96 protein-coding genes, 2 tRNA genes and 2 pseudogenes (2 of these 100 running past the window's edge) are annotated in these 115343 nt (G+C 68.5%); 47 read left to right on the top strand and 53 right to left on the bottom strand.

Going from position 1 to position 115343, the window contains the following annotated elements:
• Positions 1-2405, top strand: partial view of an efflux RND transporter permease subunit gene (locus tag A37E_RS0110630; RefSeq protein WP_081837543.1) — the 3' portion only. The gene continues 886 nt to the left of window position 1, outside the view; 2405 of the gene's 3291 nt are visible here — the last part of the coding sequence; its start codon lies beyond the left edge, outside the window; the stop codon is at positions 2403-2405.
• Positions 2406-2503: 98 nt separating this feature from the next.
• Positions 2504-2579, top strand: a tRNA-Ala gene (locus A37E_RS0110625).
• A 173-nt stretch (positions 2580-2752) separates the two neighbouring features.
• On the opposite strand, the gene A37E_RS27400 is transcribed toward A37E_RS0110625, so the two are convergent.
• The 3 genes and pseudogenes from A37E_RS27400 to A37E_RS0110620 form a co-directional block, all read right to left on the bottom strand.
• Positions 2753-3124: a hypothetical protein gene (locus A37E_RS27400; RefSeq protein ID WP_197023083.1), complete on the bottom strand. Its 372-nt coding sequence runs from the start codon at positions 3122-3124 to the stop codon at positions 2753-2755.
• A gap of 7 nt (positions 3125-3131) precedes the next feature.
• Positions 3132-3353, bottom strand: a pseudogene (locus A37E_RS27395) (transposase); the annotation flags it as partial.
• Between the two features lie 29 nt (positions 3354-3382).
• Entirely contained in the window at positions 3383-4279 is an 897-nt protein-coding gene (locus A37E_RS0110620) for a LysR family transcriptional regulator (RefSeq protein WP_038192870.1), read from the bottom strand.
• 169 nt (positions 4280-4448) lie between these two features.
• Here A37E_RS0110620 and A37E_RS0110615 point away from each other — a divergent pair, with 169 nt between their 5' ends.
• Entirely contained in the window at positions 4449-6530 is a 2082-nt protein-coding gene (locus tag A37E_RS0110615; RefSeq protein ID WP_029556563.1) for a hydantoinase/oxoprolinase family protein, read from the top strand.
• Positions 6524-8239, top strand: coding sequence for a hydantoinase B/oxoprolinase family protein (locus tag A37E_RS0110610; protein WP_051678933.1), 1716 nt, complete (start codon positions 6524-6526; stop codon positions 8237-8239). Before A37E_RS0110615 ends, A37E_RS0110610 begins: the two co-directional genes overlap by 7 nt.
• 117 nt (positions 8240-8356) lie before the next feature.
• On the opposite strand, the gene A37E_RS0110605 is transcribed toward A37E_RS0110610, so the two are convergent.
• From A37E_RS0110605 to A37E_RS0110570, 8 genes are read right to left on the bottom strand one after another with little or no spacing between them, the layout of a single operon-like run.
• A complete protein-coding gene (locus A37E_RS0110605) occupies positions 8357-10033 on the bottom strand; it encodes a hydantoinase B/oxoprolinase family protein (RefSeq protein ID WP_051678932.1) in 1677 nt (558 codons plus the stop codon).
• A gap of 11 nt (positions 10034-10044) precedes the next feature.
• A complete protein-coding gene (locus A37E_RS0110600) occupies positions 10045-12144 on the bottom strand; it encodes a hydantoinase/oxoprolinase family protein (RefSeq protein ID WP_029556560.1) in 2100 nt (699 codons plus the stop codon).
• Positions 12145-12177: 33 nt separating this feature from the next.
• Positions 12178-13272, bottom strand: a complete 1095-nt coding sequence (locus A37E_RS0110595; RefSeq protein ID WP_029556559.1) for a DSD1 family PLP-dependent enzyme — start codon at positions 13270-13272, stop codon at positions 12178-12180.
• Complete coding sequence (locus A37E_RS0110590; protein ID WP_029556558.1) at positions 13269-14681, bottom strand: MmgE/PrpD family protein; 1413 nt, start codon at positions 14679-14681, stop codon at positions 13269-13271. The genes A37E_RS0110595 and A37E_RS0110590 overlap by 4 nt, the downstream gene beginning before the upstream one ends.
• Before the next feature lie 8 nt (positions 14682-14689).
• The gene (locus A37E_RS0110585) at positions 14690-15445 is read right to left on the bottom strand and encodes an ABC transporter ATP-binding protein (RefSeq protein WP_029556557.1); all 756 of its coding nucleotides are present in this window, start codon (positions 15443-15445) and stop codon (positions 14690-14692) included.
• A gap of 1 nt (position 15446) precedes the next feature.
• Positions 15447-16502, bottom strand: a complete 1056-nt coding sequence (locus tag A37E_RS0110580; protein WP_029556556.1) for an ABC transporter substrate-binding protein — start codon at positions 16500-16502, stop codon at positions 15447-15449.
• A gap of 30 nt (positions 16503-16532) precedes the next feature.
• The gene (locus A37E_RS0110575; protein WP_081837541.1) at positions 16533-17288 is read right to left on the bottom strand and encodes an ABC transporter permease subunit; all 756 of its coding nucleotides are present in this window, start codon (positions 17286-17288) and stop codon (positions 16533-16535) included.
• Entirely contained in the window at positions 17285-18100 is an 816-nt protein-coding gene (locus tag A37E_RS0110570; protein ID WP_029556554.1) for an ABC transporter permease, read from the bottom strand. The genes A37E_RS0110575 and A37E_RS0110570 overlap by 4 nt, the downstream gene beginning before the upstream one ends.
• A gap of 120 nt (positions 18101-18220) precedes the next feature.
• Here A37E_RS0110570 and A37E_RS0110565 point away from each other — a divergent pair, with 120 nt between their 5' ends.
• Positions 18221-18961, top strand: coding sequence for a GntR family transcriptional regulator (locus tag A37E_RS0110565; RefSeq protein ID WP_029556553.1), 741 nt, complete (start codon positions 18221-18223; stop codon positions 18959-18961).
• A gap of 161 nt (positions 18962-19122) precedes the next feature.
• Here A37E_RS0110565 and A37E_RS0110560 read toward each other — a convergent pair whose 3' ends face one another.
• From A37E_RS0110560 to A37E_RS0110540, 6 genes and pseudogenes are all read right to left on the bottom strand, one after another.
• Positions 19123-19824: an ABC transporter ATP-binding protein gene (locus A37E_RS0110560; protein WP_029556552.1), complete on the bottom strand. Its 702-nt coding sequence runs from the start codon at positions 19822-19824 to the stop codon at positions 19123-19125.
• On the bottom strand, positions 19824-20582 hold the full coding sequence (locus A37E_RS0110555) for an ABC transporter ATP-binding protein (protein WP_029556551.1): 759 nt from the start codon (positions 20580-20582) through the stop codon (positions 19824-19826). Before A37E_RS0110555 ends, A37E_RS0110560 begins: the two co-directional genes overlap by 1 nt.
• Positions 20549-21451: a branched-chain amino acid ABC transporter permease gene (locus tag A37E_RS27175; protein WP_245279443.1), complete on the bottom strand. Its 903-nt coding sequence runs from the start codon at positions 21449-21451 to the stop codon at positions 20549-20551. Before A37E_RS27175 ends, A37E_RS0110555 begins: the two co-directional genes overlap by 34 nt.
• Before the next feature lie 165 nt (positions 21452-21616).
• Positions 21617-22525, bottom strand: a pseudogene (locus A37E_RS27390) (branched-chain amino acid ABC transporter permease); the annotation flags it as partial.
• Between the two features lie 47 nt (positions 22526-22572).
• A complete protein-coding gene (locus A37E_RS0110545; protein ID WP_029556549.1) occupies positions 22573-23736 on the bottom strand; it encodes an ABC transporter substrate-binding protein in 1164 nt (387 codons plus the stop codon).
• Between the two features lie 93 nt (positions 23737-23829).
• Positions 23830-24651, bottom strand: coding sequence for a phytanoyl-CoA dioxygenase family protein (locus A37E_RS0110540; RefSeq protein ID WP_024278070.1), 822 nt, complete (start codon positions 24649-24651; stop codon positions 23830-23832).
• Positions 24652-24915: 264 nt separating this feature from the next.
• Here A37E_RS0110540 and A37E_RS0110535 point away from each other — a divergent pair, with 264 nt between their 5' ends.
• Positions 24916-25479: a TetR/AcrR family transcriptional regulator gene (locus tag A37E_RS0110535; protein ID WP_197022956.1), complete on the top strand. Its 564-nt coding sequence runs from the start codon at positions 24916-24918 to the stop codon at positions 25477-25479.
• Positions 25480-25739: 260 nt separating this feature from the next.
• Here the strand turns inward: A37E_RS0110535 and A37E_RS0110525 are convergent, their stop codons facing one another.
• The 5 genes from A37E_RS0110525 to A37E_RS0110505 all read right to left on the bottom strand — a co-directional run bounded on the left by A37E_RS0110525 (position 25740) and on the right by A37E_RS0110505 (position 30147).
• Positions 25740-26672: a carbon-nitrogen hydrolase family protein gene (locus A37E_RS0110525; RefSeq protein WP_029556546.1), complete on the bottom strand. Its 933-nt coding sequence runs from the start codon at positions 26670-26672 to the stop codon at positions 25740-25742.
• Positions 26673-26677: 5 nt separating this feature from the next.
• On the bottom strand, positions 26678-27364 hold the full coding sequence (locus A37E_RS0110520; protein WP_029556545.1) for a flavin reductase family protein: 687 nt from the start codon (positions 27362-27364) through the stop codon (positions 26678-26680).
• 98 nt (positions 27365-27462) lie between these two features.
• The gene (locus A37E_RS0110515) at positions 27463-28515 is read right to left on the bottom strand and encodes an ABC transporter substrate-binding protein (protein WP_029556544.1); all 1053 of its coding nucleotides are present in this window, start codon (positions 28513-28515) and stop codon (positions 27463-27465) included.
• A gap of 2 nt (positions 28516-28517) precedes the next feature.
• A complete protein-coding gene (locus A37E_RS0110510; protein ID WP_029556543.1) occupies positions 28518-29360 on the bottom strand; it encodes an ABC transporter ATP-binding protein in 843 nt (280 codons plus the stop codon).
• Positions 29361-29370: 10 nt separating this feature from the next.
• Entirely contained in the window at positions 29371-30147 is a 777-nt protein-coding gene (locus tag A37E_RS0110505; RefSeq protein ID WP_245279314.1) for an ABC transporter permease, read from the bottom strand.
• Between the two features lie 334 nt (positions 30148-30481).
• On the opposite strand from A37E_RS0110505, the gene A37E_RS0110500 reads away from it, so the two are divergent.
• Entirely contained in the window at positions 30482-31225 is a 744-nt protein-coding gene (locus A37E_RS0110500) for a helix-turn-helix domain-containing protein (RefSeq protein ID WP_245279313.1), read from the top strand.
• A 9-nt stretch (positions 31226-31234) separates the two neighbouring features.
• Here the strand turns inward: A37E_RS0110500 and A37E_RS0110495 are convergent, their stop codons facing one another.
• Positions 31235-33523: a heavy metal translocating P-type ATPase gene (locus tag A37E_RS0110495; RefSeq protein ID WP_029556540.1), complete on the bottom strand. Its 2289-nt coding sequence runs from the start codon at positions 33521-33523 to the stop codon at positions 31235-31237.
• A 65-nt stretch (positions 33524-33588) separates the two neighbouring features.
• Between A37E_RS0110495 and A37E_RS0110490 the strand changes: the two genes are divergently transcribed.
• Positions 33589-34092: a helix-turn-helix domain-containing protein gene (locus A37E_RS0110490; protein WP_051678930.1), complete on the top strand. Its 504-nt coding sequence runs from the start codon at positions 33589-33591 to the stop codon at positions 34090-34092.
• A 3-nt stretch (positions 34093-34095) separates the two neighbouring features.
• Here A37E_RS0110490 and A37E_RS25915 read toward each other — a convergent pair whose 3' ends face one another.
• A complete protein-coding gene (locus tag A37E_RS25915) occupies positions 34096-35136 on the bottom strand; it encodes an AraC family transcriptional regulator (RefSeq protein WP_029556538.1) in 1041 nt (346 codons plus the stop codon).
• A 489-nt stretch (positions 35137-35625) separates the two neighbouring features.
• On the opposite strand from A37E_RS25915, the gene A37E_RS0110480 reads away from it, so the two are divergent.
• The 7 genes from A37E_RS0110480 to A37E_RS0110445 all read left to right on the top strand — a co-directional run bounded on the left by A37E_RS0110480 (position 35626) and on the right by A37E_RS0110445 (position 45280).
• Positions 35626-36447, top strand: coding sequence for an outer membrane beta-barrel protein (locus tag A37E_RS0110480; protein ID WP_051678929.1), 822 nt, complete (start codon positions 35626-35628; stop codon positions 36445-36447).
• A 123-nt stretch (positions 36448-36570) separates the two neighbouring features.
• A complete protein-coding gene (locus A37E_RS0110475) occupies positions 36571-37821 on the top strand; it encodes an Hsp70 family protein (protein ID WP_029556536.1) in 1251 nt (416 codons plus the stop codon).
• Positions 37822-37943: 122 nt separating this feature from the next.
• A complete protein-coding gene (locus A37E_RS0110470; protein ID WP_029556535.1) occupies positions 37944-40478 on the top strand; it encodes an alpha/beta hydrolase in 2535 nt (844 codons plus the stop codon).
• A 73-nt stretch (positions 40479-40551) separates the two neighbouring features.
• Positions 40552-41406: an alpha/beta hydrolase gene (locus tag A37E_RS0110465; RefSeq protein ID WP_029556534.1), complete on the top strand. Its 855-nt coding sequence runs from the start codon at positions 40552-40554 to the stop codon at positions 41404-41406.
• Between the two features lie 218 nt (positions 41407-41624).
• Positions 41625-42662 carry an AraC family transcriptional regulator gene (locus A37E_RS25910; RefSeq protein ID WP_051678928.1) on the top strand — a complete coding sequence of 346 codons (1038 nt, stop codon included), beginning with the start codon at positions 41625-41627 and terminating at the stop codon, positions 42660-42662.
• Between the two features lie 219 nt (positions 42663-42881).
• Positions 42882-43799, top strand: a complete 918-nt coding sequence (locus tag A37E_RS0110450) for a formylglycine-generating enzyme family protein (protein ID WP_029556533.1) — start codon at positions 42882-42884, stop codon at positions 43797-43799.
• A gap of 11 nt (positions 43800-43810) precedes the next feature.
• Positions 43811-45280 carry an arylsulfatase gene (locus A37E_RS0110445; protein WP_051678927.1) on the top strand — a complete coding sequence of 490 codons (1470 nt, stop codon included), beginning with the start codon at positions 43811-43813 and terminating at the stop codon, positions 45278-45280.
• A gap of 45 nt (positions 45281-45325) precedes the next feature.
• Here A37E_RS0110445 and A37E_RS0110440 read toward each other — a convergent pair whose 3' ends face one another.
• Together A37E_RS0110440 and A37E_RS0110435 are read right to left on the bottom strand one after the other, a co-directional pair.
• On the bottom strand, positions 45326-46765 hold the full coding sequence (locus A37E_RS0110440) for an ATP-binding protein (RefSeq protein WP_245279312.1): 1440 nt from the start codon (positions 46763-46765) through the stop codon (positions 45326-45328).
• Entirely contained in the window at positions 46762-47481 is a 720-nt protein-coding gene (locus A37E_RS0110435) for a response regulator (protein WP_024281143.1), read from the bottom strand. Before A37E_RS0110435 ends, A37E_RS0110440 begins: the two co-directional genes overlap by 4 nt.
• A 272-nt stretch (positions 47482-47753) precedes the next feature.
• Between A37E_RS0110435 and A37E_RS0110430 the strand changes: the two genes are divergently transcribed.
• The 4 genes from A37E_RS0110430 (at position 47754) to A37E_RS0110415 (ending at position 55004) form a co-directional block, all read left to right on the top strand.
• Positions 47754-49967, top strand: a complete 2214-nt coding sequence (locus A37E_RS0110430; protein WP_029556530.1) for a sulfite reductase flavoprotein subunit alpha — start codon at positions 47754-47756, stop codon at positions 49965-49967.
• Between the two features lie 193 nt (positions 49968-50160).
• Positions 50161-51687, top strand: coding sequence for an efflux transporter outer membrane subunit (locus A37E_RS0110425; protein WP_051678926.1), 1527 nt, complete (start codon positions 50161-50163; stop codon positions 51685-51687).
• A 109-nt stretch (positions 51688-51796) separates the two neighbouring features.
• Entirely contained in the window at positions 51797-52975 is a 1179-nt protein-coding gene (locus A37E_RS0110420; RefSeq protein ID WP_245279442.1) for an efflux RND transporter periplasmic adaptor subunit, read from the top strand.
• Positions 52976-52988: 13 nt separating this feature from the next.
• Positions 52989-55004: a MacB family efflux pump subunit gene (locus tag A37E_RS0110415; protein WP_245279311.1), complete on the top strand. Its 2016-nt coding sequence runs from the start codon at positions 52989-52991 to the stop codon at positions 55002-55004.
• Here A37E_RS0110415 and A37E_RS0110410 read toward each other — a convergent pair whose 3' ends face one another.
• Complete coding sequence (locus A37E_RS0110410; protein WP_051678925.1) at positions 55005-55853, bottom strand: tetratricopeptide repeat protein; 849 nt, start codon at positions 55851-55853, stop codon at positions 55005-55007.
• Between the two features lie 473 nt (positions 55854-56326).
• On the opposite strand from A37E_RS0110410, the gene A37E_RS0110405 reads away from it, so the two are divergent.
• The gene (locus tag A37E_RS0110405; protein ID WP_245279310.1) at positions 56327-58681 is read left to right on the top strand and encodes a TonB-dependent siderophore receptor; all 2355 of its coding nucleotides are present in this window, start codon (positions 56327-56329) and stop codon (positions 58679-58681) included.
• A gap of 67 nt (positions 58682-58748) precedes the next feature.
• Positions 58749-59432: a Fe2+-dependent dioxygenase gene (locus tag A37E_RS0110400; protein ID WP_029556524.1), complete on the top strand. Its 684-nt coding sequence runs from the start codon at positions 58749-58751 to the stop codon at positions 59430-59432.
• 79 nt (positions 59433-59511) lie between these two features.
• On the opposite strand, the gene A37E_RS0110395 is transcribed toward A37E_RS0110400, so the two are convergent.
• The 6 genes from A37E_RS0110395 to A37E_RS0110370 all read right to left on the bottom strand — a co-directional run bounded on the left by A37E_RS0110395 (position 59512) and on the right by A37E_RS0110370 (position 67149).
• A complete protein-coding gene (locus A37E_RS0110395; protein WP_029556523.1) occupies positions 59512-59955 on the bottom strand; it encodes an SRPBCC family protein in 444 nt (147 codons plus the stop codon).
• Between the two features lie 209 nt (positions 59956-60164).
• The gene (gene paoC / locus A37E_RS0110390) at positions 60165-62378 is read right to left on the bottom strand and encodes an aldehyde oxidoreductase molybdenum-binding subunit PaoC (protein ID WP_029556522.1); all 2214 of its coding nucleotides are present in this window, start codon (positions 62376-62378) and stop codon (positions 60165-60167) included.
• Between the two features lie 3 nt (positions 62379-62381).
• Positions 62382-63332 carry a xanthine dehydrogenase family protein subunit M gene (locus A37E_RS0110385; protein WP_029556521.1) on the bottom strand — a complete coding sequence of 317 codons (951 nt, stop codon included), beginning with the start codon at positions 63330-63332 and terminating at the stop codon, positions 62382-62384.
• The gene (paoA, locus tag A37E_RS0110380) at positions 63329-63973 is read right to left on the bottom strand and encodes an aldehyde dehydrogenase iron-sulfur subunit PaoA (protein ID WP_029556520.1); all 645 of its coding nucleotides are present in this window, start codon (positions 63971-63973) and stop codon (positions 63329-63331) included. Before paoA ends, A37E_RS0110385 begins: the two co-directional genes overlap by 4 nt.
• Positions 63974-64243: 270 nt before the next feature.
• On the bottom strand, positions 64244-65758 hold the full coding sequence (locus A37E_RS0110375; RefSeq protein WP_245279441.1) for a DHA2 family efflux MFS transporter permease subunit: 1515 nt from the start codon (positions 65756-65758) through the stop codon (positions 64244-64246).
• 128 nt (positions 65759-65886) lie between these two features.
• A complete protein-coding gene (locus A37E_RS0110370; protein ID WP_029556518.1) occupies positions 65887-67149 on the bottom strand; it encodes an HlyD family secretion protein in 1263 nt (420 codons plus the stop codon).
• A 144-nt stretch (positions 67150-67293) separates the two neighbouring features.
• On the opposite strand from A37E_RS0110370, the gene A37E_RS0110365 reads away from it, so the two are divergent.
• Both A37E_RS0110365 and A37E_RS0110360 read left to right on the top strand, forming a co-directional pair.
• A complete protein-coding gene (locus A37E_RS0110365) occupies positions 67294-67977 on the top strand; it encodes a TetR/AcrR family transcriptional regulator (protein WP_051678924.1) in 684 nt (227 codons plus the stop codon).
• Positions 67978-68068: 91 nt separating this feature from the next.
• Positions 68069-68695: a hypothetical protein gene (locus A37E_RS0110360; protein WP_197022955.1), complete on the top strand. Its 627-nt coding sequence runs from the start codon at positions 68069-68071 to the stop codon at positions 68693-68695.
• Between the two features lie 42 nt (positions 68696-68737).
• Here A37E_RS0110360 and lldD read toward each other — a convergent pair whose 3' ends face one another.
• From lldD to A37E_RS0110345, 3 genes are all read right to left on the bottom strand, one after another.
• Entirely contained in the window at positions 68738-69913 is a 1176-nt protein-coding gene (gene lldD / locus A37E_RS0110355) for an FMN-dependent L-lactate dehydrogenase LldD (RefSeq protein ID WP_029556515.1), read from the bottom strand.
• On the bottom strand, positions 69910-70692 hold the full coding sequence (locus A37E_RS0110350; RefSeq protein WP_038192866.1) for an FCD domain-containing protein: 783 nt from the start codon (positions 70690-70692) through the stop codon (positions 69910-69912). The genes lldD and A37E_RS0110350 overlap by 4 nt, the downstream gene beginning before the upstream one ends.
• 134 nt (positions 70693-70826) lie before the next feature.
• The gene (locus A37E_RS0110345; RefSeq protein WP_029556513.1) at positions 70827-71750 is read right to left on the bottom strand and encodes a cation transporter; all 924 of its coding nucleotides are present in this window, start codon (positions 71748-71750) and stop codon (positions 70827-70829) included.
• Between the two features lie 256 nt (positions 71751-72006).
• On the opposite strand from A37E_RS0110345, the gene A37E_RS0110340 reads away from it, so the two are divergent.
• From A37E_RS0110340 to A37E_RS0110310, 7 genes are all read left to right on the top strand, one after another.
• Complete coding sequence (locus tag A37E_RS0110340) at positions 72007-73434, top strand: aldehyde dehydrogenase family protein (protein WP_029556512.1); 1428 nt, start codon at positions 72007-72009, stop codon at positions 73432-73434.
• A gap of 77 nt (positions 73435-73511) precedes the next feature.
• Entirely contained in the window at positions 73512-74759 is a 1248-nt protein-coding gene (locus tag A37E_RS0110335) for an ABC transporter substrate-binding protein (protein ID WP_029556511.1), read from the top strand.
• 41 nt (positions 74760-74800) lie between these two features.
• The gene (locus A37E_RS0110330) at positions 74801-75667 is read left to right on the top strand and encodes a branched-chain amino acid ABC transporter permease (RefSeq protein ID WP_029556510.1); all 867 of its coding nucleotides are present in this window, start codon (positions 74801-74803) and stop codon (positions 75665-75667) included.
• Positions 75664-78192: an ATP-binding cassette domain-containing protein gene (locus A37E_RS0110325; RefSeq protein WP_029556509.1), complete on the top strand. Its 2529-nt coding sequence runs from the start codon at positions 75664-75666 to the stop codon at positions 78190-78192. Before A37E_RS0110330 ends, A37E_RS0110325 begins: the two co-directional genes overlap by 4 nt.
• A 50-nt stretch (positions 78193-78242) precedes the next feature.
• The gene (locus tag A37E_RS0110320) at positions 78243-78680 is read left to right on the top strand and encodes a cupin domain-containing protein (RefSeq protein ID WP_029556508.1); all 438 of its coding nucleotides are present in this window, start codon (positions 78243-78245) and stop codon (positions 78678-78680) included.
• Positions 78677-79627, top strand: a complete 951-nt coding sequence (locus tag A37E_RS0110315) for an NAD(P)-dependent oxidoreductase (protein WP_029556507.1) — start codon at positions 78677-78679, stop codon at positions 79625-79627. Before A37E_RS0110320 ends, A37E_RS0110315 begins: the two co-directional genes overlap by 4 nt.
• 14 nt (positions 79628-79641) lie before the next feature.
• Positions 79642-80349 (top strand): SDR family oxidoreductase, encoded by a 708-nt coding sequence (locus tag A37E_RS0110310; protein ID WP_245279309.1) that lies wholly within the window; start codon positions 79642-79644, stop codon positions 80347-80349.
• 63 nt (positions 80350-80412) lie between these two features.
• On the opposite strand, the gene A37E_RS0110305 is transcribed toward A37E_RS0110310, so the two are convergent.
• Positions 80413-81408, bottom strand: coding sequence for a LysR substrate-binding domain-containing protein (locus A37E_RS0110305; protein WP_051678922.1), 996 nt, complete (start codon positions 81406-81408; stop codon positions 80413-80415).
• Positions 81409-81710: 302 nt separating this feature from the next.
• On the opposite strand from A37E_RS0110305, the gene A37E_RS0110300 reads away from it, so the two are divergent.
• From A37E_RS0110300 to A37E_RS0110280, 5 genes are all read left to right on the top strand, one after another.
• Entirely contained in the window at positions 81711-83507 is a 1797-nt protein-coding gene (locus tag A37E_RS0110300; RefSeq protein WP_029556504.1) for a thiamine pyrophosphate-binding protein, read from the top strand.
• Complete coding sequence (locus tag A37E_RS0110295; protein ID WP_029556503.1) at positions 83497-85203, top strand: FAD-dependent oxidoreductase; 1707 nt, start codon at positions 83497-83499, stop codon at positions 85201-85203. The genes A37E_RS0110300 and A37E_RS0110295 overlap by 11 nt, the downstream gene beginning before the upstream one ends.
• Before the next feature lie 32 nt (positions 85204-85235).
• A complete protein-coding gene (locus A37E_RS0110290; protein ID WP_029556502.1) occupies positions 85236-86138 on the top strand; it encodes an NAD(P)-dependent oxidoreductase in 903 nt (300 codons plus the stop codon).
• 106 nt (positions 86139-86244) lie between these two features.
• Positions 86245-87057 (top strand): IclR family transcriptional regulator, encoded by an 813-nt coding sequence (locus tag A37E_RS0110285; protein ID WP_051678921.1) that lies wholly within the window; start codon positions 86245-86247, stop codon positions 87055-87057.
• A gap of 91 nt (positions 87058-87148) precedes the next feature.
• Complete coding sequence (locus tag A37E_RS0110280) at positions 87149-88003, top strand: sugar phosphate isomerase/epimerase family protein (RefSeq protein WP_051678920.1); 855 nt, start codon at positions 87149-87151, stop codon at positions 88001-88003.
• 202 nt (positions 88004-88205) lie between these two features.
• Here A37E_RS0110280 and A37E_RS0110275 read toward each other — a convergent pair.
• Together A37E_RS0110275 and A37E_RS0110270 are read right to left on the bottom strand one after the other, a co-directional pair.
• Positions 88206-88295, bottom strand: a tRNA-Ser gene (locus A37E_RS0110275).
• 191 nt (positions 88296-88486) lie between these two features.
• A complete protein-coding gene (locus A37E_RS0110270) occupies positions 88487-90808 on the bottom strand; it encodes a 1-deoxy-D-xylulose-5-phosphate synthase N-terminal domain-containing protein (RefSeq protein WP_245279439.1) in 2322 nt (773 codons plus the stop codon).
• A gap of 285 nt (positions 90809-91093) precedes the next feature.
• Here A37E_RS0110270 and A37E_RS0110265 point away from each other — a divergent pair, with 285 nt between their 5' ends.
• The 5 genes from A37E_RS0110265 to A37E_RS0110245 all read left to right on the top strand — a co-directional run bounded on the left by A37E_RS0110265 (position 91094) and on the right by A37E_RS0110245 (position 97459).
• The gene (locus A37E_RS0110265) at positions 91094-91558 is read left to right on the top strand and encodes an Lrp/AsnC family transcriptional regulator (RefSeq protein ID WP_024281234.1); all 465 of its coding nucleotides are present in this window, start codon (positions 91094-91096) and stop codon (positions 91556-91558) included.
• A gap of 25 nt (positions 91559-91583) precedes the next feature.
• Positions 91584-92390 (top strand): DUF72 domain-containing protein, encoded by an 807-nt coding sequence (locus tag A37E_RS0110260; RefSeq protein WP_029556497.1) that lies wholly within the window; start codon positions 91584-91586, stop codon positions 92388-92390.
• Between the two features lie 137 nt (positions 92391-92527).
• A complete protein-coding gene (locus A37E_RS0110255; RefSeq protein ID WP_029556496.1) occupies positions 92528-93565 on the top strand; it encodes an HlyD family efflux transporter periplasmic adaptor subunit in 1038 nt (345 codons plus the stop codon).
• Positions 93562-96291: a ribosome-associated ATPase/putative transporter RbbA gene (gene rbbA, locus A37E_RS0110250; RefSeq protein ID WP_029556495.1), complete on the top strand. Its 2730-nt coding sequence runs from the start codon at positions 93562-93564 to the stop codon at positions 96289-96291. Before A37E_RS0110255 ends, rbbA begins: the two co-directional genes overlap by 4 nt.
• Before the next feature lies 1 nt (position 96292).
• Positions 96293-97459 (top strand): ABC transporter permease, encoded by a 1167-nt coding sequence (locus A37E_RS0110245; RefSeq protein ID WP_051678919.1) that lies wholly within the window; start codon positions 96293-96295, stop codon positions 97457-97459.
• A gap of 72 nt (positions 97460-97531) precedes the next feature.
• On the opposite strand, the gene A37E_RS0110240 is transcribed toward A37E_RS0110245, so the two are convergent.
• The 3 genes from A37E_RS0110240 to A37E_RS0110230 form a co-directional block, all read right to left on the bottom strand.
• The gene (locus tag A37E_RS0110240; RefSeq protein WP_024281239.1) at positions 97532-97978 is read right to left on the bottom strand and encodes an Rrf2 family transcriptional regulator; all 447 of its coding nucleotides are present in this window, start codon (positions 97976-97978) and stop codon (positions 97532-97534) included.
• Positions 97979-98053: 75 nt separating this feature from the next.
• The gene (locus tag A37E_RS0110235) at positions 98054-98608 is read right to left on the bottom strand and encodes a septation protein A (RefSeq protein ID WP_245279438.1); all 555 of its coding nucleotides are present in this window, start codon (positions 98606-98608) and stop codon (positions 98054-98056) included.
• A 167-nt stretch (positions 98609-98775) separates the two neighbouring features.
• Positions 98776-99447, bottom strand: a complete 672-nt coding sequence (locus A37E_RS0110230) for a transglycosylase domain-containing protein (RefSeq protein ID WP_156026283.1) — start codon at positions 99445-99447, stop codon at positions 98776-98778.
• Positions 99448-99575: 128 nt separating this feature from the next.
• On the opposite strand from A37E_RS0110230, the gene A37E_RS0110225 reads away from it, so the two are divergent.
• Entirely contained in the window at positions 99576-100502 is a 927-nt protein-coding gene (locus tag A37E_RS0110225) for a polyprenyl synthetase family protein (RefSeq protein WP_029556491.1), read from the top strand.
• Positions 100503-100568: 66 nt separating this feature from the next.
• On the opposite strand, the gene A37E_RS0110220 is transcribed toward A37E_RS0110225, so the two are convergent.
• The 7 genes from A37E_RS0110220 to A37E_RS0110190 all read right to left on the bottom strand — a co-directional run bounded on the left by A37E_RS0110220 (position 100569) and on the right by A37E_RS0110190 (position 105396).
• Positions 100569-101192 (bottom strand): 2,3-bisphosphoglycerate-dependent phosphoglycerate mutase, encoded by a 624-nt coding sequence (locus A37E_RS0110220; protein ID WP_029556490.1) that lies wholly within the window; start codon positions 101190-101192, stop codon positions 100569-100571.
• Between the two features lie 17 nt (positions 101193-101209).
• Entirely contained in the window at positions 101210-102037 is an 828-nt protein-coding gene (gene dapB, locus A37E_RS0110215) for a 4-hydroxy-tetrahydrodipicolinate reductase (protein WP_029556489.1), read from the bottom strand.
• Between the two features lie 26 nt (positions 102038-102063).
• A complete protein-coding gene (locus tag A37E_RS27700) occupies positions 102064-102705 on the bottom strand; it encodes a DUF1330 domain-containing protein (RefSeq protein ID WP_029556488.1) in 642 nt (213 codons plus the stop codon).
• Between the two features lie 13 nt (positions 102706-102718).
• Positions 102719-103441, bottom strand: coding sequence for an orotidine-5'-phosphate decarboxylase (gene pyrF, locus A37E_RS0110205; RefSeq protein ID WP_051678918.1), 723 nt, complete (start codon positions 103439-103441; stop codon positions 102719-102721).
• Positions 103438-104019: a histidine phosphatase family protein gene (locus tag A37E_RS0110200; protein WP_029556486.1), complete on the bottom strand. Its 582-nt coding sequence runs from the start codon at positions 104017-104019 to the stop codon at positions 103438-103440. Before A37E_RS0110200 ends, pyrF begins: the two co-directional genes overlap by 4 nt.
• Positions 104020-104068: 49 nt before the next feature.
• A complete protein-coding gene (locus A37E_RS0110195) occupies positions 104069-104686 on the bottom strand; it encodes an rRNA adenine N-6-methyltransferase family protein (RefSeq protein WP_024281248.1) in 618 nt (205 codons plus the stop codon).
• A 65-nt stretch (positions 104687-104751) separates the two neighbouring features.
• Complete coding sequence (locus A37E_RS0110190) at positions 104752-105396, bottom strand: TetR/AcrR family transcriptional regulator (RefSeq protein ID WP_051678917.1); 645 nt, start codon at positions 105394-105396, stop codon at positions 104752-104754.
• A gap of 80 nt (positions 105397-105476) precedes the next feature.
• Here A37E_RS0110190 and A37E_RS0110185 point away from each other — a divergent pair, with 80 nt between their 5' ends.
• Positions 105477-106454: an NAD-dependent epimerase/dehydratase family protein gene (locus A37E_RS0110185; RefSeq protein ID WP_156026282.1), complete on the top strand. Its 978-nt coding sequence runs from the start codon at positions 105477-105479 to the stop codon at positions 106452-106454.
• Between the two features lie 13 nt (positions 106455-106467).
• Here A37E_RS0110185 and dnaJ read toward each other — a convergent pair whose 3' ends face one another.
• On the bottom strand, positions 106468-107610 hold the full coding sequence (dnaJ, locus tag A37E_RS0110180) for a molecular chaperone DnaJ (protein ID WP_029556483.1): 1143 nt from the start codon (positions 107608-107610) through the stop codon (positions 106468-106470).
• Positions 107611-107855: 245 nt separating this feature from the next.
• On the bottom strand, positions 107856-109751 hold the full coding sequence (gene dnaK / locus A37E_RS0110175; protein ID WP_029556482.1) for a molecular chaperone DnaK: 1896 nt from the start codon (positions 109749-109751) through the stop codon (positions 107856-107858).
• A gap of 219 nt (positions 109752-109970) precedes the next feature.
• On the opposite strand from dnaK, the gene pncA reads away from it, so the two are divergent.
• Positions 109971-110633 carry a bifunctional nicotinamidase/pyrazinamidase gene (gene pncA, locus A37E_RS0110170; protein WP_051678916.1) on the top strand — a complete coding sequence of 221 codons (663 nt, stop codon included), beginning with the start codon at positions 109971-109973 and terminating at the stop codon, positions 110631-110633.
• A 21-nt stretch (positions 110634-110654) separates the two neighbouring features.
• Here the strand turns inward: pncA and A37E_RS0110165 are convergent, their stop codons facing one another.
• Both A37E_RS0110165 and A37E_RS0110160 read right to left on the bottom strand, forming a co-directional pair.
• Positions 110655-111038 (bottom strand): VOC family protein, encoded by a 384-nt coding sequence (locus tag A37E_RS0110165; RefSeq protein WP_029556480.1) that lies wholly within the window; start codon positions 111036-111038, stop codon positions 110655-110657.
• 78 nt (positions 111039-111116) lie between these two features.
• Entirely contained in the window at positions 111117-111644 is a 528-nt protein-coding gene (locus tag A37E_RS0110160) for a hypothetical protein (protein WP_156026281.1), read from the bottom strand.
• Between the two features lie 215 nt (positions 111645-111859).
• On the opposite strand from A37E_RS0110160, the gene A37E_RS0110155 reads away from it, so the two are divergent.
• The 4 genes from A37E_RS0110155 to A37E_RS0110140 form a co-directional block, all read left to right on the top strand.
• Complete coding sequence (locus tag A37E_RS0110155) at positions 111860-112489, top strand: alpha-ketoglutarate-dependent dioxygenase AlkB (protein WP_038192863.1); 630 nt, start codon at positions 111860-111862, stop codon at positions 112487-112489.
• A gap of 111 nt (positions 112490-112600) precedes the next feature.
• Positions 112601-113551, top strand: coding sequence for a hypothetical protein (locus tag A37E_RS0110150; protein ID WP_029556477.1), 951 nt, complete (start codon positions 112601-112603; stop codon positions 113549-113551).
• A gap of 68 nt (positions 113552-113619) precedes the next feature.
• Entirely contained in the window at positions 113620-115017 is a 1398-nt protein-coding gene (locus A37E_RS0110145; RefSeq protein WP_029556476.1) for an ATP-binding protein, read from the top strand.
• Positions 115014-115343, top strand: the 5' end (the start) of a protein-coding gene (locus A37E_RS0110140; RefSeq protein WP_245279308.1) for a HupU protein. Its footprint extends 690 nt past the window's final position; the window shows 330 of its 1020 coding nt (coding positions 1-330); it begins with the start codon at positions 115014-115016; its stop codon lies beyond the right edge, outside the window. Before A37E_RS0110145 ends, A37E_RS0110140 begins: the two co-directional genes overlap by 4 nt.

Here is a 115343-nt window from a genome sequence, read left to right as displayed (position 1 = left end):
CCGAGCACTACGTCACCCATATCGAGAAGGGGCCGGATGGCCTCACCCGGCGCCCGGCGGTGTCGCTGGCCATCGCCAAGCGCCCCGGCACCAATGCGGTGGTCATCGCCGAGGAGGTGCTCAACCAGATCAAGGCGGCAAACGGCTCCACCCTCCCCGCCGACGTGGAGGTGAAGGTCACCCGCAATTACGGCGAGAGCGCCAACGAGAAGGCCAACGAGCTGCTGCTGCACCTCGGCCTCGCCACCGTCTCCATTGTCGTGCTGGTGGGCTTCGCCATCGGCTGGCGCGAGGCGCTGGTGGTGGCGGTGGTCATCCCCACCACCATCCTGCTCACCCTCTTCGCCGCCCGCCTCATGGGCTACACGCTGAACCGCGTGAGCCTGTTCGCGCTCATCTTCTCCATCGGCATCCTGGTGGACGACGCCATCGTCGTCATCGAGAACATCGCCCGCCACTGGGCCATGAAGGACGGGCGTTCCCGCGCGCAGGGCGCCATCGACGCGGTGGCCGAGGTGGGCAATCCCACCATCGTCGCGACGCTGACCGTGGTGGCGGCGCTGCTTCCCATGCTGTTCGTCTCCGGCATGATGGGCCCCTACATGAGCCCCATCCCGGCCAACGCCTCGGCGGCGATGGTCTTCTCCTTCTTCGTCGCCGTCGTCCTCACCCCCTGGCTGATGCTCAGGATCGCCGGCCGGGCGGGGCACGGTGATGGCGGCACCCATGGCGGCGACCATGGCGAAGCCGCCGACGGCGGCCGGCTGGGGCGCTTCTATGTCAGGGTGGCCCGCCCCATCCTCGCGTCCCGCGCCCGCTCGGGTGCCTTCCTCGCCACCGTGGGGGTGGCGACCCTCGCCTCCCTCAGCCTCTTCTACACCCACGCGGTGACGGTGAAGCTGCTTCCGTTCGACAACAAGACCGAACTGGCCGTCATTCTGGACATGCCGGCTGACACCCCTGTGGAACGCACCGATTCCACCCTGAATGCCATGGTGAACGCGCTCTCGGACCTGCCGGAGTCGGTTTCCTTCCAGACCCATGCCGGCACCGCCGCGCCCTTTAATTTCAACGGTTTGGTGCGCCACTACGGCCTCCGGGCCGCCCCCAAGCAGGGCGACATCCAGATCAACCTGAAGGAGAAGGGCGAGCGCTCCCGCACCAGCCACGAGATCGCGCTCGACGTCCGTAACCGATTGAAATCAATCGCACTTCCGCCGGGCTCGTCACTCAAGGTGGTGGAGCCCCCCCCCGGCCCGCCGGTGCTCGCGACCCTCCTCGCCGAAATCTACGGCCCCGACCCGGACACCCGCCGCGCAGTCGCCCGGAAGGTGCGCCAAGCCTTTGAAAGTGTTCCCTTTATCGTGGACGTGGACGACAGCTTCGGCACCCCCGGGGAGCGCGTCCGCCTGGCCATCGACCAGGACAACCTCGAATTCTACAAGGTGGAACAAGGGGATGTGTACGACGCCATCCGCGGTATCTTCGCCGGCGGCACCCTGGGCTATTCCCACCGCGGCGGCGGCCGGGCGCCGATCCCGATCCGGCTCGAAATGTCAAAGGGAAACAAGGCTGTAGACGAGCGCACCCTGGCGACGCCCGTGCCTGCCAACGCCCTGCCCGGCGGGCGCGGGGTGGTGGAACTGGGCGACGTGGTCCGCGTCGTCCGCGAACCCGCCTCCTTCCCCATCTTCCGCCACAACGGCCGACCCGCCGAGATGGTCACGGCCGACCTCGCCGGCGCCTACGAGGCCCCCGTCTATGGCATGATGGCTGTGTCCAAAGCCTTGGAAAACATGGATTTCGGCGACCTGCCCAAGCCTGTCATCGCCCTCCACGGCCAGCCCTCCGACGAGGCGAAGCCGACCCTCCTGTGGGACGGCGAATGGGAGGTGACGTGGGTGACGTTCCGGGACATGGGCGGCGCCTTCATCGTCGCCATCCTCGGCATCTACATCCTGGTGGTGGCGCAGTTCGGCTCGTTCAAGCTGCCGCTTGTCATCCTGACGCCTATCCCATTGACATTCATAGGAATAATGACCGGCCACTGGCTGTTCGGCGCGCCCTTCTCGGCCACTTCCATGATCGGCTTCATCGCCTTGGCCGGCATCATCGTGCGCAACTCCATCCTGCTCGTGGACTTCATCCGCCACGCCCGCACACCCGGCCGTCCGCTCGAGGAAGTGTTGCTGGAAGCGGGCGCCATCCGGTTCAAGCCCATCCTCCTCACCGCTTTGGCGGCGATGATCGGCGCGGCGGTGATCCTGACGGACCCGATCTTCCAGGGCCTCGCCATCTCCCTGCTGTTCGGCCTCGCCTCGTCCACGGCGTTGACCGTGCTGGTCATCCCGGCCATCTACGTGGTGCTGAGAGGCCAGCGCACGGCCGGACCGAAAGGGATGTGACGCGGAACGGTGGACAGCCGGAAAATCCCGTCCTCGCCGGGATTTTCCCCGCTTGACAGCATGGGGCCCCAAATCATAAATGGCGCCTCCCACGGTTCGGGGCCGTAGCTCAGATGGGAGAGCGCTGCAATCGCACTGCAGAGGTCAGGGGTTCGATTCCCCTCGGCTCCACCAACAAAATTTCATAAACACCTGAAATACAATAAAGAATCCCGGCCGCGAGAAATCGTGCCCTGGCATCTGCCCCAGCACCTGCATTCGCTCGTGGTGGTCCCCGGTAGACACAATCGGGATTTGCTGGAAATGGGCGGGATCGAGCGGGACGGCAGATTGTGTCGGCCAGCGAGCTACGGACGGTTGGAGCGGATAGCCAAGTCTGGTGATCTCGTCGCAGCAATGCGAATTTCCTGCATGGCACTGAAAAGTGTTTCAAACTCGGCCAGTTCCATTGGGTCATAGCTGAGATAATTCCCAGCGTTCCGCACGAGAACGACGTATAAATCTCCGTCACGCCCTTCCTTAAGGCGGAGCGAAATTGTTACGCCCCCACCACCGATTGTGGTGTCAATTTTTTTGACTACACGACCCGTGAAAACCTGCCTTAAGCCGCGAAATAAATTCCACACCATTGTTTGTCCCGCCAAGGTGATCCGAGACCATTCGTTGGACCGCCGGAAGTTGGATTTTCCGGCCTTGCTCACGGCGGTGGGCTGGGGCACCGCCGGAGTTCTGCAACATGATCGGAGGGTTATGGCCGGCGGCCCCACGCAGCCGATCCTCGTCGTAGTCTCTAAGCCAAGCCTCCATCTTTTTCACCGCGTCGGCAAGCGTCAGAAACCAGTGGGTGTTCAGGCATTCACTCCGGAAGCACCCATTGAAGGGATCGATGAACGCGTTGTCGGTGAGCTTTCCTCGCCGGAAGAAATCGAGCGTGACGCCCCTCGCATAGCCTCCTCGCCTTACGGTGCCGCCGATGTTCACCGTGCGTGGCGGATGGCCATCTGGAGGCCGCGCAGGAAGGCGGTGACGGCGCGGGAGCGCTGGCGCGCCTTGAGGGCCAAGATCTGGATGCTGCCGTTCTCCACGGCCGGGTCGGCAATGGGCACGCCCGCCAGCTGGCCCTGCGCCACCGCGGTGCGGCCGGACAGTTCCGCCAGCAGCGCCACCGCCTGCGTGCGCGCGGCGGTGTTCAGGCGCAGCGCCACGGAATCGCTCTCCACCGCCACCCGCGCGGTGACGCCCTGGCGCCGCATGGCCTCGTCGATCAGTCGCCGCGTCGGCGAGCGGGCGGGCGGCAGGATGAGCCGGCAGCCCTCCAGCGCCTCCAGCGCGATGGCGGCATGCGCGGCGAGCGGATGGTCCGGCGCGACGAAAGCCGTCAGCGGCTGGTCCACGGCGGTGAGCACGGCGAGGTCCGGGTCGGGCGGCGGGTTATAGCCGATGCCGATTTCCGCCAGCCCTTCACGCACCAGCCCCTGCACCTGGCAGGTATTGCCGACGCGGACATCGAAGGAGATGTCCGCGTGGCGGGCCTGGAAGCGGGTGATGAGGCCGGGCAGGATGTCCTCCGCCAACGGATCGATGGTGGCGATGCGGATTTCGCCCCGACGTAGCCCCTGCAAGGCGGCGATCTCGTCATGGGCCATGGCGACGGCGGAGAGGGTGTCCCGCGCATGCCGCAGCAGCACGCGCCCGGCCATGGTGGGGGCGATGCCGCGCGGCAGGCGCGACAGCAGCGGCGCGCCGAACGCCTGCTCCAGGTTCTGGATCTGCCGGCTGAGCGCGGACTGCGCCACATGCAGCCCTTCGGCAGCCTCGCGCATGGAGCCGGCCTCCACCACGGCGACGAAATAGCGGAGCGACGTGAGGTTCATGGGCGGGCGCTCGGGCTGGGAGCTGCTGAAAGGTATCTCACTTCGGCATCATGATCGATATCAGATTGCAATTGTGAGATCGATCCCGCCGCCTGCAGATTGTCCCACGACATCAGAACGGGAGTTTCAGGCGCATGCGTTGGATGGCTGGCGACCGGATAGCCTGCTCATGATGATCGGGGTCGACGTGGGCGGAACCTTCACGGACCTCGTGGCGGCCGACCCGCTGAGGGGCCTGCGCTTCGTCAAGACGCCCTCGACGCCGGACGATCCCTCGCGCGGCGTGCTGGACGCGCTGAAACTGCTGGCAGACGAACTGGAACTGACGCTGGATACCCTCCTGCCGGGCATCGAGCTGTTCATCCATGGCACCACGGTGGCCACCAACATCCTGGTGGAGCGGCGCGGTGCGCGCCTCGGGCTCATTACCACCCAGGGCTTTCGCGACCTGCTGGAGCTGCGGGAGGGGGCGCGCGACAACCGCTATGCGCTGCGCACCGCCCCGCCCACGCCGGTCATTCCCCGGCCGTTGCGGCTGGAGGTGCGCGAGCGCGTCGCGCCGGACGGCACAGCCGTGCTGCCGCTCGACCCCGAGAGCCTGGACGCAGCCATCGCCACCCTGCGCGCGGCCGGTGTGGACGGGGTCGTCGTCTGCTTCCTCCATGCCCACCGCCGGCCCGCGCACGAGCAGGCGGTGCGCGCGGCCATCGCCGCCACCGGCTGGGAGCCCTTCATCTCGCTGGGCCACGAGATCCTCGGGCGGGAGGGCGAATATGACCGGCTCTCCACGGCGGTGGTGAACGGCTATGTGGGCCCCGGCCTCAAGACCTATCTGAACCGCCTGTTCGGGCGGCTGACCGAGCGCGGCATCACCGTGCCGGTGCAGGTGATGCAGTCCAACGGCGGTGTGCTGCCGGTCGCCGAGGCCGGCACGCGGGCGGTGGGGGCGGTGACCAGCGGCCCGGCGGGCGGCGCCATGGCCGGCGCACTCTACGCCCGCGCCCTCGGCCTGCCGCAACTGGTGACCTATGACACCGGGGGCACCAGCACCGACATTTGCATCATCCAGGACGGTGTCCCGGTGGAGCGCAACCGCGCCGAGCTGGCGGGCCTGCGCATCGCGGCCCCCGCCATCGAGATCAATCCGCTCGGCATCGGCGGCGGCAGCATCGCCCGCATCGATGCCGGGGGCATGCTGGACATCGGCCCCATGAGCGCCGGCGCCGTGCCCGGCCCGGCCTGCTTCGGCAAGGGCGGCACGCGAGCGACGCTGACCGACGCCAATCTTGTGCTCGGCTTCATCTCCGGCGAGACCTTCCTCGGCGGGCGCATGCGACTAGACGTGGCGGCGGCGCGGGCGGTCATCACGCAGGAGATCGCGGCCCCGCTGGGCATCGGCGTGGACGAGGCCGCCTATGCCATCCACGTGCTCGCCACCTCGCGCATCACCGAGGGTATCCGCCTCGCCACCGTGCGACGCGGCATGGACCCGCGCGATTTCGCGCTGATGTCGTTCGGCGGCGCTGGCGGGCTGCACGCCAATGCGGTCGCGCGCGAGCTGGAGATCCCCACCGCCATCATCCCGGCCATGGCCTCGGTGCTCTCCGCGCTGGGGTTCCTTGCGGCGGACGTGCGGCAGGATCTCCAGCAGACTGTCAACGCGCCCATCCGTGACCTGCACGACGGCCGGCTGGCGCAGGTGTTCGGCGCTCTGGAAGTCGAGGGCCGCGCGGCGCTGGAGACATCTCGCAGTCGTGGCGGCCATGCAGGCGACATCCATGTGCGCCGCTTCGCCGACTGCCGCTACGAGCGGCAGGTGCACACAATCCCGGTGCCGCTCGAGCCGGACGACACCGCGGCCGATCTCGAACGGCGCTTCGTCGCGACCTATGAGGACCTCTACCACCACACCCATCTCGGCGAGCCGGGCATCGTGGAGACCTGCCGCGTCGCGGTGTTCAACACGCTGCCCAAGCTCGCCCTGCCCGTGCTCGACGCGGCACCGGCGGGCGGCGTGGACTGCGCGGCGGCACGCACCGGGGAACGCCGCATCTTCATTGGCGCGGCGGTGATGGCGCCGGTCTATTGGTTCGAGGAGATCCGCCGCGGCATGGTCATCGCCGGGCCGGCGCTGATCGATTCCGCGGCCACCTCGGTCCTGGTGTTGCCGGGCAGCACCGCCACCCTCGATGCCACCGGCAGCCTCTGCCTATCCGACGCCGCCGCCCCCGCGGGAGACCGGGCATGCTGAACCCTCTGACCCTGGCGGTGGTCCGCCACAAGCTGAAGGCGGTGACGGAGGAGATGGTGGAGACGATGACGCATACGTGCTTCTCGCCCATCCTCAACCAGAATCAGGATTTCTCCGCCGTCCTGCTGTCCTCCGACATCCAGACCGTCTCACAGGCCGAGCGCGTGCCCATCCACATGGGCGCCATGCCGCTGGCGGTCCGGCTGATGGCGGAGGCCTTCGAGGACGACCTCGCCGACGGCGACATCCTGATGGCCAATGACCCGTTTTGGGGCGGCAGCCATCTGCCGGACGTGACGCTGGCCATGCCCTTCTTCCAGGGCGGAAGGCTTCGCTTCTGGGTGGCGCTCAGGGCCCACCAGGGCGACATCGGCGGCCTGTCGGCGGGCGGCTACAGCGCCGCCGCCCGCGAGATCTGGCACGAGGGGCTGCGCATCCCGCCGGTGAAGCTGGCGGCGCGCGGCGGCGTGCGCCGCGACGTGCTGCGGATGGTGGCCAGCAATTCCCGCCGGCCGGAGGACCTGGAAGGCGACCTGATGGCGCAGCTCGCGGCCGTAAAGGCCGGCGCGGCGCGGCTGGAAGAGCTGTTCCGGCGCTATGACGCCGAGGAAATCGAGGCCTGCGTCTGCGCGGTGCTGGACGGCGGCGAGGCGATCATGCGGCAGATGCTGCGCGGCTGTCGCCAGGGCCGGTACGAGGGGCGCAGCTGCATGGAATACGAGCCGGCGCCCGGCCACCTGCTGCCCATTCCCGTCATCGTCACCCTGGAGGACGGGCGCGCGGTGGTGGACCTGACTCAATGCCCCGACCAGGTGCCGGCCTTCATCAACAGCCCCTATGCCAACACCCGCGCGGCGGTGATGGTGGCCTTCCTCTATTTCAGCGGCGATGAGCAGGGCCTCAATGACGGCGGCGCCCGCGCCATCGAGATCCGCACCCGGCCCGGCAGCCTCCTGGACCCGGTGCTACCCGCCCCCGTGGGGGCCTGCACCTCCTCCACCGCCTGCGCGCTCATCGAGGCGGTGCTCCAGGCGCTGGGGGGCGCCGATCCGGAGCGAGCCATCGGCGGCTTCGCCCGCCGCTTCCGCTTCGCCTTGGCCGGCGCGGACCGGCAGGGGCGGCCCTTCATCTGGCACTATTTCTTCAACAAGGGCGGCACCGGCGGCAATCGCGATCACGACGGCTGGCCCAACCTCGGCGGCCTGCACAATCCCGGCGGCACGCCCTCGCCCTCCATCGAGCGCACCGAGGCCTCCTATCCGCTGGTGGTGGAGGAATATGCCCTGGCGCCCGACACCGGCGGCGCCGGGCAGCAGCGCGGCGGCCTCGGCGGGCTGATGCGGCTGCGCTATGACGGCACCACGCCGGCGGTGCTCAACGCCTCGGGCGAGGGCGTGCTGGTGCCGCCCTTCGGTACCGGCGGTGGCGCGGACGGGGCAGGCCACGACTACCGTATTGCCCAAGCCAACAGCGGTGAGCGCCGTCTGGGCGTGCACGACAGCGGCGTGGTGCTGGAGCCAGGGGCCTGCCTCGTGTGCACCTCGGCGGGTGGCGGCGGCTATGGCGACCCCCGCTCCCGTGATCGTGACGCGGTGCGCCGCGATGTGGCGTTCGGTTATGTCAGCGCTGCCGCGGCGCGCGCGGTCTATGGGCTGGAGGACGCGCCAGAACCGCCCGACCGCAGAGATTCGGTGCACCGGACGTCCTGATGTTCAATCGCCGCCATCCCTACCCAGGCCAAGGGATCAACACAGCTCGCAAAAGAGGGGCGCCACGCCGCGGCGACTGATGCGGCGCCGCAGCCTTTTATCTGACGTTTCGGGCCATCAGGCGTTCGGTGCGGAAGCCCCTTCGGGATAGGTCTTCCGCACGTATTCGGCGGTGAGCTTTTCCTGGTGCAGATCTTCGGCGATCCGCGCCACATCGCGTGCGGCCGGCTCGCCGTAGCCGCCGGCCCCCGCCATCTCGAAGCGCAGGACGTCGCCGCTCTTGAACCGGCGGGTGAATTTGGACGGCAGCGGCTGGGCATCCGGGCCGGGGTTCAGGATGGACTTGGCGCCCGCGCCCGGTCCCCCTCCGAACAGGCCCCAGGGCTGGGAGTTGAAGCGGTCGGAGCGCACCTGCACCTGCACATCGTCCACCAGCAGCCGATACTGCCGCACCATGCCCAGAGCGCCGCGATACTGGCCGGCACCACCGGTGTCGGGGAGGAAGGCATATTCCTCGATGCGCAGGGGATGCTCGGCCTCGATCAGTTCCACCGGCACATTGGCGAGGTTGCCGATGCAGTAGGGTCCGGCATCCTGGCCATCGCTGTCGGGACCGCCACCGAGGCCGGTGTTGTTGTGGAACTCCAGATGCAGGAAACGGCGTCCCGCCGCATCGTTGCCCGAGGCTGCGATGGCGAATTCCGAGCCGCCGGCGCAGGCCGGCAGGCGGCCCGGCAGCAAGGTGGCGAGCGCGCCCAGCACGATGGAGCGCAGGCGGAAGCCCACCTGGCCGCGTGAGCCCACCGCCGCGGGATAGCGCACGTCCACGAAGGTGCCCGGCCGGGTCTTGACCGTGATGGCGCGGTAAAGACCGGCATTGTTGGGAATGGACGCGCCGAGCACGGTGCGGATGGCGGCATAGACGCAGGAGACGGTGAAGGCGCGGTTGCAATGGACGGCGCCGCCCTTGTCGTCGTCGGTGCCGGTGAGGTCGGCCTCGATCTCGCTGCCAGTCTTGGTGAGCTTCAGGTGGATGCGGATCGGGCCGTTGCCGACGCCGTCGTCATCATTCCACTCCACGAACTCCACGGAACCGTTCGGCAGCGCCGCAAGATCGGCGCGGGTAAGCGTCTCGGCATAGTCGATGAGGTCGTCCAGATAGGCATCGAGGACATCCGGATCCCAGGTGGCGGCGAGCTTTTCCACTTCGGCCGCGGCCTGGTCGAGGGCGGCGAGCTGCGCCCGCACGTCGCCCATCACCCGGTCCGGCACGCGGGTGTTGAACTCGATGATGCGCATGAGCGTCTCGTTGGGCTTGCCCGCCTCGACGATCTTCAGCGGGGGAATGCGCAGTCCCTCCTCGAAGATCTCCATGCTGTCGGCGGCGTTACCGCCGGGCACCCGGCCACCGAGGTCCGAATGGTGCAGGATCAGGCTCACGAAGGCGATGCGCCGGCCCTTCACATAGACCGGCTTGAAGGTGAAGATGTCGTTGAGGTGGCTGCATCCCGAATAGGGATCGTTGCTGGCCAGCACGTCGCCTTCGCGCACATCCTCGCCGAAATGGGCGAGGCAGGCGTCCAACGCCGGCATCACCACGCCCAGGTGCACCGGCACGGCGAGCCCCTGCGCCACCAGCCGGCCCCGGCCGTCGCAGATGGCGGCGGAGAAATCCATGCTGTTCTTGACGTTGGAGGTGCGCGCCGTACGCGTGACCATCACCAGCGCGTTGTCGGCGGTGGTGATGAGGGCGTTCTTCAAGAGTTCGCGGCGGACGGGATCGATGATCGTCATGTCAGGCTCCCTCACGCTGCGCTGCGTGTGACGAGGACGTTGTTCCAGCTGTCGAGGGCTGCGCTCCAGCCGGGCAGGACGACGATGGTGGTGTCGTATTCCTCGACGATCAGCGGCCCGGACATGGCGCCGGCGGCCAGTGCCGCACGCGGTACCACGGGTGTATCGAACCAACCCTCCGGGCCGAAATAGGCGCGACGCACGTGGGCGGTGGCCGTCTTCTCGGCGCTGCGCCGGGCCTGGTCGGGCATGCGCGGATGCTCGGGCACGCCACGGCACACCAATTTGAGCGAGACGAACTGGATCGGCTCATGCGGCGAAGCATAGCCGAACACGCCGGCATGCTCGGTATGGAAGGCGGCCGCCAGCTTCTCCAAAGCGTCGGCGCCATCCGGCACCGGCAGGGTCAAGGGCGTCGTCTGGCCCATGTAGCGCAGATCCGCGAACAGGCTGACGCTCTGCCGTTCCGGCATGGCGAAGCCTTCGGCGCGGAGCATCTCCAGGCCACGGGCGCGCAAGGGCGCAAAGGCCTCCTCCAGGCGCGTCAGGTCCGTCTCGTCCAGGCGGCGATAGAAGGCCTGGACCAACTGGTGCTCCACGTCGGCAAACAACATGCCCAGCGCGCTGAACAGCCCGGCCACGGGCGGCACCACGATGTGGGTCATGCCCGCCGCCTGGGCCAGCGAGCAGGCATGCACAGGCCCGTTGCCGCCGATGGCCAGCATGGCGTATTGCGCCGGATCGCGGCCCTTCTCGGAGGAGACGCCGCGCAAGGCGCGCAGCATGGTCGCGTCGGCAATGGCGTGGATGCCGTAGGCGGTCTCAATGGCCGGAAGGCCGACCCTCTCGCCCAGCGCGGCGATGGCGGCGCGGGCGCCGTCCATGTCCAGCTTCAGCTCGCCGCTGACCAAGGCATGCGGGTTGAGATAGCCCAGCACCAGATTGGCGTCGGTCACGGTGGGGCTGGTGCCACCGCGCCCGTAGGCGACCGGGCCGGGCTCGGCCCCGGCGCTGCGCGGACCGACCAGCAGGCCGCCGGCCGCATCGCTGGCGGCGATCGAGCCGCCGCCGGCGCCCACCTCGGCGATGTCGATGGTGGGCACTTGCACCGGATAGCCGGCGCCCTTGATCATGCGCGTGCCCAGCGCCGCGCCACCGCCCACTTCGGTCTCCGGGCACAGCGAGAAGGCGTGCTTTTCGATGACGGTGGCCTTGGCGGTGGTGCCGCCCATGTCGAACACCAGCATGTCGCCGATGCCGATCTTCACCCCCAGGCGCTGGCCGCCCAGCACGCCGGCGGCCGGTCCGCTCTCGATGATGTCGATGGGCTGGCGGGCCACCACGTCGCCGGGCGAGATGCCGCCCGAGGACTGCATGATCATCAACGGGGCCCGGATGCCGAGGCGATCGAGCCGGGCCTTGAGGGCCGAGACATAACGCTCCACCACCGGGCGGATGTAGGAGTTCACCACCGTGGTGGAGGTGCGCTCATATTCGCCCAGCTGCGGCAGCAGGTCGATCGAGGCGGTCACCGGAACACCCGGCAGAAATTGGCGCAGCATCTCGGCGGCGCGGCGCTCATGCGCGGCATTGGCGTAGGAATTGATGAAGGTCACCGAGATTGCCTCGACACCTTCCGCCGCGAACACCTTGGCGGCCGCGGTCGTCGCGACCTCGTCGAGAGCGGTGATGACGCTGCCGTCGGCGGCGATGCGCTCGTCCACCTCCAGGCGCAGGTGGCGATCCACCAGCGGGGCGGGCTTCTTGTAGGTCATGTCATAGAGCTTGGGGGTGCGGAAGCGGCCGATCTCCAGCACGTCGCGGAAGCCGCGCGTGGTGAGGAGGCCGACCTTGGCGCCCTTGCGCTCGATGATGGTGTTGGTTGCCACTGTGGTGGCGTGGACGAACTCGCGGATCTGCGACGCGGCGATGTTCAGCTCGGCCAGCAGCGCCGAGACGCCGGTCTCGATGCCCTCGCTATAATCGAGGGGGGTGGACAACACCTTCTTGCTGAAGATGGAGCCATCGGCGCTCATCAGCACCACGTCGGTGAAGGTGCCGCCGATATCGACGCCGAGACGATAGGACGGGTCTGCCGCTGCGCGTGTCATACAAGTCTCTGATGCTGGTTGGGGGATGGCGCGTCAGCGCAGGCGCGCGGCCCGTGGAATGCGCCAGATGTGCGCGATCTGCCCGGCTCGCAGGGCATGGATCTCGTCATGGAGGTGGACGGTGGTGTCGGCATAGCCGACCACCACCCGGATGCGGTCGCCGACGCGCGGCTCCTCGCTCGGCCCCTGCAATTCGATCTTGCCGTGCTCGGCGGAAAACCCCACCGAGGCGACCGGCGGCAAATCCAGCGGAAGCGGCATGCCGGCATCCGTGCTCATGGCCTTCTTGCCGGCATCGCAGATCACCCGCTGCGGCGTCGGCCGGCTGGTGACGGTGGAGAGCACGGTCAGCCCGTAGTCCAGCGGCACATTGTAGATGGTGCGGTAGCGCACATCACCGAAGATGCCGCCGCCAGCCTGGATCTCGGTTACGCCGGGAATGCCGGCGGAGGTTTCGAACGTACCGGTGCCGCCGCAGCTGACGATGGCAATGGGAAAGCCCGCCGCGCGGCACAGGTCGGCGCTGCGCACCAGATCGCCCACCGCCTGCGCGATGGCGGCGCGCTTCTCGGCAGGGTCGCGAATGCGGGTGGTGTGACCCTCCCAGGTCATCACGCCGGCCAGCTCCAGTCCGGGATGGGACGCGATGATGCGCGCCAATTCAACCACCGGCGCGCCGGGCAGCACCCCGGCGCGCCGCGTGCCCGTATCCACTTCGATGAGCACGCGCAGCCGCATGCCGGCGGTCTGTGCGGCTGCGGCCAAGGCGGCCACATTGTCCGGTCCGTCCACCGCCACGGCCACATCCACCTGCTGGCGCAGGGCCATCAGCCGGGCGATCTTGAGCGGGCCGGCGATCTGGTTGGCGATGAGGATGTCGGTGATACCCGCCTCCGCCATCGCCTCGGCCTCCGACAGCTTGGCGCAGGTGACGCCGATGGCGCCGGCGGCGATCTGCAGCCGGGCGATGTCGGGCGACTTGTGCGACTTGCAATGGGGCCGCCAGCCGACGCCGGCCTGCTGGCAACGCGCGATGATGCGCGCCATGTTGGCTTCCATCACGTCGACGTCCACCAGCAGGGCCGGCGTATCGATCCCGTCGAGCGGGGTGAGAGCGTGCGGCGTCATGCGGCGCGCCCGTTCTGGCGGCACCTGAGGAACAATGCGATGAGATCACGCGTCGTCGGCGCCTCGTCCAGCCGCATCACCTGTTCTTGAAGCGCAGTCGCGTCATCCGGTGCCGTACCGAAGCCGTGCTCCAGGCAGGCGCGGAATTTCGCGAACACTTCCTCTTCGCTCATCGGCTCGTCGGGTGCGCCCTTCATGGTCCAGCGGGTGCGCTCCAGGGTGCGGCCATCCTTCAGATGCAGCCGCACGCGGGCCGGGGGGACGGCGGTGGGCTCCATGTCGGCGGCGGCGATGGTCTCGAACAGCGAGCCGAAGGCCACATCCGGTGCGCGGATGCGACCGGGCGTGAAAGTGGGGATGGTCACCTTGCCGTCGGTAAGTGCGGCGGCGAAGGCATAGGCCGCATTGAACTGGGCGTGGACCACCGGATTGTGGTGGTCCTGGTCGAACGGCGAACCGACGATCTGGCGGTTCACCTCGCTGAGCTCGATAGTGCCTGAAGCGATGTGGGCGCCGGTGATGCCTTCTGCACGGTAATCGAGCGCGATCTGGATGACCGTGTGGACGCAGCGGCAGCACGGATAGGGCTTCATGCTGAGTTCGCGTACGCGCCAGATTTCACCGATCCCGTCGGAGAGGATCTCGGGCCGCACCTCGCCGCGCTCGTAGAGCTCGAACAGGCCCGCCTTGCCCTCTAGGAAGCGCCAGGGGCCGGTGACGCCGTGCCGGGCCATCTGCGCCGCCAGCACGCCGGACCGGGCGGCGAAGCCCGGTCCGATGCGCTTGGCGAGCGCGCCGTCGGCAATGAACTGCGTCGTGCCGCTCAACTGCACGAAGGCCAGCGCCATGGCGTGCAGCGTCTTTTCGGCGTCGAGCTTGTACAGCTTGGCGACGGCGGCGGCGGCGGAGATGGTGCCCAGGGCCGTGGTGGGATGCCAGCCCTTGCCCAGCGAATTGTAGCAGGCCAGGCCCAGCCGGCAGAACACCTCGACACCCACCGCGATCGCGGCGAGGGCGTCCTTCCCGCTGATCTTCCGCTCAGCTTCCAACGCGGCCAGAACCGCCGGCAGCACCACACAGAACACGTGGACGCGGGCCGGGTCGTGCTGGTCGTCGAAATCCAGGCTGTGCGCGGCCGCACCATTGGCCAGCGCCGCGGTGACCGGATTGGCCATGCGCCCGCTCAGCAGCAGCGTGGACGTGCCATTCGCTTCCCATTCGGTCAGCGCCGCCTGCAACTCCGCCATGCCGGGAGCCTTGGCGGCACCGCCGATCACGCCCAGCGTATCCAGAGTGAACAGCTTGGTGAGCTGCACCACGTCCGGCGGCAGGTCCTCGAAGCTAAGGCGCGCGAGATCGTCAGCGAGTCGTCTGCCGATGTCCGGTGTGCCGGGGGTGTGCATGCTCATGATATCGCTCAGGCCTTGATGTCGTGGCGAAGCAGGTCCGAGATCTCGCGGCGCAGCTCCAGGAATTCCGGGGCGAGCTTCATGTCTTCCCTGCGGGGACGCTCGAAGGGAACGGTGATCTCCTTCAGCACATGCGCCGGGCGCTTGCTGAAAACGAGGATGCGGTCGGCGAGATAGAGCGCCTCCTCGATGCCGTGGGTGACGAACAGCACCATCTTGCGCTCGGCTTCCCAGATGCGGACCAGTTCATCCTGGAGGATGTCGCGGGTCTGGACGTCGAGGGCGCCGAACGGCTCGTCCATGAGCAGCAAGGAGGGCTGGATGCAGAAGGCGCGGGCGATGCCCACCCGCTGCTGCATGCCGCCCGACAATTGATGGGGCCATTTGTCGGCGGCGCCGTCGAGACCGACCATGTGCAGATAATGCATGGCGCGGCGTGTGCGCTCGGCCTTGGAGACGCCCATCACCTCCAGCCCGAAGGCCACGTTCTCCAGCGCCGTGCGCCAGGGGAACAGATCCGATCCCTGGAACACCATGCCGCGTCCGCTGCCGGTCCTGCCGGTGATGTCCTTGCCGTCCAGCACGACACGGCCGGAATCGGCGCTGACCAGGCCGTTGATGATCTGCAGCAGGGTGGACTTGCCGCAGCCCGAGGGGCCGAGGAGGGCGACGAACTCGCCCTCCCGGACCTCCAGCGACTGGTCCACCAGCACCGGCAAGCCGGCGAACGACTTCGAGATGTTCGAGACCGTGAGATGTGCCATGTCAGGCGAGCTCTTTGATCGCCTGTTCGAGATAGGTGCGGTCGATCAGCTTGTTGAGGTCCACCGTGCCGTTCAGCGCACCGGCCGCCTTGTAGACCGGGATCACCTTGGCGACGTCGTCGGGGGTCAGCGTCTCCATCTTCGGCGGGAAGGCCTTGATGTCCTCGGTGAGCGTCTTCCAGATCGGCTTGAGGAAATCGTCACCTGCCGCCTTCAGCTCCTTCGAGGAGGCGTACTGGCCGACCTGCGCCTTGTACCAGGCATAGTCCGCATCGGTGCTGCGGAAGGAGGTCAGGACGGCCTTCAGCAGCGCCACGGCGGCGAGCTTGTTCTCATCCTTCTGGAGCCAGGCGCCGGTGGTCATGATGACCGCGCTGAACCAGTTGGGATATTCCTGCCACGGGCGCACCAGGATCTGGTAGTTGCCCCGCTCCTTCAGTTGCGCGGCCTGCTCGATATGCATGGGCACCGCATCGACGCGACCGGCGAGCAACGCGCGGGCGCGGTCGCCGGAACTGCCCATCTCGATGAAATTGACCTTCTTGGGATCGATGTTGCGCTTCTGCAGGACGCCGATCAGCATCACGTACATGAAATCGCCGATGGAATTGACGGCGATGGTGCCGCCGTTGGCGGCGATTTCTTCCAGGCTCTTGGTCTTGTCGGCATTGACCACGATCACCTGGGAGGTGTTGCTGTAGGACAGGCCGATGATCTTGAGGTCCGCACCGGCCTCCGCGGCGGCGAGGGTAGACGCCACGTCGGCGTCGCCGATGTCCGCGGAGCCGGCGATCACCTCCTGGGCGATCTGCGGGATCTTGGCGGTGGGGCGCACCTCGGCGTCAGCGAAACCGCTGATCTTGCCGAGCTGCATGCGCAGCGCCGCCTGCATGGGCACGTTCACAGCGGCGGCGGAGGCCAAGGTGTTGACCTTGAGCACGCGGGGAGCAGCCGCGAAAGCCTGGGACACCGGGCCGAGGGTCAGGATGCCACCAAGGGCGGCGCCGGCGGAAAGGCTGGTGCGCAAGAGGTCACGTCGGCTGAGCATATCGAACATGGAAGGTCCCCTTTTTATTGGAAGGCGTCGTCAGCCGCCGGTCTGGCTCCGGTACCAGGGCGCCGAGCGGTGCCCGATCCAGCGCAGCACGCCGGTGGCGCTGATGGAGATGAGCATCAGCATCACGATCAGCGCGAACAAGGGCGCGGTGGACAGATCGAGGCCCGCATCGTTCAGCAGCCCGCCGAAGCCGGCGGAGATGAACATTTCCGCAGTGACCATGGCGCGCAACGCGTGGACCAAGCCAATACGGGCGGCGATCAGCACATAGGGATAGAGGGCCGGCAGGATGACCATCCGGAACCGCTGGAAGCCGGACGCATCGAAGGCGCGGGCCACGTCCAGCAGGCGGGGCGACACGCCGCGCGCGGCCTCTGTCATGGTCAGCACCACGTACCAGACCGTGGCGACGAACACGATGGACGTGCAGAATAGAACGCCCCGTCCCATGAGGATGATGAACAGCGGCACGATGGCCGCCGCCGAAACCACGATGAACAACGAGGCCCAAGGCTTCACGATGGCCAGCACGAGGTTCGAGCGGCCCATAGCGATGCCGAGCGGGATGCCCACGAGCAGTGCCGCCGCATAGCCGATCAGCATCTGCCACAGCATGGACCACAGCGCCGGCCAGAAGGCCCCCTCGCGCAAGGTGGCGACCAGGCTGACGGCGGCCTGCACCGGGGTTGCCACCAAGGCCTCGCCGAGCCGCATGCCGGCGACCTGCCACAGCGCCAGAACAATGAAAATGCCGAGCGCGTTGACCGCCAACGAGCGGGTTCTCATCTCCGGCCCTCTGGCCGCCAGATGCAGACGCGACGCTCAGCCAGCAGCAGCAGTTCCTGCAACGCCAGGCCCAGCAGGCAGAGTACCGCAAGGATGCCCAGCACTGCGGCGCTATCGAGCCGCACGGCGGACTGCTTCATGATCGCCCCGAGATTGACGGCGGCGAGAAACAGTTCGGCGGTAATCATGGCGTTGACCGCGCGCACCACGCCGATGCGCAGCGCCGTAAACAGGAAGGGCAGGCTTTCGGGCAGCAGCACCATGCGCACCTGCTGCCAGGGAGAGGCGCCGAAGGCCCGGCCCACGGCGAGAAGCCGGGGGTCGGCGTTGCGGGCGCCAGTGCTCACCACGATGATCATGTCGAACACGCACATGATGACCACGAGCACCACGCGGGCCTCGAAATAGAGGCCGCACCAGATCATGATGAACGGGGCCCAGGCGACGCTCGGCACCGCATAGATCAGGTTCACCACCGGATCGAGCAGATCGTTGACGAAGCGCATCCGGCCCATGAGCAGGCCCACGGGCAGCGCAATGGCACAGGCGATGACATAGCCCAGCGCCATGTGCTGCAAAGAGCCGCCGAGCGCGCGGGGCAGCTCCATGGAGAGCGTCATCTGCCACAGCCGAGCCAGCACTTTCAGCGGCGCGGCGAGGACAAAGCTGGAATATCCTTGCGCAACCAGTTGCCACACCAGCAGGCCGGCCACCAGGGACGCCAGATACACGATGCTGAGGGAGCGCTGCCCCAGGCGCGCCGGCAGCTTGCGCGGCGCGGGCGGCTGGGAGGGGACGGCGACGTCGCTCATGGGTGCATCGGCCTCCAGCTTTCGGGGCGCGGTGCCGCTGGCAATATGCGGCTGAAAGTGATCCTATATGCGTATCTGACTACGTGTCTAGTTGGCTATGCAGCTTTTCGGGGGGCATTTTTGTCTCAAGCCGATTTCATTCCGCTCTACGTGCGGATTCAGCGCTTCCTCCGCGAGGAGATCGAGTCCGGCCGGTTGGCGGAAGGCGATCGCACACCGTCCGAACCCGAACTGGCCGCGCGCTTCGACACCACGCGCGCCACCGTGGCGCGGGCGTTCCAGCAATTGGTATTTGAGGGCGTCATAGTGCGCCGGCCGGGCAGTGGCACGTTCGTCGCCGCGCGCCCGATCAGCGCGCCCATCGATCTCACGCGGGTCCGATCCTTCGAGGAACAGCTCTCCGCCAAGGGCGCCAGCATCGATTATGAGATGATCGGCTTTTCCCATCGTGCCGCAACGGAGGGGGAGGTCGAGACGCTGCATCTCTCCGCCAAGGCCAAGGTCTATGCGCTGGACCGGCTGCGCCTCGTGGGCGGGCGGCGCATGAGCTTGGAATGCCGCATCATTCCCGATGAACTGGGCCGGCGCATGACGCTGGACATGCTGCGTACCAAGTCGATCCATCGCATCCTGGACGAAGACTTCGGCCTGCGGGTGCACCGGGTGGAAGGCAAGATCCGTGCGGATCTCGCCAAGCCGCAGATCGCGGAGAAACTGAACGTGAAGCGTGGCAGCGCCTTGCTGATCCGCGACTACGTCCTTTTCAGTGCCGATCGGCGCCCGCTGATCACGGGAGAGTCCTTCTACCGGAATGATTTTCAGATCGACTACGTGGTTCAGCAGCAGCCCAATGGCTCTTGAGGGCGCGGCATTCCTGGTGAGCCAAGCCAATGCCGGATGCCACAAGGAAAACAACTGCGCGCCTGTGATGCGGGCAATTACCGCGGCAGCTGTTTGGTCCAATTGCGCGTAGCGGCTTCAATCGGTTGCGGTTTCAGTTTTAACAGGCCACCTCACCACCATCAGGCGCTGAGGAAGCGCATGCGCAGGGCCTCGTCGGCCATCAGCTCCTGCGAGCTGCCGCTCCACACGATGCGTCCCTTCTCCAGGATGTGGTGCCGGTCGGCGAAGCGGCACAGCATGTCGATGTTCTTGTCGATCACCAGCACCGACTGGCCGCGCTCGCGGATGCGCACCAGCGCATCCCAGATCTCGCGGCGGATGCGGGGGGCGAGGCCTTCCGTCGCTTCGTCGAGAATGAGCAGGCGGGGATTGGTCATCAGTGCGCGGCCGATGGAGAGCATCTGCTGCTCACCGCCGGAGAGCAGGCCGGCGCTGCGGCGGGCGAGGGTGGCGAGCGCCGGGAACAGGCCATAGACCGCCTCCAGCGTCCACGGGGATGGTGCCCGGCCGCGGTTCGCCGCCGTGGCGACGAGGTTTTCCTCCACTGTGAGGTTGGGGAACACCTGCCGGCCCTCCGGCACCAGTGCGAGACCGTTGCGCGCGACCTTGTAGGCCGGCAATCCGGAAATGCGGATGCCGCGGAAGCTGATGTCGCCCTGGGTGAGGGAGACGAGGCCCATGATGGCGTTCACCGTCGTGGTCTTGCCCATGCCGTTGCGGCCCAGCAGCGTCACCACCTCGCCCTCGGCGATGGCCAGGTCGACGCCGAACAGCACCCGGCTTGAGCCATAGGCCGCTCCCACCTGCCGCAGTTCCAGCATCACAGATCCTCCCCTTCGCCGCCGAGATACGCGAGTTGCACGCGCGGATCGGTACGCACCACTTCCGGCGGCCCGTCCGCCACCCGCGCGCCGGAGGCCAGCACGAAGACCCGGTCGGCGAGGCTGAAGACCGCCTCCATGTCGTGCTCGACCAGGAGAATGCTGAACCGCCCCTTCAGCCCGGCGATGAAGTCGATCATGCGGCGCGCCTCGGCAATGCCGAGCCCGGCCATGGGCTCGTCCAGCAGCAGCACCCGCGGCTCGACGACGAGGGCCATGGCGATCTCCAGGAGCCGCTTCTCGCCGTGGGAGAGCTGGGACGCCGGCCGCTCGGCGCACTCGGACAGACCGAGGCCGGCGAGTTGCGCCTGCGCCTTGCGGCGCAGCGGCGCTTCGTCCGCCACCTCCCGCCAGAAATGGAAGCTGTGGCCGGCGTGGGCCTGGGCGGCAAGCGCCACGTTCTCGACGACGCTCAGCTCGGGAAAGATGCTGGCGATCTGGAAGGAGCGGGCGATCCCGAGCCGGGCGCGCGCATCCATCGGCAGGCGGGAGATGTCCCGCCCCTCGAACAACACCGCGCCGGCATCGGGGCGGAGCGCTCCGGAGAGGAGATTGACGAAGGTGGTCTTGCCAGCCCCGTTGGGCCCGATCACCGCCACCAGCTCGCCGGCGGCGAGGTCGAAATCCACCGCATCGACCGCATTGAGCCCGCCGAACCTGCGGGTCACGCCCGCGGTCTGAAGAAGGGTCTTGCCCATCGGAATGATCCCTTGAGAACAGGCGCAGGCTGCCCTGCCGGACCCGGCGCGAACAGGGCGCTGAGCCCGCCCCGGCCGAGGAAGACGAGGAGGATGAGCAGCGCGCCGAAGCCGAGCCGCCAGTGGATGGTGAGATCGGAGAGATATTTCTCGATGCCGAGATAGGCGAGCGCACCGATGATGGCACCGAAGGGCGTCGCGAGGCCGCCGGCCACGACCATGATCATCAGCTCGGCCGAGCGGGTCCAGTCCATGTATTGCGGGCCGACGAACTCCGCCGCATTGGCGAGCATCGCCCCCGCCAGCCCGCACACCGCCGCCGAGAGCACGCAGGCCGCGAGCTTGTAGCGGAAGGTGGGAAAGCCTGCCGCCTCCATGCGCCGCTCATTGATGCGGATACCCTTCAGCACCGTGCCGAAGCGCGCCCGCGCGAGGCGCATGTTGAGGCCGGCGAGCACCACCAGAAGAGCGAGGGCCAAATAGTAAAACTGCCGGGAATCATAGAGGTCCACCAGCCCGCCGAAGGTACTGCGCACGGCGAGGTGCATGCCGTCGTCGCCCCCGTAATCGTAGAGGCTGGACGCGCCGTAGAACATCATCTGCGCGAAGGCGAGGGTGATCATGATGAAGAAGGTGCCGGAGGTGCGCAGCGCCACCACCGACAGCGCCGCGGCCAGCAGCGCCGAGAGGCCCATCGCCAGCGGCCACTGCACGAAGCCGCTCTCCACCCCGGCATCCGCCAGGATGCCCACCACGTAGGCGCCGATGCCGAGATAGAGCGCGTGCCCGAAGCTGACGAGCCCGGTTTGGCCGAGGATGAGATCGAGGCTCAGGGCGGCGATGGCGAAGATGATGACGCGCAGCCCCATGTCCACCCAGAACGGCTGGTCGGCGATCCCGGCCACCAGCGGGAGCAAAAGGAAGGCGCCGCAGAGGAGACCAATGGCCGGCACGCGCCAGCGGGCGAGCACGCCGGGGCGGGAGGGGCCGTGTTCGGACGCTTCCGGGGGCGCCTCGGGCCGGCGCAGGCCGGCGGCCGGGATGAGCCCCTGCGGGCGGAAGAACAGGATCACCGCCATGAGGATGTAGATGAGCATGGAAGCCAGAGCCGGCGCCACGGTGTTGGCGGCCACCGGCGAGAGGACCAGCGCCATGAGATCCTTCAAATAGGCCCGGCCGATGGTGTCGATGACGCCCACCAGCAGGGCCGCCACGAAGGCCCCCTTCACTGATCCCATGCCGCCCACCACCAGCACCACCAGCGCCAGGATGAGCACGTTGTCACCCATGCCCGGATAGACCGTGAGGATGGGCGCCGCGATATAGCCCGCGAAGCCGGCCAACGCAGCGCCGATGCCGAACACCACGGCATAGATGGCGCCGATATTGACCCCCAGAACGCTCGTCATCACCCGGTTGCTGGCGCCGGCGCGGATGAGCATGCCCATCCGCGTCCGGCCGATGAGGACATAAAGCAGGCCTGCGATGGCAAGGCCGGCCCCGATCATCGCCAGCCGGTAGGCGGGATAGGGCGCGCCGGGAATGAGCTCCACCGATCCGGCAAGAAAGGCCGGGATGGGCGCGTGCAGCGGCTCCGGGCCGAATACCATCCGCGTCGCCTCGTTGAGCACATAGACGAGGCCCACCGTGCACATCACCTGGTCGAGATGGCTGCGGGCATAGAGATGGCGGATCACCAGCCGCTCCAGCACGAGGCCGATGACGAAGGTGGCAAGGCCCGCCGCGACGAAGCCCGCCACGAACGAGCCCGTGACCAGCGCGAAGGTGACGCCCAGATAGGCGCCGAGCATGAACAGGGAGCCGTGCGCAAGGTTCACCAGATTCATGATGCCGAAGGTGAGCGTGAGCCCCGCCGCCATCAGGAACAGGATCACCCCGAGCTGAACTCCGTTCAGGAGTTGCTCGACGAACAAGAGTTGCATGGCCGCCTTCCCGCTGTGTCAGGAGTTCTCTTCAAGATCATCCGCGATCACTTCAGCGGGCATTCCTGGTAATAGGCGTCCTTGGCGTCGGTCATCACCTTCTCGACGGTCTTGGTGACAAGGGTGCCGTCCTCGCCCTTCACCACCTCGCGGACATAGTAGTCCTCGATGGGGAAGTGGTTGGTGTTGAAGGCGAACTTGCCACGGTTCGAGGCGAAGTCGGCCTTCTGCAGCGCCTTTCGGATGTCGTCTTTCCGGCTCATGTCACCGCCCACCGCCTTGACCGCGCTGGAGACGAGCAGGATGGAATCGTAGGCGTGGGCGGCGTAGTCGTTGGGCAGGGCTCCGTTCTTCTGCTTGAAATCGGAGACGAAGCGGGCGTTCGCGGCATTCGGCAGATCGACGCTCCAGACATTCCCCGAGCGCACGCCGATGGCATCGTCACCCACCGCGGGCAGCGTCGCCTGATCCACGGTCCACACGGTGTAGAGCGGGGTCGACTTCGCAAGGCCCGCCTGGGCGTATTGCTTGACGTACTGCACGCCCATGTCGCCGGGATAGAAGATGAAGGTCGCTTCCGGCGCGGCGGTGCGCAGCGCGCTCAGTTCGGCGGCGAAGTCCACCTGTCCGAAGCGCGTGTAGACCTCGCCCACGAGGTCGCCCTTGAAGTTGCGCTTGAAGCCGGAGACCATGTCCTTGCCGGCCTGGTTGTTGACCGTCATGACATAGACGCGCTTGACGCCGAGCTTCTCGAGATAGGCGCCGAGCGCCTCGGCCTGCTGGTCGTTCTGGGACGACACGTTGAAGAAGTTCGCCGAGCAGGACTTGCCGGCGATGGGCGCCGGTCCCGAAATGGGCGAGATCACGAAGGCATCGGTGCGGGCGAGGCCGCCGTGCACTGCCATCATCTCCGAGGAAAAGACCGGACCGACGAGGAAGTCCACGCGCTTCGACTTCACCATCTCGTCGGCCAGTTGCTTGGCCACGTCCGCCTTGCCCTGGCTGTCGCTCCAGAAAAACTCCACCTGCTGGCCACCGAGCTTGCCGCCCTCGTGGGCGACGGCAAGTTCAATGGCTGCCTGCATCTGCTTGGCGAGCACCGCGCCGACGCCGGTCTGGGGCAAGATGACGCCCACCTTCACCGGATCGGCCAAAGCGGGGGCGGCGCAGAGAAGGGACAGGGCTGTGCTGAAAAGGATGCTGGCTTTCATGGAATGCGCTCTCGGTTTCAAAGGGGGCAGACGGACGCGGCTTCCAGATGGCTGAGACTCCGGCCGCGGCATGAGCCGGGCCGGAGGAAAAAATCAGGCGAGGCGCGCGGCCTGAACGGTCGTTGCGTCGTCGCGATAGCTCGCCCAGACCTCCTCCATGAAGGCGAGGCTTTCAGGGTCGAGATCGAACCGCGGCTCGGGGTCCTGGTCCCAGTGGCCGTGGCGATCTTCGCCGGCGATGAGCAGGGCGGAACGGCGCCCCAGCATCGAGCGGCAATGGGCCGGCATGTAGAAGAAGGCGATGCCGATGCGCCGGTCGTCGGACATGTTGGCGGGCGATCCATGCACCGTGCGCTCGTGGTGCATGGAGAACTCGCCCGGCTCGAGCGGCATGTCGACGGCGAGGCTCTCGTCCACCGTCACCTTCTGGCCGCGGGCGAGCAGATTGTCGGCATCGAACGTCTCCTCATGCACCAGATCAGGCCCGAGGTGGCTCTTCGGGATAACCTTCATGCAGCCGCTCTCGGTGCTGGCGCGCGACAGAGCGAGCCAGACGGTGACTTCCTGGTGCGGGTTCAGCCCGTAATAAGCGGAGTCCTGATGCCAGGAGACGAAGCGCGGATCACGCGCATTCTTGGCGAAGGCGGACGAGCCGAAGAGCAGCACGTCCGGCCCGAGGATGGCCTGGACGGCCGACACAATGCGCGGGTGCCGCGCCAGCTCCACGAGCCATGGGAAGGCGAGATGCGCCTTGATCTTGAGGCGCTTGTTGACCTCCTCGCCCGACTGGGCCTCGAAATCTTCGACTTTATTGCGATAGAGGCGTGCCTCTTCCGCGCTGATGGCCCGGACCGGACAAAGGTATCCCTCGGAATTGAAATGCGCGACCTGTTCGGGGCTGAGCACGCCAGTCATTGCGCTTCCTCGCTGTGTTTGCGTATGCCTGCGCATGTGCAGGCGGTTTCGGGGCTTCACAGGAAGGCGGCGCCGGCCGACGCGCACCATGGGCTTCGCTCTCTGAATCCGGATAAAAGCGACAGTGTGTAGTTTTAATCAGCCCGGTTGATTGTCAAGTTGAAGGGCCGGCGATAATCTGGGCAAAATCTCGATGATGGGCGTCAAAATTTGAGCACGAGCAATAAAACCGTTCGCCGCCGCGGTCGCCCGCAAGGTGACGAAGTGAAGATCGCAATCCTCAAGGCAGCGAACGAGCTGCTCGAAGAGCAAGGACTTTCGGGGTTTACGATCGATGCCGTTGCAACCCGGTCGGGTACGGCGCGCTCGTCCATCTACCGCTGGTGGCCAAATCGGGGGGCTCTGGCGATCGCCGGCTTTCTCGCGGAGACTGCCCAAAAGATCGGCTACCCGGTGACGGCCTCGGCCGTTGCCGACGTGAAAAGCCAGATGATGCGGGTCGCAGAGGTCTACGGCCAGAAGGTCGGACGCACGATTTCCGCGCTGGTCGCCCAGGGCCAGAGCGATCCGGAGGCGCTGCGCGCGCTCCTCGACGGCTATGTGCTGCCGCGCCGGGAAGAGGCGAAGAAGGCCCTCCTGCGCGGCATCGCCAACGGCGAACTGCGCGCCGATGTCGATCTCGACGTGGTGATCGACGCGCTCTACGGGCCGATCTGGTACCGCATCCTCGTCCCGCACGCGCCATTGACGCCGGAATGGGCCGGGCACCTCGCCGACTACGTCTTCGACGGCCTGCGGCGGGCGTCCTCAGCGCACGCGCATAAGTGACCAATTCAAGCTCGGATCGATGTGGAGCTGCTGCATCACAGGCAGGAAGACGGGGACGACCACGAGGAGGTCGAGATGCCCTCAAGCATGATGTGCAACACCGTCAGGCAGTCCGCACCGTTCTCCTGCGAGCCGAGTGACGGCCTGACCGATAGACCCACATATCCCATGTGGCTCTATCGGATCGACGGGGCCTGCTCCGTCCTCGGCATCGCTGGCGAACCGGCGCGCCGGGGAGCGCAATTTGCTGAGCGACGTGCCTAGCCTTCGCCGCGGGCGATGACGGGGAGCTGTGGCGCTTCGTCGACATTGAGGCTGAACAGATCGGGCCGCGCATAGTGGCCGATGGGGTCGAAATCCAGCTTGGCGCCGATGATGTCGTCGAGGTCGACCTCGGCAGTGAGGATGCCTTCCTCGTCCAGCAGCGGACCGGCCAGCACTTCTCCCAGTGGGCCGACGATCACCGAGCGGCCGTGCATCATCCAGGCGTCGGGGGCCGCGTCGATGCGGCTGGCGTAATCTTCGGGGAAGTCCGAGCGGCGCATCACCTGGCAGGCGCTGATGACGAAGCAGCGGCCTTCCATGGCCACATGCCGCATGGTGGAGATCCAGGTCTCCCGGTCGTCGGCAGTGGGCGCGGCCCAGATCTCGACGCCCTTGCCGTAATAAGCGGCGCGCAGCAGAGGCATGTAGTGTTCCCAGCAAATGGCGCCGCCGAGCTTGCCGTAGGGCGTATCGACCACGGTCAGGGTCGAGCCGTCGCCGAAGCCCCACACGAGGCGCTCCGAGCCGGTCGGCATCACCTTGCGATGCTTGCCGAGCAGCCCCTCCGGTCCGAGATAGAGCACCGTGCAGTGAAGCGTTCCGCCATCGCGCTCGATGACGCCGACCACCACGTGGATGTCGTGCTCCGCGCAGGCCGCGGCGAGCTGATCCACTTCCGGCCCGGGCACCGTAATCGCACCGCGGACGTAACGGACGAAATCCGCCCGCCCCTCGGCCGTCCGCCGGCCGACGCTGCAGCCGAAATCCAGCCCCTTGGGATAGCCGCCGATGAAGGCCTCGGGGAACACCGCGATCTTCGCCCCCGTGGCGGCGGCTTCGGCGATGAGGGCGACTGTGCGCTGGGTGGCGGCCGGGCCGTCGAAGGGGATGGTTGCAGCCTGGACAGCGGCCACCTTGATGCTGGGCATTTCGCTCATTCCTTGTTGTGTGCTGCGCCGTTCCACAGCGGGCGATCGAGATCGAAGAGGTCGCGCGTGCGCGTGTAGGCCGTCGGGCCGTGCATCCGGGCGACGAGATCGAGGGCGAGGCCGTCCACCCGCGGACGGGCTGGATCGCCGGTCAGCACATGGGCAGCATAATGGGCGTGCAGCACCTCGCCGACGACCAGAAGCTGGCCCGGGCCGGTCTCCAGCAGGTGGGTCATCCGGCATTCGAGGGCGACGGGGGATTGCGCGATGCGCGGCGGACGCACGCCGATGCTGGGGACGGCCGAAAGGCCCGCCAGCGCGATCTCGTCCACCTCGGGCGGTGCATCCACGCAGGTCGCGTTCATGGCCTCGACGAGGGCGTGGGGGACGAGATTGACGACGAATTCCCCGGTGGCGCGGATGTTGGCGGCCGTGTCCTTCTCCGGCTCCGGCCGTGCGAGGATGCCAAGGGCGACCACCGGCCGGTCCGCGCCGAAGACGTTGAAGAAGGAATAGGGCGCGGCATTCACGACGCCATCGGCGCTCATGGTGACGACCCATGCGATGGGTCGCGGCAGCACGGTGGAGGCCAGCAGCCGGTAGCGCATCTCGGCGGAGAGGAGGCTGAAGTCGAAATGGCGCGTGGCGGGGCCATCCGGGGGCGCCGCGGCCTGTGTCTGGGTATCGGTCATGATGTCTCTGCGGCCGGCGTCAGGCGCTCCGGCCAGCTGGCGGACGACGGCCCTCGCGCGGGGCGGGGCCATCGTCTCCATGGTGACGGACGGCGGCCTCAGGCGCGAAGGATCTTCACGCTCTTCACATCGAAGCTGCCGGTGGCGATCTCCTTGTCCACCTCGCCGGCGATGGCCGTGTTGATGAACTTCGGCACGTCGGGCATACGCGGCAGGAGCTTGGCCTCCACGCCCCATTTGGCGAGGGTCTCCATCTGCGCGATCTGAGCCGGAGAGAGGGCGACCTTGATGTCGGTGAAGGTCTTCGCGCTCCACGCCGGATCGTAGCTCGACGCCTTCTGGAGCACCGGCTCGGGAATGTTCTTGGCCGGCTCCAGCGAGCGGAACCAGCTGTTCGCCAGATCATTGTTCTGCGCGGCGAAGAACAGCGCCTGCGCATTGGCGAGCAGCAGACGGCGCAGCACGTCCGGCTTCTGGACAAAGCGGTTGTTGGCGGCGAGCACGATGACCGGGCTCAGGTTTTCCGAGACGACCACGGCATTGCCCGTGCTCTCGAAGAAGCTCACGAAGGGGTCATAGGTGAAGAACGCGTCAATGCGCTGGGCGCCCACGGCATCGGCCAGCTCCGCCGGGCCGACGTTCACGAAGGTCATGTCCTTGCCGGGCACAAGGCCGGCCTTGAGCACGGCATCCTGCGCATTCTGGAAAGCGGTGATGCCGAAGGTGCCGTAGACCTGCTTGCCCTTCAGGTCCGCCATCTTGGTAATGCCGGACTTCTTGGTCGCCAGAACCGCCGAGCGGAAGCGGGCCTGGGAGGAAACGGTCGTCACCGGCGCGCCGATGGCCATGGTGGTCACGGCGGCGAAATCGGAGAGCGTGCCCACGTCACCCGCGCCGGAGACCAGCGCCTCGGTGATGGCCGGCGAGGCGGCGAGCTGGATCATCTCCATCTTCAGCCCGTTGCGCGCGGGGATGTCGGTGCGCATCAGCACATGGGCGATCTGGGCCGACACGGTGGTCGTGTTGAACCAGCACATGCGGACCACGTCCCCTTCCTGCGCGCGCAGGATGGAGGGGGCGGCCAAAGGAAGGGTGGCAGCAAAGCCTGCGGCCAGCTGGCCGAAACGGCGGCGTGAAAGTCCTGAGGTCATGATTATTCCCCTTTTTGCCATTCCGGCTTGAGCGTTTCCCATAGGTCGTTGACCGTGGAGACGAACCATGGATCGGAGCGCATCTCGGCCGTGCGGGGCCGCGGCAGCGGAACGAGAACCTCCTCGCGCACCCGCCCCGGACGGGGGCTCATCACCACCACGCGGTCGGCGAGGAACACCGCCTCATCGATGCCGTGGGTGACGAAGATCACCGTCTTGCCGGCTTCCGAGGAGATGCGGGCGATCTCCTCCTGCAGCAGCACGCGGGTCTGCGCATCGAGGGCGCCGAACGGCTCGTCCATCAGGAGGATGTCGGGATCGGGCGCGAGCGCCCGGGCGATGGCGGCGCGCTGCTTCATGCCGCCGGACATCTGGTGCGGGAACTTGTCCTCGAACCCATTGAGCCGGACCATGGCGATGAGCGCGCGGGCAATCTCGGCCCGCTCAGCCCTGCCCATGCCCTTGGCCTTGAGCCCGAACTCCACGTTCTGCTGCACCGTCATCCAGCCGAACAGCGCGTAGTCCTGAAACACCACCGTACGGGAGGGACCGGGCCGGGTGATCGGCCGGCCATCCTGGAGCAGTTGCCCACTGGTGGCAGACTGGAAGCCGGCAATGATGCCGAGCAGCGTGGACTTCCCGCAGCCCGATGGACCCAGCAGCGAGATGAACTCGCCGCGGCGGATGCGCAGCGTCACGCCATCGAGCGCGACGACGGGCTCCTCGGTCTTTGACCCGTAGACCTTCCCGACATTGCGGATGTCGATCTGCACGTCCTCGGGCGAGAACTGGGAGGAGAGACCGGAAGAGATGGCGGGAGAGATGAGTGCGGCGTTCGCGGTCATGGCTCGTTCCTCAATTGCGCTCGGAGGGCGCCCAGGCATTCACCCGCCGCTCGATCCGCTCGAGGATGGCCGACATGGCGAAGCCGACGAGGCCGATGGTGACCATGCCGGCCACCACGTTGTTGATCTGGAACAGCATCCGGGACTGCTGGATCAGGTAGCCGAGGCCCGTCTGCGCGGCGATCAGCTCCGCCGTCACGACGCACATCCAGCCGACGCCGAGGGCGATGCGAAGGCCCGGCAGGATGATCGGCAGCGAGGCGGGGATCAGCACGTCCCAGAACAGCTGCCAGGGCTTGGCGCCGAGGCACAGGGCCGCGTTCATCTGGTTGCGGTCGAGGCCGCGCACCGCGGTGTAGGTGGCGACGAAGGCGGGAAAGACCGCGCCGAGGAACACGAGGAAGTAGGACGCCGCATCCCCGAGCCCGAACCAGAGGATGGTGATGGGGATCCACGCCAGAGGCGGGATCGGCCGCAGGGCCTCCACCACCGGCCGCACAAAATCCGACACCGAGCGCCACCAGCCGCACACGAGGCCCAGCGCCAGCCCGACCACACAGGCGAGCAGGAAACCAACGGCGACCCGCTGAAGGCTGGCGGCGAGATGGATCCACAGCGAGCCATCCACGGCCATGTCCCACAGGGCCTGCGCCACGGCGAATGGCGACGGCAGGAGGAAGCCATCCACAAGCCCAAGCCCCGTCACCGCCTGCCAGAAGGCGAAGAAGGCGGCGAGGCCGAGGCCGGCGCGGACCGACTTGTCGGCGAGAAGCCGCGACCAAGGCATCTTCCGCGCCGCCGGCACCGACCTGTCGGGAACCGCCGTCATTGCGCCCGCTTCAGCGTTCGCTCCCATCGGAACATCCTCCTTCAGCCCGCCAGCCGGCGGCTCGTCCGTGCGATCAGCCATGGCCAGAGGCTAAGATATGTCGGTCAATTCCGTCAATTCGCCAATGCCGGAAAAATGGCGATTGATCGGGCAATAACGCCGACGAATGCGATCAAAGAGGCAGCAGGTCGCACATTCTTTAAGCGCAGATATCCAATTTTTATCGGCTAAAACCGATGCTAGACCTCGCCAGCCAGATCGGACATGGTGCATCCATCGGGGGAAAGTGACAGTGACGGCGGACATCGAAGAGAAGCTGGCCCGGATCGGCATCACCGGGACGCTCTACAAGCTCTATCTGACGGCAGTCGGCCTTGGCGGCGCCTCCATTACCGAGGTCGCCGCGAAGGCGGGCCTCGCGCGCACCACGGCGCACGACGCGCTGGCGAAGCTGGAGGAGGAGGGGCTGATCCGGTTCGTCGACCAGGGCAAGCGGCGCTTCGTGGTCGCCCAGGACCCCGGCGTGCTGCTGGAGCGCATCGAGGCGCGCCGGCAGATGCTGGAGGACGTCATGCCGGTCCTGCGGTCCATGTATCACCACGAGACCGGCAAGCCGAACGTGCGCTTCCATCCCGGCCCGGAGGGTATCCGTACCACGCTGTGGGACACCCTCTCCGGCGGCGACACGGTGCTGCGGGCCACCCTCTCCATGAAGGAGCTGATGGCCGAGCCGGGGCTCGACGAGATGGAGCGCTATCTCACCGAGCGCGCGCGGCGGGGCATCTGGCTGCACGTGATCCGCTCGGCGGAACGCGACATCGCCCCCATCTGGCCATCGAGCGACGAACAGCGGCGCGAACTGCGCTACGCGCCGCCCGCGCACCAGCTGGCGATGACCTGCTTCATCTATGGCAACAAGGTCGCGCTCATCTCGTCCGCCCGCGAAAGCTACGGCATGATCATCGACAGCGCCGAGTTCGCCGCGTTCCAGGCGTCCATGTTCGACGCCATGTGGAGCCTCAGCATCCCGACGTGAGACGGGGGATCACTCCCCCGTCCGCCGCAGAAGCCGCAGCGCGTTGGCGGTCACGAGCACGGTCGCGCCGGTATCGGCGAGGATGGCCGGCCACAGGCCGGTGATGCCGGCGACGGTGGTGACGAGGAACACCGCCTTCAGCCCCAGCGAGAGGCCGATGTTCTGGCGGATGTTGCGCATGGTCCGCCGGGACAGGTCGATCATACCGGCGATATCCCGGACGCGGCCATGCAGCACGGCGGCATCCGCCGTCTCCAGCGCCACGTCGGTGCCGCCGCCCATGGCGATGCCGATATCAGCCGCAGCCAGCGCCGGCGCATCATTGATGCCGTCGCCCACCTTGGCGACGACCTCACCCTGCCGCTTCAGCTCGGAGACGATGCGCTGCTTGTCCTCCGGCAGAAGCCCGGCGCGCACCTCAATGCCGAGCGCGCGGCCGATGGCGGCGGCGGTTCGGGCGTTGTCGCCCGTCAGCATCATCGTGCGCAGCCCGCGTTCCTTCAGCGCCGCGAGCCCCGCCGCCGCATCCGCGCGCGGCTCGTCGCGCATGGCGATGGCGCCCGCGAGCACATCGCCGACGATGACGAGGGACACGGTCTTGCCCTCGTCGTTCAGCCCTGCGAGGCGCTCTTCCGTCTGCGGTTCGAGCGCCACCCGCGCAACCCCCGCTGCGACGGAGCCGAGGAACACCCCGCGCCCCTCAACGATCCCCGTCACCCCCTTGCCGCCCAGCGCACGACCCTCGCTCGCGGCAGGAATGGAGAGGCCATCGGCGGCAGCACGGTCGAGGATGGCCTTCGCCAGGGGATGGCTCGATCCGCCCTCCAGAGCGGCAGCAAGGCGCAGCACCTCTGGCTCGGGCAGCGCGAAGCCGATCACGTCCGTCACCTTCGGCCGTCCCTCGGTCAGGGTGCCGGTCTTGTCGAGACAGACCACAGTGACCTTGCCCGCCGTCTCCAGCACCGCGCCCCCCTTCAGGAGCAGCCCGCGGCGCGCGCCGGCGGACAGGCCCGAGGCGATGGCCGCGGGGGTCGAGATGACCAGCGCACACGGGCAGCCGATGAGCAGGATGGCGAGGCCCTTGTAGACCCATTCGCCCCAGTCGCCGCCCAACAGCAGCGGCGGGACGGTCGCCACCAGCGCGCCGATGACCACGACGGCGGGGGTGTAGACCCGCGAGAAGCGGTCGATGAGCCGCTCGGTGGGCGCGCGCGCCTCCTGAGCCTCCTCCACCAGCTTCACCACGCGAGCGATGGTGTTGTCCTCGGCCGTCGCAGTGACGCGCACGGTGAGCGCCGCATCGCCGTTGACGGTGCCGGCGAACACACCCGCGCCGACGCCCTTGGTCACGGGCGCGCTCTCGCCGGTAACCATGCTTTCGTCGATCCCGCCCTCTCCCGCGACGATCTCGCCATCGGCCGCGATGCGGTCACCCGGACGCACGAGGATGGTGTCTCCAACGGCGAGCTGCGCCGCCGGCACTTCCACGAAGTCGCCCCCCCGCGCCACCAGCGCCGTCTTCGGCACCAGCGCCGCGAGCGCCTTGATGCCATCGCGCGCCCGGCCCGCGGCGAAGCCCTCCAGCAGCTCGCCGACAAGAAAGAGGAACACGACGGCCGCAGCTTCCTCCGCCGCCCCGATGATGACCGCGCCCACGGCCGCGATGGTCATCAGCGTTTCGATGGTGAAGGGCATGCCGACCGCTGCGGCTGCGAACGCACGGCGGGCGATGGGCACGAGGCCAACCAGCATCGCGGCGATGAACAGGGGGGTCTGGACCTGCGGCAGGATGAGGCCGGCCAGGAAGGCCGCCGCGAAGGCGGCACCGCTGGCAAGGGTCAGTCGCGCCTTGCCGTTGGACCAGAACCCGCCCTCGCCCGGTTCCGCGCCATGGGCGTGGTCGTGGCCAGCGGCAGGCGCATCCCGATCCGGAGGATGGCTGGAATGGTCGTGCCCCGCATGGGGATGATCCGCGTGATCATGCCCGCCATGGTCATGGCCCCCATGGGCACCATGATCATGATTGCAGCACGCCCCGGGGGCCGCGGCAGGAGCGGACGTGCGGGCCGGCTCGGCGTTCGCGAGGGCGAGGCCATAACCCATGGGCTTCAGCCGCGCCGGCAAGGCCGAGAGATCGGCACCGGAATCGTGCCGCACGACCAAGGTCGCCGCCGCCACGGACACGCTCGCCTCCGCCACTCCGTCCAGACGGCTTGCCACGGCCTCGATCTTCGCCGCGCAGGATGCGCAATCCATGCCCGAGACGCGATAGCGTGTCTGAACCTGCCCGGCTGTCATGATGCCGCCTTTCCTTTGGTCATGGTGGCAGCCTAAATGCTCTAGTAACTAGAGGAGCAACCCCCATGGCTCCGGTGCAGGCGCACCTCACAATCGGCGAAGCCGCCCGCATCAGCGGCGTGAAGGTGCCCACCATCCGCTTCTACGAGGAGACCGGCCTGCTGCCGCACCTGCCGCGCAGCGAGGGCAACCGCAGGCTCTATGACGATGCGCAGGTGAAGCGCCTCGCCTTCATCCGCCATGCCCGCGAGCTGGGCTTCGGCCTTGATGCCATCCGCACGCTGCTGACCTTGCAGGATCGCCCCGATCAGCCCTGCGCCGAGGCCGATGCCATCGCCGGCGCTCGCCTCGACGAGGTGCGTCGGCGCATCTCCTCCCTGAGGGCGCTGGAAGCGGAGCTGGAGCAGATGGTGCAGGCCTGCGCCCACGGCCAGGTCGCCGAATGCCGCGTCATCGAGACGCTTGCCGACCATGGTCGGTGCAGCTTCCACCGCGACATCGAGACCGACCGCGACACGGCTCCCCAACCGGCCACGCAAGTGCACGCGAGGACAAAGGGGCGACGCTAGCGACTACTCGGCCTCGTTGCCGGTGTCCGTCCTCCCGCCGAGCGCGCTGCGCCGCAGGCGACTCGGCGAAGTGCTCGTCCAGCGCCGGATGGCGCGGCTGAAACTGGCGTTGGAGCCGTATCCCACCTCCGCCGCCACGGTCCGAATGGCGCTGCCGGTGGCGGTGAGGCGGGCGATGGCCTGCTCGGCGCGCACCTTGTCGATCAGCTCGGACAGGCTGGCCCCCTCGGCGGCCAGCCGGCGTTGCAGGGTGCGCCGGCTCATGAACGCGAGTTCGGCGATGCAGGCGAGGCTCGGCTCGGTGCCGGCTTCCATGAGGGCTGGCAGGATGGTGGTGATGGAGCCGGCCAGCGTGCCGTCGCCGCGGATCACCGCAGAACCTGCGGGGACGGCAACGTCGGCAACCTGCCGCCCGTTCACATAAGGCCGGTCGAGCACCGCATCGGAGAAGACCATGGTCACGGTGCGGTTCGCCGCCGGGACCACCTCGCAGCCGAACTGGGCGCTCATGCCCTCAACCCCGTGGCGCGGGTGAGGCGTCAGTTCCATCCGCTCGATCAGCGGACCCTCATGGCCCGTGCGCAGGGCCACGGTGCGGATCAACGCGGCCACATACTGGTGCACGAAGGACAGGTGCTCGGCATCCACGGGCACGCGAAAGGCGTGGCGTACTGCTCCGCCGCCGGGATCGGGCGTCAGGGTGAACAGCTCGTGGGAGCCGTGGTGCAGATAGGCGCGCGCCACCTTGGTGAAAGCCTCCCGCGGCGTGCGGGAGGTCATGACGATCTGGCCCAGAAAACCGAGCTCCTCGATCCCGGCATGGGCGACCATGCGGCAGGGCACATCATGCCCCTCACGCCCCACAACCTCCATCAGCAGGCGGATTCCGGCCATGAGCGGGATCGGACGGTCACGGTCCTCGATCAGCCCCGCCGGCAACCCGGCGTCGAGCAGCATCTGGTCGAGCGAGTAACCGCTATCGCGCAGCCAGACCATGAGCGGCGCGATGGCCGCGGCGCGCACCAGGGGCAGTGTCGTGGTCACGGGTGCCCTCGTCTTCCAATCTCTTTCTCGACCGGCTTGGCTTACGGCGACCCGACGTAGCTGCCACCGCTCAAGCTGGACAGTAACAGAGCCTGTTCACACGCTTTCACCGTGGCGCGCAAGATCAAAACCCGCACGGCGTGAGGACTTGGCTTCACACCCGCGCGAACGGAGGCCCTGTTACGAAACGTCAATGATTGCAAGGACGCACGCGAAAACCCGCATTCCATCAGAAATACCCTTGCGCAAGCCCACTCTGCCGTTGCTGCGTGGCCACACCCGGCCGGGAATAGCGTGGGCGGGGCAGTTCCGCCCCCGCGGCTGCGCTAGGATGGCGCGGCCGGCGCATGACAAGACCCGGCGAGGCGCCCCAGGACGGCGCCGGCTCAAGACGGGGGAATTATGGTCCGGGGGCATCAGTTCGAAACAACGGCCGCACACCGCTCGGCCGGGTCAGACGTCACAGCTCGCACGCGCCGGGGGGCGCGAGTGGGATTGCGCGCCGCGCTCGCCATGCTGGTCGCGGGCGCGATGCTGGCGATGGCACCCGCGCGTCCTGCCCACGCTGCGGACCTCAGCGCGGCGCCCGCTCCTCAACCTCAGGCGGCGTCCGGCTGGCAGTATCAGGCCACCTTGTACCTTTGGGCGACCGGCATCGACGGCGACATCGGCATCCGCCGCCTGCCGGCCATTCCGGTGGACATCACCTTCGGCGACGTGATGCAGAACTTCCAGGGCGCGGTGATGGGCAATTTCATCGCCAAGAAGGACAACTGGACCCTGTTCGCCGACGTGTTCTGGTCGCAGCTCGGCACCAGCAAGAACCTGTCGACCGCCGGCCAGCCCCTCGTCGATTTCTCCCAGCGCCTGTTCATCCTGTCCGGCGCCGCCGGCTACCGGCTGCCGGTTGGCGATTCCGATTTCGACCTCTCCGCAACCGCCGGCTTCCGCTATCAGCGGCTGTCGGCCAACACCTCCCTCAGCTCCATCTTCGTGCCCTTCGCCATTTCCGAATCTGACTCCAAGGACTGGCTAGATCCGACCTTCGGTCTCGCGCTGCAGTGGAAGCTCAACAAGCAGTGGTTCCTGAACGCACTTGCGGACGTCGGCGGATTCGGATTGCCGGCGAGCTCCAAGCTCTCGGCGCAAGGCCTCGTGGCGGTGGGCTACAACTGGAATGAATCCTGGTCGACGGCGCTCGGCTATCGAGCCCTCTACACCGACTACGAATCCATCACCTCGCCCACCCGCGACTTCCGCTACAACACCACCATGCATGGGCCGTTCATGAGCATCGGCTACCATTTCTGAGCACCGTCGCCGCGCCCGGGCGACGGCAGTCGCCCGGGCGCGGGCTGCGCTTTCTCTTGCACTGCAGCGAGACTTGGTCTAGCTAGCCCGGCCTTCCGCACCCGCATACGGCAAGGAGGCCCGATGACCGCCTGCGGCCTCGATTTCGGCACCTCCAACACGACCCTCGGCCTGAACGGATCCAACGGCCCGCGCCTCGCGCGGCTGGAGGGCGCATCCGACACCCTGCCGAGCGCCATCTTCTTTCCCTGGACCGGCACGCCGCTGGTGGGCCGCGCCGCCATGGCCGCGTATGTGGGCGGCGAGCAGGGCCGCCTGATGCGCGCCTTGAAATCCGTGCTCGGCACGTCCCTCATCGAGGAGACGACGCCGGTCGGCCGTCGCCGGCTCGGCTTCAAGGGCGTCATCGGGGAGTTCCTCGCCGAGGTAAAGGCGCGCGGCGAGGCCGAAGCCAACGGGCCGCTGCGCGAAGTCGTCCTCGGCCGGCCGGTGCATTTCGTCGATGGCGATCCGGACGGCGACAAGCGCGCCGAGGAGACGCTGGGCTCCATCGCCCGCGACATCGGCTTCAGCGCCCTTTCCTTCCAGTTCGAGCCCATCGCGGCCAGCCTCGACTATGAGCGGCAGGTGGCCGGCGAGGAGCTGGCGCTGATCGCCGACATCGGCGGCGGCACCTCGGACTTCTCCATCGTGCGCATCGATCGCGGGCACCAGAACCGCGCCGACCGCGCCTCCGACATCCTCGCCAACGAGGGCGTGCGCATCGGCGGCACGGACTTCGACCGGCACCTGTCGCTGGCCGTGGTGATGCCCCTGCTGGGCCATGGCAGCCCGCTGAAGCGCAAGGGCCTCGCCATGCCGGCGGCGCTCTATCACGACCTCGCCACATGGTCCGCCATCAACCGGCTCTATGACGGGCGCACCGCGCGCTCCATTCGCGAGCTGGAACGCGCGGCGGCGCAGCCGGAGCTGGTCTCGCGCCTCGCGCGCGCCGTCGAAGAAGAGCGCGGTCACGGCCTCGCGCTCGACGTGGAGGCGGCCAAGATCCGCGTGGCCGAGGAGGGTGCCACGGAACTCGATCTCGCCGTGCTGGAGGCCGGGCTTTCGGTCGGCATTTCCCATGACGACCTCATCGCCCATACCGGGCTCCTCGCCGAGCGAATCGCCGGGCGGATCTCATCCTGCCTCTCCGCCGCCGGACTGACGGCGGACGCCATCGATGCCCTGTTCCTGACCGGCGGCTCGACCCGCCTCGCCCATGTGCGCGCCGCCATCTGCGCCTGCGTCCCGCAGGCCCGGGTGATCGAGGGCGACACCTTCGGATCGGTGGGTACCGGTCTCGCCATCGAGGCGGCGCGGCGCTACGGCGGCTAAGGGTTCGCGCCGCCCACAGGTTGCGCGCATCCTCCCATCGGCCATGCTTCCCTTGGACGCGCGGGCATGCTGTTCTCTCCTCCGGACGGCGGCGATGACAAAGACCGGCCGCAGGAGGAAACATGAGCTACGCCATAGCCTTGGGCCTCGCGCTGGCCGCGACGGCCCTGTCCGTGACCACCCCTGCCGCCTACGCCCAGACGCCGGCCGCACCGGCCCAGGCTGTTCAGGCGCCGCAAGCGCCCCTCACCGGCACCTGCTCGCAGCAGCGGCTTTGCCAGCTCAAGAAATTCTACGAGGTTGCCAACTTCAGGATCGGCGGCCGCTACGACCTGTCGAACCCGGATAAATGGGCAAACGGCGGGGAAGGCGGCACGACGCTGGAATCCCTCGGCGCCGGCCCGGCGAAGACAGCCTACATCGCGCTCGGCACCCCGAAGCGCAACGCCGCGGGCGAGATCACCAACGCTGTGGTGATCAATTCCTTCTATTCCGGCGACGCCACCGACATGTACGCCCAGTGGGTGGAGGGTACGGCCCTCTCCGGCGGCTCGGTGATCGGCTCCGGCAAGCCCATCGATACCGACCAGTATTACGTGGTGCTGGTGGACGCCCTCGGCCTGTGGGGCACCAGCAAGCCCTCGGAAGGGCTTGGGCAGAAGTTTCCGCAATACAGCTACCAGGACATGGTGCAGGCCAATTACCGGATGCTGCGCGACCACCTGAAGGTCGCCCGCGCCTCGCTCGTCACCGGCGTCTCCATGGGCGCGACCCAGACCTATGTCTGGGGCGTGATGCATCCGGACTTCATGGATGGCCTCATGCCCATCGGCGGCACCAGCCAGTCGGACGGCGAGGACCCGGTGGGCAACTGGACCTTCCAGCTCATGTCCGCCGCCATCGAGAGCGATCCGCAGTGGCGCGCCACGGGCGGCAATTACTACAACCTCCCCAAGGACAAGCACCCCAATCAGGGCGTCGCCTTCGGCTGGTCGATCCTCAACCTCACCGGGTTCGACTTCCAGCACCGCTCGCAGCAGGACTGGTCGACGGTGCAGCGGGACGTCTTCTACTGGAACCCGCCCAACCCGCAGGCCGGCGCCTCCATCGCCGCCCGCTCGCTGCTGTTCGATGCGGTGGACCTGCTGTGGCGCAACCGTGCCGGCGAGACCTACAACATCAATGCCGAGCTGAAGCGCATCAAGGCGCGCACCCTCGTGATGCACATCGAGAACGACCAGTGGCTCACCTTCGACCGCGCCAAGCGCACGGTGGAGAAGGTGCCCGGCGCGGACTTCGTGCATGAGAAGAGCCCGGTCGCCCATTACGGCGTCTTCCCCATCCTGAAGAACCGCCAGTTCGATCCCACCGTGGCCGCCTTCCTCGGCGACGTGTCGCGCCTCACCCGCAATCGCGAGATGGCGGCGAAGACCTACCGCACGCCGTCCGTCGCGGCCGACATCACCCCCGACAAGTCGTTCTGGAACAGCTTCGTCACCTATCCCTTCCCGGTGAAGAAGACCAAGGCGAAGGACAGCCGCGGTGTCGAGTGGGACATCGGCTACATGGACGAATATGCGGGCACGGCCGCCAACCCCGACGTGCTGGTCATCGTCCACGGCAAGGGCGCGTTCGGCGGCCATTACGGCAACATCATGCGCATCGCGCTGGAGCGTGGCCTGCGTGTGATCGCCGTGGACATGCCCCATTACGGCATGTCCGGCCCCGGCAATCTCGACAAGAGCCCGGCCCGCACCCTGCAGGACATGCGCGACGTGCTGCACGAGGTGGTGGTGAACCAGCTGAAGGTTCCCAAGGCCGCCTATCTCGGCCATTCCATGGGCGGGCAGATCGTGCTCGGCTACGCCCTCTCCTGGCCCGAGGCGGTGACCAAGCTGATCCTCGAAGCCCCGGCTGGCCTTGAGGAATATCCCCGCGAGGTCACGATCGCGCCGGGCAAGAAGCTCGACCTGTTCGATCCCGCCTTCGCCCACGATTTCGACGCCTGGAAGAAGGCGTGGGACCAGACCGGCCTGCGCGAGCGGGAGAAGAACCTCACCGCCCAGCAGATCGACGACTTCTACCACTTCCGCAGCCGCGATCCCGTGACCGGAGCTGTGACGCCCCAGCGCAACGGCTACTTCCTGCGCGACAGCGAATATGCCCGCCTCCACACCGCCCAGCGCATCGGCATGATCAAGGGTGATCCGCGCGAGCTGCAGCAGTGGGTGGACGTGTTCACCTTCGACATCTACGCCATGGTGGCGGAGCTTCAGGAGAAGGACCCCAAGAGCCTCTACAAGCGGCTGACCGAGATCAAGGTGCCGATCTTCCTCGCCTTCGGCGACAAGGAGCCCTTCATCCCCGGCACCGCCTTCAACGGGCTCACCGACCTCTCCCGCCAGTTGGTCCTGCCCTTCATGCGCCGCATGAACACGGCGGGGCGCGACGTTCAGGTGAAGATCTATCCCGGCACCGCCCACTTCATCCACACGGACGAGCCGGTCGCCTTCGCCGAGGATGTGGTGGACTTTGTGGAGACCGGCCGTGTGCCCACCGGCGCGCCGGCAAGCATCGACCGCCTCATCCACGGCGCACCCGCCGCCGCAGAGGCCGCCCCGGCCAAGGCTGCGGCGCCGACCGGATTGAACAAGTAGACGTCGCCAAAAGGTTTGCGCTCCGGACCCGGAGCGCAAACCGCCCTCGGCGCGCCCCTGACAAGAGGCCCCCATGCAGACGCTCGACGTGAACGGCCTTCGCCTCGCCTACCGGGAATGGGGCGGGGGGGACACGACCGTCCTCTTCATCCACGGCAATCTCGCCAGCAAGGAGTGGATCGAGCTGGCGGCCCCCCACGTCCCGCGCGGCGTGCGCACCGTGGCGGTGGATTGGCGCGGCTGCGGCGACAGCGACAAGCCGGCGCCCGCCGCCGACTTCTCCAACTATTCCATTGCCCAGCATGCCGACGACATGATCGCGGCGCTGGATGGGCTCGGCATTTCCTTTTGCCACCTCGCCACCCACTCCACGGGAGGTATCATCTCGACGCGCATGATCCTGAAGCAGCCGGAGCGCTTCGGCCGGGTATTCTCGCTGTCGCCGGTCGGCCCGCAGGGCATCGACTTCCCGCCCGAGAAGACCGCCTTCTTCGGCCAGATGAAGGAAAGCCGCGACCTCACCCGCCAGATCATGGCCGCGACCGCGCCCAGCCTGTTCGTGGATGAGACGCTGTTCAAGGGCCCTGCCCGCTTCATCCCCGACGCCGGGCCGCGTGCCGCCCTGTTCGACCGGATCGTCGATCAGGTCTGGGCGGTGTCCGACGGCATCTGGTTCGGCACGCCCGACACCCTCACCAAGGAGGCGAAGAGCGGCGAGCTGAAGGGGAAGATGGCGACCATCCACCATCCCCATCTCGTGGTCTGGGGCATGCGTGACGGCGTGATCAAGGAAGCCGACATGGTGGAGATGGCTGCGGTAATGCCCGATTGCCGCTTCGTCGCCGTGCCCGGCATCGGCCATTCCATGAATTTGGAGGCGCCGGAGCTTTACGCCGGCTATTTCGGCGCATGGTTCGGCGGGCTCTGACCCTGCCGCCCTCCGCGCCTGTGTCAGGGCGCGTCCAGTCCCGGAACCGGTCACTTCGCCCACCTCGAGCCCGAGCCGGTGACGCTACCGGAGCTTGACCACCGCGCCGCAGGTGGGGTTCAAAGGCAAGGGGGCGCCGGATCATCCGGAGACCGATCGCGGGCCGAGCCGCCCGGCGCATCGGCCCCTGATGCCCGCCGATATGGAGTCCGCAGCCCATGTGGGACCGCCATCCGATCCGGCTCTCGCTCGTCCACATGCTGCCCAAGGTCGCCGACGTCCAGGGCGTGCCGCTCGCACCACTGTTCGGCCGGGCCGGGCTTGCCGATGCGACGCCCCGCGATTGCGCGCTCGATGACACCTCGCTCGGCGGCGATCGCGTGGTGGCCCGCGGACAGATCTCGACCCTGCTGTTCCATCTCGCCCGGCGCAGCGGGGAGGCCGCCATCGGGCTTGATCTCGCCCATGCCGCTGATCCCACGCGGCTGGGCCTGGCCGGCCGTGCCCTGTTCGCCGGGCGCACCCTGCGCGACTGCTTTTCCGCCCTTCACCACCAGATGCCGGACCTGCAGGGCGGTGTCTCGGTCGCGATCGAGGAGCGCGACGGCGTCGCGCGCTGGCGTCACCGTCTCGCCGACAGCGATCCCGAACACGCGCAGGTGCTGAACGAGGGCGTCGCCGCCTTTGTCCTGCGCGCATTGCGCGCCATCACGGGCACGGACGCGGCGCCGCTGCACATCCGCTTCGCCCATCGCGCGAAGGCGCCGCCCACGCTCTACGAGGATCGTCTCACTGCCGGCGTCAGCTTCGGTTCGGGAGACGGGATCGAGATCACGTTCGATGCCCGATGGCTCGACAGCCCAAACGTGCTGTTCGCCCCGGCACCCGATGGGGGCAGTACGCCACTCGCCGCTGTGACGCTGAGCGACGATGCTCTCGTCGGCATGATCGAGACCCTGTTCGATAGCGCCGCCCTTACCGGCACCCTCTCCCTTGTGGATACGGCCCGCAGCCTCGGCCTGTCGCCCCGCACCCTGCAGCGGCGGCTCGCCCGGCTGGGTACGTCCTACGAAGAGCAGTTGGACCTCTGGCGGCACGCGCAGGCGCGGCTGCACCTCGGCGGATCGTCGGTGCCGGTCGCGTCGGTGTCGCGCGCCCTGGGCTATGGCCATCCCGCGCATTTCGTCCGCGCATTCCGGCGCTGGGAAGGTCGCACGCCCCTCGCCTTCCGGACCTCCGCACGGCTCGACCTGTAAGCGCCGAGTTGGCGCCAAATGGCAATTGAGAAGTCCCCGCCGCTCCCGCTAGAGCAAGAGCCGGCTAAGACCGTGACATGCGGGGGACATGAACGGGCGCAGGCCGAGCGCGGAACGGTCACTGGCGGAGAGGTCATGCACGGGCAGAGCGGCTGCGCCGTCGCACATCAGGGGACTGGCTCCGTCGAGGACGCACCAGCCGCAGCCGGCGATCCGGACATGATCCGGATCGCCGGCGGGCTGTTCCGCATGGGCTCGAACGATCATTATCCGGAAGAGGCTCCCGTCCATCAGGTGCATGTGGATGCCTTCCTCATGGATCGCACCCCCGTCACCAACCGCGCCTTCGCCCGCTTCGTCGCCGCGACGGGATACGTGACGGTCGCCGAGCAGGCGCCCCGGCCGGAGGATTATCCCGGTGCCAATCCCGCGCTGCTGGTGCCCGGCTCGCTGGTGTTCCGCATGCCCATCGACGCGGGCGATCCCGACGACTGGACCCGCTGGTGGCAATTCGTGCCCGGCGCATGCTGGCGCCACCCGCAGGGACCCGGCAGCGATCTAACCGGCAGCGAGGACCACCCCGTCGTCCACATCTGCCACACCGATGCGGCCGCCTATGCCCAATGGGCCGGAAAGGCGCTGCCCACCGAGGCGGAATGGGAGTTCGCGGCGCGCGGCGGGCTCGACGGCTCTGCCTATGCGTGGGGGGCCGAACTCGTCCCCGGCGGCGTTCACCGCGCCAACACATGGCAGGGGCGCTTTCCGGTAGAGAACCTCGCCGAGGACGGCTTCGTCGGCACATCGCCCGTCGCGGCCTTCCCGCCCAACGGCTACGGGCTCCTCGACATGATCGGCAATGTCTGGGAGTGGACCGACGACTGGTATCGCCCGCGCCATCCCGCTCCCGCGGAGAAATCCTGCTGCCTGCCCCGCAACCCGCGCGGCGGGACCATCGAAGACAGCCTGGAGTGGGCCGCCCCCGGTCTCGCCCTGCCCCGCAAGGTGCTCAAGGGCGGCTCGCATCTTTGTGCGCCCAGCTATTGCCGTCGCTATCGGCCGGCCGCGCGCCAGCCGCAATCCGTCGATACCGGCTCCGTGCACATCGGATTTCGATGTGTGCGTCGCCTCACCAGCTGACGAGGTATCAGGTGACTGATCGTAACGAGAAGACTGAAGAGAAGGTCCCGAGCCGCCGAGATGTGCTGGCCGGAAGCGCCGGCTTCCTCGCGGCCGTCGCCGGCCTCTCTTTGCTCGCCCCCGGCGCACGGGCGCAGGGGACGCCGCGTCCGCACATTCTCTACATTCTCGCCGACGACCTCGGCTTCGCCGACGTGGGGTTCCACGGCTCGGACATCAAGACGCCGAACATCGACCGCCTCGCCGCCGGCGGCGCCAAGCTCTCCCAATTCTACACCCAGCCCCTCTGCACGCCGACCCGGGCAGCGCTGATGACGGGGCGCTATCCCATGCGCTACGGCCTTCAGGTGGGCGTGATCCCGTCGGGAGGCACCTACGGCCTCGCCACCGAAGAATTCCTGTTGCCGCAGGCGCTGAAGGAGGTGGGCTATCGCACCTCCCTCGTGGGCAAGTGGCACCTCGGCCATGCGGACCAGAAATACTGGCCCCGCCAGCGCGGCTTCGACAGTTTCTACGGTCCGCTGGTGGGCGAAATCGACCACTTCAAGCACGAGGCGCACGGCGTCACCGACTGGTACCGCGACAACACGCTGGTGAAGGAAGAGGGCTACGACACCGACCTGTTCGGCGCCGAGGCGGTGCGAGTGCTGGGTGCCCATGATCCCAAGACCCCGCTCTTCCTCTATCTCGCCTTCACCGCTCCACACACGCCCTATCAGGCGCCGCAGCGCTATCTCGACATGTATGCGCACATCGCCGATCCCTCACGGCGTGCCTATGCGGCGATGGTCACCGCCATGGACGACCAGATCGGCCATGTGGTAGCGGCCCTCGAGGCCCGCGGGATGCGGGAAAACACGCTCATCGTCTTCCATTCGGACAATGGCGGCACCCGCAACAAGATGTTCGTGGGCGAAGGGGCGCTGGCCGGCGATCCGCCGCCCAACAACGCCCCCTATCGCGACGGCAAGGGCTCCCTCTACGAGGGCGGCACCCGCGTGGTGGCGCTCGCCAACTGGCTGGGCCGCATCAAGCCGGGGCAGGCGGACGGGGTGATGCACATCGTCGACATGCTGCCGACCCTGGCGAAGCTCGCGGGGGCGGACCTCAAGCAGTCCAAGCCCCTCGACGGCAAGGATGCCTGGGCGGCGCTCGCCGCCGGCGCCGCCGGCCGCGACGAGCTGATCTACAACGTGGAGCCGACCACGGGCGCCGTGCGCGACGGCAAATGGAAGCTCGTCTGGCACGTCCTGCTGCCGCCGAAGGTGGAGCTGTTCGATCTCGACGCCGACCCTGAGGAGAAGACCGACCTTTCGGCGCAGAACCCCGCGAAGGTGGCCGAGCTGAAGGACAAGGTGGTCGCCCTCGCGCGCACCATGGCGCCGCCCCTGTTCTTCTCCAATGCCCTCAAGGCCACCCTCTCCGCCCCGCTCGCGACGCCAGATGCCGGCCTCTACGAGCTGGAAATGGAGGACGACTGACGCCTTGCCGCCGCCGCGGCCGCGGCCGGGCTGAAGAGCGAGCCTTCAGCTTTGCATGGCCGTCGGCAGCACGATCTCGGCCCGGAGGCCGCCGCCGGGGCGATTGGCGAGGGTCAGTTCGCCGCCGTGGGCCTTGACGATGCTGCGGGCGATGGCGAGGCCGAGGCCGATGCCGCCGGTCTCGCTGCTGCGCGAGGGTTCCAGTCGCACGAATGGCTGGAACGCGTCCTCGAAGCGATCTTCCGGCAGGCCCGGCCCGTCGTCCTCGACCCGGATGGAGACGGTGCCCGGCCCTGTCTGGCCAACGGTGACTTCAGCGCGGCGCCCATAGCGCACCGCATTGTCCACGAGATTGCGCAAGGCCCGCCGCATGGCGACCGGCCGGCATGGCAGCAGGACGTGGGCGGCCATCTGGTCCGCCATCCCCGCATCGGCGCCGACGCCAGCGAATTCCTCCACCACGTCCGCGCACAGATCCGCGATGTCCACCGTCCGGGTCTCTTCACTCGTCGCTTCGGCGCGGGTGAAGGCGAGGGTCGCCTCGCAGATGGCGACCAGTTCGTCGATGGTCGCGACGATGTCGTTGCGCACCTCCACGTCGTCCACGAATTCCGCCTTGAGACGCAGGGTGGTGAGCGGCGTGCGCAGGTCATGGCTGATGGCGGCGAGCAGGCGCATGCGGTCGCGCACGAACTGGCTGAGGCGCTGCTGCATGGTGTTGAAGGCGCGCGTCGCCGCCGCCACCTCGGACGGTCCCCGCACGTCGAGCGGCGGGACACTTTCGCCGCGGCCGAACCGTTCGGAGGCATCGGCAAGGGAACGCAGGGAGCGGGTCTGAAACCGCACGCAGGCCACCGTAACCAGCGAGACGGCCAGCGCCGAGATGAGGAAGGAGAGCACGATGGGCCGGCTCCAGATGCCCGGCAGGCCCACCACCGCATCCACATGCAGCCAGCGCTGGCCCGAGAGCGGCACGCTGAGCGCCACAACGCCGAGACCCGGCCGCAGAGGGCGACTGGGCCCACCCGTGCCACGGCGCAGCCAAGGAAAGTCCTCGCTGCTGCGCTCGGGACAGCGGCTGTCCCACAGGCCATCGGTGTCGATGTGCACGGCCGGCGCTCCATTGCCGACGCCGTGCAGGCGCCGCGACAGGAGGCGGGCGAGCCCTTCCTCCGTCGAGGTCATCTCGTGCGGGGCGGGCGGGTCGGCGGAAACCCAGGCGCAGGTGCCGCGCGTTGTGAAGGCGCCTGCGAGCCGGTCGGCCTGCTCCTCCGGCATGGATTCGATGAGGCGGGTGAGCGTCACGGTCTGGCTGAGCGCCTGCCCGCGCACGATGCCCGCCACCACCGCGTCATGCTCGCTCTGGAGAACCAGCACCAGCAGCACCTGCGCCAGCGCCAGAGTCGCCACCAGCAGCAGCACCAGCCGCCCGGCGAGGCTGCCGGGCCAGAGGAACCGCAAAAGCCGGTTCACAAGTCCTCTCACGCCTCCACCTCCACCGGCGCGGCGAAGACGTAGCCATCGCCCCACACCGTCTTGATGAGGGTGGGGTTCTGCGGGTCGCGCTCGATCCGGCGCCTCAGGCGGCTCACGAGGTTGTCGATGCTGCGGTCGAACACCTGGGCCGGGCGGCCGGCGGTGATGTCGAGCAGCTGGTCGCGCGAGAGCACCACAGAGGGGCGGGTGACGAAGGCGAGCAACAGGCGGAACTCGGCGCTGCCGAGTCGCACTTCGCTGCCGGTCTCGTCCAGCAGCACGCGCCGGCCGGGATCGAGCTGCCAGCGGTCGAAGCGGTAGAGCGCGGGATCGCCCTGCTGCGCCCGCGCCGGCCCCTGCGCCCGGCGCAGGATGGCGCGGATGCGGGCGAGCAGCTCACGCGGATTGAACGGCTTGGTGACGTAGTCGTCCGCACCCAGTTCCAGCCCGACGATCCGGTCGGTCTCCTCCGCCACCGCGGTGAGGAGCACGACGGGAATGTCGCTCGCCTGCCGCAGCTGGCGGCACAAAGTCAGGCCGTCCTCACCCGGCATCATGATGTCGAGCACCACGAGGTCGAAGGTGCCGGTGCGCATCTGCTGGCGCATGTCCACGCCGCCGGATGCGACGCTGACCCGAAACCCGTTCCGCGTCAGGTATTTGGCCAGGAGTTCGCGAATTTCGCGATGATCGTCGACGACGAGGATGTGCGGCGTGCGTTCCATCTTGCCGTTGGGCTGCCGTTCTCTCGGGTTGGGACGCGGGCGCCGGCCGCGTTCCCTTCGGTGCGACTTGAGCCGACCGGCAGGCGCCCGGCCACCGCGAAATTGTATCCAACTGTATCAGCGCGGCCGCGTGGGACGAACATTTACGAAGTGACCGCTGCGGGACAAATTTTCCGGACGCGGATAAGGCATGAACGTCCGCAACGAACCCCGTAGCCAGACCGCCCCGCGCGTCCAGCCAGCACGCTCAGGTTTCGTCTGGAGTTGCAAAGATGTCGTTTGCCGCCGTGCGCCGCACGCTGATCTTCCTCCACCGCTGGATCGCGCTGATCCTGACGCCCGTCTTCCTCATCATCATCGTCACCGGCGCGGTGCTGTCCTTCCGGCCCATCGTGAACAGCGGACAGGGACCACAGCCCGGCACGACGGTGGACGTCGCCGCCCTCACCCAGATCATCGGCACCATCGAGAGGGCCGGAAAACCCGGCGCAACCAGCGTGGTAGAAGGCGGGCGCGCACTGCAGGTCCTGTCGCAGGACCCGGCCGTCGCGGGCCGCTGGGACGTCGCCAGCGGCGCCCACACCCCCGCGCCGTCCGGCGGCATCGACATCTTCCGCACCGCCGAGGGACTGCACAAGACGCTGCTGCTCGGCCTCGGCATCGTGGTGGAGATCGCAAGCTTCCTGATGCTCGGGATCATGGTGGCCGGGCCCTTCCTCGCCTGGCTGCGCTTCCGCAACAGCCTGATGGGCTGGCACACGGCCATAGGCTGGCTCCTGCTGCCGCTCACGCTGACCTCGCCGGTCACGGCGGTGATGCTCTCGCTGCACATCGGCACCGGATCGCGGCCCGAACTGCCGCGTGCCAAGCGCCCGGTGAGCATCACCCAGGCGCTCGCCATCGCCGGGCCTGATCTCGACCTGAGCCGTCTCGCCGGAGCCCGCCGGTTCCGTGGCGGCATGGTCATGCTGCAGATTGCGCCGGATGCGACCGGCCGGAACGGGGGCGGCTTTGTGGTCACCGATACCGGCGTCACGCCGCTTGTCGGCGGCCCGGGCCTCGTCAAGCAGATCCATGAGGGCACCTGGGGCGGCGCGTGGTCGGGGGCGCTCAACTTCGGAATTTCACTGGTTCTTCTGGGCCTTACGGTCACCGGGGTCTATTCTTGGGTGCGACGCAAGGCCCGCAACCGGGTACGGCCGGTGGCGGCCGGCGGCGATATCCTCGTCGCGCACGCCAGCCAGACCGGCACCGCCGCGCGTCTGGCGGGGGCGGTGTTCGAGGGGCTGATCGCGGGTGGGGAGAAGGCGACGCTGGCGCCCCTCGGCGCGCTGAAGCCGGCCGACATCGCCCGCTTTCCCCTCGTGCTCCTCGTCGCCTCCACCACCGGCGAGGGCGAGGTGCCGGACGGCGCGCGGGCCTTTCTGAAGCGTCTGAAAGCCAGTGGCCTCAAGGGGATACGCTTCGCGATGCTCGCCCTGGGCGACCGCAGCTACGCCAATTTCTGCGGTGGTGGCCGGCGCCTGCGGGAGGCTCTGCTGGCGGCGGGCGCGGTCGAGGCGCTGCCGCTTCGGGAGGCCGATGGCGATCCGTCCGGCGCCTTCCTTGCCTGGGTGGACGCGGTGCGCGGCGAACTCGCCCTGAACTGCACCATCGCCGGCCTGCCGCCGGTCTCGTCGCCGCTCGCCCTCACCGTCGCCGACCGCCAGCGCCTCGATGTGCCCGGCACCGACAACACGCGAGAAACATGGAAGATTTTTCTGCAGAGTGCGGAAGATCTCGCCTTCCGTCCCGGCGATCTGGTGCGCATCGCGGCGGGTGCGGGAGAGCGGCCGCGCTCCTATTCGGTGGGCAGTTCCAGCCGGGTCGATCCGCGCCGCATCGCCCTCACCGTCCGGCTGCATGAATGGACCGCAGAGGATGGCGCACGGCACCTCGGGCGGGTCTCCGGGTTCCTGTTACGTGAAGCGGAACAAGGAGTTACGGTCGAGGCCCGGCTTGACCCGCATCCCGGCTTCAACCCGCCGGCCGATCCCTCCTGGCCCATCATGATGATCGCCGCCGGTTCTGGCATCGCGCCCTTCCCCGGCTTCATCGCGGAGCGGCGCGCCTCGGGGCGGGCCGGGCCGGCGTGGCTGATCTTCGGCAACCGCCATCGTGACGGCGATTTCCTGTGGCGCGATATGTTCGAGACGGCCCTCGCCGATGGCTCGCTGACCCGCATGGATACTGCATTCTCGCGCGATTCCGACGACGGCGCGCGGGTGCAGGACCGGCTTCGGCAGCATGCTGCGGAGGTATTTGAATGGCTCGTTGAGACGAAGGCCATCGTCTATATCTGCGGTCGCCGGGCCATGGCGGAGGCGGTATTGGAAAACCTTGCGCAGGTGCTGGTGACGGAGGGCGGGCTGAAGCCGGAGGCCGCGCGGGCGGAGATCGGGCAGTGGGTCGCCGAAGGGCGGGTCCGCGTGGACACGTTCAACTGATGGCGCATATTGGCGCACTTTCACCAGGTGTCAGGTGGGTGTCAGGGCGGCATTCGGTGCAGGTTCGGGACGAGATTCTATTTCGGGGCGGGAAGGCAGGTTGCGCGTGCATGGTTTAGACGGCCAGACCGACCCGGCGGCCCCCTCTCCGGCCGGATGTCCCCCGGTCGCGAGACCCGTGGGGGAGAGACCGGTGGGGTGGCGACCTCAGCGGGCGAGATCCCTGCGGGCGACCCTGGGCGTCCTGGTCGCGCTCACCCTCTCCGCCTGCGCGGTCGGGCCGGAATACGACACGCCGGAGCTGACCCTCCCCGGCCACTGGGGGGCGACGGCGAAGCGGGCGGAGGCGGCGCCGCAGCTGAAGGCGTGGTGGCGGCGCATGGGCGACCCCATGCTCGATGCGCTGATGACGGAAGCGGTCGCCGGCAATCTCGATGTGGCCACCGCCAAGGCCAATGTGCGGGCCGCCCGCGCCTCCTACCACCAGCAGATGGGAACGCTCTTCCCTGAGATCACCGGCAATGCTTCCGGCACGCGGGGCGACAGCGGCGGCGGGGTCAGCCCCAATGGCGACATCACCGTGTCCAACGGCTACGGCCAGTATCAGGCCGGCCTCGATGCCAGCTGGGAGGTCGACCTGTTCGGCGCCAACCGCCGCGGGGTGGAGGCGGCGGCCTACAATGTGGATGCGGTGGTCAACAGCCTCGACGCGGTGCTGCTGACGCTGGTGGGCGATGTCGCCTCCTATTATGCGGACGTGCGCGGCTATCAGGCGCAGATCGCCCTCGCCCGCAGCACCGCCGCCTCGCAGAAGGAGACGGAGGCGCTGACCCGGCGCAAGCTCGATGCCGGCGCCGCCTCGGCCGTGGACCTCGCCAACGCTTCCGGCCTCGTCGCCTCCACCGAGGCCAACATCCCCGAGCTGGAAGCGTCCCTCGCGGCGGCCATCCACCGCATCTCGGTGCTCACCGGCCAGCCCCCGGCGGCGCTCATGCTGCGCCTGTCGCGGGTCAAGCCGGTCCCGACCCCGCGCCTGCCGGTGCCGCGCGGCATTCCCGCCGACGTTCTGACCAACCGGCCGGACGTGCGGGCGGCGGAACGCGCGCTCGGCCAGTCCACCGCCCTCGTCGGGCAGGCGGAGGCGAACCGCTATCCCTCCATCAGCATCACCGGCAACATCAACGCCACCGGCTCGCGGCTTGGCGATCTCGGCCGCGCCTCGTCCATCAGCTGGGCGTTCGGGCCGACGCTCACGGTGCCGATCTTCACCGGCGGGCAATTGAAGGCGCTGGTGGACCTCGCCGAGGCCAATCGCGACGTGTCCTTCATCGCCTACAAGGCGAGCGTGCTGACGGCGCTGGAGGATGTGGAGAACGCCTCCGTCTCGCTCTCCCAGCAGCGCCTCAAGACCGGCAAGCTGACCATCGCCGTCACCTCCTACGGGGAGGCGGCGCGGCTCTCCCGCGCGCTCTACGAGAACGGCTCCACGAGCTTCCTCGACGTGCTCACCGCGGAGCGCTCGCTCTATTCGGCACAGACCCAGCTCATCCAGAGCCGGGTCGCGACCACGAAATACTACATCGCCCTCAACAAGGCGCTCGGCGGCGGCTGGGACGGGGTGGTCGACACCTCCAGACCTGAGGTGGTGGACCAGAACACCGGCCCCCACTTCGCGCGCATCGCGCCACTCGCGCGCCCCGACGGGAGCGCCCAGCCATGACGGTGCTGCCGTGAACGCCTTGCCTCCCCTCGACGAAACCCGCACGGCGCCCGCCGCCACCCGGCCGAAGAAGAAGCCCCGCCGGCTGTGGCGCTGGGGGTTGCTCGCGCTGCTGATCGCCGCCGGCGCCTACGGCTACAGCCGCTACACGGCCCCGGTGCCCGGCTCCGGGCTGATGACCGCCCCCGTCACCCGCGGCAACGTGGAGGAGACGGTGCTGGCCTCCGGCACGCTGAAGCCCTCCAACCTCGTGGCGGTGGGCTCCCAGGCCTCGGGCCGCATCCTCGCCATCAACGTGAAGCTGGGCGACAAGGTGAAGAAGGGCGACCTCATCGCCCAGATCGATTCCGTGACCCAGGAGAATGCCCTGCGCACCGCCGAGGCGGCGCTGGCCAACACCCGCGCGCAGAAGGCCGAGAAGGAGGCGACCCTCGTGCTGAACGAGCAGACCCTCGCCCGCCAGAAGACCATGGTGGCGCAGAAGGCGGTATCGCAGGCGGACTACGAGGCGGCCGATTCCGCGGTGAAGGTGACGCGCGCGCAGCTCGCGGCGCTGGATGCGCAGATCATCTCGGCGCAGGTGGCGGTGGACACCGCCCGCGCCAATCTCGGCTACACGCAGATCACCGCCCCGGCCGATGGCACGGTGCTCGCCCTCGTGGCCCAGCAGGGCCAGACGCTGAACGCGACCCAGACCGCGCCCACCGTCGCCATCCTCGGCCAGCTCGACGTGATGACCGTGCGGGCTGAAATCTCCGAGGCCGACATCATCAAGGTCGCGCCCGGAATGCCCCTGTGGTTCACCGTGGTGGGCGCGCCGGACGAACGGCACAACGCCAAGCTGGGCTTCATCGAGCCGGCGCCGGAGAGCCTGAAGAACGACAGCAGCTTCTCCACCACCAGCAGCTCTTCGTCGTCCTCCTCGTCCGCCACCACCTCCGTGGCCATCTACTATATCGGCGTGTTCGACGTGCCGAACCCCAAGGGCCGGCTGCGCACCTACATGACGCCGGAGGTGCACATCATCCTCGGCCGGGCCGAGAACGTGCTCACCGTGCCCTCCACCGCGCTGGAGCGGGCCGGCAAGGGCTGGCGCGTGCGCGTGCTCCATGGCGACGGCACGGTGGAGCGCCGCCCGGTGGAGGTGGGCCTCAACGACAAGGTGACGGCGGAGATCCGCTCCGGCCTCGCCGAGGGTGAACGCGTGGTGACGGGCGAGGCCGTGGCCGGCGCGTCCGGCGGCGGCGCCGGCGGCCCGCCCCGCCGCCCGCCCATGGGCGGGCTGTGAGGGAGCGGCGGGCATGAACGCGCCCGATATGAACCTATCCCTCGCTCCGCCTCTGGCGGAAACCGGCGAAGCGCCGTTGATCCAGCTCAAGGGCGTGTGGCGCGAATATCCCTCCGGCGAGGGCACCATCGCCGCGCTCAAGGGCATCGACCTCGACATCGCCCGCGGCGAGATGGTGGCCATCGTCGGCGCCTCGGGCTCGGGCAAGTCCACCCTCATGAACATCCTCGGCTGCCTCGACCGGCCCACCTCCGGCAGCTACCGTGTGAGCGGCAAGGAGACGGCGGCGCTGGAGCCGGACGAGCTGGCCGCTTTGCGCCGCGAGCATTTCGGCTTCATCTTCCAGCGCTACCATCTGCTGGGAGAACTCTCCGCCCTCGGCAACGTGGAGATCCCCGCCGTCTATGCCGGCGCCAATGCCGAGGCGCGGCGCGAGCGGGCGGAGGCCATCCTCGCTAGGCTCGGCATGGCGGACCGCACCGGCCACCGGCCGGGCCAGCTCTCCGGCGGCCAGCAGCAGCGCGTGTCCATCGCCCGCGCCCTGATGAACGGCGCCGACGTGATCCTCGCCGACGAGCCCACCGGCGCGCTCGATTCCCGGAGCGGCGCCGAGGTGCTGCGCATTCTCGACGAGCTGAATGCGGAAGGCCGCACCATCATCATCGTCACCCACGACATGAAGGTGGCCGAGCGGGCGCAGCGGGTGATCGAGATCCGCGACGGCGAGATCGTCGCCGACCGGCCCTCGGCCGCGGCCCGCACCCGCATGGTGAGCGTGCCGAAGCCCGTTGCGGCGCCCACCTCGCGGCTCGCCCGCTGGCGCGCCTTCGGCGACCGCCTCTATGAAGCCTTCATCATGGCGCTGCTGGCCATGAACGCGCACCGGCTGCGCACCTTCCTCACCATGCTCGGCATCATCATCGGCATCGCCTCGGTGGTGTGCGTGGTGGCGCTGGGCGAGGGCTCGCGGCAGAAGGTGCTCGCCAACATCTCCAGCCTCGGCACCAACACGCTGGAGATCTTCGCCGGCCGCACCTTCGGCGATACAAGATCGGGCAAGATCACCACGCTGGTGGTGGCGGATGCGGATGCCCTCGCCCGCCAGCATTATGTGGCGGCGGTGACGCCCACCGTCTCCAAATCCACCACCGTGCGCTTCGGCGGCACCGAGGCCAGCGCCCTCATCAACGGGGTCGGCGAGGGCTATTTCGCCGCCAAGGGCGTGCGGCTGACGCAGGGCCGGCTGTTCGACGCCGACAGCGTGCGCGCCCGCACCCTGGAGGCGGTGATCGACGAGAACACGCGCAAGACCCTGTTCGCGGACGTGCCCGGCGGGCCGCTCGGCAAGGTCATCCTCATCGGCGACGTGTTCGCCCGCGTGGTGGGAGTGGCGGCGCCGCAGCAGGGCGGGTTCGGCTCCAGCCAGAACCTCTCCGTCTACCTGCCCTACACCTCGGTGCAGTCCCGCTTCGTCGGCTCCACCTCGCTGCGCTCGATCACCGTGAAGGTGGCCGACGACGCGCCCATGGATGTCGCCGAGCAGCAGGTGACGCGCTTCCTCCTGCAGCGCCACGGCACCAAGGACTTCTTCATCATCAACACCGACGACATTCGCAACACCATCACCGCCACCACCGAGACCATGACGGTGCTGATCGCCGCCATCGCCGTCATCTCCCTCATCGTCGGCGGCATCGGGGTGATGAACATCATGCTGGTGTCGGTGTCCGAGCGGGTGGGCGAGATCGGTGTGCGCATGGCGGTGGGCGCGCGGCAGAGCGACATCCTCAACCAGTTCCTCATCGAGGCGGTGCTGGTGTGCCTCGTGGGCGGCGTCACCGGCATCGCGCTGGCGCTGGGGTTCGGGGTGCTGTTCGCCTATTCGGGCTCCAACTTCACGCTGATCTATTCGGCGAGTTCCATCATCGCCGCCGTGGTGTGCTCCAGCCTCATCGGGGTGGGCTTCGGCTATCTGCCCGCGCGCAACGCCTCCCGCCTCGACCCGGTGACGGCGCTGGCGCGTGACTGATCAGCGCCTGCGCAGCCAGCGCCCGAAGCCGCGACGCGGGCGGGCGGCGGCGCGAGCCTGCGCCTCGTCTCTGTCGGCCGCGGCCTGCGCGTCCTCGGCGGCGCGCACCCGCTCCAGCGCCCGCGTGGCGATGGCTTCGAGGGCGGGATCGCCGGACGCGCGCAGGCCCTCGGCCGCCAGCCGGCAGAAGTCCGGGACGGCCGTCTCGATGGATCGCGCGAACCAGGCGCACGCCTCCTCCGCCGCGCCGTCCGCATAGCGCGTGCGGGCATAGTCGAACTGGCCGCGATAATCCCCGCCGAGCGCCGCGCGGCGATACCAGCGGCGCGCGGCCACGGGATCGGCCGGCCGGCCCCAGCCCTGCTCCAGAAACCGGCCGATCATGGCCATGGCCTTGGGATGCCCCCGCCGCGCCGCCCGCACGAACCAGTGGAGCGCAAGGGCCGGATCAGCGGCGAAATCGGCGGCATTCACCAGCAGCGTGCCGAGGTTGAACTGCGCCCACACATGCCCTTCGACCGCCGCCGCGCGATAGCGCCGACCGGCCGCGTCGCGGTCGCGTGGCACGCCCCAGCCCTTCTCATGGCAGCGCCCCACCATGTTCACGCCGTCGAGGCTACCCGCGTCGGCGGCGATGACGAACCACCGGTACGCAGCCTCGGCATCGCGCGCGACGCCGGTGCCATCCAGCAGCATCTGGCCATACACCACCTGCGCGCTCAAGATGCCGTTGTGCGCCGCCGCCCGCACCAGCGCGACGCTCCGCGCCGGCTCCGCCGCCAGCCCCGCGCGCAGTTCGTCCGCGCTCATGCCCTTCAGGGCGCTGTAGGAAATCCGCTCGTCGCCCATGCCCGGCCCGCCGCGCCCCGAGGGGCATGCCGGGGCGATAGACCGTCGCGACGCGCCTTCATGTCAAGCCGGGGCGCGCAGTTCTTAAATGGAACAGTTCTTGTTTTGAATGATTTCAGGTGGTGTACCGATATGTATCATTGAGTATTGCCATATCTCCATCCGCCACTTTTCGGCCCACCTTGGACCAGATCAAAAACATAGTTGTTGCGCTGCGGAATGCAGGGCCTCTATACGTCACGCAACAGAATGATGACTTCCATATACGTGCCGCCGCCCGGTTGAGGGGTGGCGCGCCCACAGTCAGGGTTTGCTTCGTCATGGTCCGGAACAGACCTTAACTCCTGATTTTGCGCTCATTATTGCAGACACCGCCCTGACGCCCGTTCCGTCAGCGCTCGACTATTGCCGAAACCAGCCCGCAGCGCGCCGCCGCAAGCATCGCCGGGCATCTCACCTTACGGGGAAAGATCATGGGAGCGTTGAGCACACTTCGGCCCACCATGTCGCGTTCGACGGTGGGCGCCGGCCTTGTGATGGGCCTGTCGGCCGTGCCCTTCATGGAGGCCTTCGCCCAGCAGGCGACCGCGCCCGCCGGCGCCGACACGGACCTGCCGACCATCGTCGTCGACGCCGATGGCGAGCCGGTCAATTCGCTGGAGGCGACCACCGGCCTGTCGCGCCTGCCCGGCACCATCCAGGACACGCCGCAGACCGTCACCGTCATCTCCCAGCAGACCATGCAGCAGCAGGGCGTGACGACGCTGGAGCAGGCGCTGCGCAATGTTCCGGGCGTCACCGTCGGCATCGGCGAGGGCGGCGGCGGCATGAACGGCGACCAGTTCCGCATCCGCGGCTTCCAGGCCAAGGGCGACGTCTTCATCAACGGCCTGCGCGACTTCGGCGTCTATGTGCGCGACAACTTCGCCTACGAGAACGTGGAGGTCTTCAAGGGGCCAAGTTCCGAGAGCTTCGGTTCCGGCACCACGGGCGGCGCCATCAACATGCAGCTGAAGCAGGCGCACCGCGGCGACAAGTATGACGTGGACGGCCAGTTCGGCTCCGGCCCGCTCTATCGCGGCGTGTTCGACTTCAACAAGCAGATCGACGACACCACGGCCGCCCGCATCGTCGGCATGTTCAACGCCCAGGACATCGTGGACCGCGACCATGTGGAGGCCAACCGCTGGGGCCTCATGGGCTCGCTGGGCTTCGGCCTCGGCACCAGCCAGACGCTCTATCTCAACTATCTCTACCAGCACGGCGACCGCACGCCGGACTATGGCGTGCCCATCGTGACGCCGCTGTTCAACGATGCGAAGAAATTCGGCGCCATCGGCGTGCCGGTGACGGAATGGGGCGTTCCGCGCTCCAACTTCTACGGCAAGGTGACGGATCGCGACATCACCGACACCAACATGTTCACGGCGAACTACAAGAACGAGATCAACGACTGGCTGACCTTCACCAACGACAGCCGTGTCGGATACTACACGCGCGATTTCGCCGCCTCGGTGCCGGGTTGCAGCAACGGCTCGACCAATACGGTACCAGCCACGCCGAAGATCTACGCCGCGAGCTGCACGGGGCAGTTCTTCGCCGGCAACAACCCCGCCATCACCTTCGGCGGCGGCAATCCGGGCTATCTACAGGAAAGTCTCGCGGCCGAGAATGTCGCGACCATGACCGCCAAGTTCAACACCGGCTTCCTCAGGCACGAGCTGGTGACGGGCATCGACTATTACTTCGTCAACGACAGCCGCAACCTGCTCTCCCTCAACGGCTCCAAGGGCCTCTCGACCATCTGGCTCCCGGTCTACGAGAACACGACCGGCTATTATCTCTACGAGAATCCGTTCGGCAACAACGGCCAGAAGATCAGCAACAGCTATGATTTCGGCGCCTTCGCCAGCGACCGTATCTGGTTCACGGACCAGCTCTCCATCCTCGGCGGCATCCGCTGGGACAATTATTCGGCCGATTACAAATACTGGTGCGTGGACGCGCAGGGCACCTCCACCGTGCCGGGCTGCAAGAACAGCAAGGGCACCTGGATCAACGCCGATTCCAACACCCGCTTCTTCAGCCCCAAGGCCTCGCTGATCTGGGAGCCGACGAAGACCCAGACCTATTACGTCTCGTACGCGAAGTCCTTCAGCCCGCAGGGCGGCTTTCCCACCAACGACGTGACCGTGGTCAACCCGGTGCAGAACAATCTTGAGCCGGAAGACAACGAGACGTGGGAGGCCGGCGCCAAGGTCTCGGTGCTGGACGGCAGGCTCGGGCTCACCGGCGCGGTGTTCCGCATCAACAAGAGCAACGTCTTCTACACCGATCCCGTGACCGGAAATTCGGTGGAGAGCGGTGAGAACCAGCGGGTGCAGGGCATCGAGCTGGGCGTGACCGGCACCATCACCGACGCCTGGACCATCCAGGCCGGCTACGCCTATTACTCCAGCGAAATCCTCACCTCGACCACGCTGAGCTACATCGGCAACGAGGTGCCCTTCGTCTCGCCCAACAACTTCACGCTCTGGACCACCTACGACCTCATCAAGGGCGGCGTGGTGCGGGCCATCCCCGGCCAGCTTCTGGTGGGCGGCGGCATCACCTATGCCGACGGCTATTTCACCAACAGCGCCAACACGGCCATCATTCCCGAGACCTTCTCGCTCGACGCGCTGATCTCGTACAAGCACGACAAGTATCGCGTGGCGCTCAACGGCTACAACCTCACCAACGCGCTGAACTATTCGGCCGGCTGGGGCAACCGCGCCGTTCCCGCGCCGGGCCGCTCGTTCACGCTGAGCGTGGGCTACACCTTCTGATCGTCACGAAAACGGCGTCGGCGCGGTCGACACGGCCGGGCCGACGCTGCCCGTTTCTGGATGCGCGATGCTCGTTGAAATCCCCGATCTCCTCACCGCGGCCGAGGTCGCCCACTGCCGCCGCGTGCTGGAAGGCTCGCCCTGGGTGGACGGCCGCGTGACGGCCGGCGTGCAGGCGGCGAAATCCAAGCAGAATTTGCAGATTCCGGTGGAGTCGGCCGAGGCGCAGGAGCTGGGTGATCTCATCCTGCGGGCGCTGGGCCGCAACGGGATTTTCAACTCGGCGGCCATGCCGCTCCATGTGCTGCCGCCCATGTTCAACCGCTACGACGTGGGCATGAAGTTCGGTGCCCATGTGGATGGCGCCATCCGCGCCATCCCCGGCGCCGGGCGGCGGATGCGGGCGGATGTCTCCACCACCGTCTTCCTCACCGATCCCGCCGATTATGACGGCGGCGAACTCCTCATCGAGGACAGTTACGGCGTCCACGAGGTGAAGCTGCCCGCCGGCCATGCGGTGGTCTATCCCGCCAGCAGCCTGCACAGCGTGCGCGAGATCACCCGCGGCAGCCGCTGGGGCTCCTTCTTCTGGACCCAGTCCATGATCCCGGACGATGGCCGCCGCGCGCTGCTCTACGACCTCGACCTCGCCATCATGGCCGTGCGCAGCCGCCTGCCGGACGACGAGCCGGCGGTGCTCCAGCTCACCAACGTCTACCACAACCTGCTCCGGAGCTGGGCGCAGATGTAAAGCCCGCGCGGCGCCTGAGCGAAGGCAACGGGAAAGCCCCCCGCGCGGCGACTGAGCGGCCGCACTGCCGGCAAAGGCGCTACTGGTTGATCTCCGGCTCCACCAGCCGCGCCAGATTGCGCAGGGAGTCCTGCCAGCCGAGATAGCAGGCCTCGACGGGAATGACGTCCGGGATGCCGGTCTGGGTGATCTCCACCTCGGTACCCATGGAGACCTTCTTCAGCACGATGGTCACGTCGATATCGCCGGGCAGGGCGGGCGTGTCGAAGCGGTCGGTGTAACGCACGCGTTCGCCGGGGACCAACTCGTGAAACTCCCCGCCGAAGGCGTCGCTGTGGCCGGTGGTGAAGTTGCGGAACGACATGCGGAAGGTGCCGCCCACCACCGCGTCGAGATGATGCACCGTGCAGGTGAAGCCGTTGGGCGGCAGCCACTTGGCGAGCGCATCGGCCTCGATGAAGGCGCGATAGACCTTCTCCGGGCTGGTGGTGAGGATGCGGTGCAGGCGAACGGTGCCGGGCATGTCTCTTCTCCCTGTCAGAGCACGCGCCGATCTGATCGCATCGCGATCAGATCGGATCACGCGTTCTCTTTCTTAAAGTGAGAGGGCGATTCACCGATCAAATTGATTCAATTTGATCGGATCGCGCTCTAGAGGCGGCGGCGCCGCCCGTCACCCCAAAAGGACGAACGGCGCGCGCCGCACCCGACACCCGCGCGCCGTTTTTCCGCTCACCCCACCTCGGGCAGGCGGTGGATGTATTTGTCGAGGGTGATGGGATAGTCCCGCACCCGCACCCCGGTGGCGTTGTAGAGCGCATTGGCCACTGCCGCGCCCACCCCGCACAGGCCGAGCTCGCCCACGCCCTTCGCCTTCATGGGCGAGGACATGGGGTCGGTCTCGTCGAGGAAGATCACCTCCTGGTGCGGGATGTCCGCATGCACCGGCACCTCGTAGCCGGCGAGATCGTGGTTGACGAAGAAGCCGTGGCGGCGGTCCACCGCCAGCTCCTCGAACAGCGCGGCGCCCACCCCCATGGTCATGGCGCCGATCACCTGGCTGCGGGCGGTCTTGGGGTTGAGGATGCGACCCGCCGCGCACACCGCCAGCATGCGTCGCACCCGCGCCTCGCCGGTGGCCGCATCCACCGCCATTTCCACGAAATGGCCGGCGAAGGTGGATTGCTGGTAGCGCTTGCCGAGGTCGCCATATTCGATGGTGTCCTCCGCCGTCAGCCCGTCCGCGCCCGCCGCCTGAGCCAGCGGCACGGCCCGGTTGCCGGCGCGCACCTCGCCATCGGCGAACACCGCCTCCTTGGAATTGAAGCCGAGGGTGCGGGCCACCTCCTCGCGCAGCTTCATGCAGGCGGCGTAGACGCCGGAGGTGGCGTTGTTGGCGCCCCATTGCCCGCCCGAGCCGCAGGACGCCGGCAGCGATGAATCGCCCAGCACCACGCGCACCTTGTCGAGCCCCACGCCCATCATCTCCGCCGCCGTCTGAGCGAGGATGGTGTAGCTGCCGGTGCCGATGTCGGTCATGGCGGTTTCCACCGTCACCCGGCCCTCGGCATCGAGCCGCACCCGCGCGCCGGACTTCATGAGGAGGTTGTTGCGGAAGCCCACAGCCATGCCCATGCCGATCAGTTGGTCGCCCTCCCGCACCTGCCCAGGCTTGGGATTGCGCCGGCTCCAGCCGAACCGCTCCGCGCCGAGGCGCAGGCAGGCGACCAGTTGGCGCTGGGAGAAGGGGCGGTCGGGGTTTTCGGGGTCGCGCTCGGTGTCGTTGAGGACGCGGAACTCCACCGGGTCGATGCCGAGCTTCTCCGCCATCTCGTCCATGGCGATTTCCAGCGCCATCAGGCCCGGCGCCTCGCCGGGGGCGCGCATGGCGTTGCCCTCGGGCAGATGGAGGGTGGCGAGCCGCATGGCGGTGAGGCGATGGGCGCCGGCATAGAGCAGGCGCGTCTGGTTCACCGCCGTCTCCAGCCCGCCGCCGGGCAGGTCGCCGGACCAGCTCTTGTGGCCGATGGCGGTGATGCGCCCGTCCCGCCCCGCGCCGATGCGGATGCGCTGGATGGTGGCGGGACGGTGGGTGGTGTTGTTGACGATCAGCGGACGATGCAGCGCCACCTTCACCGGCCGCCCCGCCGCCCGCGCGCCCAGCGCCGCCAGCATCGCATCGGCCCGGATGAAGAGTTTGCCGCCGAACCCGCCGCCGATATAGGGCGAGATCAGGCGCACCCTGTCCTTGGGCAGGCCGAGCATGCGCGCGAGGTCGCTGCGGCCCCACTCGATCATCTGGTTTGAGGTCCACACCGTCAGCCGGTCGCCGTCCCAGGCGGCGGTGGAGGCGTATGGCTCCATCATGGCGTGGGTCTGGTCGGGGGTGGAATAGGTGGCGTCGAGGCGCACCGGGGCAGCGGCGAAAGCCCCGTGGAAATCGCCCACGGCCGTGTCGGCCGCCCCGCCCATGCCGTCGCCTTTCTCAGGTCTAACGGCGCCTTCCATGGCCTTGGCGAGGTCGAAGGCGCCCTCGGCGGGGGCATAGTCCACCTTCACCAGCGCGGCGGCCGCGCGGGCCTGCTCGAACGTGTCGGCCACCACCAGAGCCACCGCCTGGTGATAGTGCTCCACCTCCGGACCGGCGAGGAGCAGCGCCGTATTGTTGTTGCCCTTCTTCAGCGGCCCCGCATTGGCGGCCGTGACCACGGCGACGACGCCGGGCGCCGCCTCCGCGGCCGACGTGTCGAGCGCGGTGATGCGGCCCCTGGCGATGGTCGCGCCCACCACGAAGCCGTGGGCGGCATTGGGCGCCACGTCGTGCCGCTCATAGGCATAGGGCGCGGTGCCGGTGGTCTTCAACGGCCCGTCGATGCGGGAGACGGGCTGGCCGATGATCTTCAGCTGGTCGATGGGATTGTCGGCGGCGGGTGTCTCGAACTTCATGGCTCAATTCCTCCCGTCCACGAGCACGGCACCGAGGGTGCGCTCCACGAGCGTCACCTTGAACGCATTGTCGGGTGTGGGCTTGGCGCCATCGAGCAGGCGCTCGGTCACGGCCTTCGCGCCGCGCGGCAGTTCGGCTTCCGCCTCTTCCACCCGCCACGGCCTGTGCGCCACGCCGCCGAGCGCGATGCGCCCGGTGCCGTCCTCATGGATCACCGCCGCGACGGAGACGAGGGCGAAGGCGTAGGAGGCGCGGTCCCGCACCTTGCGATAGACCTGCCGCCCGCCCACGGGCTTGGGCAGGGTGACGGCGGTGATAAGCTCGCCGGGCTCCAAAGCGGTCTCGATGTGAGGCGTGTCGCCGGGCAGGCGATGGAAGTCCGCCATGGCGATCCGCCGGGTGGCGCCGGTGGGCCCGACGGTCTCCACCACCGCATCGAGGGCACGCATGGCCACCGCCATGTCGCTGGGATGGGTGGCGATGCAGGCCTCGCTGGCGCCGATGATGGCGAGCTGGCGGGAATAGCCGCCGAGCGCCGCGCAGCCGCTGCCGGGCGCGCGTTTGTTGCAGGCCTGCGCGGGGTCGTAGAAATAGGGGCAGCGCGTGCGCTGGAGCAGGTTTCCGGCGGTGGTCGCCTTGTTGCGCAACTGGGCGGAGGCGCCAGCCAGCAGGGCGCGGGAGAGCACCGGATAGTCCCGCCGCACCCGCGCGTCGGCGGCCAGATCGGTGTTGCGCACCAGCGCGCCGATGCGCAGGCCGCCGTCGTCCGTCGCCTCGATGCGGTCGAGGCCGAGGCCATTCACGTCGATGAGATGGGCCGGCGTCTCGATCTGCAGCTTCATGAGATCGAGCAGATTGGTGCCGCCGGCGATGAAGCGGGCGCCGGGGGTCGCCGCCGCCGCGCCCGCCGCAGCGGCCGGCGTCAGGGCGCGCTCGTAGGTGAAGGGCTTCATGCGCGCCTCCCCGCCACCTCGACGATGGCCTCCACGATGTTGGAATAGGCGCCGCAGCGGCAGATGTTGCCGCTGATGCGCTCGCGGATTTCCGCCTCGGTGAGTTCGACCGGTGCGGTGAGGTCGCCGGTGACGTGGCTCGGAATGTCAGCCTTCACCTCGGCGAGCACCGCCACCGCCGAGCAGATCTGCCCCGGGGTGCAATAGCCGCACTGGTAGCCGTCATGTTCCACGAAGGCCGCCTGCATGGGGTGGAGCTGGTCGGGCGTGCCCAGCCCTTCGATGGTGGTGACGCTCTGGCCCTCGTGCATGAGCGCAAGCGACAGGCAGGAATTGATCCGCCGCCCGTCCACGATCACCGTGCAGGCACCGCACTGGCCGTGGTCGCAGCCCTTCTTGGTGCCGGTGAGGTGGAGGGTTTCGCGCAGCAGGTCGAGCAGCGTGGTGCGGGTATCCACCTCGATTTCGCGGATCACGCCGTTGACGGTGAGGGAGACCGTCGCGTGACTGGGGCCGGATGCCCCCGGCAGGGCGGCGGGCTGGGCCTCGGCGCCGCCGGGAAGGGAGGAGGCGACCGCCGTGGCGGCCCCGGCGAGGATCACCTCACGCCGGTTGATATCGAGATCATGGGAGCGCGCCATGGGTGCCTGATCCTCCTTCGGACGGGTGCCTGTGGCTGATGGAATCGGATGCGGAGCGGCACGAGCGCGGCCGTTGCCGTCAGGATGCGCATGGATCGGGTCGGCCGGCCAGACGACGCCTGCCGAACCGGCGTCCAACGCCGGCGCGGACGCGCGGTTCCGCACTGCGGGATCACGGAACCGTCAGGCCGTGGCGCGCGCGGGCCGGGCCTCGTCCGGGCATGCGGGCATGAAGGTAGTGACTCCCGCCGCCTCCGGCGTCGGAACTTCTCAGTGGCCCCCGCCGCCTCCGGCGCCGGGTTTGGGCCGCTTCATCAGAGGCGCGGCGATCACCAGCGCGACGAACAGGAAGGTGAGCAGGTAGAAGACGTCCGAGAAGGCCATCACCAGCGCCTGCTGGCGCACCATGGCCGCCATCTGCTTCAACGCCGCCGCCGAGGCATCCGAGCCGAGCCGGGCGAGGCCGGCGGTGATGGTGTCGAGCCGCTCCACCGCCGTGGAGCTTGCCCAGTCCACATGCTCGTGCAGGCGGGCGATGTGCAGGTCCCAGCGGTTGTTCAACACCGTGTTGATGAGCGCGAGCCCCACCGCGCCGCCCAGATTGCGCATGAGGTTGAACAGGCCGGACGCGTTCTTCATCTGCGCCGGCGGCATGGTGCCGAGCGAGATGTTGTTGATGGGGATCATCGCGATCATCAGCCCCACGCCGCGCAGGATTTGCGGGATGAGCAGCTCCCAGAAGTCCCAGTCCTTGGTGATGTACGTCACCCACCACGTGCCCACCCCGAAGGCGGCGAAACCGGCGCCCATCATGATGCGCGGGTCGATCTTGGTCATCAGCCGCCCGGCGATGGGCGCGGTGAGGAACATGGCGATGCCGGTGACGAACATGGTCTCGCCGATCATGAGCGCCGAGTAGCCGCGCACCCGGCCGAGGAAGACGGGATAGAGATAGGTGAGCCCGTAGAGCCCGATGCCCATGATGAAGCTGAAGGCCGAGCCGATGGTGAAATTGCGGTTCTCGAACGCGCGCAGGTCCACCACCGGATGGTCGGTGGAGAAGACGCGGGCAAAGAAGGCGAGGGACGACACGGCGCACACGATGGCGAAGGCGACGATGGTCTGGTCCTCGAACCAGTCGTTGGTCGGCCCCTCCTCCAGCACGAATTCAAGGCTGCCGAGGAAGCCCGCCATGAAGAGCAGGCCCCACCAGTCGAACTTGTCGAGCAGCGCGAAATCCGGCTCGTCGAAGTCGATCAGCGTCACCGCCGCCAGCACCACGAACATGCCGGGAATGACGTTGATGAGGAACAGCCAGTGCCAGGAGAACAGGTCGGTGAGATAGCCGCCCACCGTCGGGCCGATGGTGGGCGCCAGCGTCGCCACGAGGCCGATCATGGGCGCCACGATGGGCTGCTTCTCGCGCGGGAACACCGTATAGGCGGCGGCGAAGACGGTGGGGATCATGCCGCCGCCGAGGAAGCCCTGCAGCGCGCGGTAGACGATCATCTCGTTGATGGAGGAGGCGGTCGCGCACATGAAGCTCATGAGCGTGAAGCCCGCCGCCGAGGCCGCGAACAGCCAGCGCGTGGACAGCGCCCGCGACAGGAAGCCTGAGAGCGGGATCATCACCACCTCGGCGATGAGGTAGCTGGTCTGCACCCAGGAGATTTCGTCGGACGACGCGGCAAGGCCCGCCTGGATCTCGGCCAGGGAGGCGGAGACGATCTGGATGTCCAGGATCGCCATGAACATGCCGAACACCATGCACAGGAAGGCGAACATGCGCCGCCCGTCCACATGCGCGGCGGGGGCCGCAGGAGGGGCGGCAGGAGGAGCGCCCGCTGCGGATGGCTTCAGTGTCAGGGTGTCGGCCATGGCCGCGCCTCCTGTCCGGGCTCAGGGTGCGCGCGTCAGGACGCGGGCGAAGGGGTGGGTGCGGCGGCTGTGGAGGTGGCGGGGATGGACTTGGTGTCCACCGTCGCGGTCACCGACATGCCGGGGCGCAGCTCGCGCTTGGCGAGCACGCGGGGATCGATGGCGATGCGCACGGGGATGCGCTGCACGATCTTGGTGAAGTTGCCGGTGGCGTTCTCCGGCGGCAGCAGGCTGAACACCGAGCCCGAGGCCGGGGACACGCTCACCACCTTGCCGGTGAAATCGTGGTCGGGGTAGGCGTCCACATAGACATCCACGCTCTGGCCGGGCTTCAGGCGGCCGAGCTGGGTCTCCTTGAAGTTGGCATCCACATAGACGCCCTCCAGCGGCACCACGGCGACGAGGCGCGTGCCGGTCTGCACCAGCTGTCCCACCTGCACCGCGCGGTTGCCGACCACGCCGTCGATGGGCGCGCGCACCACGGTGAAGTCGAGGTCGCGCTGCGCCTGGTCGCGGGCGGTCTTCAGCTCGTCGAGCACATGGGACGCCTCGGTGCGCTGGGCGGCGAGCACCACCACCTGCGCCTCGGCGGAGGCGATGGCGGCCTTGGCGGCCTCCACGCTCGCGGCGGTCTTGTCCTTGTCGGCGCGGGCATTGTCGAGGGTAGAGCGGCTGGCGAAGTCGGAGCGGGCGAGCTTATCCTGCCGGTCGAATTCCGCCTGCGCGCGCTTCTGGTCGGCCTCCGCCGAGGCGAGCTGCGCCTTCATCTGGTCGACGGTGGCGCGGGCCGCCGTCTCCTGCTGGTCGAAGCGGGAGAGGGTCGCCTGCTGGGTGGCGATCTTGTTCTCGGCCGACTGGAGGGCGAGGCGATAGTCGCCGTCGTCGATGCGGGCGATCACGTCGCCGGCCTTGACCCACTGGTTGGCCTCCACGTCGACGCTCTTCACGTAGCCGCCGACCTTGGCCGCGATGACAGACGTGTCGGCCGCCACATAGGCGTCGTCCGTCGACACATGGAAGCGGCCCACCTGCCACCAGTGCATCCCGTACCAGCCGCCGGCCGCGACCAGCACCGCCAGCACCGAACCGAAGATGAGCGGCTTGCGCGAGCGCGGCTTCGAGGGGTCCTTGGCGTCGGCCGGAGCCTCCACTTCCACCGCAGGCGCGGCGGGATGGGTCTCCTCCCGCCGCGCCTTGAGCACGGTCACGCCGGCCGAGGGGGGTTCGGCCTGCGCATCCGGCTGCGGTTCGGGTGCAAAAGCGGGCGCCGCCGCTTCATTCCTGATGATCTGAGCCACCTTGATCTCTCCCGGCCAGCTGGGGCCTGACTGAACGGTTTAGTCAAAACCTGGAGCCATCATATTGAACTGAACGGTTTAGTCAATTACTTTGACAAAATGTTGGAACGGTCCCATGCAGGAACCCGCCGAAGGAGGGCGGACATGAACGAGGCACTCGAACACGCCAAGGCGCGCGCCACGGACGGGAACGCCCCCTCTCCCGCCGAGCAGGACATGGAGGCGAAGAAGCGCCTCGACATCATCGACGGTGCCCGCCGCGTCTTCTTCCACAAGGGCTTCGATGGCGCGAGCATGGACGAGATCGCCCGCGCGGCCTCGGTCTCCAAGGCCACCATCTACGTCTATTTCCAGAGCAAGGCGGACCTGTTCCGCGCGCTGGTGGAGGCGGACCGCCGCCAGTCCGCCGAACGTCTCTTCGAGTTCGACGAGGCGGACGCGGACGTGGAGAGCCTGCTGAAGCGCATCGGCGTGTCCTTCATGAGCATGATGATCCGGCCGAACCACATCCGCCTCGTGCGCATGGTGTTCGGCGTGGCGGAGAAGTTTCCGGCCATCGGCCAGACCTTCTTCGAGACCGGCCCCTGCTATGGCGGGCGGCGTCTCGGGGAATTGCTCCAGCGGCAGGTGGAGCTGGGCCGGCTCGACGTGGACGACTGCCAGGCCGCCGCCTTCGAGTTCTTCAACCTGTGCCAGGGCAATCAGGTGAAGGCGCTCATGTTCGGCCTGTCTGAGGGACCGACGCCGGCGGACATCGAGCGCACCGTCGGCCGCGCCGTCCGGGTGTTCCTCGCCGCCTACGGCCCGAAGGACAAGCCCGCCGGCTGACGCCCTCGCATTCGCCGGGCCTTTCGGGTGGGCCTGACCGGCTTCCGGCCGTATCCCTTGGCCAGCGCATTCCCCTGCGCGGGAGAACCGATTGTCCGCGATGCACCGGCAGAACCGGGTGACGCCCCTCGGCCTGTTCGAGGCGGTGCCCGCGCGCGGCCTGCTCATGGGCAACCGGGGCAATCTGCGCCGGCGGGACGGCACGCAGAAGATCTGGCACGCGCGCGGCTGGGTGTGCTGCGTTACATCCTTCCGGGGCCGGCGGATCGATCTTGATGATCCGCGCCGCTACACGCCGCTCTTCTTCATGGACGAGGCGGTGGCGCTGGCCGCCGGTCATCGGCCCTGCGGCGAATGCCGGCATGCGGATTATCAGGCGTTCAAGCAGGCGTGGCGCCGGGCCTTCGCCATTCCCGACGATGCTCCCCTGCATGCTGGCGACATGGACAAGGCGCTGCATAAGGCCCGCATCGCGCGCGGCCATCAGGTGACGCACGTCGCCGCCCTGCGCGATCTGCCCGCCGGCACCTTCGTGGCGCTGGACGAGCGGCCGGGCGAGGCCTTCCTCGTGGAGGCCGGCGCGCTCCATCGCTGGAGCCACGCCGGCTACGGCGCGCCTGTCCCGATCCCGGATACAGACGCCACCGTGCTCACGCCCCGGCCCACGGTGGCGGTGCTGCGGGCCGGCTATGCGCCGCGGATGGCGGCGCGGGGATGAGCGGCACCGCGGTCTGAAGGTGCCAAACCGCCCCCCGCCCGCTCACTCCGCCGCGGCGGAGATGGCCTTCAGCGGCCGTTCCACCTCGCGCACGAGGCTTTCGCTGGAGATTTCCGAGAGGTTGCGCGCGCCGGTGAGGGTCATGGCGACCCGCATCTCCTTGGCGAAGAGGTCGAGCAGATTCTCCACGCCCTTCTGTCCGTCGGTGGCCAGCGCATAGACGAAGGCGCGGCCCAGCAGCACGCCGTCGGCCCCCTGCGCCACCATGCGCACCACGTCGAGGCCGGAACGGATGCCGGAATCGGCGAGGATGGCGAGGCTGCCCTTCACCTTGTCGGCGATGGGCGGCAGCGCGCGGGCCGAGGAGAGCACGCCGTCGAGCTGCCGGCCGCCGTGGTTCGACACCACGATGCCGTCGGCGCCGAAGCGCACCGCGTCCTCGGCGTCCTCGGGATCAAGGATGCCCTTGATGACCATCGGCCCCTTCCAGAACTCGCGGATCCATTCCAGATCGCGCCAGCCGATGGAGGGATCGAAATTGGCGCCGAGCCAACCGACATAATCTTCCAGCGTGGTCTTGTTGCCGCGATAGGCGGAGACGTTGCCGAGATCGTGCGGCGTGCCCATCAGGCCCACGTCATAGGCCCAGAAGGGATGCAGCGCCGCCTGCACCATGCGGCGCACGGCGGCGTTGGGGCCGGACATGCCGGAATGGGCATCGCGATAGCGCGCGCCGGGCACCGGCATGTCCACGGTGAAGACCAGCGTGCGGATGCCCGCCGCCCAGGCGCGCTCCAGCGCGTTCTTCATGAAGCCCCGGTCCTTCAGCACATAAAGCTGGAACCAGAAGGGCTTCTCCACCTTGGCGCGCACCTCCTCGATGGGGCACACCGAGACGGTGGAGAGGGTGAACTGGATGCCCTTGTCGAGCGCCGCCTTCGCCGCCTGCACCTCGCCACGGCGGGCGAACATCCCGCATAGGCCGACCGGGGCCAGCGCCATGGGCATGGCGAGCTTTTCGCCGAGCAGCGTCGTGGACAGGTCCACCTCGCCCACGCTCTTCAGCACCCGCTGGCGCAGGGCGAGCTGGGTGAGGTCGGAGACGTTGCGGCCCAGCGTCACTTCCGCATAGGCGCCGCCGTCGATGTAGTGGAACAGGAAGGGCGGCAGGCGCCGGCGGGCGGCTTCGCGATAGTCCGAGGCGGAGGAGATGATCACGGCGTCAGTTCTTTCTCTTGCTGGCGTTGGGCGACGCGGGAGGAGCGACGGCGGCGCGCCGCGTCGTCCTCGATCTCCCGCAGGGTTTCCTCGACGAATTCGAGATGCAGCAGCGCGGCCGTGCGCGCCTCTTCGGGCCGGCCCGCGATGATGGCGGCGGCAATGGCGCGGTGCTGGTCGTCCAGCGCCTGCGCGGTGCTCGGGATGAGGTAGAGCTTTTCGAGGCTGCGGGAGATGGAGTGGCGCAGGAGGTCGAACAGACCCGCCATCACCTGCCGCATCACCGCATTGTGGGAGGCTTCCGCCACCGCCATGTGGAAGGCGGAATCGGCCTTGGCCTGCGTCTGCGCATCGGTGGCGGCGGCGGAGAGGACATTTTCCAGCGCAGCCTGAAGGTTCGCCTTGTCCTGCGGGCCGGCGCGCAGCGCGGCGTGAAAGGCCATGTCCGCGTCCAGCGACTTGCGGATCTCCATCACGTCATGCCAGTAGCCCGGCTCCCCCGCCGCCTCGGCCGCAAGCGGGCCAAGCGCTTCGGAGAACGCCGCGTCGGAAAGCGCCGCCTCGGAGAACCGTGCCTCTGCGGGCGCGGCCACATAGGTGCCCCCGCCCCTGCGGCTCACCAGCCGGCCCCGGCTCGACAGATGCCGGATGGCCTCGCGCAGCTTCGGCCGCGACACGTTCAGCTCCGCCGCCAACGCCCGCTCGGCCGGCAGGCGCGCGCCGGGCTGAAGGCCGCGTTCGGCGATGAGGGCTTCGATGGTGTCGGTCAGGTCGGCCAAAGGGCGGCTCCCGCGCAGCATCGGGATATTGGTCAGTCCAATATCGTCGTGTGGCGCGGGAAAACTCTATGACTTGAGATTGGTCAGGCCGCAAGCGGAAAATTGGCCTGACCAATTTGCGCGCCGCTGCCGGCTCAGTCCGCCCATTCCGGGTCCGTGGTGAAGGCGATGGTCAGCCAGCGATCGGGCGTGTCGCTGCCGATGGCGACGCCGATCTCGTCGCGGATCACGTCCCAGTCCTCCAGCCGCATGGCCGGCCAGCCGTGGGGCACGATGAAATAAAGCTCGATCTGCCGCCCCCGCCCCACCCGCGCGACATAGGAGCGGAAGGAGAGGAAGCCGTAGCGCGCCACGACGGCGGCGGCCACCTGATCCACATGCTCCTTCAGCGCCGGCGGGGTCACGAGCAGGATGTCCGCCAGCGCCTGCTTCACCGTGGCGAACGGCAGGGGGATGATGACGAGGCAGACCACCGCCAGCGCCACCGGATCGATATAAGGCGAGATCCACGCGCGCGGCGTGCCCTCCACCGCGAGGCCGATGAGGAAGGCCACCAGCAGCGCGAAGGTGAGCCCAGCCGACATCATCCACGCCTTGGCGTCGAGGGCGAGGAAATCGGATTTGATGGTCCTGTTCGCCCGCCGCACGACCAGCGCCATCGAGAGCGCCACGCAGACCGTGATGACCGCGTAGAGGATGGCCTGGTCGAAATCGAGCGCCCGGCCGCCGGACATGAGGCTGCCCACGGCATTGATGAGCGCATAGACCGACGCGCTCATGAGCAGGATGCCGTTGAGCCCCAGCACCATGGGCTCCAGATGCCAGAAGCCCATGGTGAAATGGGCGATGAACCCCTTGGCCGGCGCTCCCGGCGCGGTGGAGGTCGCGATCAGCCGCGCCACCACGAGGGCGAGCACCGTCATGCTGGCGTCGGTGAGCGCGTAGACGCCGTCGAACACGATGGCATAGGAGCCCGACAGCAGGCCGAACACGATGCCCAGCAGCGCCAGCAGCAGGGTCACGCCGATGGATATGCGCAGCACCCCCTGCTCGGTCATCCCCGCCCCTCCCCACGCCCTCGTTCGGGACACAGACTATCCCGCGCCGGCCCCGGCTTGAAACCGCCGCGTTGAAGCGGCAAGCCGCGTGCGCCCGCGTCTCCCTCATCCCGCGCAGGGCGCGCCGGCAGGGCATCGCTTTTCCTTATATGCGGATTGGAAAACGGTATTATTCCTCCATATCCGGCCTTCCTAGAGTGACCATCGACTTTGCGCCAACCCAGCCTCGGGGCGGCTCGCCAAACATGCAAAAGCGATGCTCACATTCCCGAACGATGCCAAGCTTCTGATCTGCGGACAGCTGACCGACGGGGCGGACCATGTTCCGATCCTCGACAAGTTCAGCACCAAGCCCTGCGGTGTGGTCCACATCCCCTCGCGGGCACAGGTGCGCGAGACGGTGGTGCGCATGCACCGCGCCCATCTTGCCGACAGGCTCTCCCCCTATGAGCGCGGCCAGATTCTGGAGCGGGCGGCCGGCGAGGTCGCGGCGCGCGCGGAGCACCTCGTCGACATGCTCCAGCGGGAGGCGGGGTTTACCCGCTCCGACGCTCTCGGAGAAATCAACCGCACCGTCGACACGCTGAAGCTCTCCGCCATCGAGGCGCGCCTTCTCACCGGGGATGTGGTGCCTTTTGGCGGCGCGCCCGGCCAGAAGAACCGCTTCGGTCTCACCATCCGCGTCCCGGTGGGCATCGCCTGCGCCATCACGCCGTTCAATGCCCCGCTGAACACGGTGGCGCACAAGGTGGGCCCTGCGCTGGCAGGCGGCAACGCCATCATCATCAAGCCGTCGCTGCACACCCCCTCGCCCTCCAATTTCCTGGCGGAAGCGCTGATCGCGGCGGGCCTGCCCCCGGACCTGATCGCGGTGCTGCACGGCGGGGGCGAAGTCGTGCGCTGGATCGCCGAAGAGCCGCTGGTCAATTTCTTCGCCTTCACCGGCAGCACCGAGGTCGGCGGCATCATTCAGGGCTATGCCGGCCTGCGGCGGACCCAGATGGAGCTTGGCTCCATCGCCTGCACCTATATCGGCGATGACGCGGACCTCGATGCCGCGTTGCCGAAGGTCGTCGCCGCCGCCTATCGCAAGGCGGGACAGGTGTGCACCTCCATCCAGCTTCTCATGGTGCATCAGGCGCGCCTTGCGGAGGTGGGAGAACGCCTGCGGCCGCTCGTCGAGGCCATCGCCTATGGCGATCCGCGCGATCCGAAGACCGGCATGGGTCCCGTCATCAGCCTCGAGTCCGCCGAGCGCATCGAACGCTGGATTGCCGAGGCGGAAGCCGCGGGCGCGCGCCGGCTCGTGGGCGGCCCCCGCCGAGGCGCGGTCGTGCCCCCCACCCTGCTCGAAGGGGTTTCCGCGTCCACGCCCCTCGGGTGCCGGGAGGTGTTTGGCCCGGTGATGTCGCTGGTGCCGGTGAGATCCCTGGACGACGCCATCGCCCGCATCAATTCCACCCCCTACGGCCTCGCCGCGGGCCTGTTCACCAACCGCATCGACGACGCGGTGAAGGCGGCCTTCGCGCTCAGGGTGGGCAACGTCTTCATCAACGAGACATCCAGCTCGCGGGTGGACCTCATGCCCTATGGCGGCTCGAAGGACAGCGGCTTCGGTCGGGAGGGACCGCGCCATGCGGTGCGCGAGATGACCGAGGAGCGCCTCGTCAGCTGGACCGTGTGAGCCCGCAGAAGCAACTCAGGGCCGGGAACAGAAAACAAAGAAAAATGAACACCGTTATGCGGTGAAGGGAGGACGACATGAAGAAGACGCCTTTGAACGGTTGGAAATCGTCTCTTGCGGTGACGCGCCGTCGTGCGCTCGCGGTCGGCGGAGGGCTGCTCATGCTGGCCGCCGCCGGCAGTGCACGCGCGGATGACGGACCGGTGAAGATCGGCATCATCACCCCCAAGCAGGGGCCGAGCGCGGCCATCGGCCTGCACATGGCCCGGGGCGCGGAACTCGCCGTGGCACTGGAGGGGGGCAAGGTCCTCGGCCGGCCTGTGGAGACCGTCTGGCTCGACGAGGCGAGCCCGCAGATCTCCCAGCAGAACATGCAGCGCATGGCCGACGAATATAAGGTCGCCGGCGTCGTGGGCGGCAATTCCAGCGCCGCGGTTCTGGCCATGATGAGCGTCGCCCAACGCGAGAAGGTGCCGCTCATCGCCGCGGGCGCCGCCGCGCGCGAGATCACCGGTGCCAACTGCAACCGCTACACGTTCCGCACCCAGGCGCCGGCGCTGGTGCAGCTGAAAAGCGTGTTCGGCGACCTGAAGGGCAAGAATATCTACTTCATGACGCCGTCCTATGCCTTCGGCCAGGACGTGCTGCGCTCGGCCCGCTCCCTGCTCCAGGAAGCCGGCGCCACCGAGGTCGGCAACGACGAGGTGCCGGTCAATACCGCGGACTACAGCTCCTACATCCTGAAGATCCGGCAGGCGAAGCCGGACGTGGTGGTGGGTGCGCTGGTCGGCCTCGACCTGTCCAACTTCATGAAGCAGTGGAACGAGCTGGGCATGAAGGGGCGCATCCCGATCTACGAGGTGGCGGTCAGCGACACCGACTTCTGGGATATCGGCGCCACCGCCGCCACCGGCACCCATGTGAAGCCCTGGTATTACAACGACCCCAAGAACAGCGAGCGCGAGAAGGCCTTCACCAAGGCGTATATCGAGAAGTACGGCCAGCCGCCCTCCGACAAGGCCTGGTCGGGCTGGGTCGCCATGCGCGCCCTGCTGGAATCCATCGACAAGGCGAAGTCCACGAGCCCGCAGGCGGTCGTGGCGGCGCTCGAGACGTGGCAGGCGAAGGACGGCGTCGTCCCCTACGGCTTCCGGGCCTTCGACCACCAGCTGGTGCGCCCCGCCGTGGTGGTGCGGCTGAAGGACAAGATCACCGACAAGTGGGACTACATGGACGTGGTGCGCTGGACCTCCGACACCGCGGACACGACCGAGAAGGCCTTCGGCACGAAGGCCGAGATCGGCTGCACCATGGACCCGTCCTAGGCCCTGACCGAACAACAAGCTGACCAGAACGGGAACGCGTCATGGAGATCATCCTGTCGCAGGCCGCCAACGGACTTGTATTGGGATTCATCTACGTCCTGATCGCCGTCGGCCTGTCCATCACCTTCGGCATGCTCGGCATCGTGAACTTCGCCCACGGCGCGTTCTTCGCGCTGGGAGCCTATTTCGCCTACGAGCTGAAGATGCGGTTTGGCTGGCCTGCGGTGGTGTTCGCGCCCCTGCTGGTGGCGGCCATCGGCATCGTGGTCGAAATCGTGGTGATCCGGCGTCTCTACGGCAAGGACCCGCTGGTCAGCCTTGTCATCACCTTCGCCCTGGCGCTCCTGATCGAGGCGATCATCCGCTTCGTCTGGGGCGCCGACGGCAAGCCGCTTGCGCCGCCGGAGTTCCTGAGCGGCTTCGTCGAGCTCGGCCCCATCTTCATGACGCAGTACCGCGTGGCTGTCCTCGGCTTCACCATCCTCGCGCTCGTGGCGTTGTGGGCTTTCATGAACTTCACGCCCTACGGCCGCATCCTGAAGGCCGGCAGCCGCGATCCTGAAATGGTGGACATGCTCGGCATCAACCTGCCGCTCGTGCTCACCGGCGTGTTCGGCCTCGGCTGCGGTCTCGCCGCTCTCGCCGGAGTGCTCGCCGGCCCGCTGTGGACGGTGTCTCCCTCCATGGCCGCCAACGCCATCATGCCCGCATTCGTCATCGTCGCCATCGGCGGTCTCGGCTCCTTCGCCGGAGCGCTGGTGGCGGGCCTCGCGGTGGGGGTCGTCATGTCCCTCACCATCCAGTTCTGGCCCCAGGCATCCACCGCCTCGATGTATGCCCTGATGCTTCTCGTGCTCCTGCTGCGTCCGCGCGGCCTGCTCGGCACCCGCTGGGAGCGTTTCGAATGAAACCGCTCCTGCGTGCACTCACTTCGCCGGTGGCGATTGCCGGCGTGACGCTCGTCGCCCTCACCGGCCTCGCCGTCCTCACCGGCGCCGCCATCAACCACGTCACCCAGATCGCCATCTATGCGCTCTACGCCGTGGGCGTGAATGTGCTGATCGGGTATCTCGGGCTGGTGCCTTTCGGCGCCTCCCTGTTCTTCGGCTGCGCGAGCTACGCGGTGGCGCTCACCCTGGGGCGCATCCTCGGCAACGAGATACTGGCGCTCGCCTGGGCCATCCTGTTTTCCCTGCTGCTGTCCGCGGTGCTGGGGGCGATCATCCTGCGGCGCAAGGGGCTCTATTTCTCGCTCATCACCCTCGCCTGCTCGCAGGTGGCGTTCGAGATCGCCTTCAAGTGGACCGAGATGACGGGCGGCGAGAACGGCATCCAGAACGTGCCGCGCCCGCTATTCCCCGATGCCGTCGCCTTCCACTGGTTCACGCTGGTGGTGGTGGTGCTCGGCCTCGCCGTGCTGTGGCAGCTGGCGCACACGCCATTCGGCCGGCTGATGCAGGCCGTGCGCGACAACGAGCAGCGCACCACCATGCTCGGCTACAACACCTTCGTCATCCGCTGGATCGGCTTCTGCATCAGCGGCATGGCGGTGGGCGCGGCCGGCGGTCTCCTCGCCATGATGCTCCAGGGCGCCTATGCCGACAACATGAGCTGGCAGCGGGCCGGCGACCCGGTGCTGATGGCGGCGCTCGGCGGCGTGCACCATTTCCTCGGCCCGATCTGGGGCGCCATCACCTTCCTCATCCTGGAGAACGAGCTCAGCGTCATCACCGAAAACTGGTGGCTGATCTTCGCGCCCATCATCATCGTGTTCGCGCTTCTGTCACCGGAAGGCATGGCCGGCATCGTCCAGCGCTTGCGCCGGCGCGAAGGCTGGGCGCTGACCCGCAAGGGCATTCCCCCGCGCCCCGCCGTCATCCGTCCCTATGTGTCGGCGCTGGCCGGCAGGGGCGCGGCGTCGAGCGAGCCGGTGCTCTCGGTACGCGGGCTCAGCAAGAAGTTCGGCTCCATCGTGACGCAGGCCGACATCTCCCTCGATGTCCACGCCAACCAGCTGCACAGCATCATCGGCCCCAACGGCGCGGGAAAGACCACCTTCTTCAACATCCTCACCGGGCTCATCCGGCCGGATGACGGCCGCATCCTGTTCGAAGGCGCGGACATCACGACGCTGAAGCCGCACCAGCGCGCCCAGCGCGGCATCGCCCGCTCGTTCCAGATCCTCAGCGTGTTCCCGCATCTCACCGTGTTCGAGAATGTGCGGATCGCCGTCGCCCGTTCCCGCGGCTTCTGGCACGGCTGGTGGCGCGACGCCTACCGCGATGACGAGACCAACATGAAGGTGTGGTCCGCCCTCGCCGCCGTGGGCCTCGCCGACCGGGCGGCGGACCTGTCCTCCGAACTCTCCCACGGCGAGAACCGCCTTCTGGAGATCGCCATCACCCTCGCCGGCAACGCCTCGGTGCTGCTGCTCGACGAGCCGCTGGCGGGCCTCGCCGAAACCGACCGAAAGGTGGTGAGCGACCTCATCGTGCGGCTGTCCAAGAGCCACACCGTGATGCTCATCGAGCACGACATCGATCGCGTGCTGTCCCTGTCGGATCGCATCACCGTGCTGCACCAGGGACGGCTCATCGCCGATGGCAAGCCGCAGGTCGTGGCCCGCAATCCCGAGGTCATCTCCGCCTACATGGGCAAGGCCAAGGGCGACGCCGGCACCGAACGCGAGAGCGTGCGCCCGCAGGCCCGCGCGGAGGCTCCCGCCGCCGCGAAGCCGGTGCTCCTCTCCTTCAAGGACGTCTGCGCCGGCTACGGCGGCGGCACGGTGCTGGAAGGCCTGGATCTGGAGGTGCGGGAATCCGAGGTGGTGGCGCTGCTCGGCCGCAACGGCGTCGGCAAGACCACGGCGCTGCGCACCATGATGGGCGCCATCCACGCCCACGAAGGGCGCGTCACCTTCGCCGGCGAGGACATCACGGCGCTGCGGGCGGACCGCATCAACCGCATGGGCATTTCCATCGTGCCCGAGGGCCGGCGGCTGTTCCCCAATCTCACGGTGCAGGAAAACCTGGCGCTGGCCGCCCGCGCGGGCGGTGCCGGACTGGACGAGGTCTGCGATCTCTTCCCCAAGCTGCGCATCCTCATGCGCAACAAGGCGGAGAACCTCTCCGGCGGCGAGCGGCAGATGGTGGCCATCGCCCGCGCCCTGATGGTGCCGAGCCGCCTCATCCTGCTCGACGAGCCCTACGAGGGCCTCGCCCCGGCCGTGGTGCAGGAGGTGAAGGAGGCGGTGCTGAAGCTCACCACGCGGGCCAGTCTCGTCATCGTCGAGCACCACGCGGAGGAGGTGCTGGCCATGGCCGACCGCGCCTACGTGCTGGTCAACGGCCAGGTCGCCTTCGCCGGCGCGGCGCAGACCCTCGCCCACGACATCGCCTTGCAGGACCGCCTGCTCGGCATCGCGGCCGCCTGATCTCTTTCACCAACAGCGGCGGGCGCAGGCCCGCCACGGAGAAGACGAAAATGACCCTTGTCGTTGCCGAACCCCATGCCCACGCCGACGCCACCAGCAAACCCGAGGCGGTGACGCGCAATCTCGGCGAACTGCTGTGGATCCAGTATCCCGGCCATCACGGACAGGCGCTCTCCAAGGCCATCGTCACGCCGGACCTCGTGGGCAGCCGCTTCTTCGACCACCGCATCTCCTGCTACGAGCCGGGCGCGTTCGTGGAGAGCCATGTCCACAAGGTGCAGGAGCAGATCTATCACGTGCTCTCCGGCGAGGGCGTGCTGGTGGTGGATGGCGAGCGCCGCCTCGTGCGGGCCAACGACGTCACCTACATCCCGCCCGGTGTGGTCCACGAATTCCACTGCACCGGCACCGACACGCTGGTGTTCCTCGTCATCACCAGCCCGCCCACCGACGAAGATCCGGCGGCAAAGGGCGGAGCCGGCGCATGAGCCGCATTCTCGTCACCGGCGGCGGCGGCTGGCTCGGCAGCGCCATCGTCCGCGCCCTCCTGGCGCGCGGCCACGCGGTGATCGCCACCGACGTGGTGATCCCCCCGGCGCTGGAGGCGCTCGCCGCCTCCGACCCGCGCCTGACCTGCGCCACCGCGGATCTCGGCGAATGGCCGCAGGTGGTGGGCCTGTTCCGCGCCCATGCCCCCGACGCGGTCGTGCACTGCGCGGCCATCGTGGGCGTCGTGCAGTGCGCCGACCTGCCGCTGAAGGCCATGCGCGTCAATGTGGAAGGCGCGGTCAACGTGTTCGAGGCCATGCGCCTCTCCGGCGTGAAGCGGATGGTGCACGTCAGCACGGAGGAAACCTACGGCGACTTCACCGCGCCGATGATCGACGAGGACCACCCGCAGAAGCCCACCAGCATCTACGGCCTCACCAAGCTGGCGGTGGAGCACTATGGGCGCGCCTACGGGCGCGACCACGGCCTCGAATGCATCAATGTGCGCACCTGCTGGGTCTACGGCCCGCATCTGCCGCGCCCGCGGATGCCCAAGACCTATATCGACGCCGCGCTGAAGGGCGAGGCGCTGCGCATTCCGGCCGGCGGCGATCTGGCCGTGGATCAGGTCTACATCTCCGACACCGTGGCCGGCGTGGTGCTGGCGCTGGAGAAGGCCGAGCACCGCTTCGACGCCTACAACATCGCCACCGGCGCCGCGCCCACCCTCGCCGACGTGGCGGGGCTGGTGAATGCCGCCGTCCCCGGCGCGCGCATCACGGTGGACCCCGGCCCCTATCTCCACGGCGGCCGCATCCTGACCGCGCGCAAGGGTGCGCTCGACATCTCCCGCGCCCGCGCCGAACTCGGCTACGCGCCCCAATACGACATCGCCCGCGGCATCGCCGAGATGATCGCCATCAGCCGGGCCGCAGCCGGCCTCTGAAAGGAATGCGCACCATGAGGCCCCTGGCCATCGTCATCGGCGGAACCCGCGGGATCGGCCTGTCCTGCGTCAACCGCCTCGTCGCCGACGGATACGCCGTCGCCAGCACCTATGTCTCGGCCGGGGCCCCGCCCGAGCAGGCCCACGTGCGCGCCTATGCGGCGGACGTGACGGACGAAGCCTCCGTCGCGGCCCTGTTCGCGGCGGCGAAGGCCGATTTCGGGACCGCGCCGCGCGCCGTGGTGGTGAATGCCGGCGTCAACGTGCCGCCCGCCCCGCTCGCCGATTTCCCGAGCGCGGATTTCGCCCGGCTCCTGAGCGTGAACCTCACCGGCGCCTTCAATGCGCTGCGCGAGGCGGCGCGCCATGTGGAGGACGAGGGGGCCATCGTCGCGCTCTCCACCTCGCTGGTGCGCCGGCCGCTGCCGGGAGCCGGCCCCTACATCGCCTCCAAGGCGGCGGTGGAGGCGCTGGTCCGCTCGCTCGCCATCGAGCTGGCACCCCGCCGCGTGCGGGTGAATGCGGTGGCGCCGGGGCCGGTCGATACCGACCTCTTCCGCTCCGGCAAGAGTGATGAGGCGGTGAAGCGCTCCGCCGCCCTGAGCCTGTTCAATCGGGTCGGCCATGCGGATGAGATCGCCGAGGTGGTCGGCTTCCTCGTGTCGTCGAAGGCGAGCTGGATGGACGGGCAGATCGTCCAGCCCAACGGCGGCCTGGTCTGAGCTGCCGCCATGCCCACGCCCGCCCCACTGTCCAGCGCCGTCCCGCGCCAGCCCGCTTCCGCCTCAGGCGTGAGCGGCGATGCGTGGCGGCTCCGGCGTGGCCCGCTCGGGCTCCTCCGGATCGGACAGCTCGACCCCCTGCCACCGGCCGCGCTCGACCAGCTCGCGGACCAGCTGGATCAGTTCCGCCCGTACCAGCGCGGTCGCGTCGGACATCTTGTCGGCGGGCTGGGAGAACAGGTAGTTGGGCCGGGTGATGGATGCGTTGCTGATGCGCAGGCAGCGCCAGTTCTTGCTCTGCGCGGACCCGTGCACATGCACCGCCGCCATGGGCTTGATGGTGGCGCCCATGCCCTGGGACAGGCACGACATCAGCAGCGGCAGGGAGTCGATTTCGGCGAGGGGCATCAGCTTGATGTTGAGCCGCTCGTACTCGATCTCGATGCGCCGTCTCAAACCATGTCCCTGGCTGGGCAGGATCAGGGGCAGGTCGACGATCTCCTCCAGCGTGATGGTGTCGCGCAGGCGCGGGAAAAGCGGGCTGTTGCAGGGCAGGATGACGAACAATTCCTCGGTCAGCAGCGCCGTGCGGCTCCAGTCCGGCACGGCGGCGGGACCGAACAGGATGGCGAGGTCCAGCTGACCGCTGATGGCCATGTGCTGGATGTGGCCGCTCAGCCCCTCCACGATGTTCACGCAGACGCCCGGAAACCGCTCCTGCATCCGCTCGATCAGCGGCATGCCCACTTGGCACAAGGTGGTGGGCGCGAGGCCGACGCTGACCCGGCCGGTGGTCTCCGCCGTGTTCTGGCGGGCGAGCGCCAGGGCGTGGTCCAGCTGGCGCAGGATGAACTTGGCGTGGCGGAACAGGGTGTGGCCGTTGCTGGTGGGGCTCACGCCCTTGGCGGAGCGCACCAGCAGCGGGGCTCCCACCTCCTGCTCCAGCCGCGCGATCTGCTGGCTCAGGGCCGGCTGGGCGATGAGAAGCTGGCGCGAGGCCTTGGCGAAGCCCCCGCACTCCACGATCGCGACGAAATACTTGAGCTGTCGCGTATCCATGCGCGCGTTCCCTCCTCCACCCGTTCTTCTTCTGGCCGCCACTCCGCCTGGCACGAGCGGATGCCCTGGAGAGACGGCGCCCGCAATGAAGCGCCTATTCGGCAATGTCGCAAGAGCTTTGACGTTCCGCCTCTCGATACCGCAGGACCGGCGAATAGCTCGTTCCGCGCCGCTTCCGGAGGGGCGAGCGAGCCCCAACACCCACCATCATTTCATATTGCGAGTTTATCTATCGCATTATGAAGTGAACCCGAGATCAAGAGAAACGGCGCCGGGCGCCGGTCAAGGAAGAGGACACTCCCATGCCCAAGGGCGCAGAACTCATCACCGAATTCCTCATCAAGGAAAAAGTGCCTTACGTCGTCGGCATCTGCGGGCACGGCAATGTGGGCATGCTGGACGTGCTGCATCAGGCCCGATCCGACATCACGCTCATCTCCCCCCGACATGAGCAGGTCGCCGCTCACATGGCGGATGGCTATTTCCGGGTGAAGCACGCGCCGCTCGCCACCCTCACCTCCTGCGGTCCGGGCTCCGCCAACATGGTGATGGGCACGGCGGTGGCGCTCACCGATTCCTCCGCCTTCCTCGCCATCACCGCCAACGTGCCCACCAGCCAGTTCAACCGCAGCCCCTTCCAGGAGCTGAACCGGCACAATCAGGCCGACTTCGCCAACGTCATGCGCCCGGTGGTGAAGCGCTCGTTCCAGCCGACGCGGGTGGACATGCTGCCGCTGGCCCTGCGCCAGTCCATGAGCACCATGCTGTCGGGCCGGCCCGGACCGGTCAATCTCGACGTGCCGTTCAACGTGTTCCAGGAAGAGGCCGATATCGGCCTCGAACCCGGCGCGCCCGCGCTCATCAACGAGCGCCGCAGCGCCGCGGCTCCGGAGGACGTGGCGACCGCCGTCGACCTCATGCTCGCCGCCGAGCGGCCGGTGCTGTTCATCGGCCACGGCGTCGCCCTCTCCGAGGCTGCGGAGGAGCTCACGGCGCTGGCGCAGCGCCTCTCCATTCCCGTCATCAGCTCGCCGAACGGCATGGGCTGCCTCGACATGGAGGACCCGCTCTCCCTCGGCTTCATCGGCCGCAACGGCGCCTATCCCGCCAACCAGGCCGGGCGCACCTGCGATCTGGTGATCGCCGTGGGCGCGCGGTTCGACGATCGCTCGGCCTCCTCCTGGATGCCCGGCTATTCCTGGAACTTCCCCACCTCCAAGCTCATCCATGTGGACGTGGATCACGCCGAGATCGGCCGCAACTACGCCCCGACCCTGCCCATCCTCGCCGATGCCCGCTCCTTCCTGCGCCAGGTGCTGGCGGAGCTGGACCGGCGCAACCTCGACCCCGGCGCGCGGCTGGCGCCGTGGCACGCGTCCATCGCCGGATGGCGGTCGGAGTGGGATGCGTTCGTCGCGCCCAATTTCGACATCGACAGCACGCCCATCCGTCCCGAGGCCATCGTGCGCGCCTGCGCCGAGGTGCTGCCGGACGACGCCATCCTCACCTTCGATGCGGGCGTTCACCACAACTGGTTCATGCAGTTCTGGAAGGCCCGCCGGCCCCAGACCATGCTCAACAGCTGGGGCTATTCGGGCATGGGCTTCGGCCCGGCGAGCGCGCTCGGCGCGAAGCTCGCGGCGCCGGACCGGCCGGTCATCTCGGTGTGCGGCGACGGCGGCTTCACCATGGTGCCGCACGTGCTGTGCACGGCGGTGGAGTACAACATCCCCGTGGTCTGGGTGGTGTGGAACAACTTCGCCTGGGGCGCCATCCGCGACATCCAGTACGGCCTGTTCGAAGGCCGTGAGCTGGGCACCGCCTTCTATCGCGGCGAGAACGGCGAGCCCTACAATCCGGACTTCGCGCTGTGGGCCAAGGCGGCGGGCGTCGAGGCCGTCACCATCACCCGCACCGCCGATTTCGCCGAGGCCCTGCGCATCGCGGTCGCGTCCGGCCGGCCCTATCTGATCGACGTGCATGTGGACGCCAATGTCCGCCCGCCCGCGACCGGCGCCTGGGCGCTGCCGCCTGTTCCGCACAAGGAGCCGGTGTTCGGCCGCCGCCTGCTGCCCGGCGATCTCGACCATGCGTTCTGAAGACCAGAGCAGCCCCGCCGCCGCGTCGGAGGCCTACGACGTGGTGGTGATCGGCGCCGGGGCGGCCGGCCTCGCGGCGGCGGCCACCGCGGCAGCGCGGGGGCTGTCCGTGGCCGTGGTGGAGAGTTCGCCCTTCGTGGGTGGCACCTCCGCCATTTCCGGCGGCATGGTCTGGGCGCCGGGCAACGACAAATCCCCGCACTTGAACGACAGCCCGGACGCCGTGCGGCGCTATCTCGGCGCCACCGTGCCGGGAGATGCGGGGCGGGAGGGGCGGGAGGCCTTTCTTGCGCGCGCCGGGGAGGCCGTCGCCTTCCTGGAGCGCAACACCGCCGTGCGGCTGCGGCCGGTCGCGTCCTATCCGGACTATTATCCCGACACGCCGGGGGCGACGGCCGGCGGCCGGGTGCTGGAGCCGGTCCCGTTCGATGCGCGCCGCCTGGGCCAGGCCTTCGCCCTGCTTCGGCCGCCCCTGCCGGAGTTCACCCTGTTCGGCGGCATGATGGTGAGCCGCGCCGACATCCCCCACTTCCGCAAGGTGGGGCGCTCCCTGAAATCGACGCTCCGTGTTGCCCGGCTGACGGCCGCCTATGCCCTCCAGCGGCTCTCCGCCCCGCGCGGGACCACCCTCTATCTCGGCAACGCGCTCATGGCGGCGCTGCTGCGCTCCGTCCTCGACCGGAAGGTGACGCTGCTGCTCGCGACGGCGGCGGTCGCGCTGGAACGGGACGGGAATGGCCGCGTCTGCGGCGTCACGGTGGAGAAGAGCGGGGCGCGCAGGGTCGTGCGTGCCAGACGCGGTGTCTGCCTCGCCTCGGGCGGATGCTCGCGGGACGACGCGCTCCGGGCCGCGCACCTTCCGGCCGCCGCCGGCCGCCTCACCGCCACCGTCGCTTCGGGCGCGCCCGCTGGCGGCGTGCGGCTGGCGCTGGAGGCTGGCGCTCGCCTCGCCGAGCCGGCGGGCAACAACGCCTTCTGGGTACCCGCCTCGCGCTTCCGCCGTGCCGACGGCAGTGAGGCCGTGTTTCCCCACACCGTGACGGATCGCGGCAAGCCCGGCCTCATCGCGGTGGACGCGACGGGACGGCGCTTCGTCAACGAGGCCCTGTCCTATCACGAGTTCGTCCTCGCCATGCTGCGCGCGGGCAACCGGGCCGTGCCGGCCTTTCTGATCTGCGACAAGCACTTCCTGTGGACCTACGGTCTCGGCCGCATCCGCCCCTTTGCCCTGTCGGTGCAGGCGGAGCTGGACAGCGGCTATCTGAAGACAGGCGCCACCATCGATGCGCTCGCCGAGCGCATCGGCGTGCCGCCGGACGTGCTCGCGGCCACGGTGACGCGCTTCAACGCCCATGCACGGGAGGGAAAAGACCCCGAGTTCGGGCGCGGCGGCGACATCTACCAGCGCCATTTCGGCGATGCGGACGTCAAGCCCAATCCCAATGTGGCGCCCATCACCGCCGCCCCGTTCTACGCGGTGGCGGTGCACCCGGCCGATCTCGGCATGTCGCTCGGCCTCGCCACGGACGCCGGGGCGCGGGTGCTCGACGCGAGCGGCGCGGCCATTCCCGGCCTCTACGCCTGCGGTAACGACATGAACTCCATCATGAACGGGGCCTATCCCGGCCCCGGCATCACGCTCGGGCCGGCCATCACCTTCGGCTACGTCGCGGCCACCAGCCTCGCCGCAGCCTGACCCCCAAAACCAAAAAGACGGAAGGACACGCCATGTTCGAGAACGTGCTCATCACCGGCGCCAACGGGCTGCTCGGCCGGGCGGTGGTGAAGGAGATGCAGGGCCGCACCCGCGTCACCGGCTTCGACCTCAAGGCCGGCGATGCGCCGATTTCCTGGGAGACCGGAAACCTGACCGATGCCGCCGCCGTCGCCCGCGCGGTGAAGGGCCAGGATGCCATCCTGCAGATCGCCGCCATCCCCAACATCTGGTCGGGCGGCGGCGAGAAGATCATGCAGGTCAACGTGGTCGGCCTCTATCTGCTGCTGGAGGCGGCGGAGGCGGCCGGGGTGCGCCGGGTGGTGATCTGCTCGTCGGATTCCGTGCTCGGCTACACCGTGCGCGAGGGCAAGATGGTGCCCCCGTCCTATCTGCCCGTGGACCTCGCCCACCCGCTCAATCCCACCGATCCCTATGCGCTGAGCAAGCTCATGGGCGAGGAAGCGGGGCGCAGCTTCGCCACCCGTGGCATGGAGATCGTGGTGCTGCGCCCGGTCTTCGTCGCCTATCCCGAGATGTATGGCGAGATCCGCGCTCGCGCGGCCGCGCCCGACACCTATCGCGGAACCCCGGCGGGCGGGCCGTCGTCCGCCGGCGGCGGGCCATGCTGGCACCATGTGGACCCGCGCGACGCGGCGCGCGCCTTCCGGCTGGCGCTGGAGATGAAGAACGTCACGTTCGAGCGCTTCCTGCTGTGCGCCAACGTCACCCTCTCCCCCGAACCGACGCTGGAGCGCCTTGCCCGCCTCCTCGGCCGCACGCCGGAGGTCCGGCGGCCGGAGGTCTACGCCCGCAACCCCTTCGCGCCGATCTACGACCTAGACCCGGTGCGCGAGCGCCTCGGCTTCGACGCGGAATTCGACGCGCGCGCCATCGCCATACCGGCCGCAGCCTGATGGTGACGTGGCGCCACTTGCCGCATTGCCGGTCCCCTTCCGGCAATGCGCGCAACAGGTGTATGGAAGGCACAAATCAACCTTTGGCGAGGAAAGGACCGAGCCCATGCCGCCAGCCGTCAGCAAGGAGGACAAGGGCGAGACCACCGGCGAACGCGGTGGCGTTCAGTCCATCGAGCGTGCCGTCGCGATCCTGACCGAGGTCTCGCGCAACTACGGCATCAGCCTTGCCGATCTGTCCCGGGCCGTGGGCCTGCACAGCAGCACCACCTTCCATCTGGTGCGGACGCTGGTCGCCGAGGGCATGGTGCGGCAGGATCGCGAGACCAAGCGCTATCACCTCGGCCGCACCATCTACCAGCTCGCCGCCAGCGCCTCGAGCGAGGTGGAGCTGGTCTCCGCCGCGATGCCCTTCCTGGAGGACCTCGCGACCCGGACCCGCGAGTTCAGCCATCTCGCGCTGCGCAGCGGTCATGACATCATCATTGCCGCAAAGGTCGCGGGAGACGGCGCCTTCCAGATGACCGAACGCAATGGATCCGTGCGCCCCGCCCATGCGACGGCAGTCGGCAAAGTGCTTCTTGCCGCCATGGGCGACGGGCAATTGGCGCGCTACCTGGAGAGCGCTCCCTTCGCGGCCTTCACCGCGCGCACCATCACCGATGCCGAACGGCTGAGGGCGGAGATCACCAGCGTGCGCGCCGCGGGCATCGCCTATGACGACACCGAGTTTCACGACGAGGTCCGCTGCCTCGCCGTCCCCATCCGCGACTTCCGCGGCGAGGTGGTGGCGGCGGCCGGCGTGTCGGGTCCGGTCTGGCGCCTCAGCCTGCCGCGGCTGCACGAGCTCGCCGCGCAGGTGAAGGACACCTGCGCGCTCATCTCCCGGGAGCTCGGCCACCGGTCCGGGACGCTCTGACACCCCAACGTCCCGCGGCAAGATGGGCCATCCCCGGCTTCGCCGCCGGACGCTGCCGCACGCCCGCAACTCGAACCGCAAGGAAGCGCCTATGAACCGCACGCCTCCGACCGCGAGCTTCGGCATCAACACCTATTCCTACACCTTCAGCCGGCCGGCGGCCGCCTGTGTCCGCAGCGCGGCGGAGGCGGGCTATTGCGGCATCGAGCTGATGATCTATCCCGGCCATTTGTGGGAAGGCGCACCGGGTGATGCCGGCCCGGCGGCGGTGCGGCGCGCGCTGGAGGAGACGGAGCTCGCGGCCGTATCGGTCAACGGTCCGAACATTGATCTCAACATCGCCGCGGCGGTGGAGGAGATGCGGGCCTATTCGCTGCGCACGCTGGAAAGCCATATCCGCATCGCCAGCGAGATCGGCGCGCGGTTCCTGGTCCTCGGCCCCGGCAAGGCCAACCCGCTGTTTCCGCTCGACCGGGAGATCCTCCTCGGCCACCTCTTCGCCGCGCTCGATCGCCTTCTCCCGCTCGCGGACCACTGCGGCGTGAAGATCTCGGTCGAGAACATGCCCTTCGCCTTCCTACCCTCCGCCACCGACATCCTCGACGCGCTCGCGGCCTATGGCCATCCCGGCATCGGCGTCATCTATGACGTGGCCAACGCCCATTTCATCGGCGAAGACCCCTGCGCGGGCCTCCGGCTGATGCAGCAGCGGCTCGATCTCGTCCACCTGTCGGACACCACGCGCACGCTCTACCGACACGATCCCATCGGCATGGGCGACGTGGATTTCGCCGCCGTGCCGCCGGTGCTGGCAGAGATCGGCTATGACCGCGCCACCATGCTGGAGATCATTTCCCGCAGGCCCGACGACGATATTGCCGAGGGCGCCGCGCGGCTCGCCGCCATGGGCTTCGGCCCGCCCTATGGTCCTGATGCCGGAGCCTGACCGCGCTCACCTACTGATACCCAAGGAGCCATGGGGTCTCCCTTGGGGCGGGCCGGACCCAACGGATTGGGCCCCAACGCCCATCCCGAACCAAAACGGCGATGAGGGGTATGGAGCGAGACGCGAAGGAATACCAAGGCCGGCGAAAAGCCTTGCAGATGTTACATTCCGACGCTTTCAGGGGCGCCGTGAAACAAGCGACTGGCGGAGAGGGAGGGATTCGAACCCCCGATACGGTTGCCCGTATGCCGCATTTCGAGTGCGGTGCATTCGACCACTCTGCCACCTCTCCGCAGAGCCGGCGCCGGAGGAGTTCCGCTAGGGAAATCCATGACGCCGGTGGCGTGGTCGTGCGCTTCTAGCGGACGTTGGGGCGAAGGACAAGCGGTCGCGCGCAGGTCCGTCGCGGGAACATGAACCGATCTGCGCGGCCGGAGCGGGGCCCCCCAGAGTCCAGCGCCACCATGGGGCGAAGCGCACCGCTCACACCGCCTTCAGGTGCCGCAGTGGCCGGCCGGAGGAAATGCCCTGGGCGGCGGCGATGATGGCGGCGGTGTCGAGGCCGTAATGGGCATAGAGGTCGGCGAGCGTCCCGGTCTGGCCGAAATGCTCCACCCCCAGTGCCCGCACGCGATGTCCCGCCACGGCGCCGAGCCAGCCCAAAGTCGCGGGATGGCCGTCGATGACGGTGACGAGCCCGCAATGGCGCGGCAAGGCCGACAGCAACCGCTCCACATGGCTCTGCGCCCCGGCAAAACCGCGCTCGCGGGCGCGGGCGGCCGCCGTCCAGCCGGCGTTCAGCCGGTCGGCGGAGGTGACGGCGAGGAGGCCCACGTCGCGCCGGTCCTCGGCGATGAGCGCCACGGCATCGATGGCCTCGGGCGTCACCGCCCCCTGCACGGCGATCACCACGTCGCAATTGGGGCCGGGCTCGCGCAGCCAATAGGCGCCGTCCACGATGGCGCGCTTCTGCGCGTCGGTGAAGACGCGCTTCGGCTGCTCCAGCGGGCGGGTGGAGAGGCGGAAATAGACCGAGCCGCCGGTCTCGTCGCGCAGCCAGTTGCGCTCGTCGGCGGCGCCCTCGCCGTCCCGCTGCACATAATCGAAGGCGAATTCCATCAGCACCGCCAGCTCGTCCACGAAGGCCGGCTCGAAGGCGGCGAGGCCGTCCTGCGCCATGCCGATGAGCGGGGTGGCGATGGACTGGTGCGCCCCGCCCTCGGGCGCCAGCGTGATGCCGGAGGGGGTCGCGACGAGGATGAAGCGGGCATCCTGGTAGCAGGCGTAGTTCAGCGCATCGAGCCCGCGGCAGATGAAGGGGTCGTAGAGCGTGCCCACCGGCACGAGGCGGGCGCCGAACAGGGAGTGGGAGAGGCCGAAGGCGGAGAGGGTCAGGAACAGGTTCATCTCGGCGATGCCAAGTTCCATGTGCTGGCCCGTGGGCGAGAATTCCCAGGCGAAGGTGGAGGGGATGCGCTCGCGGCGGAACACGTCGGCCAGCGCCTCGTGGGCGAACAGGCCGCGCCGGTTCACCCACGGCCCGAGATTGGTGGAGACGGTCACATCCGGCGAGGTGGTGACGATGCGATCCGCGAGCGGGCTGTCGCCTTTCGCGAGGTCCTGGAGGATGAGGCCGAAGCCGGCCTGGGTGGAAATGCTGGGATTGGGCGGCGGGGCGAGCGCCGGCACCGTGAGCGCCGGGTCGGAATAGCGGCGCGGGCCGCCCTGCGCGAAGGGCACGCGATCGAGGAAGGCGCGCAGCTCGCCTTCAGGGCGCTTCAGCCCCTCGAACGGCTCCCATTCGCGGCCGGCGCCCACGTTCATGGACGCGCGCAGCGCCTCCATCTGGGTGGGGGTCATGAGGCCGGCGTGGTTGTCCTTGTGGCCGGCGAGCGGCAGGCCGAAGCCCTTCACCGTGTAGCAGAGGAAGGCCACCGGCCGGTCGTGGTCGATGGCGTCGAAGGCGGCGATGAGGGACGCGATGTCGTGGCCGCCGAGATTGGTCATCAGCGCGGACAGCTCGGCGTCCGAGCGCCGGGCGATGAGGGCGGAAACCTCGCCCTGGTCGCCGAGGTCGTCCATCAGGCGCTTTCGCCAGGCGGCGCCGCCCTGAAAGGTCAGCGCGGAGTATTCGGCGTTGGGGCAGGTATCGATCCAGCGCTTCAGCGCCTCCCCGCCCGGCTCGGCGAAGGCGGCCTGCTGGAGCGTGCCATACTTCAGCACGACCACCTGCCAGCCCATGGCCTCGAAGATGCCGGTGAAGCGCTCGTAGAGGCCCTCGCGCACCACGCCGTCGAGGCTCTGGCGGTTGTAGTCGATGATCCACCAGGTGTTGCGCACCTCGTGCTTCCAGCCCTCCAGCAGGGCCTCGAAGACGTTGCCTTCGTCCAGCTCCGCATCGCCCACGAGGGCGATCATCCGCCCCTTGGGCCGGTCGCCGGCGAGGCCGTGGGCGTGGACGTAATCCTGCGCGAGGCTGGCGAACAGGGTCTGCGCCACGCCAAGGCCCACCGAGCCGGTGGAGAAGTCCACGTCGTCGGCATCCTTGGTGCGCGAGGGGTAGGACTGCGCGCCCTTGAAGCCGCGGAAATTCTCCAGCCGTGCGCGGTCCTGTCGGCCGAGCAGATACTGGATGGCGTGGAAGATGGGGCTCGCATGGGGCTTCACCGCTACCCGGTCCTCAGGGCGCAGCACATGGAAATAGAGCGCGCACATGATGGCGGCGAGGGACGCCGAGGAGGCCTGATGGCCGCCCACCTTCAGGCCGTCCGTGCCGGGCCTGAGATGGTTGGCGTTGTGGATCATCCAGCTCGCCAGCCACAGCACCTTCTTCTCCAGTTCGCCGAGCACCGCGAGATCGGCGGTCGAGGGCGGCGCGGGCGGGGTGCGGAGTGCGGGAGCGGCGGAACGGGGGGAGGCCATGGCGTTTCCTCGGCGTGTTTCTTCGGCGATTTCTTCTTCAGCGGGCGGGCCGGAGCACCCGCCGCAACCCGATTGTAGCGTGGGCGGAGCGGCGTTTCCGGTCGAATCGGCCTTACCTTGGCGCGACTTGAGCCATAAATTGCCGCGAGACGCAGCCAACGGAGCAGGATCATGCGCCTCGACGCCATCGACCGGAAGATCCTCGCCGTCCTGCAGGCGGATGGCCGCAAGAGCATCGCGGAATTGTCCGGGGAGGTGGGGCTTTCCCCCTCGCCGTGCCTCAGGCGGGTGAAGGCGCTGGAGGAGGCGGGGCTCATCTCGCGCTATGCGGCGGTGCTGGACCAGCGCAAGGCCGGCCTGCCGGTGAGCGTGTTCGTCTCCATCAAGCTGGAGCGCCAGCAGGAGGAGGCGCTGGATGCGTTCTCCGCCGCCATTCGGGGCTGGCCGGAGGTGCTGGAATGCTATCTGATGACCGGCCCGCGCGATTACCTTTTACGGGTGGTGGCGGCCGATCTCGACGCCTATGAGCGCTTCCTGAAGGAGAAGCTCACGCGGCTCGACGGCATCGCCTCCATCGAAAGCTCCTTCGCGCTGGAACAGGTGAAATATTCCCACGTCCTGCCGCTGCCGTGACGGCCGGACGCGCAAGGAGGATCAGATGGCCATACGCGTCGGCATCGGCGGCTGGACGTTCGAGCCGTGGCGCGGCGTCTTCTATCCGGAAGGCCTGCCCCACGCGAAGGAGCTGCCCCACGCGGCATCCGTGCTGAAGACCATCGAGATCAACGGCACCTTCTACCGCACGCCCTCCGCCAAATCCTGCGCCGAATGGGCGCGGCAGGTGCCGGACGGCTTCGTGTTCGCGCTCAAGGCGACGCGCTACGTCACCCAGCGCCGCGTGCTGGCGGAGGCGGAGGAGAGCGTCGGCAAATTCATCACCAGCGGCATCGTCGAGATGGGCGACCGGCTCGGCCCCATCAACTGGCAGTTCGCGGCGACGAAAGCGTTCGACCCGGACGACATGGCCGCCTTCATGGCCCTGCTGCCGAAGACGCACGAAGGGATCGCCCTGCGCCACGCGCTGGAGGTGCGGCACCCCTCCTTCGCCGTGCCCGCGTTTGTGGAGCTGGCACGGAAGCATGGCGTCGCCATCGTCTTCGCCGATCACGAGACCTATCCGGCCATCGCCGACCTGACGGCGGATTTCACCTATGCCCGGCTCCAGCAGACCGCCGAGGCGGTCGAGACCGGCTATGGCGCCGCCGACCTCGCACGCTGGGCGAAGGCCGCGAAGGCGTGGGAGGCCGGCACCGTGCCCGAGGGCCTGCCGCAGGCGGGGGCGCCCGCGAAGGCGAAGGGAAAGACGGCGGCCAGGCGCGATGTCTTCCTCTACCTCATCGGCGGTGCGAAAGTGCGCAACCCGGCCGGCGCCATCGCCTTGCAGCGGCAGGTGGACGGCGAGTGAACAGCCGTTGACCTCAATCAACGCCGGACGTGTGCACTGCGGTAAAGAGATGATGCAGAGACGGTTCCCGACGCCCCGCGGGAGTGCCATCCTCCACCGGCATCGCGGGGGCGTGCCAGCCCCCTGAAGGTGTCCCTATGAAGCGCTCCCTTGCCATCCTCGCCGTCATCGTCGCCCTCGCGGCCGCAGGCGGCGCCGGAGCGTGGTATCTCGCGCACCGCAGCCGCGCCCTGCCCCCCGGCTTCGCCGAGGGCAACGGGCGCATCGAGGCCACCGAGGTGGACGTGGCCACCAAGGCCCCCGGCCGGCTGCTCGACGTGCTCGCCGAGGAGGGCGACTTCATCAAGCAGGGGCAGGTCATCGCGCACATCGACGTCTCGGACCTCGAGGCGGCCCTGCGCACGGCGGACGCGCAGGCATCGCAGGCGCGCCAGTCCCGCGACACGGCCATGCATGTGGTGGAGCAGCGCAAGGGCGAGCTGGACCTCGCCACCAAGGAGCTGGAGCGGCAGGAAACCCTTGTCGCCAAGGGCTTCGCCACCGAGCAGAAGGTGGACCAGTATCGCACCACCAAGCTCACCGCCGCCGCGGCGCTCGCCGCCGCCCAGTCGAGCCTCGCGGCGAGCGAGAGCGCCATCCGCGCCGCGGAAGCGGAGGTTGACCGCCTGAAGCGCCTCGTCGCCGACGGCATCCTCATCGCCCCCAAGTCCGGCCGGGTCATCTACCGCCTCGCCGAGCCGGGCGAGGTGCTGGGCGCCGGCGGCAAGGTGCTGACCTTCATCGACCTGTCCGATGTCTACATGACCATCTTCCTGCCCGCCGCCGACGCCGGGCGCATCGGCCTCGGCACCCCCGCACGGCTGATGCTGGAGCCGCTGCCGGACCGCGCGGTGCCGGCCGCCGTCTCCTTCGTCTCGGCCCGCGCCCAGTTCACCCCCAAGCAGGTGGAAACCCAGCGTGAGCGCGACCGCATGATGTTCCGCGTGAAGCTCCGCGTCGCCCGGCCGCTGGTGGAGAAGTATCTGGATCATGTGAAGACCGGCGTCACCGGCGTCGGCTACGTCCGGCTCGATCCCGCCGCCCAATGGCCCGCCTGGCTCGACTCGGACCTCGTGCGCGACGCCGCCGATGCGCCCAAGGACGCGGGGACCAAGGACGCGGGAGCCAAACCGTGAGCGAGGCCGCTCCGGCGGCACTCCCGGACGCCGTCCGGCTCGCCGGCATCCACCACGCCTACGGGAAGACGCGCGCGGTGGACGGGGTGGACCTCACCATCGCCGAAGGCTCCGCCGTCGCCCTCGTCGGGCCGGACGGGGTGGGCAAGTCCACCCTCCTCGGCCTCATCGCCGGGGCGAAGCGCATCCAGACCGGCCGGGTGGAGGTGCTCGGCGCGGACTTCGCAGCGCGCAAGGCGCGGGAGGAAGCCCAGCCGCGCATCGCCTTCATGCCGCAGGGGCTGGGGCGCAACCTCTATCCCAACCTCTCGGTGGCCGAGAACATCGCCTTCTTCGCCCGCCTGTTCGGCGAGGATGCGGCGGCCAAGGGCGCCCGCGTCGCCCCGCTGCTCGCCGCCACCGGCCTCGACCCGTTCGCCGACCGGCTGATGCGCAAGCTCTCCGGCGGCATGAAGCAGAAGCTCGGCCTGTGCTGCGCGCTGGTGCACGACCCCGACCTTTTGCTGCTGGACGAGCCCACCACCGGCGTCGATCCCCTCTCCCGCCGGCAGTTCTGGGACTTCGTGGACACCATCCGCGCCGACCGCCCGCACCTGACCCTCCTCGTCGCCACCGCCGACATGGAGGAGGCCGCCCGCTTCGGCCGCGTGGTGCTGATGGACAACGGCCGCATCCTCGCCGACGGTAGCCCGGCCGAGCACCTGGCCCGCACCGGCCAGCCGACGCTGGAGCGCGCCTTCATCGCTTTGCTGCCGGACGGCCAGCGCGGCGACGGCGACGCCGCGCTCCCGGTCGCGGCCATTCCGGCCGACGCGCCGGTGGCCATCGAATCCCGCGGCCTCACCCGCCGCTTCGGCGATTTCGTGGCGGTGGACGATGTGAGCTTCACCATCCGCCGCGGCGAGATCTTCGGCTTCCTCGGCTCCAACGGCTGCGGCAAGTCCACCACCATGAAGATGCTCACCGGCCTGCTGCCGGCAAGCTCCGGCGAGGCGCTGCTGTTCGGCGTGCCGGTGGACCCGAAGGACATCGAGACGCGCCGGCGCGTCGGCTACATGTCGCAGGCCTTCTCGCTCTACGGCGAACTCACCGTGCGGCAGAATCTGGAGCTGCACGCCCGCCTGTTCGCCTTGCCGGAGGACGCGGCGGCTAGGCGCATCGCCGATCTCGTCGCCACCTTCGATCTCAGGGACCATCTCGACGACCTCTCGGACGGCCTGCCCCTCGGCGTGCGCCAGCGCCTGTCGCTGGCCGTGGCGGTGCTGCACGAACCGGAGGTGCTGATCCTCGACGAGCCCACCTCCGGCGTCGACCCGGTGGCCCGAGACGGCTTCTGGGATCACCTCCAGCGGCTCTCGCGGGATGAGGGCGTCACCATCTTCGTCTCCACCCACTTCATGGGCGAGGCGGAGCGCTGCGACCGCATCTCCTTCATGCACGCCGGCCGCGTCATCGCCACCGGCACGCCGCAGGCGCTGAAGGACGCGCAGCACGCGGCGAGCCTGGAAGAGGCATTCGTCGCCTATATGGAGATGGGCGGCCGCGCCGCCGGCACCGAGGCGCGCCTGCCGCCGCCCCAGCCACGGCCGGCGGGAAAGCCGGCCGCCTTCTCCCCCCGTCGCCTCGCCGCCTATGCGTGGCGCGAGACGCTGGAACTGAAGCGCGATCCGGTGCGCCTCGCCTTCGCGCTGCTGGGCACCGCCTTCCTGATGATTATCTTCGGCTACGGCATCACGCTGGACGTGGACAAGCTGCGCTTCGCCGTGCTCGACCGCGACCAGACGCCGGAAAGCCGCGCCTATATCGACGGCTTCGCCCACTCCACCTATTTCCGCATCCAGCCGCCACTGACCTCGCCGGACGACCTCGACCAGCGGCTGAAGTCCAACGCCATCGCCTTCGCCATCGAGCTGCCGCCGAACTTCGGCGCCGATCTGCGCTCCGGCCGGCAGACGGAAGTGCTCGTCACCATCGACGGCGCCATGCCGTTCCGGGCCGAGACCATCAAGGGCTATGTGGAGGCGGTGCACACCATGTTCCTCGCCGACGCGGCGCAGATGGCGGGGCGCAGCTTCTCCGCCTTCGCGGGGCTGGAGATGCGCTATCGCTACAACCAGTCCTTCCGCAGCCTCGATGCCATGGTGCCTGCCAACATCGCGCTGATGCTCATCTTCATCCCGGCCATCCTCACCGCGCTGGGCGTGGTGACGGAGAAGGAGCTGGGCTCCATCACCAACCTCTACGTCACGCCGGTGACGAAGCTGGAATTCCTGCTGGGCAAGCAGGCGCCCTATGTGGGGGTGGCGCTGTTCAACTTCGTTGTCATGGTGCTGATGGCGCTGTTCCTGTTCGGGGTGCCGCTGAAGGGCTCGTTCCTCGGTCTGGCGCTGGGGGCCTTCGCCTATGTGCTGGCGACGACCGCCATCGGGCTCGTCTCCTCCACCCTCACCAACACCCAGGTGGCGGCGCTGTTCGGCACCGCCATCGGCACTATGATGCCCGCCACCCAGTTTTCCGGCATGCTCCAGCCGGTGGCCTCGCTGGAGGGCGGGGGATGGGTGCTCGGCACCTTCTTTCCCACCACCTATTTCATGCGGGTGAGCGTGGGTGCCTTCACCAAGGGGCTGAGCTTCACCGAGCTTCTGCCGTTCGTCATGGCCACCGCCGCCTTCTGGCCGGCGCTGCTGGCCATCGCCTTCCTCATCCTGCGCAAGCAGGAGACCTGACATGGCCGCGCCCGCCTCCTCCGCGAAAGCCCCCGCCCCCCGCCGGCTGCCGCTGGCCAACGTCCACTGGCTGGTGGGCAAGGAGCTGCTCGGCCTGTGGCGCGACCGGGCGCTGCTGGTGCTGGTGGTCTATGCCTTCACCGTCGCCATCGTGCTGCAGGCCAACGGCATGAAGCACGATCTCAACCGCGCCGCCGTGGCGGTGGTGGACGAGGACAATTCCGCCCTCTCCAACGCCATCCTCGACGCGCTGCTGCCGCCCTCCTTCCAGCGCCCGGTGCCCATCGCCCCGCAGGACGTGGACCCGATGATGGACGCGGCGCGCTACACGTTCGTGCTGAATTTCCCGCCCAACTTCCAGGCGGACGTGCTGGCCGGCCGCAGCCCCGAGGTGCAACTGCTCATCGACGCCACGGCGCTGATGCAGGCCGGCCTCGGCGCCAACGATATCTCCGCCATCTTCCAGACCGAGGTGAACCGCTTCGTCCTGCGTCATTCGGAAGGGGTGGCGAGCCCGGTCAATCTCCAGATCCGTGCCGCCTTCAACCAGGGGCTGGAATCCTCCTGGTTCACCGGCACCATGGGCCTCATCACCAACATCACCATGCTCTCGGTGCTGCTCGCCGGCGCGGCGCTGATCCGCGAGCGCGAGCACGGCACGCTGGAGCATCTGCTCGTGCTGCCGGTGCGCCCCTCCGAGATCATGCTGGCGAAGGTGGTGGCGAACGGGGCGGTCATCCTCGTCGCCACCCTCGTCAGCCTCATCGCGGTGCTGAAATGGGTGCTGGGCGTGTCCATCGCGGGCTCGATCCCGCTGTTTCTCGCCGGTGCCGCGCTCTATCTGTTCTTCACCGCGTCGCTTGGCATCTTCCTCGGCACGCTGGCCGGGTCCATGCCGCAGTTCGGGCTGCTGTTCTTCCTCGTGGTGCTGCCCATGAACATGCTGTCGGGCGGGTTCACGCCGCTGGAGAGCATGCCCGAATGGCTGCAGGTGGCCATGCAGGCCTCGCCCTCCACCCAGTTCGTGGCCTTCGCGCAGGCCATCCTCTACCGGGGCGCGGGGCTGGAAACGGTGTGGCCGCGCTTCGCCGCCACCTTCGGCATCGGCGCGCTGTTCTTCGCCGTGGCGCTGGCCCGCTTCCGCACCTTCCTCGCCGCGCAGCAGTGAGGAAGGGGGTTGCCTCCGCTCAGGCGCCGCGCGGGCTCTGGGCGTTGCCTTCGCTCAAGCGCCGCGCGGGCTTCAGATGTAATCCACGAAGGAGGCGAGCTGCTCCTGGGAGAGGTCGCGCATCTGGGCGAGGGTGTAGGTGTCGAGCACCGTGCCGATGGCGTCGCGCACCCGCACCATGAGCAGGCGCACCTCGCAGGTGGCGATGTCGCAATCCTCGCACGGCTCGTAGGCGTTGCGGCTGGCGCAGGGGAAGGGCGCCAGCGGCCCGTCGAGGGCCCGGATCATCTCGCCGACGATGATGTCGTCCGGCGCCTTGGCGAGCCGATAGCCGCCGAGCTTGCCCTTCTTGGACGAGAGGAAGCCGGCGTTGCGCAGCTCGCCGAGGATCACGTCGAGGAATTTCTTCGGGATATTGTTGGCCTCGGCGATGTCAGCCACCTGCGTGGAGCCGCCGGGCGGCAGACGCGCCAGGTGGACCGCCGCCTTGAGACCGTATTTTCCCTTTTTCGTCAGCATGGAGCGCCCTCTTTCGGGCTTATGGGGACATCGCGCGTCGCCGTCAACGGCGGCCACGTGAAATTCGGGGCGGCGTCACTTGCCGCCGGAGCCGTCCTTCAGCTCGTAGCGGCTCATCAGCGGCGCCTGGGCGATGGCGAAGGCAAAGGTCAGCGGCAGATAGCCGAAGGTCTTGAAGGCGACCCAGGTGTCGGTGGAAACCGACCGCCACACGATCTCGTTCAGCACCGCCATGACCAGGAAGAAGATGCCCCAGCGGATGGTCAGCTTGCGCCAGCCCTCCTCGGTGAGCTTCACCATGCCGTCGAAGACGTAGGGCAGAAGCGGCTTCTTGAAGTAGAGCCCGCCCAGCAGCAGCACGCCGAACAGGGCATTCACCATGGTCGGCTTCAGCTTGATGAAATGGTCGTCCTGAAGCCACAGCGTCAGGCCGCCGAACACCATGACCACCAGCGCCGACACCAGCGGCATCACCGCGATGCGGCGCGCCAGCACCCACATGGCGCCGAGCGCCAGCAGCGTCGCCACCATGAAGACGCCGGTCGCCACATAGATGCCGCCGCGCCCGTTGGCGATGAAGAACAGCACCAGCGGGCCGATCTCCAGGCCGATCTTGAGCCACGGACTCATCTTGCGGGGGGCGGGCGAGGAGGCGGGCGCGGGCACTGGAGCTTGTGATTGGGTCATTCAGGCGGGCCGGCAGGAGAAAAATACCGCCAATCCCGGCGGTTCAGCCGGAACGGCGCGACGTCACCCATGTGGCGCGTGTCGGGCCAACAATCAAGCCGCGCGCGGGTTCAGCGCAGCGGACCGAGGCACGCGACCAGCTCCGGCCCCTCCTTCGGCACCCGCGCCTGCAGCCGGGACGCGAGGCGCTGGACGCCGGCGGTGGGGTTGCCGGCATCGCGCCGGTGCGGATTGGGCAGCATCACCGCCAGCAGCGCCGCCTGCCGGGCGTCCACCTGCGCCGCCGGGATGCCGAAGGCGCGTTCCGCCCCGGCCTGCACGCCGAACTCCCCGTTTGGCCCCCACTCGGCGATGTTGAGGTAGATCTCGATCAGCCGCCTTTTGCTCACCACCAGATCGAGCCAGATGGCGAGCGGCATCTCGATGGCCTTGCGGATGAGGGCCCGCCCCGGCCAGAGGAACAGGTTCTTGGCGATCTGCATGGGGATGGTGGAGGCGCCGCGGGTCTCCTCCAGATCGTCGGCCTTCTCAAGCGCCTCGCGCAGCTCGCCGATGTCGATGCCGATATTCTGGCAGAAGCTCGCATCCTCCGAGGCGATGACGGTGCGCACCAGCGCTGGCGACATCTTCTCGATGGGCGTCCACACGCGCTCCACCCGCTCACCGGTGATCCAGCGGCCGATCATCAGCGTCGAGACCGGATTGACGACGTTGTAGAGGACGGAGAGCAGCAGCGGGATGGCGGCGAGGACGAGCACCACCCGAAGCACCAGACGGATCATCCCCAGCCCTCCCCGCCGCCATGCGGCTTGACCTTGCCCCCTGGTTGGGGCACCCGGTGGCCCCCGTCAACGGTGCGCCCCGCCCGGGCGTTCCCACCTTGCCCTTCTCAGCCACGCTAGGCCACCCGGTGACCTCTTCCCTCAAGGATCGTCTCGACGCCGCCGCCGCCATCACCGAAACCCGGCTCGCCGCCGCGCTCGGCGCGGCAGCGCTGCCCGGCGAACGGCTGCGGCCGGAGCGCCTGATGGGCGCCATGCGCCACGGCGCGCTGGGCGGCGGCAAAAGGCTGAGGCCCTTCCTGGTGATCGAGGGGGCGGCCCTGTTCGGCGTCACGGCGGAGGCTGCCGTGACCGCGGCTACCGCCATCGAGTGCGTGCACTGCTATTCCCTCGTCCATGACGACCTGCCGGCCATGGACGACGACGACCTGCGCCGCGGCCGCCCCACCGTCCACAAGGCCTATGACGAGGCCACCGCCATCCTCGCCGGCGACGGGCTGCTGACGCTCGCCTTCGACCTGCTGGCGGGCGAGGACACCCATCCCGATCCCGCCGTGCGCATCGCGCTGGTGCGCGCGCTGGCGCGGGCCGCGGGCATCGGCGGCATGGTGGGCGGGCAGATGCTGGACCTCGCCGCCGAAGGGCGATTTACCGGCGGCACGCCCCTCGCCCACGGCGAGGACGCCATCCGCGACCTGCAGGCCATGAAGACCGGTGCCCTGCTCGCCGTCTCGGCCGAGACGGGGGCGATCCTCGGCGGCGCGGATGCGGGCCAGCGCGCGGCGCTCCTTGCCTATGGGCGGGCGCTGGGCGCGGCGTTCCAGATCGCCGACGACATCCTCGACGTGGAAGGCACGGCGGAAGAGGTGGGCAAGAAGGTGGGCAAGGATGCCGCCGCCGGAAAGGCGACGCTGGTCTCCCGCCTCGGCCTGCCCGAGGCGCGCCGGCTGCTGGACCGTCTGGTGGCGGAAGCGGCGGACGCCCTTGCGCCGTTCGGCGCGCGCGGCGAGATCCTCGCCGAGGCCGCCCGGTTCGTGGCCGCGCGGCGCAGCTGAGCGCATTTTCGGAAGGGAGCGGCCGGCAAACCGGCCGCCTCCAAAGGCGTCCTCAGAGGGCCCTCCTCAGACCGCGAGGTCGCGCCTGTCCTCGACGGTGGAATCGGCGCGCATCCGGTAGACCATCGGCACGCCGGTGAGCACCTCGCGCTTCATGATGCCTTCGGGAGACAGCTTCTCCAGCACCATGATGAGGGCGCGCAGCGAATTGCCGTGGGCGGTCACGATCGTCGTCTCGCCCCGCAGCACGCGCGGCAGGATCTCCTGATTGTAATAGGGCAGCGTGCGGGCCACCGTATCGCGCAGGCTCTCGCCGCCGGGCGGGGGGATGTCATAGGAGCGGCGCCACACATGCACCTGCTCCTCGCCCCACTTGGCGCGGGCGTCATCCTTGTTGAGGCCGGAGAGGTCGCCGTAGTCCCGCTCGTTCAGCGCCTGGCTGGCCAGCGTCTCCACGCCCTCCTGACCCATCTCGCCGAGCACCAGCGACAGGGTGCGCTGGGCGCGGGAGAGGAGCGAGGTGAAGGCGATGTCGAACTTCAGGCCTTCGGCCTTCAGGAGCGCGCCCGCGCGCTTTGCCTCCGCGACGCCCTGCTCGGTGAGGTCGGGGTCACGCCAGCCGGTGAAAAGGTTCTTCAGGTTCCACTCGCTCTGCCCGTGACGGACGAGGACGAGGATGCGATCCGACATGAAAAGTCTCCAGACACTCAGAAATCGGCGAGGCCGAGCACGTCGGCCATGGAATAGAGCCCCGGCTCCCGCTTGGTCTCTCCGCATTTCGTCCAACGGGCGGCGGCAAGCGCGCCATTGGCGAAGAGCGTGCGGTCCTCGGCCTTGTGAACCAGTTCGATGCGCTCGGCGGCGCCGGCGAAGATCACCATGTGCTCGCCCACCACGGAGCCGCCGCGCAGGCTGGCAAAGCCGATATTACCCTTTACCCGAGGACCGGTGATGCCGTCACGGCCGCGCTCGGAGCAGTCGTCGAGCCTGCGGTTGCGGCCCGCCGCCGCCGCCTCGCCCAGCAGCAGCGCGGTTCCCGAAGGGGCATCCACCTTCCGGTTGTGATGCATCTCCACGATCTCGATGTCGAAGTCGTCGCCCAGCGTCGCCGCCACCCGGCGGGTCAAAGCGGCGAGCAGGTTCACCCCGAGGCTCATGTTGCCGGACTTGACGATGACCGTGCGCAGCGCCGCATCGGCGATGGCGGCATTGTCCTCGTTGGAGAGGCCGGTGGTGCCGATGACATGGGCAATCCCGGCCTCGGCGAGGCGGCCGGCGAGGCGCACCGTGGCGGCGGGGGTGGAGAAGTCGATCACCACGTCGGCGCCGTTCAGCGCCGGGGCGACGTCGCTTTCCACGGTGACGCCGCTCGGAGCCGCGCCTGCCATCAGGCCCGCATCCTCGCCGAGATGGGGGGAGCCGGCATATTCGAGCGCGCCCACGAGCTTCAGCCCCTCGGTCTCGGCGATGGCGCGGATGAGGGTGCGGCCCATGCGGCCGCCGGCCCCGGCAATGACGATGCGCAGATCGGTCACGGGTGTGTCCTTAAGATGGGCCGCGCTCAGGCGGGTGGCAGCTCGCGCCCGGTATAGCCGGAGATGATGAGGAAGTCGGCCACCGACGCCTCCTGCCGGATCGCTCGCGCCTTCTGGTAGGCGGGAGAGAAATAGCACGCGCGCGCCGTCGCCACGTCCTTGAACGCGGTGACGACATACCGTGAACGGCCATGGCCTTCCAGAAGATGATTGCGCCCGCCGCGCACCAGGAACCACGCACCGTATTCGGTGAAGGCCTCGGCAGCGGCAGCGGCATAGTCCTTGTACCGATCGGGATCGGTCACATCCACCTTGACCATCCAGTAGCCGCGCGGGTTGTCGGCCGTACCCTCCGGCGGCTCCGGCGAGAGCTGCGGGCCGTCGAAGCCCTCCACCGCGGCGAGGTCCGCGATGGCGGTGGCCCCGCGCAGATCGCGCACAGGCCGGTAGTCGGGCGCGTCGTAGAGGGTGACAGCATCCTCATACGAGGGCAGTTCCACCAGCACGTTGCGATGGCGCTTGATGCCTTCGAGCTGCTCGAAATCGCCGCCGCGAATCACGTAACGGAAGCCGTGCGACCGGGCGTAGGCGAAGGTCGCCTCCCGGTAGGTGATGTAGTCCACCGGATTGACCACATCGAGATTGAGGAACCAGTAGCCCTTTGCCATCGCTCCGCCCCCGTCACGCACCCTGAAGTTCGGCAAGGATCGCCTGCGCCGCCGCGACCGGGTCCTCGGCCGCCGTCACCGGACGGCCCACCACGATACGGTCGGCACCCGCCGCCAGCGCCTCGGCCGGCGTGGCGATACGCTTCTGGTCGCCCACCGCCGCCCCCTTCGGCCGCACGCCCGGCGTCACCACCCGGCGGTCGGGGCCGAGGATGGCGCGCACCATGGCGGCGTCGGTGGGAGCGCAGATGACGCCGGCGATGCCGGCATCCCGCGCCTGCCCGGCGCGCAGGCGCACGGTCTCGGTGACGCCGCCGACGACGCCGGTGGCGGCGAGGTCGGCATCGTCATAGGAGGTGAGCACGGTGACGCCCAGCACCTCCAGCTTGCTCCCGGCGGCACCACGCGCGGCGGCGGCCATGGTCATGGGGTAGGCGTGCACGGTGAGAATGTCGAAGCCCCGCTCGGCGGCGGCGGCGGTGGCCCGCTCCACCGTGTTGCCGATGTCGTGCAGCTTGAGGTCGAGGAACACCTTCTTGCCGGCAGCGATGAGGTCGGTGGCGAGGTCGATGCCCCCCGAGACCGCCAGCTCCAGCCCGATCTTGTAGAAGCTCACCACGTCGCCGAGCTGCGCGACGGCAGCCTCGGCGGCGGCGACGGAGGGATAGTCGAGGGCGACGATGAGCTTGTCGCGGACATCCGCGCGGATCGGGGTGCCCTGAACAACCTGCGTCATGCCGTCTCCTCCATTGCGCGCCAGCGGTCCGGCCGCCGCGCGGGACCCGCGCGGAACCAGCAACCGCCCCCGACCGGTGGCTGGTCGTGGACGCGGGAGATGGGGTAGCCCGCCAGGTGGCACAGAAGCAAGGTGCCGACGCCGCCATGGCCGACGAAGAGGAGGCGCTGTCCCGCCCCGCCGAAGGCCGCCAGCGCCGCCTCCACCGCCGCGACGATGCGCGCCTGCGCATCCACCGCCCGCTCCCAGCCGCGCACGCTCTCGGTGGGGCGGGCGAAGAAGGCGTCGGCCATCTCTTGGAATTCGGCTTCGGGCAGGTAGCCGGTGGCGGAGCGGTCGTTCTCCTCCATCCTGTCGCGGATGACCACCGGCAACCGGAGGGGCGTGGCGATGAGCGCCGCCGTCTCCTTCGCCTTCTCCTCGGTGGAGGAGATGACATGACTGATGCCGGAGAGATCGAAGCGCGCGGCAAACGCCAGCGTGCGCGCCCGCCCGACGGCGGACAAGCCCCAGCGCGGCACGGGGACGGCCGGGTCCACCTGGACCTGAGGATGGGTCAGATAGAGGAAATCCGTCACGGGCGGCACCGGCGGCGTAAGACCGGCGCCGGACCGGCCGGGAAGAGGATCAGGGCCGGCGATAGGCCCAGACGCGGGCCGGGGGAATGTTGCGCCACACCCGCGGCGAACGCTCGCCCTCGATGGCGCCCGGCAGCAGCGGGACGGGCGAGACCACCGCATAGGTGAACTGCACGAAAGGCATACCGGAATGGGAGAGGTCGAACGCCTCGTTGACCATCCGGTGGCGCTCGCTCTCCGGCATGGTGAACAGCGGCAGCGACGAAATGGTGCCCACCGCCTTGCCGGGCAGGCGATCCTTCAGCGTCTTGCCGAGCTGGTAGGCATCGCCGTTGATGACGGTGACGCCGGGATAGCGCAGGCGCAGCAGGGCGCAGAATTCGGGATTGTACTCGATCAGGAACAGGCGCTCGGGGGCGAAACCCCGCTGGATCAGCGCCTTGGTGACCGGGCCGGTGCCCGGTCCAAGCTCGATGACCGGGCCATCCATCTTGGGATCGAGGTAGCTCGCCATCATCTTGGCGAGCGCCGGGCTCGAGGGCGCGACCGCGCCGGTCTTGAGCGGATTCTGGAACCACGACTGCAGGAAACGCACCTCGTCCTTGAGGTTCGGCTTCTGGAGCAGGGGCTTCTGGAGCGGCCTGCGGTGGTCGTGGGACTGGAGCATCAACTGCACCTCGGGGCGCCCGAGCGGGTCGGATATCAGGCGCTTAGACGGGAAAGGGGGCCGGGTCAAGGTTCGCGGTTCGGGCGCAGGGCCCCGTGAAGCAGGTTGTCGAGGGCTGTCGCGAGGAGATCCTCCTCGGAAGCGACGAGAAAGGCGGAGCAGGTGAGCTTCAGGCTGACCATGCCGTGCAGGACGATCCAGAAGGTCAGCGCGAGGCTCTCGATGTCGAGCCCGTCCCGCAGCCGCCCGGCGGTCGCGAGATCCTGGAACACGCCGCCGATTAGCGCGAATGCCGCCGCCCCGGCCGCATCCTTTCCGCCCAGAGCGGTGGCCGCGAAGCCCGGCTCCATGAAGATCAGCCGGTAGGTCTCGGGCTCGGCGCGCCCGAACGCCGCATAGGCGAGCCCCAGGGCCTTGAGCCGCTGGAGCGGGTCCACCGTCTTGCCGGCTTCGGCCAGGGCGTCGAGCAGGGCGCGCATGCCGGCCTCGCCGAGCTCGCGGGCGATGGCCTCGCGATTCTCGAAATGGAGATAGAGCGCTGCCGCCGAATAGCCGGCGGCCTCGGCGATCCGGCGCATGGTGAGCGCTTCGAACCCCTGGTCGAGAACGATCCGGCGCGCCTCGGCGAGGATGCGGGCGCGGGCATCTTCCTTCCGACGGGCGCGCGTCGAGCCGCCGGCGGGCGGAGGCGAGGACTTCACTTCGGACACGACGGCTCCCTGCCGCTTGACATGAACAATGTTCAGTTTATGAACGATGTTTAGTGAACATTGTTCAGGACCCCACCATAATGACCCCCCCCGCTCCCCTGCAAGCCGTGGACGCGCCCCGAATCGCCCTCGTCGGGGCGACTGGCGCCATCGGCGGCAGTATCGCCCAGGCCCTGAGCGCGGCCGGCACGCCGTTCGCCGTGGTCGGACGCTCCGCCGCCGGCCTATCGGCCGCCTTCCAAGGGTACCCCCTCGCCACCCCGCGCGTCTGGAACCCGGAGGACATGGCCAGCCTGCGGGCCGCCGTGCGCGGGATGGATACGCTCGTGCACATGGTTGGCGTGCCCTATGACGCCTTTCACCTCCACCCTCGCCTCATGCGGGCCGTGATCGAGGCGGCCGAGGCGGAAGGGGTGCGGCGGGTGCTGCTCATCGGCACCGCCTATCCCTTCGGCCGGCCGCAGGCGGCGCGCGTGGACGAGAGCCATCCGCGCATGCCGCACACCTTCAAGGGGCGGATGCGCAAGGAGCAGGAGGACATCCTGATGGAGGCCGACGCGCGCGGTGCGCTGCGAGGGCTGATCCTGCGCCTGCCCGATTTCTACGGCCCCGGCGTGGAGCGCAGCTTCCTCGCGGACCTTTTCGCCGCCGCCGCGGCGGGGCGCCGGGCCAAAGTGGTGGGGCCCATCGACACCCCGCACGAGTTCGTCTTCGTGCCGGACGTGGGGCCGGTGGTGCGGGCCCTGCTCGGCCGGGAGGAGGTTTTCGGCCGCAGCTACAATCTCGCGGGGGCGGGCACCATCACGGTGCGGGAGGTGGCGCGGCAGGCCTATGCTCTGGCGGGAAGCGCGCCGAAGCTCATGGTCGCGGGCAAGACCATGCTGCGCCTCGCCGGCCTATTCGATCCGGTCATGCGCGAGCTGGTAGAAATGCACTATCTGATGACAGAGCCGGTGATCTTCGACGGCAGCGCCCTTGAAAGGGCCATCGGCCCCCTCGCGAAGACATCCTATGCCGACGGCATCGCCCGATGCATGGAAGCGGCGCGCGCCGGCTGACCGCCAGCGGGGATCAGGCCCCCTCGCCGGCCGCGCCCTGGAAGAATTCCTTCACCTTGGCGAAGAAGCCGGCGGATTCGGGATGGGTCTCGCCGGAGCTTTCCTTGTCGAATTCCGCGAGCAATTCCCTCTGACGCTTGGTCAGCTTCTGCGGCGTCTCGACCACCACCTGCACATACATGTCGCCGGCGGAGCGCGAGCGCAGGATGGGCATGCCCTTGCCGGAGAGGCGGAAGCGCTTCTGCGACTGGGTGCCCTCGGGAATTTTCACCTTGGTCTTGTCACCGTCGATGGTCGGCACTTCCACCGCGCCGCCCAACGCCGCCGTGACCATGGAGATGGGCACGCGGCAATAGAGGTCCGCCCCCTCCCGCTGGAAGAAGGCGTGCTGCTCGATGGACAGGAAGATGTAGAGGTCGCCCGCCGGCCCGCCGCGCACGCCGGCCTCGCCCTCGCCGCCGAGGCGGATGCGGGTGCCGTCCTCGACACCGGGCGGGATCTGCACCGAGAGGGTGCGCTCGCGCGTCACGCGCCCCGCGCCGGCGCAGGCGCCGCACGGGTCCTCGATGACGCTGCCGCGACCCTGGCAGGTGGGGCAGGTGCGCTCAAGGGTGAAGAAGCCCTGGGCATGGCGGATCTTGCCGGCGCCGCCGCAGGTGCGGCAGGCCTTCGGCTGGGTGCCGGGCTTGGCGCCGGTGCCGTTGCAGGCCTCGCAGGCGACGGAGGTGGGGATCTTGATCTGCGCCGTCTTGCCGACGAACGCTTCCTCAAGGGTGATCTCCATGTTGTAGCGCAGGTCCGAGCCGCGCCCGCGCTGCTGGCCGCCGCCACCGCCGCGCCCGCGGCCCATGGCGCCGCCGAACAGATCATCGAAGATATCGGCGAAGGAGGAGGCGAAATCGTTGCCGAAGCCGGGTCCGCCGCCGCCATTCTCGAACGCGGCATGGCCGAAGCGGTCATAGGCGGCGCGCTTCTGGGGGTCCTTCAAGACCTCGTAGGCCTCGTTGACCTCCTTGAACATCACCTCGGCTTCCGCATCGCCCTGATTGCGATCGGGGTGCCACTTCATGGCGAGCTTGCGGTAGGAGGCCTTCAGCACCGTCTCGTCGGCGCCGCGATCGCAGCCGAGGGTTTCATAATAATCGCGCTTGGCCATCGTCTGCCTTCACCTGCCACACTGGCACTTGCCACGCCGGCTCTGTCTTGAGCGGCCATCCTGCAATAGCGATCGGATGCCGGTCCCCAGCCTCACGCACCCCGCTCAGCATCTGGAAGAAGGGTCGGCGCTGCGTCCGGCCTGCGCCCGGTCAATCCGGGGAATAACGCCTGAAACGGCGCGAATCAAATGGCCGCCGCGGCGGCGAAAGACCGGCGGGGCTCGCCCGCCGGTCCTTTTCAAAGTCACGCAGACTTCTTCTTGTCGTCGTCGACCTCGGTGAACTCGGCGTCCACCACGTCGTCCTTCTTGGCCGCGCCGGGCTCCGCGCCGCCCTGCTGGGCCGCATACATGGCCTCGCCGAGCTTGAGGGAGGCCTGGGCGAGGGTGTTGGTCTTGGCGGTGATCGCCTCCACGTCGTCGCCTTCCAGCGAGGACTTGAGGTCATTGAGCGCCGCCTCGATGGCACCCTTCTCCGCCGCGCCGACCTTGTCGCCATGCTCGGCGACGGCCTTCTCGGTGGAGTGGACGAGGGCTTCAGCGTGGTTCTTGGCTTCCACCAGGGCCCGACGCTTCTTGTCCTCGGCCGCGTGGGCCTCGGCGTCCTTCACCATCTTCTCGATGTCGGCGTCATTCAGGCCGCCCGAGGCCTGGATGCGGATCTGCTGCTCCTTGCCGGTGCCCTTGTCCTTGGCGGAAACCTGCACGATGCCGTTGGCATCGATGTCGAAGGTCACCTCCACCTGCGGCACGCCGCGGGGCGCCGGGGGAATGCCCATGAGGTCGAACTGGCCGAGGATCTTGTTGTCCGCGGCCATCTCGCGCTCACCCTGGAACACGCGGATCGTCACCGCAGTCTGGCCATCCTCAGCCGTGGAGAACACCTGGCTCTTCTTGGTCGGGATGGTGGTGTTGCGGTCGATGAGGCGGGTGAAGACACCGCCCAGCGTCTCGATGCCCAGCGACAGCGGGGTCACGTCGAGCAGCAGCACGTCCTTCACGTCGCCCTGGAGCACGCCCGCCTGGATGGCGGCGCCGATGGCGACCACCTCGTCCGGGTTGACGCCCTTGTGGGGCTCCTTGCCGAAGAACTGCTTCACCACTTCCTGCACCTTGGGCATGCGGGTCATGCCGCCGACGAGGACGACCTCGTCGATCTGCCCGGCGGTGAGGCCGGCATCCTTCAGCGCGAGCCGGCAGGGCTCGACGGTCCGCTGGATGAGGTCATCCACCAGCGCCTCGAACTTGGCGCGGGTGAGCTTCATGGTGAGATGCTTCGGGCCGGTCGCATCCGCCGTGATGAAGGGCAGGTTGATCTCGGTCTGGGTCGCGGACGACAGCTCGATCTTGGCCTTCTCGGCGGCTTCCTTCAGCCGCTGGAGGGCGAGCTTGTCGTTGCGCAGGTCGATGCCCTGCTCCTTCTTGAACTCATCGGCGAGGTAGCCGACGAGGCGCATGTCGAAGTCCTCGCCGCCAAGGAAGGTGTCGCCGTTGGTGGACTTCACCTCGAACACGCCGTCGCCGATCTCCAGCACCGACACGTCGAAGGTGCCGCCGCCGAGGTCATAGACCGCGATGGTGCCGGCCGACTTCTTGTCGAGGCCGTAGGCGAGAGCCGCCGCGGTGGGCTCGTTGATGATGCGCAGCACCTCGAGGCCGGCGATGCGGCCGGCGTCCTTGGTGGCCTGGCGCTGGGCGTCGTTGAAGTAAGCGGGGACGGTGATGACCGCCTTCTCCACCTTCTCGCCCAGGAACGACTCGGCCGTCTCCTTCATCTTCTGCAGGATGAAGGCGGAGATCTGCGAGGGGGAATACTTCTTGCCGTCGGCTTCCACCCAGGCGTCGCCGTTGTCGGCGCGCACGATCTGGTACGGCACAAGGTTCTTGTCCTTGGCGACGGTCGGGTCGTCATAGCGGCGGCCGATGAGGCGCTTCACCGCGAAGAAGGTGCGCTCGGGATTGGTGACGCTCTGCCGCTTGGCAGGCTGACCGACGAGACGCTCGCCGTCCTCCGTGAAGGCGACGATGGAGGGCGTGGTGCGCGCGCCCTCGGCGTTCTCGATGACTTTCGGGGTGGACCCCTCCATCACCGCGACGCAGGAATTGGTGGTGCCGAGGTCGATACCGATGATCTTGGCCATATGATTCTCCTTGCCGGCAGGCCGACCGGGCCCTTGCGGCACCCGAGGTGGAGGGCCGCGAGCCCCTCTCGCGACCGATCCGCCGGCCCCCTGAAACTTTAGAATTGGGGTTCGCCGCGAAAACAGCGATCGAGGCGCATATAGGGGGGGTGATTTGGCCCCGCAAGGCATGGTAGCAGGCGCCACGCTCCATTTTTCACAGCCGCGCGAGGAAAACGGATGGCCCCCTTCAAGCCAACCGCCGGGCCCGGTCCCGGAGCCGATCCGCGCACGGCCCTCATCCTCGTCGATCTGCAGGTGGACTTCCTGCCCGGCGGCGCCCTTGCGGTGCCCGGCGGCCATGATGTCGTGCCCCTCGCCAACCGGCTCGCCGCAGGCTTCCGCAACGTCGTTCTGACGCAGGACTGGCATCCGCAGGGGCACATTTCCTTCGCCTCGACCCATCCCGGCCGGGCGATCTACGACATGATCGATCTGCCTTACGGCCCGCAAATCCTGTGGCCGGACCATTGCCTGCAAGGCACGCCGGGCGCCGCCTTCGCGCCGGGCCTGGACGTGCCCCACGCGCAACTGGTGGTCCGCAAGGGCCACCACAAGGCCATCGACAGCTATTCCACCTTCTACGAGGCCGACCGCACCACGCCCACCGGCCTTGCCGGATACCTCCGGGAGCGGGGGATCGATACCGTCTATCTCGCCGGCCTCGCCCTCGATTTCTGCGTCTCGTGGTCGGCAGTGGACGCCGCACGGCACGGTTTTACCACTTACGTGATCGAGGACGCCTGCCGCTCCATCGACGTGGACGGCTCGCTGGCGGCCGCCCTTGCCGACATGGACAGAGTCGCAGTCCGCCGGCTGGCGGCGGCGGACCTTCTCGCCTGAGCGAATGACCGCGACCGTGGACTATCCCTGATCGGCGGCGGTCATCATGCCGAACGGCGCGCCGGTGGCGTCACAGACGATGGCGATGCGGCCGACGCCGGGAATGTCGAAAGGCTCACGGATCACCTGCCCGCCGGCCGCTTTCAGCAGTTCCACGCGCGCGCCCACATCGTCCACATTGATGTAGCTGAACCAGTGGGGCGGCACCTGCGGCGGCAGGATCTCGGTCTTGTCCATCATCCCGGCCACCGGCTCGCCGCCGAGGGTCGCGACGTAATAGGCGTGGCCGCCGTCCATGGGCATCTCGCTGAAAGTCCAGCCCAGCGTCGCGGCATAGAAGGCCTGCGCCTTCTCCACGTCGTCAGTCATCAGCTCGTTCCAGTAGAATTTCCCGTGCGGGCCCATCGGCGCCTCCCTCGAACCGGCCGGATGGCCGGCGGCACTATGCCCGAGGCATCGCGCCGCCGCCACGCAGGGCGAGACCTACTCCACGATCAGGATGATCCGCCGCGAGCGCGGCTCCACCACCGCCGCCTCATTGCCGGGCAGGGTGACGTAGCGGTATTGGGAGAGGCCGGCGCCCGGTGTGTATCCGGCCTCGTCCAGCGTCTGGTAGCCCTCGTCGTCGTCGAAGTCCGCGCCGTCGCCCGGCTGGCCATAGTCCTCCTGCGCCACCGCCTGCCCGTAGCGGCCATAGGGCTCCGGGGCGGCACCGAAGCGGCGCAGGTCCACGTCGGGCGGCACCACCGCGCCCACCTCGGCGACGAAGCCGCCGGGGATATAGGCCGGCGGAACCGGGTGGCGAACCACATAGGTCTCGATGTAGCGCCGCTGCACCGGCGTGAAGGTCACATAGCCGCCGGGCACCGCCACCGTGGTCTGGGCGGCGGCGGGGGAGACGCCCCCGGCGACCACCAGCGGGAGGAAGGCGACAGCGACCAGACCGGACAGCATCACCGGACACGCCCGGCCACGAGAAAAAAGACCATTCGACAGGAGATGATTGCGCATGACGACAACTCCTCTTCCCAACCCCAGCACCGGGAAGGCATCGTCCGCGGGGATTCTGTCGGCATATGGCCGAAACCTGAGATGAAATATATAGTTACTACCTTGTTAAAACCGGCGTCAGGACAAGGGAAAGCCACCATGCCGCTGCCGCCTCTTCTTCAATCTGCCAAGATCACGTGCGCAAAGATCGTGGCGTCCGGGCGATGACGGGATCTATGGCGGCAGCGCCGGCTCCCCTCGAACTCCAGCCCGGCGCCCTCTGGTTCCGGGAGGCGCTGGACCGGGAAGCGCAAGCCCTGCTCCTCGCCGACATCCGCGCGGTGCTGGACGAAGCGCCCCTCTTCACGCCCACCATGCCGCGTTCGGGCCAACCCTTCTCCGTGCGCATGAGCAATTGCGGACCGCTCGGCTGGGTGTCGGATGCCGCCGGCTACCGCTACCAGAGCTTCCACCCGGACACGCGCCGCCTCTGGCCGGCCATGCCGCCGCGACTGATGGAGCTGTGGGAGCGTCTCGCCGGCGGGGCGCCCCCACCCGAGGCGTGCCTCATCAATTATTACGCCCCGGACGCCCGCATGAGCCTGCACCAGGACCGCGACGAAGCCGACTTCACCGCGCCGGTGCTGTCGGTGTCGCTGGGCGATACCGCCGTCTTCCGTGTGGGCGGCGAGACACGGCGGGGGCCGACGCGCTCCATCCACCTCTCGTCGGGCGACGTCTTCCTGTTGTCCGGGCCGAGCCGCCTCGCCTTCCACGGCATTGACCGCCTGCTGCCCGGCACCTCCCGGCTGGTCGAGGAGGGCGGGCGATTCAATCTCACGCTGCGACGCGTCACCGCCGCGTGATCGGCCACTTTTCCGCCACGTCATTCACAGAAAAGCCGGATTGCCGCCGGACACAGGCAGACCGGCCCGCAGGCGAAGGCCCGCTTTGGCCGGGTTCCGCCGGAGCCCTCGATGCGCCTCGCCTTCACGTCCGCCTTCCTCTCCGCCGCCTTCGCCGTCCTCTTCGCCTTATCGCTGGCCGCCCCCGCCAGTGCGACGGAGGTGATGTATCCGCGCGGCTCGGCCCTTGGCCTCGTGCCGCCGCCGGGCATGGTGGAGAGCAACCAGTTCGCTGGATTCGAGGACGACGCGACGAAGTCCTCCATCCTGGTGGTGGACATGCCGGCCGATGCCTATGACCAGCTCCTGCCGGGCTTCAGCGCACAGGCCCTGAACACGCGGGGCGTGATCCTGGAAGACCGCGAGGACTTCCCGCTCAAGGACGCGAAGGCGGTCTTGTTCATCGGCCGCCAGACGGCCGGGCCGGTCACGGTGCGCAAATGGGTGCTGCTGGTGGGCAGCGACAAGGGCACGGGCATCGTCACCGTGCAGGTGCCCGAGGCGGGCGCGTCCAGCTATCCCGACAAGGTGGTGCGCCAGGCGCTGTCCACCATCACATTCCGCAGCGTCGCCGATCAGGCAACCTCCCTGCCCTTCGCCGTCACCAACCTCGCCGGCTTCCGCCCCGTGCGGGCGCTGGGCGGCACCACCCTGCTCCTGACCGACGGACCGAAGGATGCGCTCGACGGCCCCGACCAGCCGGTGTTCGTCGTCTCCATCGCCGGCGGCGCGCCGCGCGACGACGAGCGCCGCCAGTTTGCCCTGCGCGCCCTTTCCACCATTCCCGGTGTGAAGGACTTGAAGCTCGACAGGGCCGAGCCCCAGCGCATCAACGGACAGGCCGGCTTCGAGGTGATGGCCACCGGCGCCGACGCCCGCACCGGCGTGCCCATCAAGGTGGTGCAGTGGATCCGCTTCGGACCCACCGCCTACATCCGCATGGTGGGCGTGACCAAGCTCGACGCCTTCCCCGACGTCTATGACCGCCTGCGGGCGCTGCGGGACGGCGTGGAGTCCCGCTAGGCGCGCATTGCGCCGGTACCACCCGCGGGATTACCCTTCGCGGTCACTTCCTCCGCCGAGGACCGCTCATGCCCATGTCCGGGCGCAAGGATGCGCCGAGGGAACCGCTGCCCGACAGTCCGCTCGCCGGCGCGCTTTCCCTGCCGGGGGCGGGGACGGACTTCGGCGCCATCGATGCGGACGAGGCGTGGATCGCCGTCATCCGCAAGATGGACGAGACCTATGCGGAGCTGGTCCGCCAGCAGGTGGAGCTGGAGGCCAAGAACACCGCGCTGGAAGAAGCCCAAGGCTTCATCGCCGGCCTCCTCGGCTCCATGACCGACGTGCTGGTGGCGTGCGACCTCTCCGGCCGGGTGGAGCAGGTGAATCTCGCCGCCGAGCGCGCCTTCGGCCTCAGGGCCGACGCCCTCCTCGGCCGTTCCCTGTCCGATCTGCTCGACGCCTCATCCGAAACCACGGCGGCCGACGTGCTCGCCACCGTCGCCCGCCGCCAGCGCATCGCCGACCGGGAATTTACATTGGCGACGCCGGACGGGCCGCTGGCCATCGCGGTCAACGGCGCTCTGAGGTTCGATCCGCGCGGGCGGGCGGTGGGCATCGTTCTGGTGGGCCGCCCCATCGGCGAACTGCGCGCCGCCTACGGCGCCCTCGCCAAGGCCCACGAGCATCTCAAGCGCACCCAGCAGCAGCTGGTCCATGCGGAGAAGATGGCCTCCCTCGGTCGCCTCGTGGCCGGCGTCGCCCATGAGCTGAACAATCCCATCTCCTTCGTCTACGGCAATGCCCATGCGATGAAGCGCTATGCCGAGCGGCTGATCGCCTATCTCGATCAGGTGCATGCGGGGGCCGATGCCGCGACCCTCGCCAAGGCGCGGGGCGAATTGCGCATCGACCGGGCGCTGTCCGACATTCCCGCCACCCTCTCCGGCATGCTGGAGGGCGCCGAGCGGGTGCGCGACATCGTGGCGGACCTGCGCCGCTTCTCCTCCGACCGGCGCGAGGCGCGGGAGGTGTTCGACCTCGCCGGCGTGGTCCGCTCGGCGGTGGACTGGGTGGCGAAATCCCAGATGCCGGACCTGCCCATCACCGTCGCCGTGCCCGAGGGGCTGGAGGCGGTGGGCCATCCCGGCCATATCCATCAGGTGATGATGAACCTCGTGCAGAACGCCGTGGACGCCATGGAAGGCCGCCCCGACCGCCGGCTGGAGATCACCGGCACCCGCTTCCAGACCCCGGACGGGCTGCAGGTGGCGGTGCGGGTGCGCGATACCGGGCCGGGCATTCCCGACGCGCTCATGGACCGCATCTTCGACCCCTTCTTCACCACCAAGGCCGTGGGCAAGGGCACCGGCCTCGGCCTCTCCATCTGCTATCGCATCGCCGAAGAGCACGAGGGACGGCTCGAAGCCGCGAACCATCCGGACGGCGGCGCCATCCTCTCCCTCGTACTTCCGGCGGCGCCATGATGCGGGACCTGAACGCGCCCTTTACCGTGCTCTGGCTGCAATCGGGCGGCTGCGGCGGCTGCACCATGTCGCTGCTGTGCGCCGAGGCGCCGGACCTTGCCGCGACGATGGCCTCGGCCAACATCCGCTTCCTGTGGCATCCCACCCTCTCGGAGGAGACGGGGGACGAGGCCATTGCCGTATTCGAGGCGGTTCTGTCCGGCGACATCCGGCTCGATGCCCTGTGCATCGAGGGCGCGCTTTTGCGCGGGCCGAACGGCACCGGGCGCTTCCATACGCTCGCCGGCACCGACACGGCGACCATCGACTGGGTGCGCCGGCTCGCG

It is taken from the genome of Xanthobacter sp. 91 (genome assembly GCF_000702385.1).
GTDB classification, from domain to species: domain Bacteria; phylum Pseudomonadota; class Alphaproteobacteria; order Rhizobiales; family Xanthobacteraceae; genus Xanthobacter; species Xanthobacter aminoxidans.
Note: the sequence above shows the minus strand (reverse complement) of the source record. Positions and strands in the feature narration are given on the sequence as shown.

Bases quoted from the DNA above. Each gene is read 5' to 3' on its own strand.
- A37E_RS0110620 (WP_038192870.1), bottom strand. From the start codon at position 4,279: ATGAACCTCACGTCGCTCCGCTATTTCGTCGCCGTGGTGGAGGCCGGC.
- A37E_RS0110615 (WP_029556563.1), top strand. From the start codon at position 4,449: ATGATGATCGGGGTCGACGTGGGCGGAACCTTCACGGACCTCGTGGCG.
- A37E_RS0110610 (WP_051678933.1), top strand. From the start codon at position 6,524: ATGCTGAACCCTCTGACCCTGGCGGTGGTCCGCCACAAGCTGAAGGCG.
- A37E_RS0110605 (WP_051678932.1), bottom strand. From the start codon at position 10,033: ATGACGATCATCGATCCCGTCCGCCGCGAACTCTTGAAGAACGCCCTC.
- A37E_RS0110600 (WP_029556560.1), bottom strand. From the start codon at position 12,144: ATGACACGCGCAGCGGCAGACCCGTCCTATCGTCTCGGCGTCGATATC.
- A37E_RS0110595 (WP_029556559.1), bottom strand. From the start codon at position 13,272: ATGACGCCGCACGCTCTCACCCCGCTCGACGGGATCGATACGCCGGCC.
- A37E_RS0110590 (WP_029556558.1), bottom strand. From the start codon at position 14,681: ATGAGCATGCACACCCCCGGCACACCGGACATCGGCAGACGACTCGCT.
- A37E_RS0110585 (WP_029556557.1), bottom strand. From the start codon at position 15,445: ATGGCACATCTCACGGTCTCGAACATCTCGAAGTCGTTCGCCGGCTTG.
- A37E_RS0110580 (WP_029556556.1), bottom strand. From the start codon at position 16,502: ATGTTCGATATGCTCAGCCGACGTGACCTCTTGCGCACCAGCCTTTCC.
- A37E_RS0110575 (WP_081837541.1), bottom strand. From the start codon at position 17,288: ATGAGAACCCGCTCGTTGGCGGTCAACGCGCTCGGCATTTTCATTGTT.
- A37E_RS0110570 (WP_029556554.1), bottom strand. From the start codon at position 18,100: ATGAGCGACGTCGCCGTCCCCTCCCAGCCGCCCGCGCCGCGCAAGCTG.
- A37E_RS0110560 (WP_029556552.1), bottom strand. From the start codon at position 19,824: ATGCTGGAACTGCGGCAGGTGGGAGCGGCCTATGGCTCAAGCCGGGTG.
- A37E_RS0110555 (WP_029556551.1), bottom strand. From the start codon at position 20,582: ATGGGCAAGACCCTTCTTCAGACCGCGGGCGTGACCCGCAGGTTCGGC.
- A37E_RS27175 (WP_245279443.1), bottom strand. From the start codon at position 21,451: ATGGGGCTGCGCGTCATCATCTTCGCCATCGCCGCCCTGAGCCTCGAT.
- A37E_RS0110545 (WP_029556549.1), bottom strand. From the start codon at position 23,736: ATGAAAGCCAGCATCCTTTTCAGCACAGCCCTGTCCCTTCTCTGCGCC.
- A37E_RS0110540 (WP_024278070.1), bottom strand. From the start codon at position 24,651: ATGACTGGCGTGCTCAGCCCCGAACAGGTCGCGCATTTCAATTCCGAG.
- A37E_RS0110525 (WP_029556546.1), bottom strand. From the start codon at position 26,672: ATGCCCAGCATCAAGGTGGCCGCTGTCCAGGCTGCAACCATCCCCTTC.
- A37E_RS0110520 (WP_029556545.1), bottom strand. From the start codon at position 27,364: ATGACCGATACCCAGACACAGGCCGCGGCGCCCCCGGATGGCCCCGCC.
- A37E_RS0110515 (WP_029556544.1), bottom strand. From the start codon at position 28,515: ATGACCTCAGGACTTTCACGCCGCCGTTTCGGCCAGCTGGCCGCAGGC.
- A37E_RS0110510 (WP_029556543.1), bottom strand. From the start codon at position 29,360: ATGACCGCGAACGCCGCACTCATCTCTCCCGCCATCTCTTCCGGTCTC.
- A37E_RS0110505 (WP_245279314.1), bottom strand. From the start codon at position 30,147: ATGCCTTGGTCGCGGCTTCTCGCCGACAAGTCGGTCCGCGCCGGCCTC.
- A37E_RS0110495 (WP_029556540.1), bottom strand. From the start codon at position 33,523: ATGACAGCCGGGCAGGTTCAGACACGCTATCGCGTCTCGGGCATGGAT.
- A37E_RS0110490 (WP_051678930.1), top strand. From the start codon at position 33,589: ATGGCTCCGGTGCAGGCGCACCTCACAATCGGCGAAGCCGCCCGCATC.
- A37E_RS0110475 (WP_029556536.1), top strand. From the start codon at position 36,571: ATGACCGCCTGCGGCCTCGATTTCGGCACCTCCAACACGACCCTCGGC.
- A37E_RS0110470 (WP_029556535.1), top strand. From the start codon at position 37,944: ATGAGCTACGCCATAGCCTTGGGCCTCGCGCTGGCCGCGACGGCCCTG.
- A37E_RS0110465 (WP_029556534.1), top strand. From the start codon at position 40,552: ATGCAGACGCTCGACGTGAACGGCCTTCGCCTCGCCTACCGGGAATGG.
- A37E_RS25910 (WP_051678928.1), top strand. From the start codon at position 41,625: ATGTGGGACCGCCATCCGATCCGGCTCTCGCTCGTCCACATGCTGCCC.
- A37E_RS0110450 (WP_029556533.1), top strand. From the start codon at position 42,882: ATGATCCGGATCGCCGGCGGGCTGTTCCGCATGGGCTCGAACGATCAT.
- A37E_RS0110435 (WP_024281143.1), bottom strand. From the start codon at position 47,481: ATGGAACGCACGCCGCACATCCTCGTCGTCGACGATCATCGCGAAATT.
- A37E_RS0110430 (WP_029556530.1), top strand. From the start codon at position 47,754: ATGTCGTTTGCCGCCGTGCGCCGCACGCTGATCTTCCTCCACCGCTGG.
- A37E_RS0110415 (WP_245279311.1), top strand. From the start codon at position 52,989: ATGAACGCGCCCGATATGAACCTATCCCTCGCTCCGCCTCTGGCGGAA.
- A37E_RS0110410 (WP_051678925.1), bottom strand. From the start codon at position 55,853: ATGGGCGACGAGCGGATTTCCTACAGCGCCCTGAAGGGCATGAGCGCG.
- A37E_RS0110405 (WP_245279310.1), top strand. From the start codon at position 56,327: ATGGGAGCGTTGAGCACACTTCGGCCCACCATGTCGCGTTCGACGGTG.
- A37E_RS0110400 (WP_029556524.1), top strand. From the start codon at position 58,749: ATGCTCGTTGAAATCCCCGATCTCCTCACCGCGGCCGAGGTCGCCCAC.
- A37E_RS0110395 (WP_029556523.1), bottom strand. From the start codon at position 59,955: ATGCCCGGCACCGTTCGCCTGCACCGCATCCTCACCACCAGCCCGGAG.
- paoC (WP_029556522.1), bottom strand. From the start codon at position 62,378: ATGAAGTTCGAGACACCCGCCGCCGACAATCCCATCGACCAGCTGAAG.
- A37E_RS0110385 (WP_029556521.1), bottom strand. From the start codon at position 63,332: ATGAAGCCCTTCACCTACGAGCGCGCCCTGACGCCGGCCGCTGCGGCG.
- paoA (WP_029556520.1), bottom strand. From the start codon at position 63,973: ATGGCGCGCTCCCATGATCTCGATATCAACCGGCGTGAGGTGATCCTC.
- A37E_RS0110375 (WP_245279441.1), bottom strand. From the start codon at position 65,758: ATGTTCGCCTTCCTGTGCATGGTGTTCGGCATGTTCATGGCGATCCTG.
- A37E_RS0110365 (WP_051678924.1), top strand. From the start codon at position 67,294: ATGAACGAGGCACTCGAACACGCCAAGGCGCGCGCCACGGACGGGAAC.
- A37E_RS0110345 (WP_029556513.1), bottom strand. From the start codon at position 71,750: ATGACCGAGCAGGGGGTGCTGCGCATATCCATCGGCGTGACCCTGCTG.
- A37E_RS0110340 (WP_029556512.1), top strand. From the start codon at position 72,007: ATGCTCACATTCCCGAACGATGCCAAGCTTCTGATCTGCGGACAGCTG.
- A37E_RS0110335 (WP_029556511.1), top strand. From the start codon at position 73,512: ATGAAGAAGACGCCTTTGAACGGTTGGAAATCGTCTCTTGCGGTGACG.
- A37E_RS0110330 (WP_029556510.1), top strand. From the start codon at position 74,801: ATGGAGATCATCCTGTCGCAGGCCGCCAACGGACTTGTATTGGGATTC.
- A37E_RS0110325 (WP_029556509.1), top strand. From the start codon at position 75,664: ATGAAACCGCTCCTGCGTGCACTCACTTCGCCGGTGGCGATTGCCGGC.
- A37E_RS0110320 (WP_029556508.1), top strand. From the start codon at position 78,243: ATGACCCTTGTCGTTGCCGAACCCCATGCCCACGCCGACGCCACCAGC.
- A37E_RS0110315 (WP_029556507.1), top strand. From the start codon at position 78,677: ATGAGCCGCATTCTCGTCACCGGCGGCGGCGGCTGGCTCGGCAGCGCC.
- A37E_RS0110310 (WP_245279309.1), top strand. From the start codon at position 79,642: ATGAGGCCCCTGGCCATCGTCATCGGCGGAACCCGCGGGATCGGCCTG.
- A37E_RS0110305 (WP_051678922.1), bottom strand. From the start codon at position 81,408: ATGGATACGCGACAGCTCAAGTATTTCGTCGCGATCGTGGAGTGCGGG.
- A37E_RS0110300 (WP_029556504.1), top strand. From the start codon at position 81,711: ATGCCCAAGGGCGCAGAACTCATCACCGAATTCCTCATCAAGGAAAAA.
- A37E_RS0110295 (WP_029556503.1), top strand. From the start codon at position 83,497: ATGCGTTCTGAAGACCAGAGCAGCCCCGCCGCCGCGTCGGAGGCCTAC.
- A37E_RS0110290 (WP_029556502.1), top strand. From the start codon at position 85,236: ATGTTCGAGAACGTGCTCATCACCGGCGCCAACGGGCTGCTCGGCCGG.
- A37E_RS0110285 (WP_051678921.1), top strand. From the start codon at position 86,245: ATGCCGCCAGCCGTCAGCAAGGAGGACAAGGGCGAGACCACCGGCGAA.
- A37E_RS0110280 (WP_051678920.1), top strand. From the start codon at position 87,149: ATGAACCGCACGCCTCCGACCGCGAGCTTCGGCATCAACACCTATTCC.
- A37E_RS0110270 (WP_245279439.1), bottom strand. From the start codon at position 90,808: ATGATCCACAACGCCAACCATCTCAGGCCCGGCACGGACGGCCTGAAG.
- A37E_RS0110260 (WP_029556497.1), top strand. From the start codon at position 91,584: ATGGCCATACGCGTCGGCATCGGCGGCTGGACGTTCGAGCCGTGGCGC.
- A37E_RS0110255 (WP_029556496.1), top strand. From the start codon at position 92,528: ATGAAGCGCTCCCTTGCCATCCTCGCCGTCATCGTCGCCCTCGCGGCC.
- A37E_RS0110245 (WP_051678919.1), top strand. From the start codon at position 96,293: ATGGCCGCGCCCGCCTCCTCCGCGAAAGCCCCCGCCCCCCGCCGGCTG.
- A37E_RS0110240 (WP_024281239.1), bottom strand. From the start codon at position 97,978: ATGCTGACGAAAAAGGGAAAATACGGTCTCAAGGCGGCGGTCCACCTG.
- A37E_RS0110235 (WP_245279438.1), bottom strand. From the start codon at position 98,608: ATGAGTCCGTGGCTCAAGATCGGCCTGGAGATCGGCCCGCTGGTGCTG.
- A37E_RS0110230 (WP_156026283.1), bottom strand. From the start codon at position 99,447: ATGATCCGTCTGGTGCTTCGGGTGGTGCTCGTCCTCGCCGCCATCCCG.
- A37E_RS0110220 (WP_029556490.1), bottom strand. From the start codon at position 101,192: ATGTCGGATCGCATCCTCGTCCTCGTCCGTCACGGGCAGAGCGAGTGG.
- A37E_RS27700 (WP_029556488.1), bottom strand. From the start codon at position 102,705: ATGGCAAAGGGCTACTGGTTCCTCAATCTCGATGTGGTCAATCCGGTG.
- pyrF (WP_051678918.1), bottom strand. From the start codon at position 103,441: ATGACGCAGGTTGTTCAGGGCACCCCGATCCGCGCGGATGTCCGCGAC.
- A37E_RS0110195 (WP_024281248.1), bottom strand. From the start codon at position 104,686: ATGCTCCAGTCCCACGACCACCGCAGGCCGCTCCAGAAGCCCCTGCTC.
- A37E_RS0110185 (WP_156026282.1), top strand. From the start codon at position 105,477: ATGACCCCCCCCGCTCCCCTGCAAGCCGTGGACGCGCCCCGAATCGCC.
- dnaJ (WP_029556483.1), bottom strand. From the start codon at position 107,610: ATGGCCAAGCGCGATTATTATGAAACCCTCGGCTGCGATCGCGGCGCC.
- dnaK (WP_029556482.1), bottom strand. From the start codon at position 109,751: ATGGCCAAGATCATCGGTATCGACCTCGGCACCACCAATTCCTGCGTC.
- pncA (WP_051678916.1), top strand. From the start codon at position 109,971: ATGGCCCCCTTCAAGCCAACCGCCGGGCCCGGTCCCGGAGCCGATCCG.
- A37E_RS0110165 (WP_029556480.1), bottom strand. From the start codon at position 111,038: ATGGGCCCGCACGGGAAATTCTACTGGAACGAGCTGATGACTGACGAC.
- A37E_RS0110160 (WP_156026281.1), bottom strand. From the start codon at position 111,644: ATGCGCAATCATCTCCTGTCGAATGGTCTTTTTTCTCGTGGCCGGGCG.
- A37E_RS0110155 (WP_038192863.1), top strand. From the start codon at position 111,860: ATGGCGGCAGCGCCGGCTCCCCTCGAACTCCAGCCCGGCGCCCTCTGG.
- A37E_RS0110150 (WP_029556477.1), top strand. From the start codon at position 112,601: ATGCGCCTCGCCTTCACGTCCGCCTTCCTCTCCGCCGCCTTCGCCGTC.
- A37E_RS0110145 (WP_029556476.1), top strand. From the start codon at position 113,620: ATGCCCATGTCCGGGCGCAAGGATGCGCCGAGGGAACCGCTGCCCGAC.